Consider the following 115,343-nt stretch of genomic DNA (forward strand, 5'->3'; position numbering starts at 1 on the left):
GGTGGCACGGTGTCGCTCTGGACGGCAGGCGCAGGCATCGAGCGGGTCGGCCTGACGGTCTCGTCCTACCTCGTCGCCACCGGGAACCCGGGCCGGGTCGTCGGGCTCCTCCATCCCGACTCCGACGTGCTCGACGCCCTCGAGGAGACCGGCACGGCCGTCGTCACGCTCCTCGGTGCGCGTGACGAGCGCCTCGCCGACGTCTTCGCCGGCGTCATGCCCGCGCCCGGCGGGGCCTTCCGGCTCATCGAGTGGGAGCAGACCGAGTGGGGTCCGCGCCCTCGCCACGCCACGACCTGGATGGGCGTGCGCCTCGACCCGGGCAGCCGTCGCGACGTCGGGTGGTCGGTGCTCGTCGAGGCGACGATCGAGCACGCCGAGGTCGGGGTCGAGGACGCCCCGCTCGTGCACCGGCGCGGTCGCTACCAGCGCGCGACCGAGTGACGTACGACTGACGGTGCGGGACGGCATACGACCTCGGGCGGCAGATCGCGCGCGAGATCGCGCAGTGCGTGCGCTCGGGCGATCCGAGCCGCGCGATCTCACGCCGGATCAGGCGGTCCCTGACATCTCCGTCGTCAGCAGGCCCTCGGGGATGCCGAAGGCGTCGACGAGCGTCGTGGCGTGCGGGCGCAGCTCCGCGCAGACCTCGTTGACGAGGGCGGTGAGCGCCTTGGCGCGCGCAGGGCTCAGCCGGTCGTGCTCGAGGTACCACGCCTTGTGGCGCTCGATCGTCGACAGGGCGTAGAGGTCGCAGACCCGGGCGAGCACGGCGCGGGCCTCGTCGTCGGAGCAGGACTCGACCGAGGCGGCGAAGGTCTCGGCGACGGTGCGCTCGACGTGGGCCGTCGCGGCCTCGACGAGGTGGTCCTGCGTCGCGTTGAAGATCGCGAACGCGTCGGCGCCCGGAGCGGTGGCCCGCCGGAGCCGTCGGGCCAGGCCCTCGATGAGGTGCTCCTCGCGTTCGCGCAGCAGGCGCAGCTGGGTGCCGCGGATGCCGAAGGTGACGTCCTCGTCGCGGCCCGGCGCAGCGTCGACGAGCCGCTGGATGATGCCCCGTGCCGACGACCGCTCGATGACGGTGCCGCCGACGAGCCGCGCGCCGAAGCGCACGATGCCGGCCGTGTCGAGGTCGCCGAACGTCGCCTGGTACTCGCCGAGGAGCGACTTGGCGACGAGCTGGAGCAGGACTGTGTTGTCGCCCTCGAAGGTCGTGAAGATGTCGGTGTCGGCCTTGAGCGCGGCGAGGCGGTTGGCCCAGAGGTAGCCGGCACCGCCGCACAGCTCGCGGCACTCCTGGATGGTGTCGGTCGCGTGCCGGGTCGTCAGCACCTTGATCCCGGCGGCCCGGGTCTCGAGCCGGCGCTGGTCCTCCTCGGACGTCGCGCGCCCGGCGAGCACGTCGTCCATGGCGGAGACGAGCTCGTGCTGCGCGAGCTGGAGGGCGTATGCCGTCGCGATCCTCGGCAGCAGGCGCCGCTGGTAGGTCCGGTAGTCGAGGACGGTCGTCTCCTCCTCGGTGCCGGGGGCGGCGAACTGGCGGCGCCCGGCGGCATACGTCGTCGTGACGGCGAGGGCCGAGCGGGCGGCAGCGCCCGCTCCGCCGGCCACCGAGATGCGACCGCGGACGAGCGTGCCGAGCATCGTGAAGAAGCGGCGGCCGGGGTTGTCGATGGGGCTCGTGTAGGTGCCGTCGTCGCCGATGTCGCCGTAGCGGCCGAGCAGGTTGGTGCGCGGCACCCGGACGTGGTCGAAGAGCAGCCGTCCGTTGTCGACGCCGGCGAGTCCGAGCTTCGGACCGCAGTCCTCGATGGTGACACCCCTTGCGGGAGTGCCGGACTCGTCGCGGATCGGGACGAGGACGCAGTGCACGCCGCGGGACTCGCCGTCGACGACGAGCTGCGCGAAGACCGCCGCGAGGCGACCGTCGCGGGCCGCGTTGCCGATGTAGTCCTTGCGTGCCGCGGGCACGGGCGAGTGGACGAGGATCTCGTCGGTCGCCGGGTCGAAGGTCGCGGTCGTCAGCAGGCTCTGCACGTCGCTGCCGTGGCCGGTCTCGGTCATCGCGAAGCAGCCCTGCAGCTCGCCGGCCGTGATGCGGGGCAGGAGGTGGTCGTGGCGGCTCGTACCCAGGAGGGAGACGGCGCCGCCGAAGAGGCCCCACTGGACGCCGGCCTTGACGAAGAGCGAGAGGTCGGTGTGACCGAGCATCTCGAAGGCGGCGACGGCCTCGCCGTAGCGAGCGGTGCCGCCCTGGTGCTCGGGGAAGCCGCGAGCGGCGTACGGCTCCGCGGCCAGGGCTGCGAGCTGGGCGGTGACACGGGAGCGGTGCTCGTCCATCGGCAGCGGGGCCGACGGCGGTCCGAACGTCGCGGCGTCGAGCGCTCGGCAGTGGTCCCGCACCTCCCCGAACGGGCCGTCGAGGTGGGCTCGGAGCGCCGCGGTCAGCGCGGGGCCGGTCTGGGTCGTGGGGTGCTGGCCCGGGTCGCGGTGCTCGGGTGCCGGGGAGCGATCGGGGGCGGGCGAGCCGACGGGGGAGCCGCTGCGTGTGTCGGCAGGGAAGCTCGTGGGGGAGTCTGTGGCCGTGGACATCTCGGTGCCTTCCGGTCTGGACCTCAGGAGGTCGCGGTGGTCGGGGAGGTGGACGTGTGTGTGGAGGAGTGGGCCGTGAGGACGGGGGCGAGCCCGTGCCACGCGAGGTCGGTCAGGGAGTCGACCACGGCGGCGCGCGGGGCGCGGTCGACCTCGGGGGTGGCGAGCCAGTCGTCGGCGACCGCACGCACGGAGCCGACGAGCGCGATCGCCCACGTGCGGGCCCGCGACGGGTCGGTCGCCGGTGACTGCAGCGCCTCGAGGAGCAGGCCGGTCAGCTGGTCGGTCACCTGGTCGACCGTGCCTCCGACGGGGTCGTCGGCGAGCGGGAGGTCGACGAGCGGCCGGTTGACGACGAAGCGGTAGACCTCGGTGTCGGACTCGACGAGGGCAAGGTAGGCCTCGACCGTGGACGCGACGAGCTCGCGGGTGTCCGCCGGCGGTGTGCTCGACCGGCCGAGCGCCGCCCCGACGTTGCCGACGACGCGTCCGTCGATGCGGGCGGCCACGGCGCGGTAGAGACCGGCCTTGTCGTCGAAGTGGCGGTAGATGACGGTCTTGGACGTGCCGGCCTCGGCCGCGATGTCGTCCATCCCGACGCCGGCGCCGTGGGTGCGGATCGCGCGGATCGTCGCGTCGACGAGGGCGGCGCGGCGCTCCTCGCGGTGGCGCTCCCAACGCGAGTCCCGCCCGTCCCGAGGGGCGGCGGGAGCCTGTCCCGGACGATCCAGGTCGTTGTCCATCTCACGAAAGTAACAGGTACTGGCTGTATCGACTACTGCCGGTTTCGGTTATCTTGGTCGAGAACGACAGGTCAGACATCCGACAGCAGGAGAGACCCATGGCTTCCCAGTCCAGCCCACGCGCGCCGCGTCGAGTCGCGGTCCTCGGGGGCAACCGCATCCCCTTCGCCCGGTCCAACGGCCCCTACGCCAAGGCGTCCAACCAGGACATGCTGACCGCGACCGTCGACGGACTCGTGGCCCGCTTCGGGCTCGCGGGGGAGCGGCTCGGCGAGGTCGTGGCCGGCGCGGTCCTCAAGCACAGCCGCGACTTCAACCTCACCCGTGAGACCGTGCTCGGCACCCGCCTCGACCCCGCCACCCCGGCCTACGACGTCCAGCAGGCCTGCGGCACCGGGCTCGAGGCGGCCGTCCTCGTCGCCAACAAGATCGCGCTCGGACAGGTCGACGCCGGCGTCGCCGGTGGCGTCGACAGCGCCAGCGACGCCCCCATCGCCGTGAGCGAGGGCCTGCGGCAGACGCTCCTCGCCGTCAACCGCGCGCGGTCCGCCGGGGAGCGCGCGAAGGCGCTCACGGGCCTGCGCCCGGGTCACCTCGTGCCGGCGATCCCCGAGAACGTCGAGCCCCGCACCGGGCTCTCGATGGGTGAGCACATGGCCCTGACCGCCGCGCAGTGGGGCATCACCCGTGAGGCCCAGGACGAGCTCGCGGCCGCCAGCCACCGGCACCTCGCCGCCGCCTACGAGCGGGGCTTCTTCGACGACCTCGTCACGCCCTACCTCGGCGTCTCGCGCGACACGAACCTCCGCGCCGACTCCACGGTCGAGAAGCTGTCGACCCTCAAGCCGGTCTTCGGCAAGGGCGACGGCGCGACGATGACCGCCGGCAACTCGACCCCCCTGACCGACGGCGCCTCTGCAGTGCTCCTCGCGAGCGAGGAGTGGGCCGCCGAGCACCGGCTGACCCCACTCGCCTGGTTCGTCGACGCCGAGACGGCGGCCGTCGACTACGTCCACGGCGACGAGGGCCTGCTCATGGCCCCGGCGTACGCCGTCCCTCGCCTGCTCGCCCGCAACGGCCTGTCCCTGCAGGACTTCGACTTCTACGAGATCCACGAGGCGTTCGCCGCGACGGTGCTCACGACGCTCAAGGCCTGGGAGGACCCCGACTTCTGTCGGGAGCGCCTCGGCCTCGACGCGCCGCTCGGCTCCATCGACCGCGGCAGGCTCAACGTCAACGGGTCCTCGCTCGCCGCGGGCCACCCCTTCGCCGCGACGGGCGGTCGCATCGTGGCCTCGCTCGCGAAGCAGCTCAAGGAGGCCGGCGGAGGCCGAGGTCTCATCTCCATCTGCGCTGCCGGTGGGCAGGGCGTCGTCGCGATCCTGGAGGCATGAGCATGACCGACCTCTTCACGACCATCGTCAGCTCGCCCGTGGCCCGAAGGGTCGGCGTGCCACAGCCGACCCGGCTGCGCCGCTACGAGCCCGGTATGCCGCTCTGCGAGGGGCCGGTGCTCGTCGCGGGCGGCGGGCGCTTCGCCGACGGCATCGCCGCCTGGCTCGGGGGTGAGGGGGTGGCCGCGGTGTCCACGCTGCCCGACTCGGGCGACAAGGTCGGGGCCGTGGTGCTCGACCTCAGCGCCGCCACCGACCCGGCCGAGCTCGACCAGCTGCGCCTGCTCGGCGCCCCCGCTGTCAAGGCGCTCAGGCGCAACGGTCGCGTCGTGGTCATCGGCACGGACCCGGCGACCCTGACGGACGTCGCCGAGGTGACGACCCAACGTGCCCTCGAGGGCGCCGTGCGCTCCATCGGCAAGGAGCTGCGTTCGGGAGCGACGGCGAACCTCGTTCTCGCGCAGGGGGATGCACGCGACGGCGTGAGATCCGCCGTCGAGTTCTTCCTGTCCGGACGCTCGGCCTACGTCGACGGCCAGGTGGTCCGGGTCGACGAGTCCACGAGCGTCGACGTCGACGCGCTGCGACCGCTCGACGGCAAGGTGGCCGTCGTGACCGGCGCCGCACGAGGCATCGGTGCCGAGATCGCCCGCGTGCTGGCCCGTGACGGCGCGACGGTCGTCGCCGTCGACGTCCCGTCGGCCGGGGACGCGCTGGCCAAGGTGGCCAACGAAGTCAGGGGCACGGCGCTCCAGCTCGACGTCACGGCGGACGATGCGGGCTCCCGCATCGTCGAGCACGCCACGACGCGGCACGGCGGCCTCGACGTCGTCGTGCACAACGCCGGCATCACGCGCGACAAGCTCTTCGTCAACATGGACGACGACCGCTGGCGCAGCGTCATGGAGGTCAACCTCCGCTCGGTCCTGCGGATGAACGACGCGATCCTGGGCGAGGGCGGACTCGCCGACGGCGGCCGCATCGTCTGCGTCGCCTCGATCGCGGGCATCGCCGGCAACCGCGGCCAGACGAACTACGGCGCGAGCAAGGCCGGTGTCATCGGCCTCGTCACCGCGCTCTCGCGCCAGGTCGCGGGCCGCGGGATCACGGTCAACGCCGTCGCGCCCGGCTTCATCGAGACGGAGATGACGGCGCGGATCCCTTTCGCCACGAGGGAGATCGGGCGCCGGATGAACTCCCTCCAGCAGGGAGGGCACCCGAAGGACGTCGCCGAGACCATCGCCTGGTTCGCCCAGCCCGGGTCCGCCGCCGTCACGGGGCAGGTGGTCCGCGTCTGCGGCCAGAGCCTGCTCGGGGCGTGAGCGCCCATGACCAAGGAGATCACCCTCGACGCGGCGCCCGACCTGCGCCGCATCTACGCCACGGCCGCGCTCCGCAGGGGCAACGCGAGCGACGCGCTGCCCGACGTCCGCTGGTCACGGGCCGGCATACGCGTCGACGTCGACGACCTCGTCGCCTACGCCCACGTGTGCCGTTTCCCGGTGTCCGGCACGTTGCCGCCCACCTACCCGCACCTCGTCGCGTTCCCGCTCCAGATGGCGGTCATGAGCGGCGACCGCTTCCCCCTCCCGCTGCTCGGTGCCGTCCACGTCGAGAACCGCATCGAGGCACTGCGACCCGTCCAGCTCGACGAGCCGCTGGACGTCTCGGTCTGGGCGCAGGACCTCCGACCTCACCGCCGCGGCCGGCAGGTCGACCTCGTGTCCGAGGTCGGGGTGCGGGGCGAGGTCGTGTGGCGCGGTGTGAGCACCTACCTCTCACGCGGGGCCGAGCACCCCGACGCCGAGCCGTCCGAACCACCGTCGACCGACCCGCTCGCTGCCGTCACGACGGGGCCGCTGTGGCGCTTGGGCGAGGGCACGGGACGGGCGTATGCCGCCGTGTCGGGTGACTGGAACCCCATCCACGTGCACGCGCTGACGGCCAAGCCGCTCGGTTTCCCGAGCGCCATCGCCCACGGGATGTACTCCTACGCCAGGGTGCTCGCCGCACTCGGACCGCGACTGCCGGAGGCCGGGCTCACGAGCCGCGTGTGGTTCCGCAAGCCGGTGCGGCTGCCGTCGTCGGTGCGACTGCGCACGGCGTTCGAGGCGTCGCGCACGCTCTCGGTCCTCGAGCACGCCAAGGGCGAGATCGAGCACGCCGTCGTCGAGAACACCTGGTGACCGGCGACGGCGCTGCTCACGGCGCCGCTCACCGTGAGGCGTCGGCGGCGAGGTCCTGGACGAGCCGGTACACCCCGCTCTGCACGACGTAGCCCAGCTCGGCGTTGATCCGGCGGATCCCGGCGTTGTGCTCCTCGTTGTTCGTCCGGGCCTTCGTCGCGCCTGCCCCGGTCGCGGCCACGTGCGCCTGCTGCTTGACGAGGCGCATGAGGCCGCGGCCCCGGAACGTGGGGTCGATGCCGCTGTAGGCGATGAAGAGCTCGCCTGCGCTGACCGTCCCGTAGGAGATCCCGGCGGGGGTACCGTCGACGCGCGCGACGACGCAGATCGGGATGTCGCCGTTCGTCGTCATCGTGCGGAACTTCTCGAGCGTCATGACGAAGCCGACCGCCGCCTCGGGGTTGGTCTGGCTCGCCCGGAGCATGGCCTCGACCGCGCCCTCGTCGTCGAACTCGAGGTCAGGGACCTCCTCGAGGTCGACCCCTGCCGGCACGACGGGGGCCTCGGGCGGGTGCTCGACGAGGTCGAGGGCCGAGTCGATGGCGTGCTCCTCGACGCCGAAACCCCAGTGGCGGACGATCTCGAGCGACCTCGGCTCGTCGTCGTAGACCCCTCCGCCGAGCCGTCGGGTCGTGTCCGGGACGTGGGGGAGCAGGAACCGGCGCAGGGCGCTTCCCACACCGTGGCCCTCGTGGTCACGGGCGACGACGACCCGGAGCATCGACCGGTCCGGCGGTGCGAACGTGGGCCGCAGCGACAGGCCCACACCGAGCAGGTGCTCGTCGTCGTCCCTCGCGACGGCCACGACGAGATGGGTGAACACCTCGGGCGACTCGAACGGCCAGGCCACCTCGGCCCTCGTCAGGTGCTGCAGCCGAGCGCCGACGAGCTCGATGACGTCCTGGTGGGCAGCGGGCGACGCCAACGTCACGGTGACGGACGTGGTCATCTAGGCCCCCGGCCGCCAGACCCAGTTGCGGCGGTCGTAGACCTCGACGAAGCCAGAGCGCAGCATGTTGTGGAGCGACGGGTTGTGGGCTCCCTCGAGCTCCTGCCACGTCTCCGCGCTCATCCACGTGCAGCCGGCCGCGCGAGCCGCCTCGACCCGCAGCTGCATGAAGGCCGACTGGGCACCACGGCCGCGCGCCTCGGAAAGCGTCGCCGCCCCGCAGAAGGCAGCCGCGGGTCCCGCGACGTGCAGGTTCGCGGCGGCCACGAGCTCATCCCCGTCCCAGGCGCCGTAGGCGGTGAACCCCGGCCCGCTGCCCCCGGCGGCGGCGAACATCGAGAGCAGGTGCGGCTCGGGCGGCATCCCGAAGCCGCCGGCGAAGACGCGGGCGTACGCCTCGGCGTCCTCGGGGCCGATCGTGCCCACCCGGAGGTCGGTCGTCGACGGGGTCGTCGGCGTGGCCGCCGGCCGGAGCAGCTTGGCCCAGACGGACCCACCCACGATGCCGTGGCGCACGCAGATGTCGTCCCAGTCGGCCGGGAGAGCGGCAGGCGCGACCTGTAGGCAGAGGGCCGGGGCGCCGGCGGACGCGTAGAGGTCGACGAGGTGCGCCACGAGCGAGTCCGTGACCGGCTCGGTGACGCCGAAGCCGAGGGCCTTGTTCCAGTAGCCGCCCGTGGGGTCGTTGGCCATGACGACGGCCACGCCACCGGCGAGGCGTTCGGACCGCATGCCCAGCGCGGCCTTCGCCTCGGCGGGTGCGCCGTCGTGCAGCGCGATCATGAACTCCGCCTCGGCCGTCTCGGCGAGGGCGAGCGCCGTCGCCCGGTCGAGCCCGAGCGACTCCCACCCGGGCACCGGCGGCACCGGCACGGGTGGCTCGGCCGGCTCGGCCGCCTCGGCCGGTGGTGACGGGCTGTCGGTCGTCTGCTCCACTGGCGTCCCCTCCTGTGCCGGGGCGCGCTCCGAGACGGCCGCCGGGCTCACCAGTATCCGCTCGGGAGCCGTCCCGCGAGGCCAGTTCGGGCCAGCCGAGTGGTCCCACGACCAAACCGTGTCGCCCGGTCCCGCGACGCCTCGATACGCTTGCACGAGCCGCCTGCAGCGGCAGCCCCCACGACCCGCCGCCCGCCGGCGGGTCCCGTTCGAACGAGGAGCACCAACCGTGTCTGCACAGATCACCGTCACCGTCGCCGGAAGCGAGCGAGCGGTAGCGGAGCAGACGACGGCGGGTGAGCTCTTCGAGGGTGACCGCGCCGTCGTCGTCGCGCGCGTCAACGGTCAGCTGCGCGACCTCTTCCACGCCCTCGCCGACGGCGACGTCGTTGAGCCCGTCACGGTCGACAGCGAGGACGGCCTGGCCGTCCTGCGCCACTCGACGGCCCACGTGCTCGCCCAGGCCGTCCAGTCGCTCCACGCCGACGCCAAGCTCGGCATCGGCCCGCCCATCCGTGACGGCTTCTACTACGACTTCGACGTCGAGACCCCGTTCCACCCCGATGACCTCAAGGCCCTCGAGAAGGCCATGCAGAAGATCATCAACGAGGGGCAGACCTTCGAGCGACGCGTCGTCACCGACGCCGACGCGCTCGTGGAGCTCAAGGACGAGCCCTACAAGTGCGAGCTCGTCGGACTCAAGGGCGGCAACGCCGACGAGGCGGCCGAGGGCGCCGGGGTCGAGGTCGGAGCAGGCGAGCTGACGATCTACGACAACATCCGACGTGACGGCACCCGCGCGTGGGGTGACCTGTGCCGCGGCCCGCACATCCCGAGCACCAAGCTCATCGGCAACGCCTTCAAGCTGATGCGCTCGGCGGCTGCCTACTGGCGCGGCTCGGAGAAGAACCCGCAGCTCCAGCGTGTCTATGGCACCGCGTGGCCGACCAAGGACGAGCTCAAGGCCTACCTCGACCGCCTCGCCGAGGCCGAGCGCCGCGACCACCGTCGCATCGGCGCCGAGATGGATCTCTTCAGCTTCCCCGACGAGCTCGGCTCGGGCCTCGTGGTCTTCCACCCCAAGGGCGGCGTCATCAAGCGTGAGATGGAGGACTACGTCCGGCGCCGGCACATCGAGGAGGGCTTCTCCTACGTCGGCACGCCGCACATCAGCAAGGAGGCGCTCTTCCACACCTCCGGGCACCTGCCGTACTACGCCGACACGATGTTCCCGCCGATGGAGCTCGAGGGCGCGAAGTACCAGCTCAAGGCGATGAGCTGCCCCATGCACAACCTCATCTACCAGTCGCGGGGCCGTTCCTACCGCGAGCTGCCGCTGCGCCTCTTCGAGTTCGGCGGCGTCTACCGCTACGAGAAGTCCGGCGTCGTGCACGGCCTGACCCGGGTGCGGGGCATGACGCAGGACGACTCGCACAGCTACGTCACCGCCGAGCAGGCGCCGGCCGAGATCAAGCACCTGCTCGACTTCGTGCTCGGCCTACTGGGGGACTTCGGCCTCGACGACTTCTACCTCGAGCTGTCGACCCGCGACACCGAGGGCGAGAAGTCCTCGAAGTTCATCGGCTCCGACGAACAGTGGGAGGCGGCGACCAAGGTTCTCGAGGAGGTCGCCACCGCCTCCGGTCTCGAGCTCGTGCCCGACCCGGGCGGCGCGGCCTTCTACGGTCCGAAGATCTCGGTGCAGGCGCGCGACGCCATCGGCCGCACCTGGCAGATGTCGACGATCCAGTACGACTTCAACCAGCCCGAGCGCTTCGGCCTCGAGTACCAGGCCGCCGACGGGTCGCGCCAGCAGCCGGTCATGATCCACTCGGCGAAGTTCGGCTCGATCGAGCGCTTCCTCGGGGTCCTCGTCGAGCACTACGCCGGCGCCTTCCCGGTCTGGCTCGCACCGGTCCAGGCCCTCGGAGTGCCGGTCGCCGAGGACTACGCCGACTACCTCGGCGAGGTCCTCGACCGCCTGAAGCGCAAGGGAGTCCGCGTCGAGCTCGACGCGAGCGACGACCGCTTCCCGAAGAAGATCCGCAACGCGAGCAAGTCGAAGGTGCCCTTCACGCTCATCGCGGGCGAGGACGACCGCGCCGCCGGCGCCGTCTCGTTCCGCTACCGCGACGGCTCGCAGAAGAACGGCGTGCCGGTCGACGACGCCATCAGCGAGATCCTCGCCGCGATCGAGAGCCGCGCGCAGGTCTGAGCGCCGTCCCCGACCGGAGCCACGGACGTATGCCGTCGGGCCGGGTGCCCCTCACCGGGCCCCGGCCCGACGGCATACGTCCGCTTCTGTCCGATGTCGCACGTCCATCGGACAGGACACCGGCCACCGGTTGACCGCCGCGCCGGTCGTCACGAGTCTCGGGCAGGACATCGTCGTCGCCCGTGAAGGAACCTCCATGCGCACCGTGCTCCGCTCGCTCGGCACCGCCGTCCTCGCCGCCGCCGTCCTCGGCCCCGTCCTGCCCTCCGGGGCGCCACCCGCGGCGGCCGCTCCGGCCGAGCGGCTCGTCGACGCGGTCAACCCGTTCATCGGCACCCAGGACAACGGCAACACCTTCCCTGGGGCCAGCGCCCCGTTCGGGATGGTGCAGGTGAGTCCCGACACCGGGGGAGAGGGGGGCTACGACCACTCCCAGCGCTCGATCTACGGCTTCAGCCAGACCCACCTGTCGGGCGTCGGATGCCCGGTGGTCGGCGAGCTGCCGGTGATGCCGACGACCGGCTCCCTGACGAGCGTGGACCCGGACCGCTACCGGTCCACCTACAGCCACGCCGACGAGGAGGCCGAGCCCGGCTACTACCGCGTCGGTCTGGCGACCCACGGAGTCCAGGCCGAGCTGACCGCCACCGACCGCACCGGCTGGCAGCGCTACACGTTCCCGGCCGACAAGCAGCCGAACGTCCTGCTCAACACCGGCAAGGCCAACATGCGAGTCTTCGACTCCGAGGTGCACGTCGTCGGTGACCGGGTCGTCGAGGGCCGGATCCACGACGGCAACTTCTGCGCGGGCAAGGACGAGCACACCGTGTGGTTCCGTGCCGAGTTCGACCGCCCGTTCAGCTCGTTCGGCACGTGGAGCGGGTCGACGCTGACGTCGGGCGCCCGGGACGCCTCGACGAAGGACGGCGGCAACGGCGCCGCGGTCACCTTCCCGACCGGCACGACGTCGGTGACGATGAAGGTCGCCCTCAGCTACACCGGCCCCGAGGGCGCGCGGACCAACCTGACCAGCGAGACCGGTGACTCGTTCGACTTCGACGCCACCCGAGCCGCGCTCGGGCAGCGGTGGGAGTCCGAGCTCGACAAGGCGCGCGTGACCGGCGGCACGAGCGAGCGCCGCACCGCCTACTACACAGCGCTCTACCACTCGCTCATGCACCCGAACCTCGCGTCCGACGTCGACGGTCGCTACCACGGCTGGGACGGGAAGAACCACGTGGCGCAGGGCTACACCCCGCGTCAGAACTTCTCGCTGTGGGACACCTACCGCCCGCAGAACCAGCTGCTCGAGGTCCTGGCGCCCGACGTGGCCCGCGACTCGTACCTGTCCGTGCTCGCCATCGGTCGCGAGGGCGGGTGGCTGCCCCGTTGGGCGCTCGTCAACAGCGAGACCAACATCATGACCGGCGACCCCGTCACCCCGTTCCTCGTCGAGGGCTGGAGCAAGGGCTTCCTCGCCGGCCACGAGGCGGAGGCGTACGCGCTGCTCAAGCAGAACGCGACCGAGCGCCCGCCGGCCGACAGCCAGTACAACGGCCGCGCCGGGCAGCACTGGTACGAGAAGCTCGGCTACATCCCGTTCGGTCTGGACGTGGGCACCGACTGCGTGTCGCACGGCGGGGACAACGACTGCGCCCACCCGGCCTCGGCGACGATGGAGTACTCCGCCGCCGACGCGTCACTCGCGCTGATGGCCAAGGGACTGGGCCACACCGCCGACGCGGCGATGCTCACCGAGCGCAGCGGCTGGTACCGCAACCTCTGGGACGCGGGGACGCAGACGTTCCGCCCACGCCTGGCCGACGGGACGTGGCTCGACCCGTACGACCCCGTCGAGGCGTCCCACGCCTTCCACGAGGGCGGCTCGTACCAGTACCAGTGGCTCGTCCCGCAGGACCCGGCCGGCCTGACCCGCCTCATGGGTGGTCGGGCGGCGACCGAGAAGCGCCTCGACGACTTCTTCGCCTACCCGAAGCTGCTCACCGACCCGGCCGGCACTGCACGCACCGACTGGATCGAGGCGACCTACGCCTACTACAGCAAGCCCACCTACAACCCGAACAACGAGCCCGACCTGCTCGCGCCGTACGTCTACGCCTGGGTCCAGCAGCCCGCCAAGATCGCGACGGTGGCGCGGGCGGCCTTCACCCTCTTCACCGACGGCCCCGACGGCATGACCGGCAACGACGACCTCGGCACGATGTCGGCGTGGTACGTCTTCTCGTCCTGGGGGCTCTACCCGACGATGAGCGGGTCGAACGTCTTCGTCGTCAGCTCGCCCCAGTTCGAGCGCGTCGACGTCGCCGTCGCCTCACCGACGTCGGTGCGCACCGGACAGGGCGGTCACCTGACGATCACCGCACCCGGTGTCTCCGACGACCGGCGCTACGTCCAGAGCCTCACGGTCGGCGGGACGAAGAGCACGAAGAGCTGGGTCGGCTGGGACGCCATCCGACACGGTGGGTCCATCGCGCACACGGTGGGCACGACCCCGAGCCGGTGGGGCACGACGCCGGCCGACGTGCCGCCGTCGGCCGTGCAGGCCGGACGCGACCCGCGCCTGTCGCTCTCGATGGCCGCTCGTCCGAACCCCGTGGTCGTGCCGACCGGGGCGCGTGAGGCCCGCCTCACCGTCGACCTCGTGGGCCAGGCCCCCAAGAGCCTGCCCGTCGACGTGTCCGTGACGGCCCCCGCAGGCTGGACGGCCGACGTGGGTTCCGGCGACGAGGGCGCCGCCGTGCTGCACAGCGACGGCGTCCCCGCGAGCGCGACGGTGCCGGTGACCCTGCGCCTCCCCGCCGGCCTGGGGGTGGGGGACCACGAGGTGGTCGTCACCGCCACGGCACCCGGTGTCGATCCCGTGACGCGCACCGTGCCCGTTCAGGTCCGCGAGGCCCTCGACTGCGTCGGCGGCGCACCGAGATGCGCCGTGGACCTGGCGCCGGCCCGCAACCACGACGGCACGGCGACCGTCGCCGCACCGAGCGAGGGCAACTTCGACGGCAGCGGCTGGAGCTACGACGCCGCCCTGCTGCCAACCCCGGGCCCGTGGGTGCACGACGGGACCACGTATGCCGCTCCGGTCACCTCCGGTACGACGCCGAACTTCGTCGAGGGACGCGGTCAGACGCTGCTCGTGCAGGCCGGCAGCCGCTCCACGATCCATCTCGTCGGGTCGACGCACAACGGCGACGTGGGGACGGCCCTGCGCCTGACCTACACGGACGGCAGCGTCCAGTCCGTCCCGGTCGCGCTGACCGACTGGGCCGCGGGCAGCGGGCACAACGGCAACACGGTGGCGATCGCCATGGACCATCGGATCAAGGGCGGTGCGGGTGTCGACGGACCTCCGGTCCAGATCTTCGGCACGGCGGTCGCCGTCGACCCCGCCCGGCAGCTCCAGGCCGTCACCCTGCCCGCCGACGACCGCTTCGAGGTGTACGCCCTGACGCTCCGCTGACGGGTCTGAAGGCCCTCCCGCGGGCGAGGGGGCGGCGTGTCAGGGCGACACGCCGCCCCCTCCGGGTCGCGGTGAAGAAACTGCCGACAAGGGCTTGCGCGCCGACGTCCGCGGGGTTACAAATGAGGAACCGAACCGCTTCGGCGGATCGGTTTCCGAATCGCTTCGGCGAGGACGAACAGAAGGCCCGGGAACTCATACTTCCCGGGCCTTCACCTTCCGTCGCACCGGTCGACCGACGAGTCCGTCGAGGCCTGCGCGTCCGAGGATCCCGGCCCTGCGGCTCTCACACCCGCAGGGCTGTTCCCTGTCCGGGTCCTGTCGAGGTCCCGGGTACGACGAAGGCCCTGCGGTCTCACACACCGCAGGGCCGACTCCATTGAACCGAAGCTCGGGCCGATGGGGAAATCGACACGCGGCAGGCGGGTCGTCGCGCGTCGCGGGCGTCGTCCTAGGATCAGTCACCATGACGACGCAGGGGAGTGGCCCGACGCCCACGGGTGGGAGCCCCGCCCCCGAGCCCACTCTCGAGCCGGCGACCGCCTTCGCCCGCGTCGAGGACGGCTTCGAGCGGCTCTGGACCCCGCACCGGATGGCGTACATCCTCGGGGACCGACCCACCGCGGAGGCCGGGCACGGCTGCCCGTTCTGCGCCGCTCCGGGCAAGACGGACGCGGAGGGCCTCATCGTCCACCGCGGCGAGCACTGCTACGTGGTGATGAACCTCTTCCCCTACAACCCGGGCCACGTCCTCGTGTGCCCCTACCGTCACGTCTCCCTCTACGTCGACCTGACCGACGACGAGACGGCCGAGTTCACGGCGCTGACCAAGCAGGCCGTGCGTGCCCTGCAGGCAGCCTCCGAGCCGCACGGCTACAACCTCGGCATGAACCAGGGAGCCGTGGCCGGCGCCGGGGTCGCGGCCCACCTGCACCAGCACGTCGTGCCGCGCTGGAGCGGCGACTCGAACTTCCTGCCCATCGTCGGCCAGACCAAGGCGCTGCCCGTCCTGCTCGAGGACACCCGCGCGCGCCTCGTCGATGCCTGGCCGACCGACTGAGGACCACCGGGCGCGGGCCCGCAGGTCACGGACGCGCCACGGTGCGTGCGCCGGGCCCGAGCACGCCCGACCGGTCAGTACGCTGTCACCACCATGCTCAACAGACTCCTGCGCGCGTCGCTGACCAAGATCCTCGGTCCGATCGCCCACCTGTTCCTCCGCCTCGGGATCAGTCCCGACGTCGTGACGGTCGTCGGCACCCTCGGGGTCTGCGCCGGGGCACTGGCGTTCTTCCCCCGCGGTGAGATCTGGGTCGGCGTGCTCGTCATCACCGCGTTCGTCTTCTCCGACAACGTCGACGGCATCATGGCCCGCGAGTCCGGCCGCTCGAGCAAGTGGGGCGCCTACCTCGACTCCACGCTCGACCGCATCGGCGACGCCGCGATCTTCGGCGGCCTCGTGCTCTTCTACGCCGGCAAGGGCAACAACCAGCTCATGGCCGGCCTCGCGCTCAGCTGCCTCATCCTCGGCAGCGTCGTGTCCTACGCCAAGGCGCGGGCAGAGGGCCTCGGCTACACGGCCAACGTCGGGATCGCCGAACGCGCCGACCGGCTCGTCGCCGTTCTCGTCGCGGCCTTCTTCGCCGACCTCTTCAACTCGACGATCCTGCTCGGCGTCGTCCTGGGCCTGCTCGCCGTCGCCAGCCTCGTCACCGTCCTCCAGCGGATGCTGACGGTGCGTCGCCAGGCCCTCGCCTCCGGCGAGGTGGGCGCGTGAGCGACCTCGCACGCCGCGCCACCGACACCCTCAGCGTGCTCGGCTTCAAGCTCGGGTGGTCCGTCGTCCGCGCCCTCCCGGAGCGCGCGGCATACGCCCTCTTCGACCGGGTGGCCGCCATCTCCGTCCGGCGCGGTGGGAAGGGCATCGACCGGCTGCGGTCGAACTACCGTCGGGTGCGGCCCGAGCTGTCCGACGCCGACCTCGACTCCCTGGTGCGTCAGGGGATGCGCTCCTACATGCGCTACTACTGCGAGGCGTTCCGGCTCCCGTCCCTGACCCGGGCCCAGATCGACGGGGCGGTCGTCGTCCGTGGCGACGCCGAGATCCGCGAGCTGTGCGCGCGCGGCGACGCCGGGGTCGTCTTCGTCGGCCACCTCGGCAACTTCGACCTCGCCGCGGCCTGGTCCGCCGGCAGCCTCATGCCGGTGACGACCGTCGCCGAGCGGCTCAGGCCCGAAGAGGTCTTTCAGGAGTTCGTCGCGTTCCGGCGCAGCATCGACATGGACATCATCCCGCTCACCGGCGGGGACGACCCCTTCCACGGGCTGCTCGACGCGACACGGAGCGGCGGGAGGCTCATCGCCCTGGCCGCCGACCGCGACCTCACCAACGGCGGTGTCGAGGTCGACCTCCTCGGCCACCGCGCGCGGATGGCCAAGGGGCCGGCCGTCCTGTCGCTCATGACCGGTGCACCGCTCTTCGCGGCCCGGATCTGGTACGAACCCGCTCCCGCTGGCTCCGGCCTCGGCGGCCACCGCACGGTCATCGAGTTCAGCAACCGCCTCGTGCCCCGTGTCGAGGGCACGACGGCGGTCAAGGCGGCCGACCTCATCCAGCAGTGCGCCGACCACGTCGCCGTCGCGATCCGCGAGCACACGTCGAGCTGGCACATGCTCCAGCGGGTCTTCGTCGACGACCTCGACGCCCCTGCGGCGTCCTCGGACGCCGCCGCGCAGACCTCCGCGATGACCTCCGCGATGACCTCCGCGCAGCCGGCGCAGCCGACGACGGGACGCACGACGTGAGGATCGGGATCGTCTGCCCGTACTCGTTCGACGTCCCGGGCGGGGTGCAGTTCCACGTGCGCGACCTCGCCGAGCACCTCATCGGCCAGGGGCACGACGTGTCGGTGCTCGCGCCGGCCGACAGCGAGACCGAGCTGCCCGACTACGTCACGTCGGCCGGCCGGGCCACCGCCGTGCGCTACAACGGCTCCGTCGCCCGTCTCAACTTCGGCCCCGTCACGGCGTCCAAGGTCGGCAAGTGGCTCGACGCCGGCCAGTTCGACGTGCTCCACCTGCACGAGCCGGTCACCCCCAGTGTCAGCGTGCTCGCACTCATGGCGGCCGAGGGACCCATCGTCGCGACCTTCCACACCTCGATGCTGCGGTCGCGGACGATGCAGACGGCCTACCCGATCATCCGACCGAGCCTCGAGAAGATCGCCGGCCGCATCGCCGTGAGCGAGGACGCCCGCCGGACGGTCACGACCCACGTCGGCGGCGATGCGGTCGTGATCCCCAACGGCGTCTACGTCGACCGGTTCGCGAGCGCCCCGCGGCGCTCGGCGTGGATGGGCACGCCCGCATCGCCGACGATCGCCTTCCTCGGCCGGATGGGGGAGCCGCGCAAGGGACTCCCGGTGCTCGCGGCTGCCCTGCCCGAGATCCTCCGCTCGGTCCCGGGACTCCGCGTCCTCGTCGCCGGGCCCGGTGACCCCGAGGAGGTCACCGAGGGCTGGCCCCCCGAGGTCGTCGCCGCGTGCGAGTTCCTCGGCTCCGTCTCCGACGACGACAAGGCGTCGCTGCTCGCGTCGGTCGACGTCTACGTCGCGCCCAACACCGGGGGAGAGAGCTTCGGCATCATCCTCATCGAGGCGATGAGTGCCGGCGCCTGCGTCCTCGCCAGCGACCTCTCGGCGTTCTCCCGCGTGCTCGACGGCGGCACGGCCGGCGCGATGTTCGCCAACGAGCAGCCCGACGACCTCGCGCGCACGCTCGTCGACCTGCTGCGACGACCCGAGCGTCGTGCCGAGCTCGCCGCCGCCGGCCAGCACCGGGCCCGGCTCTTCGACTGGTCGGTCGTCGCCGACGAGATCCTCGCCGTCTACGAGACCGTCATCGAGGGCGTCGCGGCCGCGCACCTCGAGCCGCAGGGACGCTGGAACCGCTTCCTGCGCGGGGGTGCGCGGTGAGCGAGGTCCTCTCGTGGGTCTTCGCGATCCTCTTCGTCCTCGTCGTCATCGCCTGGTACCTCTCCTACACGGCGGCCCGCCTCGACCGGCTCCACGTCCGCCTCAGCGGCACCCTCGCCGCCCTCGACGCCCGGCTGGTTCGGCGGGCCGAGGCGGCCGTCGAGCTGGCCAACAGCGGGCTCCTCGACGGTGCGACCGCGCTCATCCTGGCCAACGCCGCGGCGGAGTCCCTCGAGGCACCGTCGGAGCACGGCGACGCCCGCGAGCTCGCCGAGAACGACCTCACCGAGGCCCTCGAGCTCGCCCTCACCCCGCAGGCCGTCAGCACGCTGCGCTCGACGGCCCTGGGGCAGGACGTGCTCGCCCGGCTCTCCTCCGCCTGCACGCGCGTGCAGCTGGCGCGACGCTTCCACAACGACGCCGTCACCGACGTCCGCCGGGTGCGGCGCAAGTGGACCATCCGCATGTTCCACCTCGCGGGCTACACCCCGATGCCGCACACCATCGAGTTCAACGACGACTCGCCGGAGCACCTCGCCCTCGTGTGACCGGCCCCACGCGCAGGACCGCGGACCGCGTCGTCCGCACCTCTCGCGGGGGCCTACGCTTTGAGGCACACCGAACCCAGATCACGGGAAAGCAGGACATCGTGAGCACCACCCCGACCTCGGGCAGCACGCCCGCGGCTGACCAGCAGAGCGGCACGAGCCACACCGGCACGACGCGCGTGAAGCGCGGCATGGCCGAGATGCTCAAGGGCGGCGTCATCATGGACGTCGTCACGGCCGAGCAGGCCAAGATCGCCGAGGACGCCGGCGCCGTCGCCGTCATGGCCCTCGAGCGGGTCCCCGCCGACATCCGCGCCCAGGGCGGCGTGTCGCGCATGAGTGACCCCGACATGATCGACGGCATCATCGAGGCCGTCTCGATCCCCGTCATGGCCAAGGCCCGCATCGGCCACTTCGTCGAGGCGCAGGTGCTCCAGAGCCTCGGCGTCGACTACATCGACGAGTCCGAGGTGCTGACCCCGGCCGACTACGCCAACCACATCGACAAGTGGCAGTTCACCGTGCCCTTCGTCTGTGGTGCGACCAACCTCGGCGAGGCGCTGCGCCGCATCACCGAGGGCGCGGCGATGATCCGCTCCAAGGGTGAGGCCGGCACCGGTGACGTCTCCAACGCGACGACGCACATGCGCACCCTGCGCGCCGAGCTCAACCGCCTGCACTCGATGAGCCCCGACGAGCTCTACGTCGCGGCGAAGGAGCTCCAGGCTCCCTACGAGCTCGTCAAGGAGGTCGCCGAGGCCGGCAAGCTCCCCGTCGTGCTCTTCACGGCCGGTGGCATCGCGACGCCTGCCGACGCCGCGATGATGATGCAGCTCGGCGCCGAGGGTGTCTTCGTCGGCTCGGGCATCTTCAAGTCCGGCAACCCGGCCCAGCGCGCCGAGGCCATCGTCAAGGCCACGACCTTCCACGACGACCCCGACGTCATCGCCAAGGTCTCGCGTGGCCTCGGCGAGGCCATGGTCGGCATCAACGTCGACGAGATCGCCCAGCCGCACCGTCTCTCCGAGCGCGGTTGGTGACCTCCGCACTCCCAGCTCCACGCTGATGTATGCCGCCGTGCCCGACCGGGCGCGGCGGCATACGCCGTCCTGGGCCCGGTCGGTCCGGCACCGCGGGCCACCCTGACCCGCGTCGCGCAGACCCGAACACACCGAGAAGGTCACAACCCACCGGCGTCGGATCCCGTTGGGTTGTGACCTGCACGGTGTGTTGCGGGGGCTCGGGGCTGGCACGATCGGGTGCGTGAGCGCCACCGGAGCGGAGCTGTCGCGGACCTACTTCGAGCGGGTCGTCGAGCCCCTCGTGCGTGACCACTGGCCCGGGATGCCTTGTGCCGCAGCGCGTCTCGGGAGCGGGTCCGACGTCCTCGGGCTCGACGACGCGATGTCGCGCGACCACGACTGGGGCCTGAGGCTCAACCTCCTCGTCCCGGACGACGTCGTCATGGCCGTCGACGACCACCTCGCCGAGCAGCTGCCTGCGTCGTTCGCCGGCCACCCCACCCGGTTCGCGACGACGTGGGACCCGGCTGTGCGCCATCGGGTGCAGGTCGAGACGGCCCGCGACCTCGCCGTCTCGCGCCTCGGCGTCGACCCCACCCGCGACCTGACGGTGGCCGACTGGCTCTCCCTGACGGGCCAGGCCGTCCTCGAGGTCACCGGCGGAGCGGTCTTCGTCGACGACGTGGGCGAGCTGGCCGGCATGCGCCAGCGCCTCGCGTGGTGTCCCGACGACGTCTGGCGCCACGTCGTCGCGACCGACTGGGTCCGGCTCGGGCAGGAGCTGCCCTTCGTCGGCCGGACGGGGGAGCGCGGCGACGACCTCGGCTCGCGTGTCGTCGCGGCGCGGCTGGCCGGGATCGCGATGCACCTGGGCCACCTGCTCGAGCGGCGCTGGCCGCCCTACGCCAAGTGGCTCGGCACGAGCGTCGCCCGGCTGCCCCGGTCCGCGGTCGCCCTCGAGCCGCTCGAACGGGCGGTGGCATCGCCCGACTGGCGGCAGCGGGAGGACGGTCTCGTCGAGGCGCTGCGGGTGCTGGCCGTGGTCCAGGGCGAGGTCGGGCTGCCCACCGTCGCCGACCCCGTCGAGCCGTTCTGGGACCGGCCCTACCGCGGCGTGCGTGGCGCGGTGGTCGAGGTCCTCGAGGCCAGCGTCACCGACCCGGCCGTGCGGGCACTGCCCCGAGGAGTGGGCTCCGCCGAGCAGTGGAGCGACAACGTCGACGTGCTGACGGACGCCCGTCGACGCCGGCCCACGCGATGACGGGCGCAGCACCATTGACCCGGCGGTGCGTCAGGTGACGGCGCCTCGCTCGGCGAACTCGGGACGCTCGAACTCGCGCCCGTCGAGGACCTCCTTGACGTGGACCGCGGCCTGCACCGCGTCCACGTGGGTGACGTAGAGCGGCGCGAAGCCGAGCCGGATGATGTCGGGCTCGCGGAAGTCCCCGATGACACCACGGGCGATGAGGGCCTGCACGACGGCGAACGCCTGGGGGTGGCGCAGGGACACCTGGGACCCGCGGCGCTCCGGCTCGCGCGGCGTCGCCAGCGGGAGGTCGATCCCGAGCGCGTCGAGGGCGTCGATGAAGGTGCCGGTCACGGAGAGCGACGCCGCGCGCACGTCGGCGGGGGAGAGGCCGTCGTAGGCCGTGAGCGCGGCCTCGAGGGCGAGCACCGAGAGCAGGGGCGGGGTCCCGACCCTGGCCCGGGTGATGCCGGGCGCGGGCTCGTAGTCCGGACGCATCTCGAAGGGGTGGGCGTGTCCCTGCCAGCCGGTGAGGGGCTGGTCGAAGTCGTCCTGGTGGCGGGTCGCGACGTAGAGGAAGGCGGGGGCGCCGGGGCCGCCGTTGAGGTACTTGTAGCCGCACCCGACCGCGAGGTCGGCGCCGCCCTCGTCGAGCTCGACCGCGATCACGCCCGCCGAGTGGCAGAGGTCCCAGCAGGCGAGGGCGCCGACGGCGTGGGCGGCCACGGTGATCGCGCGCAGGTCCCAGAGCTCGCCCGTGCGGTAGTCGACGCTCGAGTAGGAGGCGAGCGCGAGGGCGTCACCGATCTCGGCGATGGCGGCCACGGCGTCGCATGGGTGGACCCGGCGCACCTCGAGGCCGGCCAGCTCGGCCGCGGACTCGGTCATGTAGAGGTCGGTGGGGAAGGAGTCGGGGTCGGTGATGACGACGCGGCGGCCGGGCCGCAGCCGTCCGGCGCCGATGACCGCCTTGAAGAGGTTGACCGACGTCGAGTCGGTCACGACCACCTGCCCGGGAGCAGCACCGACGAGACGGCCGACGAGGTCGCCGACGCGGGTCTGCGCGCCCCACCAGTCGGCCTCGTTCCACGATCGGATCAAGCGCTCGCCCCACTGGCGGTGCATGACGTCGTCGACGACGGCCGGAACCGCGCTCGGCAGGGCGCCGAGCGAGTTGCCGTCGAGGTAGATGACGTCGTCGGGGAGGGTGAACAGGTCGCGGGTGCCCCGGAGCGGGGAGGCGGCATCGGCCTGCTCGGCGCGGGCGGTCAGGTCGTCGTGGGTGTGCACCGTCGTCATGGCCGCAACGTATCCGGTGGCATCGTGCCGATGTCAGGGCCGCCTCCGCGGACGTCTGGCATCCGAGACGGTTCTCGCTGCCCGACCCGTGGCGCGTCCGTCACGACGAGCGCTCTACGCTGACCCGGTGAGCACCATCAGCACCATCCCCGGCACGACCGCCGACCCCGCCGCGGACCCCGCCGTGGACCCTGGCGCCGACCGTCGCGCCGAAGGCGTCGGCGTGCCGCGCATCGGCGTCCTCGCCGTCCAGGGCGATGTCAGCGAGCACCTCGCAGCCCTCACCGCGCTCGGCGCCGAGGGCGTCACGGTCCGGCGTCCGGCCGAGGTCGAGGCCATCGACGGCCTCGTCATCCCCGGTGGCGAGTCGACGGTCATGGACAAGCTCGTCCGCGCCTTCGACCTGTGGGAGCCCCTGCTGCGGCGCATCGCCGAGGGCATGCCCGCCTACGGCTCGTGCGCCGGGATGATCATGCTCGCCGACCGCATCGCCGACGCGCGTCCCGACCAGCAGACGCTCGGGGGTCTCGACATCACGGTGCGGCGCAACGCCTTCGGCCGTCAGGTCGACTCCTTCGAGCAGGACCTCGACTACGCCTGGGGCGACCGCTCGACGACCGGCACGGTGCACGCCGTCTTCATCCGCGCCCCATGGGTCGAGCAGGCCGGTCCGGGCGTCGAGGTCCTCGCCCGCGTCAGCGAGGGCCCGGCCGCCGGTAGGATCGTCGCGGTCCGGCAGGGCAACCTCATGGCCACGTCCTTCCACCCCGAGGTGGGGGCAGACCGCCGGATCCACGCCGAGTTCGTCTCGATCGTCAGAGAGCACCGACTCCAGCAGTCGGGTGCACGCCAGTCACCGGAACGCGAGGACACTGCATGAGCGGCCACTCCAAATGGGCCACCACGAAGCACCAGAAGGCGGCCAAGGACGCCAAGCGCGGCAAGCTCTTCGCCAAGCTCATCAAGAACATCGAGGTCGCGGCCCGTCAGGGTGGCGCCGACCCCACCGGCAACCCGACGCTCTACGACGCCATCCAGAAGGCCAAGAAGACGTCGGTGCCCAACGACAACATCGACCGCGCCGTCAAGCGCGCCTCGGGGGCCGAGGCGGGCGCGGCCGACTGGCAGACGATCATGTACGAGGGCTATGCCCCCAACGGTGTCGCCGTGCTCATCGAGTGCCTCACCGACAACCGCAACCGGGCTGCCGCCGAGGTGCGCACCGCGCTGACCCGCAACGGCGGCCAGCTCGCCGACCCGGGCTCGGTGTCCTACGTCTTCAACCGCAAGGGTGTCGTGACCGTCCTCAAGGGCGCCGGCTCCGAGGACGACATCCTCGAAGTGGTGCTCGACGCGGGTGCCGAGGAGGTCAACGACAACGGTGACACGTGGGAGATCATCTCCGAGGCCACCGACTTCGTCGCGGTCCGCAAGGCGATCCAGGATGCCGGCATCGACTACGAGTCGGCCGAGGCGTCGTTCGTCCCGAACCTCCAGGTCCCGCTCGACCTCGACGGCGCCAAGAAGATGATCCGCGTCATCGAGGCCCTCGAGGACAGCGACGACGTGCAGAACGTCTTCGCCAACGGCGACATCCCCGACGACGTCCTCGCGCAGCTCGACGACGACGAGGACTGACCGCGCCGAGGGCTCGTGCGCCCGAGGTTCGACGAGGAGGCACGCCGAGACCGGCGTGCCTCCCGTCCTTTCGGGGGAGGCCCGTTAGCGTTGTCCCGAACACCTGTTCGGATCGTCCAGAGCCCCACGCCCCAGGAGGTATGCCGTGCGCGTCCTCGCGGTCGACCCCGGGCTCACCCGCTGCGGCGTCGGCGTGGTCGACGGAGTCCCGGGGCGCAAGCTGTCGCTCGTCGAGGTCGGGGTCATCCGCACCCCGTCCGGCGACCCGACCCCGAAGCGCCTCGTCGCCGTCGAGGACGAGATGCGGCAGTGGTTCGCGCGGCACCGTCCCGAGGCCGTGGCCATCGAGCGCGTCTTCGCCGACACCAACGTCTCCACCGTGATGGGCACCGCTCAGGTGACCGGGATCGTCATGATCATGGCCGAGCGGCTCGGCCTGCCCGTCACCCTCCACACACCCACCGAGGTCAAGGCCGCGGTCAGCGGCAGCGGACGCGCCGACAAGGCGCAGGTGACGACGATGGTGACCCGGCTCCTCGGGCTCGACACCCCGCCCAAGCCCGCCGACGCCGCCGACGCGCTCGCCCTCGCGATCTGCCACGTGTGGCGCGGAGGCACGCAGAGCCGGCTCGAGGAGGCGCGGCTCGAGGTGCTCGCGCGCACGGGCAACCGGGGGAGCGGCATACCCCGCCGGGTCCCACCGGGAGCCGCCCCACCGCTGCAGCGGCTGCGCGCCGCGACCACCCAGCCCACCCGCACCGGCCAGACCGCCCGACCCCACCCTGGAGCCCAGCCCCGATGATCGCCTCGCTCTCCGGCACCGTCCTGAAGGTCGGCCTCGACTCGGTCGTGGTCGGCGTCGGCGGTGTCGGCATGCTCGTCCACACCACTCCGGCCACGGCGACGTCCGTGCGCCTGGGCCAGCCGACCGAGCTCGCCACCAGTCTCGTCGTGCGCGAGGACTCGCTGACGCTCTACGGCTTCGCCACCGACGACGAGAAGCACGTCTTCGAGACCGTCCAGACCGTCTCGGGGGTCGGGCCCCGCCTCGCGCTGGCCGTGCTCGCGGTCCACTCGCCCGACGCCGTCCGGGTCGCGCTGGGCACGGGCGACCTCGTCGCGCTGACCAAGGTCCCGGGCATCGGCAAGAAGGGCGCTGAGCGGATGGTCCTCGAGCTCAAGGACAAGCTCGGCGCCCTGCCGGGCTCGGCCGGCCAGAGCGACCACGTCCACCTCGACGCCGGCGAGGCGTGGCGCGAGCAGGTCCGGGAGGCGCTCGTCGGACTCGGGTGGACCGTGCGCCAGGCCGACGACGCGCTCGACAAGATCGCTCCCCTCGCGGCCGACGGCGCCGGGGTGTCGGCACTGTTGCGGGCCGCCCTGCAGGAGCTCGGCCGATGAGCGTCGACCGCTCCTGGGAGCTCGACACCGGGGCCGAGCCGGACGTCTGGGACGACGGCTCCTTCGACGCGACGGCGCGCATCGTCGACGCGGCCGGCGACACCGACGAGCGACAGGTCGAGGCCGCGCTGCGTCCCAAGCGACTCGACGACTTCCCCGGACAGACCCGGGTCCGCGACCAGCTGGGGCTCGTCCTCAAGGCCGCCAAGCGTCGTGGCACGCCGCCCGACCACGTGCTGCTCTCCGGCCCGCCCGGCCTCGGCAAGACCACCCTGGCGATGATCGTCGCCGGCGAGCTCGAGCAGCCGATCCGCATCACGTCCGGGCCCGCGATCCAGCACGCCGGCGACCTCGCGTCGGTGCTCTCGTCGCTCGCCGAGGGGGAGGTGCTCTTCCTCGACGAGATCCACCGGATGTCGCGCTCGGCCGAGGAGATGCTCTACCTCGCGATGGAGGACTTCCGGGTCGACGTCATCATCGGCAAGGGTCCCGGCGCGACGGCCATCCCGCTCGAGCTGCCGCCCTTCACCGTCGTCGGTGCGACGACGCGTGCCGGGCTGCTGCCCGCGCCGCTGCGCGACCGCTTCGGCTTCACGGGTCACCTCGACTACTACGCCGCGGCCGACCTCGTCACGATCCTGCACCGTTCGGCACGCCTGCTCGGCCTCGACGCCGACGAGGACGGCATCCGCGAGATCGCCCTGCGGTCGCGTGGCACGCCGCGCATCGCCAACCGCCTGCTGCGCCGGGTCCGCGACTGGGCGCAGGTGCACGGCGAGGACCGCGTCACCCACTCCGCGTCGCGTCAGGCGCTCGAGCTGTTCGACGTCGACGAGCGCGGCCTGGACCGCCTCGACCGAGCCGTCCTGGAGGCGCTCTGCCGCCGCTTCAACGGCGGGCCCGTAGGCCTTTCGACCCTCGCCGTCGCCGTGGGCGAGGAGCCCGACACCGTCGAGACGGTCGCCGAGCCCTACCTCGTGCGCGAGGGCTTCATGGTCCGCACCCCCCGTGGCCGGGCCGCCTCGAGCCTCGCCTGGGAGCACCTGGGCCTGACCCCACCGCACGACTCGCAGGCCCTCTGGACCGCCACCCTGCCCATCGACGAGGCCGGCGGCGCGCGATTCGACGCCTGAGGCCGGGCCCGGCGTGGTCGCGCGTCCCGCACCGAGCGCGACCAAAACGTGACCCGCGCACGCTGCGGGACCGTTCCGTCTTGGTCTGACAAACGGCACCGGCGCACGTAGACTCCTGCGGGCACCATCGCCGCTGCCGCGGCACCATCCGGTGCTCCCGGTCGTTGACGCGACAGCCGACCCGATCAACGGGTCGTGGCGCGCCTGCGCGCTGACCGGACGAAGACACGAAGGACTGAGCTGACATGAACAACAACGGGGCCCTCTCGTTGCTGATTTTCGCCCTGCCCCTGCTGCTGCTGGGCTGGCTGTTCTTTTCCCAGAACAAGCGGATGAAGCAGATGCGCAACTTCAGCTCGTCGCTCGAGGTCGGAGACGCCGTCGTCACCTCGTCGGGCATCTACGGCACGATCAAGCACCTCGACGACAGCAGCGCGTGGCTCGAGATCGCCGAGGGCACGACCGTCCGGTTCGACCGGCGAGCCCTGGCGATGAAGCAGGCCGACGTGGCTGCCGCCGACGCGGCAGCCACTGGTTCGCCCGCCCACGACGCCCCCGTCGACGACGCGCCGGGTGCGAACCCGGGTTCCCACCAGAACGGTCAGTGAGGGTTTCGTGGCACGCAGCTCCACCAAGAAGTCGGCGAGACGGAGCCTCCTGGCGCTCGTCGTCATCATCCTCGCCCTCGGCGGTCTCGCCGCCGGCCTGACGAAGTGGGCCGACGGGTCGATGAACCCTCGCCTCGGGCTCGACCTCGAGGGCGGCACGGAGCTCGTGCTCCAGCCCCAGCTCAACGGCACCGAGACCATCAGCGAGGGCCAGGTCAACCGCGCGGTCGACATCATCCGCCAGCGCATCGACGCCAACGGCGTCTCCGAGGCCGAGATCACGACGCAGGGCGGCCGCAGCATCGTCGTGGCGATCCCCGGCCAGCCGACGGCCGAGCAGCTCGACGCGCTGAAGAAGCCCTCTCAGCTGCGCTTCCGCGCCGTCTACGTGCAGGCGCTCGACCCCAACGCCAGCCAGGCCAACCCGAGCGGCACGCCGACCGGGACGTCCACCGGCACGGCGACGCCTTCCGGCACCGCGACCGGCACGGGCACGCCGAAGGCCACGGGCACTGCGACGCCCTCGACGTCCGCGACCGCCCAGAACGGCGTCGTCCCCGACGCGCTGCGCGCCGCCACGACCCCGGTGACCCCGACGCCGTCGGCCACGCCGTCGGGCACGGCGACGACGCCGGCACCTGCCGCCACCGAGGCCCCCGCGCCGACGGCCGCGCAGACCGAGGCCGCCATCAAGACGCAGGTGAGCACCGGCCTCGTCGGGCTCGGCTGGGACAAGGCCAAGGCCGACGCAGCTGCGACGAAGGTCGCCAAGGAGTACACCGCGCTCGACTGCTCGGCTCCCGGGGCGGTCGACAAGATCCAGGACGACCCGGCCCAGCCCATCGCCACGTGCGGCGAGGACCGTGTCACCAAGTACGTCCTCGGCCCGAGCGAGATCGACGGCAGCGAGATCGCCGACGCCACGAGCGGCTACCAGCCCGGCCCGAACGGCCAGCCGACCTCCATCGTCGAGGTCGCACTGTCCTTCAAGGACGCCGGCAAGGCCAAGTTCGCGGCCGTGACCAAGCGCCTCTACGGCCTGCAGTCCCAGCCGCCGCTCGACCAGTTCGCAGTCGTGCTCGACAAGGCCGTCATCACGGCACCGCAGGCCCGCGCCGTCATCACCGACGGTCGGGCCTCGATCACCGGCTCGTTCACCATCGACTCGGCCAAGCAGCTCGCCGAGCAGCTGAAGTTCGGTGCCCTCCCGATCTCCTTCGCCCTGCAGACGCAGGACAACATCACGCCCCAGCTCGGTGAGGAGCAGCTGCGCATCGGCCTGCTGGCCGGCTTCATCGGTCTACTGCTCGTCGTCATCTACTCGCTGCTCCAGTACCGCGCGCTCGGCCTCGTCACGGTCGCCTCGCTCGTCGTGGCCTCCGTCATCACCTACCTCGCGGTGACGGTCCTCGGTACGACGCACGGCTTCCGCCTGACGATGGCCGGGGTGACGGGTCTCATCGTGGCCATCGGTGTCACGGCCGACAGCTTCATCGTCTACTTCGAGCGCATCCGCGACGAGGTGCGTGACGGTCGCCCGCTCGTGGCTGCCGTCGAGACCGGGTGGAAGCGCGCCCGCCGCACGATCATCGCGGCCGACGGCGTCAACTTCATCGCGGCCGGGGTGCTCTACTTCCTCGCCTCGAGCAACGTCCGGGGCTTCGCGTTCACGCTCGGACTGACGACGCTCATCGACCTGCTCGTCGTCATCCTCTTCACGCACCCCACGGTGCAGCTGCTGGCCCGCACGAAGTTCTTCGGCGGCGGCCACAAGTGGTCGGGTCTCGATCCGGAGCGCCTCGGCGCCAAGGAGGCGGTCCGCTACCGCGGCCGCGGCCAGTTCGGGGCACCCGGCGCTCAGCGCCCGCCCGCCACCGTGGGCTCGGCCCGCGTCGCCGATGGGAAGGCCCAGGCATGATCAACTTCGCCCAGGTCGGCAACGACCTCTACACCGGCAAGCGCTCGATCGAGTTCATCAAGCGCCAGAAGACGTGGTACGCCATCTCGGCGGTGCTCATCGTCCTCGCACTCGTCGGCATCTTCGTCAAGGGCCTGAACTTCGGCATCGAGTTCAGCGGTGGGTCGGAGTTCCGCGTCCAGGGCGTGTCCAACAGCCAGGGCTACGAGGAGAAGGCCCAGAGCGCCATCGCCAGCGCCGGCATCGAGGGCAACGTCGTCACGACGATCGTCGGCCAGGACACCGTCCGCGTGCAGTCCGAGGCTGCGGCCGACCGCACCGACGAGGCCAGCACCGCACTCGCCCAGCAGTTCGGCGTCGACAAGGGCGCGGTCAGCGCGTCGCTCATCGGTCCGAGCTGGGGGCAGTCGGTCAGCCAGCAGGCGATCCGGGGACTCATCGTCTTCCTCGTCATCGTGACGGCGGTCATGGCGCTCTACTTCCGCACGTGGAAGATGGCCGTGTCCGGTCTCGTGGCCCTGCTGCACGACCTCGTCATCACCGTCGGCATCTACGCGCTCTTCGGCTTCGAGATCACGCCCTCGTCGATGATCGGGTTCCTCACGATCCTCGGGTACTCGCTCTACGACACCGTCGTCGTCTTCGACAAGGTGCGCGAGAACACCGCGGACGCGTTCCGGACCAAGCGCATGACGTACTCCGCGGCGGCCAACCTCGCGGTCAACCAGACGCTCGTCCGCTCGATCAACACGACCGTCGTCGCGCTGCTGCCGATCGCGGCCGTGCTCTTCGTCGGCTTCACGCTGCTCGGCCCGGGCACGCTGCTCGACCTGTCGCTCGCCCTCTTCATCGGCATCGCGGTCGGCGCCTACTCGTCGATCTTCATCGCGACCCCGCTGCTCGTCGACCTGCGTCGCAACGAGCCCGCCGTCCGTGAGCTCGACAAGTACGTCGCGCGCCACGGTGCCAAGCAGGCTGCCTCCGCAGCACAGCTCGGCGGTGAGCCGGCCTACGTCGGCGCGGACGCCACTGGTGCTGCTGCCGACGACGGCGCCGACTCCGCGGTCGAGGGCGCACCGCGTCCCGTGCACAAGTACGCCCAGGCCGGACCGCGCAACCAGCCCAAGCGCGCGCCGAAGTCGCGACGCTGACGGCGGGGCCGCATCCGCGGCCCCGCCTCCGCACGCGGTTCGTGCACCGCCCGTTCGACCACCTCAGGAGACGGCGTGAGCCAGATCAGTGACCTCGTCGCGAGCAAGCTGCGTGACATCCCGGACTTCCCCAAGCCCGGGGTCCTCTTCAAGGACTTCACCCCGCTCATCGCCGACGGTGCCGCCCTCGGCGAGCTCGTCCGCGACATCGCGCAGCGGTATGCCGGTCAGGTCGACGTCGTCGTCGGCATCGAGGCCCGCGGCTTCATCCTCGGCGCGGCCGTGGCCTACGAGCTCGGCCTCGGCATGGTGCCCGTGCGCAAGGCCGGCAAGCTTCCGGGGGAGACCCTCAAGGAGTCCTACCCCCTCGAGTACGGCACGGCCGAGATCGAGGTGCACACCGACGCCTTCGAGCCCGGCCAGCGCGTGCTCGTCCTCGACGACGTGCTCGCCACGGGCGGCACCGCCGAGGCGTGCGCGCAGCTCGTCGAGCGGGCCGGCGCCACGGTCGCCGCGATCGAGGTCGTGCTCGAGCTGGCCTTCCTCGAGGGACGCAGCCGTCTCGCGGGCCGGCCGGTCAACGCCATCCTCACCGTCTGATCACAGAGGGACCGCCTAGACTCTCTGCATGAGCGAGGACGTCCGCAACGAGCTGTCCACCCCGTCGCGGGTGCGCGCCCGTTTCGCCCGCTTCGGGGCCACCCGGCCGGCGGGCAACCCCGTGCTCGAGCCGCTCATGACGGCGGTGCGCCAGAACCACCCGAAGGCCGACCTCTCGGTCATCGAGCGGGCGTATGCCGTCGCCGAAAGCGCCCACGAGGGCCAGATGCGCAAGAGCGGCGACGCCTACATCACGCACCCGCTCGCCGTCACGACGATCCTCGCCGAGCTCGGCATGACGCCGCCCACCCTCGCGGCGGCGCTGCTGCACGACACCGTCGAGGACACGGCATACGGCCTCGACGAGCTGCGCCACGACTTCGGTGACGAGATCGCCATGCTCGTCGACGGCGTCACCAAGCTCGACAAGGTCACCTACGGCGAGGCCGCGCAGGCCGAGACCGTCCGCAAGATGGTCATCGCGATGGCGCGCGACATCCGGGTCCTCGTCATCAAGCTCGCCGACCGGCTGCACAACGCCCGCACGTGGCGCTACGTCAGCCCCGAGTCGGCCAAGCGCAAGGCCAACGAGACGCTCGAGATCTACGCCCCGCTCGCGCACCGCCTCGGCATGAACACCATCAAGTGGGAGCTCGAGGACCTCTCGTTCGCGACGCTCTACCCCAAGGTCTACGACGAGATCGTGCGTCTCGTCGCCGAGCGAGCCCCGGCCCGCGAGGAGTACCTCGCCGGGGTGCGCACCCAGGTCACCGAGGACCTCACGGCCGCCAAGATCAAGGCCGTCGTCACCGGCCGGCCCAAGCACTACTACTCCGTGTACCAGAAGATGATCGTGCGGGGCCGCGACTTCGAGGAGATCTACGACCTCGTCGCCGTCCGCGTCCTCGTCGACACGGTGCGCGACTGCTACGCGGCGCTGGGCGCCCTTCACTCGCGGTGGAACCCGGTCCCGGGCCGGTTCAAGGACTACATCGCGATGCCGAAGTTCAACATGTACCAGTCGCTGCACACGACGGTCATCGGACCCCAGGGCAAGCCGGTCGAGATCCAGATCCGCACGCACACGATGCACCGCCGCGCCGAGTACGGCGTCGCCGCGCACTGGAAGTACAAGGACCAGAGCAACGGCGGCGGCCCCGCCCGTCCCGGCGAGATCACGCCGCAGAACGACATGGCCTGGCTGCGCCAGCTGCTCGACTGGCAGCGCGAGACCGAGGACCCGGGCGAGTTCCTCGACTCGCTGCGCTTCGAGATGGGCAGCAGCGAGGTCTACGTCTTCACCCCGAAGGGCTCGGTCGTCGCGCTGCCGATGGGCGGCACGCCCGTCGACTTCGCGTATGCCGTCCACACCGAGGTCGGGCACCACTGCATCGGCGCGCGCGTCAACGGGCGCCTCGTGCCCCTCGAGTCGACCCTCGAGAACGGCGACGTCGTCGAGGTGCTGACGTCCAAGGCCGACGGCGCCGGCCCGTCGCGCGACTGGCTCCAGTTCGTCAAGAGTCCCCGGGCCCGCAACAAGATCAAGCAGTGGTTCTCCAAGGAGCGCCGCGAGGAGGCCATCGAGGCCGGCAAGGACTCGATCGCCAAGGCGCTGCGCAAGCAGAACCTCCCGCTCCAGCGGCTCATGAGCCACGAGTCGATGACCGCCGTCGCGACCGACCTGCGCTACCAGGACATCGAGGCGCTGTACGCCGCGGTGGGCGAGGGGCACGTCTCCGCGCAGCACGTCGTCGGCAAGGTCGTCGCGTCGATGGGTGGCGTCGACGGCGCCACCGAGGACCTCGCCGAGGCCACGGTCCCGACGCGGGCCGCCAGCCGGCGCAAGCCGGGCGACCCCGGTGTCGTCGTCGTCGGCACGGCGGACGTGTGGGTCAAGCTCGCCAAGTGCTGCACCCCGGTGCCGGGCGACCCGATCATCGGTTTCGTGACGCGCGGCAACGGCGTCTCGGTGCACCGCGTCGACTGCACCAACGCCGACCAGCTGACGGCCAACCCGGAGCGGCTCATCGACGTCGAGTGGGCGCCGAGCTCCGCCAGCGTCTTCCTCGTGCAGCTGCAGGTCGAGGCTCTCGACCGCAACCGCCTCCTCAGCGACGTGACCCGCGTCCTGTCGGACCAGCACGTCAACATCCTGTCGGCATCGGTCCAGACGTCGCGCGACCGGGTGGCCATCTCCCGCTTCACCTTCGAGATGGGGGACCCGGCGCACCTCGACCACGTCATGCAGGCGGTCCGCAAGATCGACGGGGTCTTCGACGTCTACCGTGTCAACGGCGGCAAGTCGACGATGTAGCCGTCGGCGTCTGGACACCGCACCACGCGGCACGCAAAAGGGCCCACCCGACGAGATCGCTTGTCGGGTGGGCCCTTTCGTGGGTGGGGCTGGTCGTCAGCCGCCGAACTCGGCGACGCCGGCGCGGGCCTGGTCGAGCCAGACCTGACGCGCGTCGAGCGCCTCGCGGGCCTTCTTGATCTTGCTCGCGCTGCCGGACGCCTCGGCCTTGGCGAGGTCGTCCTGCAGGTCCGCGACGGCACGCTCGAGCTGGTCGACCATGGCCCGGGCACGGGCCGCGACCTCGGGGTTGCTCGACTTCCACTTGCGGTCCTCCGCGTCCCGCACGGTCTGCTCGACGCGGCGCATGGCCTTCTCGACGCGCTCCATGTCGGACCGCGGGACCTTGCCGGCGGCATCCCACTTGTCCTGGATGACGCGCAGCTGGCCCTTTGCCTTCTCGAGGTCGGTCACGGGCAGGATCGCCTCGGCCTCGACGAGCAGGCCCTCCTTGACGGTGAGGTTGCCGCGGTACTGCTCCTCCTCGGCGGCGACGACCTCGTCCTTCGCCGTGAAGAAGGTGTCCTGCGCCGCCTTGAAGCGCGCCCACAGCTTGTCGTCGTCGGACCTGCTGGCCCGACCGGCGCGGCGCCACTCGTCCATGAGGCGCTTGAACGCCCCTGCGGTGGCAGCCCAGTCGGTGCTCGTCGCGAGCTTCTCGGCCTCGGCGACGAGCCGCTCCTTGGCACCCTTGGCGTCGGCGTGCTGCGCGTCGAGCCCGGCGAAGTGGCTGCGTCGTGCCTTGTCGAAGCCGTTGCGGGCGCTGCTGAAACGCTGCCACAGGTTCGACTCCGTCTCGCGGTCGAGGCGGGTGGCGGAGCGCTGGTGCGCCTTCCACTCGTCGAGCAGCTCACGCATCCGGGCGCCGCTCGTCTTCCACTGGATCCGGTTCTCCGGCTGGCCGGCGATCGACTCGGCCTCGGCCACGATCTTCTCGCGCTCGGCCGTGGCGGCCACCCGCGCCTCGGCGCGGTGCTGCTGCTCGACGTTGCGCTTGGCGGCGAGGCCGGACTGGATCTCGTCGAGCTTGGTGGCGAGGGCGTCGAGGTCGCCGACGACGGTCGCGTCCTTGACCTGTGCCGCGAGGGTCTTGAGGCCCTCACCGACGTCCTTCGACGGGACCTCGGGCTGCGACAGGCGCTGCTCGAGCAGCACCGCCGATGCGAAGAGCTCGTCGTACTTGCGCGCGAAGTAGGTCAGTGCCTCCTGGTCGCTCGCGCCGGGATAGGAGCCGACCTCCTGCTCCTCGCCGTCCTTGGTGCGGACGAAGACCGTGCCGTTCTCGTCGACGCGTCCGAAGGCCGCCGAGGCCGAGTGGTCGGTCGTGATCGGCGCCGGCGCGGCGGGAGTGACCGTCGGGTGCGGGACGGCCTTGGCGAGTGCCGCCGGCGTCGGGATCGACGAGGGCTTGGGGATGCTCCCCGGGGACGGCGCAGCGGGTGCCGCGACCTCCTCGCCCTCCGTGGCCTCCGTGGCCTCCGTGGGCGCTGCGGTCTCCGTGGGCGCTGCGGTCTCCGCCGGCGCCGCGGTCTCGCCGGCGTCACCGGACTCGGTGCTGCTGACCGACGCCACGGCCTCCGCGGTCTCGACCGCGGCCGCCGCCGGCTCGTCTGCCGTCACCGCGACGGGCCCGGCCACGGCCGACTCGCTGGCCTCGGGCGTGGCGACGGGCGCCTCGGCCGCTGCCTCCGGTGCGGTGCCGGCCGGCTCGGCGCTCTCCGGCTCTGCCACGGCCACCGGCTCGGGCTCGACCACGGGCTCGACCACGGGCTCGACCACGGGCTCGACCACGGGAGCGGCCTCGGCGTCAGCCTCGGCGCTCTCGGTCGTGTCGCCGGACTCGGTGGCCTCCACCGAGGCGACGGCCTCGGCCGTCTCGGTCGTCGCCGCAGGCTCGGACGGGGTGGAAGCGTCGGCCGTGTCGGCCGGCGCGGTGTCGTCGACCGTCGCGACGGTGTCGGCCGTGTCGGCCGGGGCGGTGTCCTCGACCGTCTCGACGGTGTCGGCCGTTTCGGATGGCGCGGTGTCGTCGACCGTCTCGACGGTGTCCACGGTGTCGGCGTTCTCGGCCGCCGGTTCGACCGCGGCCTCGCTGGGCTGCTCCTCCGTCGCGGTGGCGGTGGTGTCGTCCGGCTCGGGCTGCTTGATGTCGGTCATGCCTTCTTCTCCGTCACGCTGACGCTGAGGATGCTGATCGGGGAGACGGGGGTTCCGTCCGTCGGGCTGGGGGGCAGGGCCTTGTTCGCGGCGATCTTGTCGACGATGTCGAGGCCCTTGGTCACCTTCCCGAAGATCGTGTAGCCACCGCCGTCGGTGGGCAACTGGGTTTCCTTGTAGGTGATGAAGAACTGGCCGCCGTTGCTGTTCGGGTCGGAGGTGCGCGCCATGGCGAGCACACCGGTGGGGTACTTCCCGTCCTTGGGCGCGTTCTCGATGCCGAAGGTGTAGCCCGGGCCGCCCTGACCGGTGCCCGTGGGGTCACCGCACTGGAGGACGTAGATGCCCTCGGTCGTGACGCGGTGGCACGGGCTCGGGGCCCAGAAGCCGGTCTTGGCCAGGTTGATGAACGAGGCGACGGTCTGCGGCGCCTTCGTCCCGTCGAGCTCGAAGGTGAGGTCGCCGCACGTGGTCCTGACCGTGGCGACGAAGGTCTTGCCGGCAGCCGTGGCCTTGGCCGGGACCTGCTTCTGCTGCTTCGGGGTCGTCTGGTTCGCCGGGGGAGCGGTGCAGCCGGCCGCGAGCTTCTGGCCCGCAGCGAGCCCGCCCGAGCTCGTCGGGGTGCTCGCAGGGGTCGTCGACCCGGCCGCGGGGGTGGCGGTGTCGGAGCTGCCGACGAGCTTGGGCACGACGATGGCCGCAGCGATGACGAGGATGACCGCGAGGATCACACCGAAGACCTGCTTGTCGCGCGTCGAGTCGCTCACCGGCGGCTTGGCGGTCTTCTGCTGTTCCTCGTGGCGGCGGCGCGCACGTGCGCGTTCCTGCTCTTTGGTCACGAACCTCTCCTCGTACGGGCCACATGGGCTGTCCCCGGGCGTTCGGTCATTTTATGGAACGACTGCGGCGCGCACGCAGCGGGACGGGTCACGAGTCCGTGACATCTCCCCTCCGACGCGCGGATTTGCGCCCGGAAGCCCTGCGGACGGCATACCCAGTGTGTCGGTCCCGAGTCCCGAGGGCGTATGCCGTCCGCCCCGGTGGTTGTGCGTCGCTAGGCTCCCAGCGTGCTGACCATTGCCTTCCCCGCCCAGGCGTTCGACACCAACTGCTACGTGCTCGCCGCGGGTGCCGGGGAGGAGTGCGTCATCGTCGATCCCGGGATCGGCGTGGAGGAGACGTTGCGCGAGGTGCTGACGGAGCACCGGCTGAGGCCGGCCGCGGTGCTGCTCACGCACGGGCACGTCGACCACGTCTACTCGGTGACCCCCGTCTGCGGCGCCGACACGGCTGCCTACATCCACGCGGACGACCGCTACCGCCTGCACGACCTGCTCGGACGCAGCAACCCGGGCCTCGTCGCGATGCTCGAGCAGCAGTTCGGCGCCGCGGCGACGTGGACCGAGCCGACCAACGTCGTCGAGATCACCGACGGCACCCGGCTGACGCTCGCGGGCATGGAGTTCGACGTGCTCCACGCCCCCGGCCACACCGAGGGCTCGGTCATGTTCGGCATCGACCGGGTGCCCGACGGCATCCGGGACCAGGTCGACGTCGACCGGACGATGGTGACCGGTGACGTGCTCTTCGCCGGCTCGGTGGGCCGCACCGACCTGCCGGGCGGCGACCCGGCCGCGTTGCAGCGCAGCCTGCGCGACGTCGTCCTGCCGCTGCCTGACACGACGCTCGTGCTGCCCGGCCACTACCAGGCGACGACCATGGCCCACGAACGCGCCACCAACCCCTACCTGAGAGACTTGCCCGCGTGAGCACCCCGCAGCCCAAGGCCGCCAAGGTCATGCCGATCAGCGGCTTCCCCGAGTACCTCCCGTCCGAGCGCATCGTCGAGCAGCGCTTCCTCGACGTCATCCGGGAGACCTTCGAGCTGCACGGCTTCTCCTCGGTCGAGACCCGGTCCATCGAGCCGATCGAGCGACTCAGCGCGCAGGGCGAGGACGCCGACAAGGAGATCTACGCCGTGTCGCGCGTGGCCGGCGGCAGCGACGACGACGCGCGCTGGGGCCTGCACTTCGACATGACCGTGCCGTTCGCGCGCTACGTCCTCGAGAACGCCGGCAAGCTCTCCTTCCCCTTCCGCCGCTACCAGATCCAGAAGGCGTGGCGTGGGGAGCGACCCCAGGAGGGGCGCTACCGCGAGTTCACCCAGGCGGACATCGACGTCGTCGACGTGGGGCAGCTCTCGCCGCACTTCGAGGCCGAGATGCCGCTCGTCATCGCCGACGTCTTCAGCCGGTTCCCGGTGGGCGACTTCGTCATCCAGGTCAACGACCGCAAGATCCCCGACGGCTTCTACCAGGGGATCGGCATCACCGACGTCATCGGGACGCTGCGCATCGTCGACAAGCTCGACAAGATCGGCCCGGAGAAGGTCAAGGTGCTCCTCGTGGAGTCGGGCACGACGGACGAGCAGGCCGACCAGTGCCTCGCCCTCGCCGCGATCCGCTCGGCCGACCTCGGCTTCGTCGAGCAGGTCCGGGCCCTCGGCGTCGAGCACCCGCTCCTCGACGAGGGGCTCGACTCCCTGGCCGACGTCATCCGCACCGGCATGGCCCACGCCCCCGGCAAGCTCGTCGCCGACCTGCGCATCGCACGCGGCCTCGACTACTACACCGGCACCGTCTACGAGACCCAGTTCGTCGGGCACGAGTCGTGGGGGTCGTTCTGCTCCGGCGGCCGCTACGACGCCCTCGCCAGCGACGGGAAGAACACCTATCCGGGCGTCGGCATCTCCATCGGCGTGACCCGCATCCTCGGCCTGCTCATCGGCCGCGGGCTCGTCACCGCGTCACGCTCGACGCCTGCCGCCGTGCTCGTCGCCCTGACCGACGACGAGTCGCGCGAGGGTGCGGTCGCCGTGGCCACGGCCCTGCGCCGCCGCGGGATCGCCTGCGAGGTCGCACCGTCGGCAGCCCGCTTCGGCAAGCAGATCCGCTACGCCGAGCGTCGCGGCATCCCCTACGTGTGGTTCCCCGGGGCGGGGGAGTCCGGCGACGAGGTCAAGGACATCCGCAGCGGCGAGCAGGTCCCGGCCACCGCCGACGCGTGGACCCCGCCGGCTGACGACCTCGTGCCGCAGGTCACGCGAGCCGACTGACCCGAGGTGCGCGACCGACCGCGTGCGGAGGTCAGGTGCCGGGCGGCGGGCGCAGGCCCTGGTCACGCAGCTCGAGCAGGGCGAGCTCCCGAATGACCTCACGGTCCTGGCGCCGCCACGCCCCGGCGGGGTCGTCGGAGACGCGGGCCAGTGCACGCATCGGCTGCGTCGCCATCGCACGGAGGGCGAAGAGGTCGAGGTCCTCACCGGCATCGATGAAGCGCTGCGACTGGGTCGCGTTGCGCACGAAGCGAACCCGGACGTAGAGCCAGACCGCGAGGACGAGGACGATCGGCACGAGCGCCAGGGCGATCCCGAGCCCGAGGGCGAGCGTGTCGACCGTGTCGGCCATCGACGTCCCGGCCTGCTGGAGCGTCGTGCCGGACCCGGCGGCCTGGGTCAGCCACGTCTTCAGCTGGTCACCCACGAGCGGCAGCTGCCCGGCCTGGTCGCCCGCGCCCGTGAGGGCCCCGTTGACGGACTTCCCGGCCGACGTGATCGAGTCCGCAGGGGCACGCAGCTGCTCGACCGTGTCGTGGACCTGGCGACCGGCATACACCCAGAGGCCGATCCACAGGAGCATGAGCACGTCGGACAGCAGCTGTCGGGTGCGTCGGGCGGGGGTGTCTGCGTAGAGCTTCACGGGCCCATGTTGGCGAAGACGACGACGAAGAACACGACGAGGGCGATGAAAGCGGCGAATCCTCCCACCAGGGAGGCCACGAGGAAGCCCCCCGCGAACGAGCGAAGTGCCGGGAGAGCCGTGGCCGCCGCCGCGACCGCGAGGCCGATCACGAGCAGCACGAACGCCTCGGGTGGCTCCACGCCCTGGAAGATCGGCCCCCAGACGGCTGCCACGGCGAAGAGCACGCCGGCGACGACGCCCTGGCGCCGCGTCAGCACGATGGCGCCCCCGCCCGGCCACCGCGCGGGCCTCCGCTGCCTCGGCGGCCGTGAACCGGCCGGCGCCACCGGCCAGCTGTATCCCTCGTGCGCCGGCGGATCGGTCACGGCCCCTCCTTCTCCGAGCTCGTCGGCCGCGGATGGCGGTGACCACACTGTGGCACGAGGCCGGGCCGGTCAGCGGCAGTTGCAGGAGGTCGTGACCGGGCCGTGACACCCATGGATACAGTGGGCTCGCGGCCCCTGCGGGCCTCTTCTCACCACGGCAACGGCGCCATGGTCGAGTCAGTCCGGAAGGAAGTGCAGCAGCATGAAGGTCGGCATCCCCCGCGAGGTCAAGAACCACGAGTACCGCGTGGCCATCACCCCCTCAGGCGTCCACGAGCTCACCGAGAACGGTCACGACGTCATCGTGGAGAAGGACGCCGGTGTCGGTTCGCAGATCAGCGACGACGACTACGTCGCGGCAGGCGCCCGCATCCTCGGCTCCGCCGACGACGTCTGGGGCGAGGCGGAGATGGTGCTCAAGGTCAAGGAGCCCGTGGCCGAGGAGTACCACCGGATGCGCGAGGGCCTGACCCTCTTCACGTACCTGCACCTCGCGGCCGACAAACCGCTCACCGAGGAGCTCGTCAAGCGCAAGGTCACCGGCATCGCCTACGAGACCGTGCAGCTGCCATCCGGGGCCCTGCCGCTGCTCTACCCGATGTCCGAGGTGGCCGGCTGTCTCGCCCCGCAGGTCGGTGCCCACGCGCTGATGCGCGCCCAGGGCGGCCGCGGCGTGCTCATGGGCGGCGTCGGTGGCGTGGCCAACGCCAAGGTCGTCATCCTCGGTGCCGGCGTGTCGGGCCAGAACGCCGCCAACATCGCGCTCGGCATGGGTGCCGACGTCACGCTGCTCGACACCGACCTCGACAAGCTGCGGATGTCCTTCTGGCGCTACGAGAACCAGGTCCACGGCCTCGCGTCCAACCGCCTCACGGTGCAGCAGCAGGTCCAGGAGGCCGACATGGTCATCGGGGCCGTGCTCATCCCCGGTGCGGCCGCCCCCAAGCTCGTCTCCAACGAGCTCGTCTCCCAGATGAAGCCGGGCTCCGTGCTCGTCGACATCGCCATCGACCAGGGCGGCTGCTTCGAGGACAGCCACGCCACGACGCACGCCGACCCCACCTACACGGTGCACAACTCGGTCTTCTACTGCGTCGCGAACATGCCCGGCGCCGTGCCCAACACGTCCACCTACGCGCTGACGAACTCGACGCTGCCGTATGCCGTGAAGCTCGCCAACCAGGGGTGGCGCGACGCGCTGCGCGCCGACCACGCGCTCGGACTCGGTCTCAACACGCACGACGGGCACGTCACGTACGCCGGCGTCGCGGAGGCCCACGGCATGACGTCGGTTGGTCTCGACGAGGCCCTGTCCTGACCGAGCAGGTCGTCACCGAGCCACCCGCGGCACGGCCCTCGCGCCTCGAGCGCGACGTCCGCGGGTGGCTCGACCACGTCCGCGTCGAGAAGGGCGCGTCCGACAACACCCTCAAGTCCTACGCCCGCGACCTGCGCTCCTACGCAGCGTTCCTGGCGGCCAAGGGGATCGACGACCCGAGCCGGGTCACCGAGGCCGACGTCACCGACTTCCTCGCCTCCCTGCGCGAGCGCGGGCTCGCGGCCTCGTCCGCGGCCCGCACGCTCGTCGCCGTGCGCGGCTTCCACCGGTTCCTCGCGCTCGAGGGCGAGGTCGCCGGCGACCCGGCGGCCAACGTCGCCCCGCCCAAGCCACCCGCCCGGCTGCCCAAGGCGATCCCGATCGAGGCCGTGGAACGGCTGCTCGCGGCGGCATCGGTCGGCGACACGCCCGAGTCACTGCGCGACCGTGCCCTCCTCGAGGTCCTCTACGGCGTCGGCGCCCGCATCAGCGAGGCCGTCGACCTCGACGTCGACGACATCGAGACCGCCGGACCCGCAGACGGCTCCGGGACCGCCCCGAACGGCGGGGGAGTGGCGTCCGTCCGGCTGCACGGCAAGGGTGGCAAGGAGCGCGTCGTCCCCGTCGGCCGCTACGCGGTCGAGGCCGTGACGGCATACCTCGTCCGGGGCCGTCCGGCCCTCGCCACGCACGGACAAGGGGGGCCGGCGCTCTTCCTCAACCAGCGGGGGGCGCGCCTCTCGCGGCAGTCGGCCTGGGCGATCATCCGCCGCGCCGCCGAGCGGGCCGACCTCACCGAGCACGTGTCGCCCCACACGCTGCGCCACTCCTTCGCCACCCACCTGCTCGACGGCGGGGCGGACGTCCGCGTCGTCCAGGAGCTGCTCGGGCACGCCTCCGTGACCACCACCCAGATCTACACGATGGTGTCGGTCCACCGACTCCGCGAGGTCTATGCGGGCGCCCACCCCCGTGCCCGCTGATAAGGTCACACGTGATCAGCGCGAGGCTGACCGCAGCATCCCAGGGCAAGGCCGAGCGGAGTGGAACACCCGGTGAACGAGGAGTCACACGACACCATGCAGTCCGTGCCGTCCGAGGACCTCGACCAGCCCCGACAGAGTCCGGTCGGTGCCGCCCCGCGGGTCGCCCACCTGCCCGGCACCGAGTCCGCCGGCTCCGGGGCCATGGGCCCGACCGGCCGTCCGCTGCCCGACTTCCCGACCCCCGTGCCGCTCTCGAGCCACGGGCCCGCGCGCATCATCGCCATGTGCAACCAGAAGGGCGGCGTCGGCAAGACGACGACGACGATCAACCTCGGTGCCGCGCTGGCCGAGCTCGGTCGCAAGGTCCTCGTCATCGACTTCGACCCGCAGGGTGCGCTCTCCGTCGGTCTCGGCGTCAACGCGCAGGAGCTCGACACGACGATCTACAACCTCCTCGTCGAGCGCGGCCACGAGATCCACGACGTCATCCAGCAGACGCGCACGCCCAACCTCGACCTCGTGCCGGCCAACATCGACCTGTCCGCGGCCGAGGTCCAGCTCGTCGGTGAGGTCGCCCGCGAGCAGATCCTCGCCCGCGTCCTGCGCCCCGTCGTCGACGAGTACGACCTCGTCCTCATCGACTGCCAGCCGTCGCTCGGCCTGCTCACGGTCAACGCCCTGACGGCCGCGCACGGCGTCATCATCCCGCTCGAGTGCGAGTTCTTCGCGATGCGCGGCGTCGCCCTGCTCATCGACACGATCGACAAGATCACCGACCGGCTCAACCCGCGCCTGCAGGTCGACGGCATCCTCGCCACCATGTACGACAGCCGGACCCTGCACAGCCGGGAGGTCGTGCGCTCGGTCGTCGACCACTTCGGCGAGCAGGTCTTCCACACGGTGATCAGCCGCACCGTGAAGTTCCCCGACGCGACCCTGGCCGCCGAGCCGATCACGTCCTACTCGTCCGAGCACTCCGGTGCCAACGCCTACCGCCAGCTCGCCCGTGAGCTCATCGCGCGCGGCGGCGCGGCCTGATCCGCAGTGATCTGATGACCGAGCAGGACACCGTCGACCGCCCCGCGGTCGACGCCGACGACGCTGCCGTGCCCCCGGACCCGATGGTCGAGGTAGCACCAGCCCAGGAGCTGACGCCCGGCGGTGTCATCACGCGACGCTCTGCAGCCCCCTTCGAGGTGCACCTCGACGTCTTCTCCGGGCCCTTCGACCTCCTGCTCGGCCTCATCAGCAAGCACAAGCTCGACATCACCGAGGTCGCCCTCGCCAAGGTCACCGACGAGTTCGTCGCGCACATCAAGACCGCCCAGGCAGCCAACAGCGACTGGGACCTCGGCCAGGCCTCGGAGTTCCTCCTCATCGCGGCGACCCTGCTCGACCTCAAGGCCTCGCGCCTGCTCCCGCAGTCGGGCCCCCAGGACGACGAGGACCTCGCGCTCATCGAGGCGCGTGACCTGCTCTTCGCCCGGCTCCTGCAGTACCGCGCCTACAAGGACATCGCGGCCACCTTCCGTGAGCGGATGGCCACGGCCGGCCGCATCACCCCGCGCCAGGCCGGTCTCGAGCCGGAGTTCGCGGCACTGCTGCCCGAGCTCGTCATCGCCATCACACCCGAGCAGTTCGCGATGATCGCCGCCCGGGCGATGACGCCGAAGGTGGCGCCCACCGTCGGGCTCGAGCACCTCCACGCACCGCAGGTCAGCGTCCGGGAGCAGGCGGCGATCATCGTCGAGCGCCTGCGCCACCGCGGACAGGTCTCGTTCCGCAGCCTCGTGGCCGACGCCGACAGCACCCTCGTCATCGTGGCGCGCTTCCTCGCCCTGCTCGAGCTGTTCAAGGAGGCGGCGATCGCCTTCGAGCAGGCCGAGGCGCTCGGCGAGCTCGACATCCGCTGGACGGGCACCGACGACGGCGACATCGCCATCGACGACGAGTTCGACGAGGACGACGAGGACGACGAGAACGAGGACGACGTCGAGGGCGCCGAGGGTGACGCGCCGACGCCGGACACCGAGCAGACGGGTGGCGACGCCACCTCACGAAGAGGAGCAGACGATGAGTGACCAGTCGGCGCAGGGGCCCGACGCGACCGTCGAGCCCGAGGTGCTCGGCGACCGCGAGGGTGCCGACGAGCAGATCGCCTTCGACATCAACGACTTCCCGGGCGGAGCCCGCTCGGCGCTCGAGGCCGTGCTCATGGTCGTCGACGAGCCGGTGACCGAGGTCGCCCTCGCGTCGGCACTCGAGCTGCCCGTCGACGACGTGCGGGTCCATCTGCACGCCCTCGAGGAGGAGTATGCCGCCGCGCAGCGCGGGTTCACCCTCCGCAGCGTGGCGGGCGGATGGCGCGTCTACAGCCGGTCCGACTTCGCGCCCGTGGTCGAGAAGTTCGTCCTCGACGGCCAGCAGGCCAAGCTGACCCAGGCCTCGCTCGAGACGCTCGCCGTCATCGCCTACCGCCAGCCGGTCTCCCGCGCCCGCGTCAGTGCCGTCCGCGGCGTCAACGTCGACGGCGTCGTCCGCACGCTGGCGTCGCGCGGCCTCATCGAGGAGGTCGAGGACGTGGGCGAGAGCGGTGCCATGCTCTTCCGCACGACCCCCTACTTCCTCCAGCGGATGGGACTGTCGTCGCTCGACGACCTCCCGGCGTTGGCGCCCTACCTCCCGGACGCCGACGTCATCGACGAGCTCATCGAGGAAGGACACGCATGAGCGAGTACTCCAGGTCCCCCCGCCAGCCGCGCAAGAAGGGGTCCGGGCCCACCGGAGGCCCCGGAAGCGTCGGCGGCGCCCGCCGTGGCGGCCGACCCGTGGCGGGCGGCAAGAGCGCCGGCGGCAAGACCGGCGGCAAGGGCTCCGGCCCGCGCTTCGCAGGCTCGACGAAGGCCAGCCAGCCCACCAGGCTGCCCGACCGCAAGCCCGCACCCGAGATCGACGTCCACGACCCCGACGGCGTGCGCCTGCAGAAGCTCATGGCCGCCGGCGGCGTCGGCTCGCGGCGTGTCTGCGAGAACCTCATCGAGCAGGGGCGCGTCGAGGTCGACGGCCAGATCGTCACGGAGCTCGGCGTGCGCATCAACCCGCAGACCCAGGTCGTCCACGTCGACGGCGTCCGCGTCAACCTCGACGAGGACCGCGTCTACCTCGCCTTCAACAAGCCCAAGGGCGTCGTGACGACGATGCACGACGAGCTCGGCCGCATCTCGCTCGAGGACTACGTCGGCAACCGCGAGCAGCGCCTCTTCCACGTGGGGCGTCTCGACGCCGACACCGAGGGTCTGCTCCTGCTCACCAACGACGGCGACCTCGCCCACCGGCTGCAGCACCCGGCATACGGCGTCCTCAAGACGTACGTCGCGACGATCCGCGGCCCGGTGCAGCGCGACGTCGGCAAGCGCCTGCGCGAGGGCGTCGAGCTCGAGGACGGTCCCGTCAGCGTCGACTCCTTCCGGATCGTCGACCACCAGCCGGGCAAGGCCATGGTCGAGGTGGTGCTCCACGAGGGCCGCAAGCACGTCGTGCGCCGCATGCTCGAGGCGGTCGGGCACCCGGTTCTCGAGCTCGTCCGCACCGAGGTCGGCCCGATCCGTCTCGCCGACCTCAAGTCCGGGCGCACCCGACGCCTCAACAAGGCCGAGATCGGGGCGCTCTACAAGGCCGCCGGTCTGTGATCCGGACGTCCCGGCCCCGGGACGACCGGCTCGCTACGCTGACGGGGTGAGCACGCACGTCCGCATCGTCGGCGCTGGGCTGATCGGGACCAGTCTCGGGATCGCGCTGTCCAACAACGGATTTCGGGTGTCTCTGGACGACCCATCACCGACGGCCGTCCAGCTGGCGCGCGACCTCCGGGCGGGCGAGATGGCCGAGGACGTGACGGACGCCCCGGACGTCGTCGTCGTCGCGGCGCCGCCCGACGTCGCCGCTCGCGTCGTCGTCGACGCGCTGGGCCGGTGGCCCGACGCAGTCGTCACCGACGTCGCCTCCGTCAAGGAGTCGGTGCTCCGCGTCGTCCTCGACTCGGGCGCCGACGCGAGCCGCTACGTCGGGTCGCACCCGATGGCCGGTCGCGAGCGCTCGGGCGCCGCAGCCGCCCGGGCCGACCTCTTCGACGGCCGGGCGTGGGTCGTCGTGCCGCACGAGGCCTCGACCGACGCGGCGGTGCGTCGCGTGAAGGAGCTCGCCCTCGCCGTCGGCTCCGCTGTGCGGGTCATGCCGGCCCACGAGCACGACGAGGCCGTGGCAGCCGTCTCGCACGTGCCCCAGCTCGCGGCGAGCATCGTCGCCGCGTGCCTGCGCGAGCTGCCCGAGTCCGCCGTCGGTCTCGCCGGCCAGGGACTGCGCGACGTGACCCGGATCGCGGCGAGCGACCCACGGCTGTGGACCCAGATCCTCGCCGGCAACGCACCCGCCGTGCGCGACGTCCTGCGCCACGTCCGCGACCAGGTCGACGACGTCGTCGGGGCCCTCGACACCCTCGCCGACGCCGACGGCGCCGGCTCGCTCGGCACGCTGAGCCGGGTCCTCGAGGCCGGCAACCTCGGCCACGCACGGATCCCCGGCAAGCACGGTGCGGCTCCCGCCGCGTACGAGGTCGTCTCCGTCGTCGTCCCCGACGAGCCGGGATCACTGGCCCGACTGCTCACGGACGTCGGCCACGCCGGCATCAACCTCGAGGACCTCCACCTCGAGCACGGGCTCGGGCAGGCCGTCGGCGTCGCCGAGATCTCGGTCGTGCCCGCGTCCGTCGAGCCGTTGCGAGCCGAGCTGGCCCGCCTCGGCTGGCGCGTGCACGACTGACGGCGCCGCCCCTCGGGCGGGTCCGGGGACGGCCCGGTCGAGGCACTATCCTCGTCCGCATGTCGCAGACCCCCGAGGACCCCCTGTCCGGTTTCGTCATCGCTGTCGACGGTCCCTCGGGGTCCGGCAAGTCGAGCGTCAGCAAGCAGGTGGCCCGGTCCCTCGGCTACGGCTACCTCGACACGGGCGCCATGTACCGCGCCCTCACGTGGTGGTGCCTCCACGAGGGTGTCGACCTGACCGACGCCGACGCGATCACCGCTGCGGCGCAAAGCTTTCCGCTGTCCATCGGCACGGATCCCGACGCACCGACCGTGGAGGTCGGCGGCACCGACGTCGCCGGTGCCATCCGCGAGACGGGGATCTCGACCAGCGTCTCCGCGGTCGCCACCGTCATCCCCGTGCGCGAGATCCTGCGGGTCCTCCAGCGCCGCCTCATCTCCGAGGCCGCCGCGGCCACCGGTGGCGTCGTCGCCGAGGGACGGGACATCACGACAGTCGTCGCCCCCGACGCGCCCGTGCGCATCCTGCTCACCGCGTCCGAGGAGGCCCGGCTCGCACGACGCTCGACCGAGCTGCACGGCGCCGCCGACGCCGACGCCGTCGCGGCGACCCGGTCCCAGATCGTCGACCGCGACAAGGCCGACTCCGCCGTGTCGGAGTTCACCGTGGCCGCCGACGGCGTCACGACGATCGACACGTCGCACCTCGACTTCGAGGGCTCGGTCGAGGCGGTGCTCCAGGTGGTCGAGGCGGCCCGGGCATGAGCCAGGCGGTCGCTCCCCATCCGAACCGGGCCCGGATCGGCCGCCCGATCGGCAAGGTCATCTTCAGCACCCTCTACCGGGGCGCGGCCCTGCACCCCGAGCGGGTGCCGCTCACGGGGCCGGTCATCCTCGTCGCCAACCACGCGGCGTTCCTCGACGGGCCCCTCGTCTTCGGCCTGGCGCCGCGCGCCGTGAGCTTCCTCGTCAAGCAGGAGGCCTTCTCGGGCTTCTGGGGCTGGACGATCCGCAACGTCGGCCAGATCCCCATCGACCGCTCCCTCGGGGACCGCGCGGCGTTGGCCTCGGCCAGCGCCGTCCTCGAGGGCGGGGGTGCGATCGGGATCTTTCCCGAGGGCAACCGCGGTGACGGTGAGGTCCACCAGGTCAACCACGGGGCCGCCTGGATCGCGCTGCGCACCGACGCGCAGATCGTGCCGGTCGCGGTCAGCGGGACGCGCATCCCGGGCGCGACGAAGGACGACTGGCCGGCCTTCCGGTCGCGGCTTGTCGTCGACTTCGGCGACCCGTTCCGGCTCGTCGTCGACCCCTCTGCGCCCGGTCGGGACCGTCTCCGGCTGGCCAGTGACCACCTGCGGGACGCCCTCGCGTCACATGTACGCCGCTCGCGGGTGGAGAATGGTTCCTCAACAGACGTTCACTGATTCGAGGACACCGTGACTGACGAGACCGCCCGCCCCATCGACGAGGGCGCTCCGATCTCGACCGCCGACCCCTCCGTCGACGACGCCGCCGTGGAGCGCGCCCTGCGCGCCGGGCTCGACGACTTCGAGCTCAGCCCCGAGGACCAGGCGCTGCTCGACGCCCAGGGGCCGATCTCCGACGACGGCGCGGGGCAGGGCCCGCTGCCCGTCGTGGCCGTGGTCGGCCGACCCAACGTGGGCAAGTCGAGCCTGGTCAACCGCATCCTGCGGCGCCGCGAGGCCGTCGTCGAGGACGTGCCGGGTGTGACGCGTGACCGCGTCTCCTACGAGGCCGAGTGGGGCGGGCGCCGCTTCACCATCGTCGACACCGGCGGCTGGGAGGCGGACGCCACAGGCATCCACCTGCGCGTCGCCGAGCAGGCCGAGATCGCGATCGACCTCGCCGACGTCGTCATGTTCGTCGTCGACGCCACGGTCGGCGCGACGGACGACGACGAGGCGGTCGTCAAGCTGCTGCGCCGCTCCGGCAAGCCGGTGGTGCTCGTGGCCAACAAGGTCGACGACCAGCGCGGCGAAGCCGACGCGGCGATGCTGTGGAGCCTCGGCCTCGGCCAGCCGTTCCCGGTGTCCGCCGTGCACGGCCGCGGGAGCGGCGACGCCCTCGACGCCGTGCTCGAGGTGCTGCCCGACGTGTCCGCGCACGGCGCGTACGCCCAGGGTGGTCCGCGGCGGGTGGCGCTCGTCGGGCGCCCCAACGTCGGCAAGTCGAGCCTGCTCAACCGTCTCGCGGGGTCCGAGCGCGTCGTCGTCGACAACGTGGCCGGCACCACGCGTGACCCGGTCGACGAGCTCATCGAGCTCGGCGGCAAGACCTGGCGCTTCGTCGACACCGCCGGCATCCGGCGCCGCGTCCACCAGAGCCGGGGCGCGGACTTCTACGCGTCGCTGCGCACCCAGACGGCTTTGGAGAAGGCCGAGGTGGCCGTCGTGCTCATCGACGCCGAGGAGCCCATCGCCGAGCAGGACGTCCGTGTCGTGCAGCAGGTCATCGACTCGGGCCGAGCCCTCGTCATCGCGTACAACAAGTGGGACACCCTCGACGAGGAGCGCCGCTACTACCTCGAGCGCGAGATCGAGAAGGAGCTCGTCCAGGTGCCGTGGGCTCCCCGGGCCAACGTCTCCGCGCGCACGGGCCGTCACATGGACCGCCTCGTGCCCGCCATCGAGACCGCCCTCGAGTCGTGGGACACCCGTGTCCCCACCGGCCGGCTCAACGCCTTCCTCGGCGAGATCGTGGCCGCCCACCCGCACCCGCTGCGTGGTGGCAAGCAGCCCCGCATCCTCTTCGCGACCCAGGCCTCGACGCGTCCGCCGCGCTTCGTCATCTTCGCGTCGGGCTTCATCGAGGCCGGCTACCGCCGCTTCATCGAGCGTCGCCTGCGCGAGCAGTTCGGCTTCGAGGGCACGCCGATCGAGGTCTCGGTCCGCGTCCGCGAGAAGCGCCGGCGCTGACCTGCCGCTGTCCCGACGGGGCACACGGCCGCTCCCGGGGGCCGATTGGGACCAGCGGCATCCGGTGCGCTAATGTTCCTTTCGCCCCGAGGGGCATTCGGGCTGTGGCGCAGCTTGGTAGCGCACTTGACTGGGGGTCAAGGGGTCGCAGGTTCAAATCCTGTCAGCCCGACCGAAAAACCGCCTCTGACCTGCGGAAACGCAGGTCAGAGGCGGTTTCGGTTTTGACGTGGATCTCCAGAATGGTTGTTTACTAGACGTAAACGATTTCGAGGCCTACGGATCCGAGCGCGCGTCGTCGCTCTCAGCGAGCCGCTCGAGGAGCTCGGAGAGGTCGGCTGAAACCGGAGGCTTTGCGATGTAGTGGTCCCGGGTCACCTGGCTTGAGGAGTGTCCGAGCTGGCGCGAGGCGAGCTCGGACGTAGTCGCCTCGGAGATCAGCGTCGCGACCGTCTTGCGGAAGGTGTGGGGCGTCACCCACTCATAGCCTGTGTCCTGCCGGATCTGCCGCCACCGACGTTCGATGTTGACGACCTGGTGCCAGGTGCCGTTGCGGGTTGCGAAGACGGCGTCGTTCTCGTTGGGTGTCGCGAACTCCCGGCGCACGCGCAGCAGCTCGGTGGCGAACCGGGGCAGGACTACGGTTCGCCGGCTGGCGTCCGACTTCGGCGTGGGCTTCCGATAGGTGCCCTTCCCTGTTTCGGTCTTGATCGTGCCCGACACCGTGAGCACCGGCAGGTCACCATCGAGGTCCAGGTCGCTCCAGCGCAAGGCGAGCACCTCGCCGATGCGGCAGCCGGTGGCGAGCATCAGGTCGATTATGTCGGCCATGTCGCGGGTGGCCTTCGGTCCGGGGCGGTCCGAGTTGACCCACCGGCGTACAGCGGCGCGGATCTCGACCAGGTCCTCTACCCGAAGCGCCTTGGTCTCCTGCTTCGGTCGGTGAACTCGGCTCGTCCCGCGGGCCGGGTTGGTCGGGATCGCATCGTGTCGGACCGCGAGGTCGAGCATGGCCCCAAGGACGACCTTGGCCTTGCGTTGCCGGTTCACGCTCTGATCGCGCAACCTCAGCAGGAGCCGATCGAGCCGCCCCGTGGTGGCCTCGCGGAGCTTCAGTCCACCGACACTGGGTAGGACCAGGTTGTCCAGCACCCGGCGGTACTCGTTGATAGTGGTCTGCTCGATCCGTCCTTCGGCCTCGAGACCGCTGATCCATTCGGTGGCGAGGTCGATCAGCCGGGTCTCTGCGGTGAGGAGCTCACCTGCTGGCGCGGTGCGCGTGCCCAGGACGTCTCGAAGCGCTCGCTCCGCAGCGGCCTTGCTCGGACCAGTCGCGGTGACGCGGCGCGTGTTGCCGTCGGTGTCACGGAACCGAGTCAGGGCTCGATAGTTGCCGTCGCGGATCTTCTCGGTGGTGATGGTCCCCCAGGTACCGAGGGGGAGTGGTGGCCTGGCCATGGGCTACTCGCCCTCTGCGGGCTCGAGGTGCTCGACGATCCAGGCGTCGAGGTCCGCGCGGCGGTAGCGCAGGCAACCGCCCATCTTCACGGCGCGTGGTCCGAACCCGACCCGGCGTGTCCGCCAGGTGTAGATCGTCGCCTTCGGGATGGCGAGGTAGGCCGCAGCCTCGTCGATGGTCAGGATCATGCTCACTTGGTTGGTGTCGACGGTGGTACTCATCGTGTGCTCCTTCGTGGTCACGAGGACAGGTTTGCCCTCGTAACAGAAGGTGTGCAGCCCTCACCGCGCGGCCTGTGGAGAATCGACCCCTAATCGAGCTTCTGGAGCGATCGCCGATGCATCGCCGGGCGAACGGTCTCCTTGACCCCGACCGGCGAGACCTCGCGTGGAGCATCTGCCGCTCCGTTACGTCGGTTGTCGGGTTGCGATCGCGCTTGCTGTGTTTTGCGCTCTTAGCCAGAGGTCGCAGGTTCAAATCCTGCCCCCGCTACGAATTTCAGGCTCGGTTCCCTCTGGGGAACCGAGCCTGAAAGTTTTCTAACTTGACTCGGTCATCACAAAGTCAGGCTTATGTGACCAACGCGCTCGCGATGCGGGTCACCTCGGCCCAGCCTCGTCCCGGGTGGCGTCGCCGCTACGACAGGGCGATGAACACGCTCATGCTCGCCGCGCTGCCGGCCACCGCCCGCCCCGCCATCCCGCCCACACCCACCGACGACCCCGACCTGACACGCGCGGGGCTCACACCCGTCGATGCCGCCCGCATCGGCAAAGCCCTCGCCGCCGCCCGCACCGCCGGCACCCGGCGGCTCTACGACGTCGTCTGGGGCCAATGGCAACGCTGGTGCGCCGAACGGGGCGTCGCCGCCGTTCCCGCCGACCCACTCGCCGTGTGCGCCTACCTGACCGAACGCGCCGAAGCCGGACGCGCCACCGGCACCCTGGACATGGCCTGCACCGTCATCCGGCACGTCCACCGCACCACCGGCGCCGTCGACCCGATCGCGTCCGAAGCCGTCCGCCAAGTCCGCCGTGGACTGCGTCGTACGTACGGCGGCGCAGCCCGACGCCTCGCCAGGCCGCTGTCGGTCGAGGAGATCCGCCAGATCGTCGGCAGCATCGACCGCACCACCCCGCACGGGATCCGCGACGCCGCGATCATCCTGCTCGGCTACGCCTCCGCCCTGCGGCGAGCCGAGCTCGTCGCGCTCGACCTCGCCGACATCGAGCACAAGCCCGCCGGACTCGTGCTGCACATCCGGCAATCCAAGACAGACCAAGAGGGCCACGGCGAGCAGGTTGCCGTCGCCCACGGCCAGCACGCGCTCACCGACCCGGTCGCCGCGCTCAACGCCTGGCGGGATCTGCGCGGCGAGACCCCCGGCGCCCTGTTCACCCGGATCTGGGGAAGCGCCATCAGCTCCGAACGACTCTCGGGCCACGTCCCCGCCCGGATGCTCCGCTCCCGCGCCATCGCGGCCGGGCTCGACGGCACCCGCATCACCGCCCACTCCCTGCGCGCCGGACACGCCACCACCGCCGCGCTCGCCGGCGTACCGCTGAACCGGATCGCAGCGCAGACCCGGCACAAAGATCTCGGCGTGCTGGTCAACCGCTACATCCGGCCACTCGAAGCTCTCGAGAACACCTCCAGCAAGGACCTCGGCCTGTGAACCTGGCGCACCGCCCCGATCGTCCGGACTCGACCTCGGCGACTTCGTAGCGCGACTCGCCGAACGATGGGGCGACCGGTCGCTCATCCACCCCTTCCGCGACGGCAACACCCGCACTCAGAGCGCCTGGGTCACCGCCATCGCCCACCGCGACGGCTACCACCTCGACTGGCCGAGCATCGACGTAGACCTGCTCAGTCGGGTACGTATCCACGCGGTCGCAGGGGCTACGTCGCCTCTTACGGACTTCCTAACGGCGCACCTGTCCTCAGATTGATTCCGGGACCACCGTGGTCGGGGCTTCACAGGATTATTGTCGGACCCAACGGCTAGCGTTCCTCGAGTGACCTCCGGTGCACTCGATCCTCGCGAGCGTCAAACGCTCGGTGCGCTGCGCTATGCCGTCAACGAAGAGGCAGCGAGCTACCTCGCCATCATGCGGCTCTTCACCTCAGGCATGAGCGGCTTCCTCTCGGATCAATCGGCTGCCGACATCGCAGAGCGCCTCGCCGCAGACGGCATCGAACTCGACCAGGACACCGTCGAGCAGCGCCTCTCGTACCTCGTCGAGCACGGCAACCTGGCGCGCAGCCCACGAGAGACCGAAGCCCGGAGCATTCGGGAATACCTCACCAACCGAGCGCGCTATCAACTCACACAGCGAGGCGAACTCGTCCACCGCCAGGTCGAGGAGCTTCTGCAGCACTCGGAGTCAGCGCGCGAGGTGTCCAGCGAAGTCCTCCCCGTCATCCTCACCGGCATCGAAGACTTCGTGAACAACGCGCGACGCGGATTCGACGACACCGACCCGCGTGAGCTCGCCGGACGGATCACCACGCTGTTTGCCCAGTTCGAGGTACTGGTCAACTCCACGCGGCAGTTCTACTCCTATCTCACCCAAGTGCTCACCCGATTCGACCTCGGTCGGGACGAGTTCGAACTGTTCAAAACCGCGCTCCTGGACTACCTCTCTCGGTTCATCGACGAGATCTCCCGGCACATGCCCCAAGTGGGCGACCGGCTCCAAGAACTCCGTCCGAACCTCGCGGAACTCTGCGAGCGTGCCAACACGGGAGAGCGGCTCGTCGGCATCGACGGCACCGCAGCACGTCGGGCTACCGGCCTCGAACCGGGCGACTGGGAAAGCCTCCACGCGTGGTTCGTTGGTTCGCCCGGCCGACGTTCCGATGCCGACAACGTCCGGGCACTTGCCACCGACGCAATGCGATCCCTCCTCGTGAACCTCAGGCGGATCGCCGCCGGAGCAGACCGTCAGCAGAGCCGATACGGCGATCTCACCCGACTAGCCGCATGGTTCGACACCAGCTCGGACGAGGACGCCCATGCACTGTGGGCAGCAGTCTTCGGTCTCTATCCCACGCGCCACCTTGCCTTCAAGGCCGAGTCGGACGACGAACCAATTCCAGCCACCCAGAGCTGGTGGACCGCTCCGGCCGCCGAAGTGCCCGTCGGACTTCGGATCCACGGCGACCGCACCGCGCGCGGACGGGCAGGAGCACGCGTCGACTTCACCGCGGCCAAGAACGCCCGGCTCGCGGAGCGCGCCAGGCAACAGCGGCGCCGCGAGGCAGCCTTGCGCGAACTCGCCACCCATGCAGGCACCCTGCGAGAAGCCCGCGTCAGCGATGACGCACGCGAGGTCTTCCTCGACCTCTACTCCACGGCACTCACGGGCTACGGGCGCCCCCTCGCGGCAGGTGCGACTGCCGAAACGACAACGCCCATCGGCCCACATCGGCTGACACTCGCCGTCGAGCGTGCCCCGGGGTCGACTGTCGCCATCGCCAGCCCCGCGGGGAAACTCGTTCTCCGCGACATCGAAATCAGGGTCAGTATCGCCGCCGAGTCCGATGGTCAAAGGCAGATGGGATCCGGCGCATGAGTGTCGTTCCCGAGCGCCCTGCGCCCGCGCCCGACTTGTACGCCGAAGCCGACGTACGACGAGCTGCCCGCGCGCTCCTGCAGACACCACTCCTGCACAGCGAGCAGCACCACGACGATCTTGCTCTCGTTCGCCGTCACCGAGACGAGCTGACCAAACTGTTCGCCGACGGTCTCGGCTACCGACTCGTCGTCGAACCGGCGCTCGCCCGTCTCTATAAGACCGGCATCGGCCGGGACGGACGCCGAGGCCTTCGCCGACGCAACGGAAACCACTTCACACCCCGCGCCTACGCCATGGTGGCGCTCGTCCTGGCAGCACTCACCCGGTCACGACAGCAAATCATGATCGACGAACTTGTCGCGGGCGTCCGGTCCGCGGCAGTCGACGCCGGAGTAGATGTTGACCTCGACGCACTGTCGGAGCGACGCGTACTTCACGCCGCGCTGATCGCGCTGATCCATATCGGCGTGGTGAGCGAGCGCGACGGCGACCTGGAGCACTGGGCCGAGCGACGCACCGACTCATTGCTCGACGTTCACCGCGACCGACTGGCCGTCCTCGTCGCAGCGCCCCTAAGCCGATGCGCGACACCCGAAGAAGTCTTCGAGGACGCGTCGCTCCCGTCCTCGGCCGGGGGCTCCCGCGTCCCGATCCGCCGACGCCTCGTCGAGCACCCCATCCTGTCCGTCGACGGCCTCACCGACGAACAACGTGGCTGGTGGCGCCGGAACAGGCACCGCGAGGTCGAGTGGTTCAGCAGTACTCTAGGTCTCGACCTGGAGCTGCGCGCAGAAGGTGCAATCGCCATCGACCCGAGCGGAGAGCTGACCGACCGCGCATTTCCTGGCACTGGATCCGCAGCCCACTTCGCACTCCTGCTCCTCGCCGAGTTGGTCGAAGAGGTGCGCTCCGACAACCAGACTGACCCAACTTCAGGCCCGTGGGCACGCCTGGCAACCTCAACCGCGCGAACGGCCGGCGACAAAGTGTTCCAGGCATGGAAACGCGGACTCCGCAAGGAACATCGCGAGAACCCAGACGCCGTCTTCGACGAAGCGATCGAGATCCTTGCCGACGTAGGACTCGTCCAACGAGACGCAGACGGGCTTCGCGTCCACGCCGCCGCAGCCCGCTACGCACCCAAAGCGCAGCTCATCGAGGCACAGCAGGCTGCCCCGACCCTTTTCGACGAGGACCACTCATGACCACAACCTTCGTCCGTTCCGCGGTACGGGAGACAGCCGACACCGACAGGCGGTTTCGGCTCAGCCGCGCCGGCATCCTCAACGTCTGGCAGTACGACGACCAGGTCTTCGACTTCGCCGACGGCCGCTTGCTGCTCAGAGGAGCCAACGGCGCCGGAAAGTCCAAGACACTCGAGATGCTGCTTCCGTTCGCCCTCGACGGCGACAAGGCCAGAATCACAGCCTCCGCCAAGCACCACACCAGCCTCCTCTGGCTCATGACGGACGGCTTCGAGGGCAACGCACGGGTCGGCTACATCTGGGTGGAGTTCCTCCGCACCGACGACGCCGGACAGCCGGAGGCATTCACCTGCGGCATCGGAATCCGAGCATCGGAATCCCAACGGACCGCCACTGCCTGGCACTTCGCCACCCACCGCCGCGTCGGACACGACCTTGCCCTCGAAGACGCGGGCGGACCGCTTTCGCGAGGTCGTCTGGAGGACGCAATCGGAGCTGACGGCCAAGTCTTCGAGAAGGCCGCCGCGTTTAAGGAACACGTCGGTCGCACGCTCTTCGGGCTCGACCCGAGCCAGTACGACGAGGTGCTCCGGCTTCTCTACTGGCTCCGACAGCCTCAGGTCGGGGAAGACATCGACCCCGGCAAGCTGGCCCAGTACCTCTCCCAGGCCCTCCCACAGATCGACGAACTGGCCATCCGCAAGGCAGGGGACACCTTCGACGAACTGGTTGCCTTCGGCGAGCAGATCGAACGTCGCGCCTCGGCAGCGGAAGCTCTCTCCGTCCTCGCTGACGCATACGCCGACTACGCCCGAGCAGCCGTTGCGCAACGCGCCGCCAAGCTCGCAGAGATCCTCACGACCGAGCGGAACCTGCGGCGGCAACTGAGCAAGGCAGAAGCGACGCTCCAACGCGTCACAACCGAACGCAAGGAAGCCGAGGACTCGCTCAAGCAATCAACCGCCGATGCTGAGGCTGCCGGAACGCGGCTGCGTGCTCTGCAGGAGAGTCCAGAAGCACGGGATCAGCGCAGATTGAGCGACTTGGCCGAACGCGCCGAACGGGAGGCTGCCGAGTCGAAGCGAGCAGGCGAACGGGTCCAACGACGCCGCGAGGAGCACGGGCGCAAGGCCGAGGCACTTGCCATTGCCGCCCAACAGTTGCGCGAGATGACCCGGGCCTTTACCGACGAACTGGCCGACACAGTTCGCCGACATCAGGAGTCTGTGCCCGATTCAGTCATGGTCTCGCCCGTGTCGTTGGTGGCCATCGACCTCACCAACCATGCCGACGTCGCAGCCCTCGGTTCCGGGTTAGACGATGCACGCTTGACGATCACGAAGGCCGACGGTTCGGTCGGAGTTCGGGCCGCGGCAGTCACAGCGGTAGTTGAGGCAACGGCACGATACAAGGACGCCCGGCGCATTGAGGAAGAGGCGCAGCGGCGGGCCGACGAGGCCGAGTCCCGCTGGGAGGACGCCCGACAGCGACGCTCGGCTTCGGAGGGTGCGGCGATCCAAAGCGAGATCGACTTTCGCGCATCACTGACCAACTGGGCGGGACTTCCCGAAGCAGTGCACGTGGACCTGCCGACGGAGTTCGACGCAGAGACGCTCGACGCCTTCCCCGAACTCGTTCGAACCGCCGTGTCCGGCCCGCTGGCCACTCTTCGCGCTGAGCTTCAGAGCGAGTCCACGAAGCGCGACAACGCGGACGTGCAGGTCCGAGCCTTGGAGCAGAAGCGAAGCGAAGTCGAGGCCGAACGCGATCCTGCGCCGCCGCAACCATCGCTCCGTCGAACTCCGCGGCCAGACGGCCACTCCTTGTGGCAGGTCATCGACTTCACGACCGGACTCGACGAGCCCGTTCGCGCCGCCATTGAAGCGGCACTCCAGTCCGCGGGCCTCCTCGACGCCTGGCTCCGACCTGGCGGCCGACTTCTCGACCCCGGACTGCACGACACATTGCTCGTAGGTCACACGCCGGCAAGCGGACCGACGTTGTCCGATGTGCTCCACGTAGACCTGCCGGCCGGCTCCGATGTCTCGGTCGAGGATGTGCGTGCTGTGCTCGACGCAGTCCACCTCGGTGACGACCCTGACGCAGAGGCTGCCATCGGCGCCGACGGTACGTGGCGCCTCGGGCCGGCACACGGACGAGCCGCAAAGGAGGCGCCGCAGTACATCGGAGCAACGGCTCGGGCACACGAGCGAGCACGCCGCCTCGCCGAGATCGACCAAGAACTCCAACGCCAACGAGACACCCGAGACATCGCGAAGGAGTCTGCCGAACGGGCGGGAGGCACGATCGCGGCGCTCGACTCCTGGGTGCTCGGCCGCCCCACCGACAGCGGGCTGCGCGAAGCATGGACTCGCCTAACGGAACAGATCGAAGCGGAGCTGCGCGAGGAGTTGGCCAATCGCGACGCTCAGCGCGAGGCCCACGGGCGGCGTGACGAGACAGCCCAAGCACACTCCTCACTCACTCGACTTGCCCAAGAGCACGACCTTCCCGTGGACAGTTCCTCACTGGCAGCTCTCAAAGAACGGCTGGATCACCTCCGCGCCGATCTGGACGCTCTGGGGAAGCTAATACCGCACCTGCGCCGCAACCTCGACCGATGGTCATCAGATGCGGTGTCCGTCGATGAGGCGCTCCGCGAGTTGGAATCCGAGAAGGAAGAGCACGCCGCGGCCGTCGATCGCGCTGGCCAAACCCAGGCCGAGCTCGACGCCCTCCGTGAGGCGGTTGGTGCCTCGGTGCAGGAGTTGGAGCGCAAGATCGCTCTCGCAAGGGAGTCGAAGGCATCTCACGAGGCAGCCAAGAAGACGGCCGACACGCGAGTACGCGAGCTAGCGGAAGCGTTGGGCGAAGCACGTAGCGGTTTGACGACCGCACAGGAGCGCCTCGCATCCCACGCCCCGGCAAGAGCCGAAGCACTCGCATGGTTTGCGCAACTTGCCCAAGCACCAGGACTCCTTGCCGCCGCCGAGGTGGCTTCGGCTGAACCATTCCTCCAGGCAGAGAACATCGTTGGCGACGCACCCATCCCAGACTCCATCACGCAAATAGTTCGCGAACTCGCCGACCCATCGACTGGGGACATCACACGGGCTACCGACCGTGTGTGGGCCGCTCACCGCGACGCTGAGAGCGGCCCTGCGGCCGACCACCAGCTCGCGATGGCACGATACGGCGACCTCCTTGCCGTCACGGGACGAGACGACGCGGGTGAGGCCCCCGTGGTGGTAATCGCAGCCAGAGTTACCGCCGCGGTCGAGCACGACCGGACACTCTTGACCGAACGCGAGAAGAAGCAGTTCGAGCAACACATCCTCGGCGAACTCGGAGACGCTCTGCGAGCCTGCAGGCGCGACGCAGACGAACTGGTCACCGCCATGAACGACCTCCTCGGTGAGGTGCGCACCTCTCAAGGCATCCGACTCCGTCTGAAGTGGGACCTCCGCGACGACATACCCGCTGAAGCGCGCGCGGCCGTCGATCTGCTTGCGCAGCCAGTCGGCGCCCTCGTTCCGGAAGAGCGAGCTTCGCTGCGCGATGCCCTGCACGGACTGATCGAGACTTCGCGAACGTTGAATCCCGAACTCTCCTACAGCGAGCATCTCGGGTCGGCGCTGGACTATCGGACCTGGTCGGAGTTCTCGATCCGGTACACGAGGCCGGAGAAGTCGGGCACTTGGGAACGCCTCCACCGGCGTTCAGCCCTCTCCCAGGGCGAGCAGAAGGTGCTCTGCTACCTGCCGCTATTTGCCGCCGCTGCAGCCCACTTCACGTCCCTTGCCGGTGCAGCTCCACACGCTCCTCGCCTTGTACTTCTCGACGATGCGTTCCCGAAGATTGACGTCAGGACCCACCCACTCCTCTTCGGCTTGCTCGTCCAGCTCGACCTCGACTTCGTCATCACCAGCGAACGGCTATGGGGATGCCACGACACTGTTCCGTCTCTCGCCATCTATGAAGCGTTGCGTAACCCCACTCAGCGCGGCATTGCGCAGTACGAATCCCGTTGGGACGGCCGAACCCTCCATTCGATCGGATGACCGGCGTTCCGACGTGGATCACCGACCCAGCTCTCGCCGACGCTTGGTCGAAGATCCGAGAACGATTTGAGAAGGCAGGACTCGTAGCAGTCGGGCGCGTCGAGATTGAGACCGCCACCCGAGACAAGCGTCATGCGCTCGGTGCACTCCTGGGACGTTCAGTCACGCGAAGCGCCATGCGAGTGGATCTCGCCGACCTGGATCAGCGGCTGCGCGACCGCTCTGGAATGGGCGGGTTGCTGGAGGTCCTGACCGCCATCCACGGCGAAGCTCCCAAGGATCGACCTGCCGCCAGGGCGACAAGGAATGCTGCACGTCAGAGGCCCTTGGACAGAGCGGCCGAGTTGGTCGACGCTCCCTGGGCCGATACCTGGATCGAAGGTCTGCGGCGCACCGGCCTTCTGACGGCCAGAGAGGACGCGCTCCGCATCGTCGAGGATGCGGCCAAAGTCCTCAACGAGCTCGTCGCTCCTTCGGTTCGCCCGCAGTCCCGCGTCGAGCTCGCTGCCCGGTTGTTGGGCAACGCCCACGCATTGGATGCCGATCGCGTGCTGCACCGCGTTGTCATTCGCGGATTGGCCGCCGCTGCCGGCGTGGGTGTGCCTGAAGCAACCCCGGGTGTCGTCGGCCTGTGGTCGAGGTTCGGGATCGAGCCAGATCTTCTCTCGCGCACATGCCTGGTCCTTGGGCTTGGCGCGCCGGGCGTAGCCGGGGAAAGACTGGGGCTCGCGGCTGAGTCGGGGGACCCGGTCCACATCACCGAGTGGGACCTGCGTCGATTGGGCGCCTTCGATGTCGGGGACCGCTACGTGCTGGTCTGCGAGAACCCGCGGGTTCTAGAAGCGATCGCCGAGACCGGCGACTTGGGTCACGTTGTTGTCTGTACGTCCGGTGAGCCCAATCTGGTCGTTACGGAGATCCTGGGACGCCTCCACGAGGGAGGCGAGCACCTGCGCTACCACGGCGACTTCGACTGGCCCGGAATCGGGATCGCCAATCGCGTCAGAGAGAACTTCGGCGCGGAACCATGGCTCATGGCGGCTGACGACTATGTTGCTGCCGTGCGCCGGGAGAACCTTCCGCTCGGACCGCACGTCATCGAGCCGACGTGGGACGCCGAACTCGGAGCGGCGATGCGTCTCCACGGTCGGGCAGTCCACGAGGAGTCGATGCTCGCTCAGATACTTGGGCACCTCGCCACGTCGACCTGATCGGTCATCGAAACGTCACCGAAGTGATCGAACGCCATCACCCGCACCCGTGTTCGGAGAACTGAGACTTGAGTAGAGCAGGGCAAGCCGACGCCGTAGGAGGTGTCTTCCGTGTGGTTGCGGCGGCCTATCTCGCCGTACATGCCCTCCGTGAACAGCCAGTCGCGGGACTCGACCTTCCGAGCGACGTGCACGCCGCTCGTCTGGACTTCGAGACCGATGACCCGACCGACGACCTCGTAGCCACGATGTCCGACGGCAGTCGTTGCTTCATTTCGGCGAAACGCGCCGTCGGAAACGACCGACACCTCAAGTCGACCGTTGAGGGCTGGGTCGCTCAGATGAGCACGGTTCGCGGTGGGGATGTTCTGGTGATCGCTGCCGAGGAGCTGAAAGGTCCTGTCAAGGACCTTCCAGAAGCACTGCGTCGACGCCGGGACGGTCGAGAGCTGGCAGTCCGGCACCAGAAGGCGATCACGGCCGTCACCAAGAGCGTGCCCGTCGGCCTCCGCGACGACATGCTCAATCGAACCCGAGTGCTGCACATCCCCATGGCTACCGGGACGAGCCAAACCCGCGCGCTCATGGAGTCGTTGGCGAGCTACCTGGTCGAGGACGGGAAGGGCACCGCCGTCGTCAGCCTGCTCGCCGACGCCTTCCATCGTCAGTCGGGCGAAGCATCGGGCAGCACCGTCGAGGACTGGGTCCAGACGGTCCAAGGCTCGCGACCACTCATCGCTGACGGTTCAGGCCCGACCGGGATGCGCATAGCCGCGAGTCTTGCGGCGCTCGACGAGTACAAGCGAGTCCTCATCAGTCGTCGCGGCAGGATCGACTTGACGCTGCTTGCCGAGGATCTACCTCCGGTGACCGTTGACGACCTCATCGACGGCCTCCGGGTCGAGACCGCCGAGAACCAGCGCGGAGATGGCGACAGCTTCCTCCGCGTCATCCGTCGATGGCGACGCATGCTGCTGGTTGGCCAACCCGGCACCGGCAAATCGGTCGCCCTGCGCGAGCTGGCTGCACAATGCGCCAGCGACCCGCACGCGCCGCTTCCCATCGTCGTGCACCTTCCTAGCCTGCTACAGCCGAGCCCTAGCGACCTGTCCGCTGATCTCCTGATCAGCTCGGCCGCTGAGCGGGTCGCGAACCCGGAATTACGGTCTCCACTGATGCGGGCGATGCGCCAAGAGCTGGACTCAGGCACTGCCATTCTGCTGTGCGACGGTCTTGACGAGTGTGGCCCCAAGGCGGCCTGGATAGCCCAACAAATCAAGGATGTTCTCGACGGCTTCGCCCCACGAGTCGGGATTGTCGTCGCCACCAGGGCCAATGCTGTTGCCGCGGCCACGCGAATAGGGCTGCCTCGCGTCCACTTGAATCCGCCCCAGGATCTGAGCACCACAGTGCAGAGCGTCCTGAGGACGTGCTCCGAGACCCGGATCCAAGCTGGCGGACGTGAGAGCTGGCTCGCCATTCGGCGCAAGTGGATCGAGGACGCACGCAACCAGCACCCCGAGCTGTTTCGAGTGCCACTTCTCGCCGTGTTGCTGGCACTGATCTGCGCCGACACCGCCGAGGCAGAACTCCCCAAGGGTCGCGCGGTGTTGTTGCACAATGCCGTGGAGCAATCGGTGACGCGCTGGGAGGCCCAACGAGCCGTCGCGGGGGCGAGGCCCTGGGCGACGGACCTTACCGGCGGCATGCTCCTTGACGGGTACGTAGTCCTTGGACGCTTGCTGGACTCAGGTGCCGAGCCATCCAGAAACGAGGCGGTCGAGGCCCTGACGACCCTGCTGCAGGACCGGGATAGCTGGAACCTTGCGCCACGGCGAGCACGTGAGGTCGCCACAGATGTCCTTCGCTTCTGGGACGAGCACGTCGCCGTGTTCGTCGTGAACGCGTCGGATCGCATGAGCGCCCGCAGCAAGGTCTTCACCGAGATCGCAACCGCCATGTGGACCCTCACCGCAATCGATGATGAGATCGCCTCCTGGCTCGCGGATGTTCTGCCCTACACGGATTCCGACGGTGCGATCGGGTTGGCGGCCGGTCTCAACCAACGGGTCGTTGAGTGCATGCTCAGCGCTTCAGAGATGGGCGGGGCGGCCAGCATGCTGCTCGGTGAGTTGGTGGTCCGGGAGGTAATTGAGCTCGACGAGGACCAGACCACTCGACTTCTCGAGAAGCTTCGACTGGCCGTGGAGCGGGCAGTGGCAGGGGACCCCGAGCCCGACCGGACGCCGCGTGAGCCCAGCCGCCTGTGGTCGATGCTTCGAGGACGTCGCTATCAGACACAGCCCGTCTGGAACTACGTCGAGCTCGCATGCAGCCTGAAACTGTTGTCAGCAGCCGACCGAGCGACACGAGGGGAGATCCTCGCAACGGCGGAACTCGCTGCAGCGGACGCCGCGATCGCGAACGCACTCTGCGCACTGACCGACGCAAAGACAGATCGCGAGCCGCTGAATGATCGAGCCATCGAACTGGTCAAGGGTGTGATGCAACAGCCGCTCCCCCCTGACGGCGAGCTGATCCGGCAGTCCCGGCGGCGATCGGCAATAGTTGGCGGTGCACCGCTTGCGCCCGGAGTCGCTCAGGTGGCGCTCGAGGGAGTCCCGCATCTCTCCGCACTCCCGGAGGGGTTCGGACGATGGGTCTTCGACGTCAGCATGAAAGCAAACCACGGCTACGGGGACAAGATCCGCGCCGCACTACAAGCCAAGGGCGTCAGTACCAACGAATGGTGGTCCGAGCGAAGCACCTTCAGAAAACTTGGAGCGTGGCGAGATGACCATGACCGCTACGAACGGATGCTCCTGGAAGACATCGCATCGTTGGCGCCAAGCGACGAAACCGGGGCCAGCCCACTCGCAAGGGACCGGTATTGGTCGCTGACCTCCGTCGGAGATCTGCTGGCGGCGACCAACTACGCCAGTGTGAGTGTGCAGGACTTCTCCCGCGCCTTCGTCCACGACGACATGGCATCACGCAGAGGCTGGCTCGGCGCGATAGCCGACGCGTATCGCATCGATAAGGCAGAGGCAGCCCGGGAGGCCGCGTGGATGCTTGACCAGTTGAGTCAGAGCATCGGCGGCGAGCACGGGCTGAACGATCACTGGTTCGTCGCGAGCATGTCTCCTCAACGAGGCCCGGCGCTGGACGATGATGCCGTCGCACGGCTCGCCCGTGAGCAACACGATGCGCTGCTCGGAAGCCTCCGAGCCGACTCAGACTGGATCGCATGGTCCGCAGCAGAGGTGCTCATCAACGTTCCGGTCCCGACCTGGGACGCCGCCCAGCTGTTCGCGACGGACATGACGGGATGGCCTCTCGATAGAGCAGCCCTTCTGTACATGGTCGCCATCCTCTCCGCGGGCGATGGAAGCGTCGACCGGTTCGCCGCAGCCGCGACTTCCGAGGCCCCTGAGTACCGCACGGCCGCCCAATACTGCCTGTCCGTCATGGGAGAACTCGACGCAGACGGCTCTGTCGACACTCAACTGCGGCAAGACCCGGATCTGACCGTGCGTCCCAAGGGCAGCCGCGCCGATGAACCGCACGCCTCGTACTGGACCTGCAACGACTGCCGTACTCGGAACGACCCCGAGACCGAAGACTGCCCGGGCTGTGAGCACGGTACGAGGCCCGACTGAAATCGATCGGTCATCGAAAGGTCATCGGAAACGAACGGCAACTGTTCCGAGCGCTTCCGATACAATTGATGTCGTCCAATGGGGAACCTCCTCTATAACCCGAGGTTTCCCAGAGGGACCCGAAGTCTCAGGTAGTCCGGGACCGGCCTCCGATCTTGTCCAGAGGATTAGGGTTCAAATCCCTGCTTCTGGTCGACTCGGACGGTGTCGATGGCGTCCATGACTTGGCTGTCCCTCGCCGCGAACCGAACCGCGGGGAGTAGGAACTGAAACCGGATCTTGATGTCCGGCACCGGGAACTGCCCGGGGCGGTGCGACCTCGGAGATGTAGAGAGCGCCACGAACGAGCGGTCTCCTGACCAACCCTGCCATCACCGGGGCGGCGGTCGTCCACCGACCGGGGCAATCCCGCCGCTCCCGTCCCGCGTTACCGATCGTCGTCGTGCTGACCGATGTTTAGCTTTCCCTTGATCCGCTCGACTCCTTCAGAGGCGACCGCTTTGGCCGAATCGCGGACGACGTCCACCTCGTCGGGGTCTCCGTGTAGCAGCGCCTTGGCGGTGTTCTTGGCGAATTCCATGGTGATCTTCGGGGGCAACGGCGGCACGTTCTTGCTGGTGTATGCGTCGATCAGGGTCACTCCTTGATGCGCGAACGCCGCATCCCACGCCGCTGCGACATCGTCGTCGCTCGTGACGCGGATCCCTTTGAACCCAAGCAGTTCCGCCCAACCGGCGTAGTCCACCGACTCCACATCCTGGGAGACAGGCCACACAGGGTTGGCGTCTTCAGTGCGCATCTCCCACGACACCTGGGTGAGGTCGTTGTTGTGCAGCACCATGACGATGAACTGCGGGTTGTCCCACTTGCTCAGGTACTTCTTGACCGTGATGAGCTCGTTCATGCCGAGCATCTGGAAGGCGCCGTCGCCGATGGTGCAGACAACGCAGCGGTCAGAGTGGGCGAACTTCGCCGCCGTCGCATAGGGCATCGCGGCCGCCATGCTCGCCAACCGGCCCGAGAGGTCACCCATCATGCCGTCGCGCAGGCGGATGTGGTGCCCGTACCAGTCCGCGGTGGACCCGGCGTCGCAGGTGACGATCGCCTTGGCCGGCAGCCGCTGGTTCAGCTCGTGGTAGACGCGCCGTGGGTTGACGCCGTCGGAGTAGTTGAGCATCGCCTGGGCCTGCATCTCGTTCTCCCACTCGACCATGCCCTTGGCGACCCCTTCCTGCCACGACAGGTCGGTCTTCTGGTACAGGTGAGGGATCAGCGCGAGCAACGTCTGCTTGACGTCACCCCAGATGTTCAGTTCGGTCGGGTAGCGCAGGCCCATCTGCTCCGGTTTGAGATCGACCTGGATCGCGCGCGCCTGGCCGGTCTTGGGCAAGAACTGCGAGTACGGATAGTTGGTGCCGAGCAGTACCAGGGTGTCGCAGTCGTCCATCTGGTGCTGGCTGGGGCGGGTGCCGAGCAACCCGAGTTGCTGGGTGTGGAACGCCACATCTGAGGGAACGACCTGCTTGGCCCGCAACGCGGTGATGATGCCGGCGCCGCACAGTTTCGCCGCCGCCAGCACCTCGTCGGTGGCGCCGTTCGAGCCGTGTCCGACCAAGAAGGTGACCTTGTTCCCCGCGTTGATGATCTCGGCTGCCTTCTCGATCTCAGCTTGTGGTGGAACGATTGAGATCGACGGTGCCGCCGAACTGGACCGCGATACCCCGTTAGCCGGTTTCAGTTTCGGCATGTCCATTCCCTGTACGTCGTGCGGTAGCACGATGACGGCAGGGCCCAGACGTACCAACGCCGTTCGGAATGCCGTGTCGACGACGGCCTGAGCCTGCTGCGGGGTCACGATCGTCTGTACGTAGACCGCGACGTCTTCCATCGTGCGCTCGAGGTTGTCTTCCTGCTGCTCGAACGTGCCCAGCGAACTGATGGCCTGTTGGCCCACGATCGCGACGACGGGCTGGTTGTCGCTCTTCGCGTCGTACAACCCGTTGAGCATGTGGAAGGCGCCGGGCGAGGAGGTGGCGATGCAGACACCGACCTCGCCGGTGAACTTGGCGTGTGCCGTGGCCATCAGCGAGCAGATCTCTTCGTGCGTGGGGCGGATGTAGTCCAGGCCGTCGCCTTCGCGTTGAGCTGCGCCGAGGGCGCCGTCGAACTCTCCGATGCCATCACCGGGGAATGCGAAGACCCGAGTCACACCCCACTCACGGATCCGTTGAATGATGAAATCGCTGACATTGGCCATGACGCTTCTCCTGTTGTCGGTGTGCCGTTCTATCTGAGAGTTCCTTTGACGCAGATGATTGAGTCGCTGCCTTCGTGGGTTTCAGACCGTCGGCCCCTGGCCACTGTTAGGCGACGCGGTAGCGCTCGGCGTCCGCGACTCGGAGGGTCAGGCCGTTGCCGGGCGCTTCGTCATTGGGGGTGATGGTCCCCCCCGTCGGGTCGAGGGTGCCGTCGAAGAACATCGACTCGATGCGGACGTGGTCGTGGAACCACTCGAGGTGACGCAGGTTGGGGATAGCGGCGGCGACGTGGGCATGCAGGTGCGGTCCGCAGTGGCCCGATATTTGCAGGCCGAAGGATGCCGCTACAGCCGCGACCCGGATGAATTCGGTGATGCCGCCGCAGCGCGAGACGTCGGCCTGGAGGCAGTCGACAGCGCCGGCTGCGCACATCCGGCGGAAGTAGAAGAGGTCGTAGCCGTACTCCCCGGCGGTGACGTCGGCGGCGACGGCGTCGCGTACCTCGCGCAGGCCCTCGAGGTGATCAGAGGAGACCGGCTCCTCGAACCAGCGCACGTCCAGGTCGGCCGCGGCTGCCATCACCCGGATCGCCTGTTTGCGGGTGTAGCCACCGTTGGCGTCGACGAACAGTTCGGTGTCGTCTCCGATCACGGCGCGAGCCTGTGCCATGCGATCGAGGTCGCGTTCGGTCTCGGTGCCCCAGGACTGCCCGATCTTGATCTTGACCCGGGGGATCCGCTCCTCGATCGCCCATTTGGCCAGTTGCTCGCGCAACTGACGGGCGTCGTACGTCGTGAAGCCGCCGCTGCCGTAGACCGGCACCTTGGTGGTGACGGCGCCCAGGAGGTGGTGCAGGGGGAGGTCGAGCAGCCGGGCCTTGAGGTCCCACAAGGCCACGTCGACTGCGGCGATGGCATAACCGGCGATGCCGGGGCGGCCAGCGTTGCGCACCGCTTTGATCATGGCCTTCGAGGATCCGGGGACGTCCATCGCGCTGCGTCCTTGCACCAGGCCGGCAATCTGGTCGCTGATCAGGGTCGCGCAGGCGGTGGGGCCGTAGGTCCACCCGATGCCCTCGACGTCGCCGGAGCGGGCTCGGACCACCACCATGGTGGTGGAGTCCCAGCTGATCGTGCCGTCGGCCTCGGGCGCATCAGTGGGCACGGTGTAGGCACTGACCTCGACGCTGTCGATCGTGGCGCCGGTCACGGCGTTGATGGTGGTGTCGCTCATGCGGACTCCTTGGGGGGTGTGCTCTTCGCTGGTAGACCCACTCATGCCAGCTCCTTGTGAAATCAGTTGCCTCGACGCGAGGTCGAGATGAGACGCTCGGCTGCTCTGGCGGCGACGGCCATGATGGTCAGGGCCGGGTTGGCGCTGCCCTGGGTGGGCAGCACGCTGCCGTCGGTGATGTAGAGATTGGGGACCGCGAAGGTGCGGCACTCGGCGTCGACGACGCCCTCTTCCTGGTCGGTCGCCATCCGCGCTCCACCGACCAAGTGGGCGAAGCGGTCGATGGTGATCACTTCGTCCGCGCCTGCGGCGTGCAGGATGTCCTCCATCACGCTTTGGGCGGCCCGCATCAGGGCGGCGTCGTTGTCGCACTGGGAGTAGGAGAAGTGGGCGACGGGCAGGCCGTGACGGTCCTTCTGCTCCGAGAGGGTGACCCGGTTGTCCGGCTGGGCCAGGAACTCGCACAGGGCCCCGAGACAGGACCAGTGCACGTAGTCGCTCATGTATTCGCGCAGGTCGGCGCCCCAGTGCCCTTGTGCCGCAACGTGTTCTGCCCACGTGATCGGCAGGGGTGAGACGGTCTGGATGGAGAACCCACGCTTGTAGGGCTTGGCGGGGTCGGTCTCGTAGAACGCCTCTGTACTGACCTCGGGCGGCGGGGCCTTGTACATACGCACCTCGGCGTCGAATCGGCCTGCAGTCTGCGGGGCCCCCTGCACCATGAGGTAGCGACCGACCTGGTCGAAGTCGTTGCACAACCCGTCAGGAAAGCGGGCGCAGGCAGAGTTCAGGAGCAGTCGTGGGGTCTCGATGGAGTAGCCGGCGATCACCACGACCGCGGCGCGCTGGAAGTGGGGGACACCATCACGCACGTAGTGCACCCCGGTGGCTCGGCCGCTGCGCTCATCGATCTCGATCTTGGTGACCATGGCGTTGGCGCGGACCTCCGCCCCGTGGGCCAAGGCGTCCGGGATGTGGGTGATCAGCGGTGAGGCCTTGGCGTTGACCTTGCAGCCCTGCAGGCAGAAGCCGCGATAGATGCAGTGGGCCCGGTTGCCGAACCGCCCATTGACGATCGCCACCGGACCGACCTTGGCCGTGAGCCCCAGGTGGTCGGCGCCGCGCAGGAAGATCTCACCGTTGCCGCCCACCGGGTGCGGTCGGTAGGGGTAGGAGTGCGGATCCCCCCAGGGCCACTTCTCACCGGCAACGGGGAGTTCCTCCTCCATCGCCTCGTAGTAAGGCTTGAGTTCGGGGTAGTCGATCGGCCAGTCCGCTCCGACACCGTCGCGGGTGTAAGTCTCGAAGTCGCTGGGGTGGAAACGCGGGGTGTAGCCGGCGTAGTGCACCATCGACCCGCCAACACCGCGGCCCGAGTTGTTCGACCCCAAAGGCACCGGATCCGACCCGGAGATGACCCGGGGCTCGGTCCAGTAGAGGTGGTGCGAACCGGCCTCGTCACTGACCCAGTCGGCTGCGGGGTCCCAGAAGGGGCCCGCGTCGAGGGCAACGACCTTCCAGCCGGCTCGAGCCAGTCGCTGGAGCATGGTGGACCCGCCGGCACCACACCCGACGACCAGCAGGTCGACCTCGTCGATGTCATCGAAACGACGCATGTCCTGACGTAGTTGGTGGTTGACGCGTTTACCGTCGGCGGGAAGCAGCCACGCCGACTCGTTGCGATCGCGCACGTTGCTCATCTTTGGACTCCGCGCCGGCCTCGCAGGGGGTCCTCGGACGGTCTGGCGTCGTGCACCTCGAAGGGCTCGAGTTTGTCCACGCCAGCGTTCTTGTAGCCGCGGGGGTAGGCCGGGCCGGAGAAGCCGATCTCGCTCCACGCCGAGGGATGGGAGTAGAAGGCGGTGCATGCGTAACGCGTCCACAGGCTCCACACCCGCTTGGCACGCAACCCGTGCCAGTCGTCAGTTCCACGGTCCTGAACGGCTTGGATCAGGCTCGCCTGCTGTTGGCTGGAGCACGCCGCGAAGCCCGAGTCGAACTGCTGCCTCGCATCGGCATCGAGGGCGCTCAAAGTGTCGCGCCAGGCTTGACCGTCAGCGGGCATGTCGTCGTAGTGCCAGCCGTCAGTCTGCTGCTCGGCGAGCCGAGAGTCGATGAGGTTGACGAGGGGGACCTTGGGCACAGGCGTGGGTTCGTCGTGCTGCCCAAGCAGTTGGTCGCACAGCGCGGTGGCGATGCCCTGCTCGTGGGGGGTGAAGAATCGGATGTCGGGTGCCATCCCGGTCCGCGCGAGTACGACGCCGGTGGTCACCGGGTCCCAGTGGCTGCTCTGGTCGAGCACGTCGAAGCCGGGGAAGCGACCGGACCAGGGACGGGCGGGAGGCGGAGTCGCAGAACTCACCTCGGGCTCACTTCTCACGCCGCAGGATGGCGGCCAGCAGGCCCATCCCACCCACCATCGTGACAAGCAGCGGCGCCAGCAGAGGCGGCCCCATCTCCATGTTGTATCTCGCGTTGTGCCATCCGCCCGGCTTCTGGGAGATCCCGCGCGCGTGCAGATAGGTCCCCTGCAGGCCGTTGGCGATGATCGTCAGGGAGGCGATGGGCAGAAACGTCTTGGCCATCCGATGGTTGAGCGCCCCGGCGATGCCGGCTGCGGCCCCGACGGGTCCCAGCGCGACCGGAATCCACATCAGCTTGTTACCAAAGCTTGCCGAGTCGTGCTCGAAGAAGATCTCAGTCGCCGTGACCACCGCCCCGACGGCGGTCACGGCGGACAGGCTGCGTTCGAAACGGCCGGTCTCGATATTGCGAACCATCCGATCGATCCCGTGGAGGACCGGTTCGGTGACCGTGGCGCTACTTGATGCTGCTGCCATGTTTCTGATCCTCTCGATGCCTCGCTGCAGGGCGTGCTCGTCGGGGGACTTCAGGCACTGACCACCTCAGCGAGCAATGATTGCGTAACAGCAACAGTATCCTAATGCTTGCGGAGTCGCAACAATCCGGCATACTGGCGTCATGAAAAGTGCGACAGGCGAGACGGCGGGTTCACCCGTCACCACTGCTCAGGTCCATGCCGTCATGGTCGCTGCTCAGGCTCTGGTCGGGGTGGCCGCCCAAGGAGTCTCCGAGGTTGAAGACCGGGTGACGCTGCCGCAGTTGCGGGTGCTTATGCTGGTTGCCACCCGCGGCGGGCTGAACTTGGGGGCCCTGGCTCAAGCAATGGGGGTGCACCCCTCCAATGCCAGCCGGGCTTGCGACCGCCTCGTCGATTCCGGCCTTCTGGCTCGATCGGAATCCTCCCTGGATCGCCGCAACCTGATGCTCAAGCTGACCCCCGATGGACAGGCGCTCATCGATGAGCTCATCGAGCATCGCGCGGGCACCATCGCCACCATCCTCGAGCGCCTCCCAGAGACCCGGCGACGTACTCTGGCCAACGCCATGCTCTCCTTTGCAGAGGCCGCCGGTGAGATCCCGGGCAACTCGGCGTGGAAGCTCGGCTGGGCCAGAGCCAGCTCCCAGGGATCCACGGGTCAGGGCTGAATCAGATCCCCGCGGCGTTTGCGTAGAACTGCTGGTCTTCTCGCCAACCTCCCATGCCTTGGCCGATGTCGGTGACGTCGGTGACGAACTCGATGCCGACCACCCACTTCACCATCTTGAACCCGAGTTGGGTCTCAAGCCTGAGGCGTACCGGCGCTCCGTGCTCCACGGGCAGGGGAGCCCCGTTCATCTCGAGGGCGAGGATGGTCTGGGGGTTGTTCGCGAGGTGGATCGGGATGGTGCCGTAGAAGAACCCGTAACGACCTTCTCCTTCGGTCAGGCCCTTGTCATCCATCGCGTAGAACACGACGTGGCGGGCTACGGGGGAGGGGCGCACCTCTTCCATCAGGCGAGCGAGCGGCACCCCCGCCCATTCGGCGACTGCAGTCCAGCCTTGGATGCAGTTGTGTTTGGTGATCTGGATCTGGTCGCCCAAGGCCCGCAACTGTTCCAGGGAGAGGTTCATCGGGTGCTCAACGAGGCCGCCGACGCTCAAGCGGTAGTCGCGGAAGTCGTTCGCGGCCAGATCCTGGTAGTCGTCTCCTGGCGGTGGGTAGCCGTTGACGCGGAAGTACGGGGAGATGTCGCTGCGGTCGAACTGTTGTCTGGAGGTGAACGTGCGCGAGATGGCGCGTTCGAACGGATCCACGATGAAGCCCAGGAGGCGTTGCGTACGCCGGCGATAGCGAAGTGAGAACCAGGTGATGATCACGTGCAGGATGAGGATGACGAACAACCCGGCCAGTCCGATGCCGAGAGCCAGCCTGCGGTTGCCACCGGGATCACCGAGCACGATGGCCGCGAACTCCTTCGGCACCCCGTGAACGATGACCATGGCCGTGTGCACGACGATGAAGGCAGCGAATGCGCACATGAGCAGGAAGTGCACGCTGCGGGCCCCTTGTTTGCCGCCGAACAGCTTTCCGTACCAGGGGAAGCGGGCCAGGACCGATGGTGACATGGCCGCGCCGGAGGCGATCTGGAGCGGCGCCATCATGAAGATGACGATGAAGTAGGCGAGTTTCTGGGCGGGTTCGAACGGCTGCCCGGGGATCTTTGCTGGGAGTTCGAACTGCAGATAGACCCCGATCGACTTGATCGAGTCCGGAATCAGGGACCAGTGTTCCGGGACGAGATAGTGCCAGTACCCGGTGACGAAGACCATCACCAGATAGACGACGCCGGTGAGGATCCAGAACTGGATGCTCATGAAGTGCCAGTGCCGGCCCAGGCCCAGGTTCTTCTTACCGGGCAGTGCGACCAGCGGTGACCATGATTCCTCCTCGTCCAACGAGGACCACGGCTTACGCGAGTCGGCCCCATAGGCGGTCTTGGACAGCCGGAGCCACTCCCGGCCCGGGGGACTGTCGTCATGCCAGTACAGCTTCGGGAAGGCCGAGAGCACCTCGAAGCCGGAACGGAACAGCAAGAGCATGAAGAAGAGGTTGAGGAAGTGGGTGATGACCACCCACATCGGGAAGAAACCAGGCACGAGATCTGCTCCTTTGCTCTCCACAAACAGCACTCCACTGACGCGGGGCCGGAAGGCCGCCCGTCCGGACGGCTACGTGCGTGACCGTCAGAGCATAAGCGCAACAGTTGCGCTAGGGCAATCAACTGTGTCAGAGTGACCGTTGTGAACACGACCACGGATGCGGGCACCGAGGTCCGCACCCGCGCGCTTGATGACTCACATGAGGGCTCGCCCGTGACGCGGCTGGTCGAGTTGCGGGCCACCGTGCTCGGTGGCCGCGGCCCAGGTGCCTCGACCGAGGAGGTCACCGAGCACACCCGCGATCGGTCGTGGCTCGGCGCCGTACCTGCGCCCGTCGAACGCGCCCTGGTCCACAGGCAGACCGAACAGGTACGCGCCGGTGAGCCGATCGTGAATCACCGCGTGCTCGCAGAGGAGCGCTCCCGCACGGTTCGAGCCGCTGCTCTGGGCGCCGTGGCTGCCCTGGCCATCCGGGCGGTCGTGGTGCGAGGTGTTCGACCGCGGCGTCATCGCCGCGCCTAGCAGCCCGTCCGCACCCATCGACACGCAGGGAGAGGCAGACCATGGATCAATGGCCGTCCGGCACGCAGTTCGAGATCGTCCACGGTGAACAGCACGCGGTCATCGTCGCGGTCGGCGGCGGCATCAGGGCCTATGACGTGGGCGGTGTCGACGTGCTGCAGCCCTACGTCGTCGATCAAATGTGCGACGGAGCGCACGGGGCGCCCCTGATCCCCTGGCCGAACCGGCTCGGCGATGGCCGCTACAGCTTCGACGGTAACGACTACCAAGTGGCCCTGACCGAGCCGGAGAAGCAGAACGCGATCCACGGCTTCCTGCGTTGGCGCTCCTGGAGTTGCCGAGAGAAGCATGAAGACCGCGTGGTCATGACCACGACGCTCTTTCCCCTGGAGGGCTACCCCTTCACCTTGGACGTCCAGGTCAGTTACCACCTCGACGAGTCCGGCCTCAGCGTCACCACCACCGCCACCAACCTCGGCGATCAGCCAGCGCCGTACGCCTGCGGGCAACACCCCTACCTCTCTGCGGGGGTGGGCAGAGTCGACGAAGCCACCCTGCAGCTTCAAGCCGCCACCCGCATCCTGACCGACCCACAACGCCAGCTGCCCACCGGCCGCGAAGCCTCCGCCGGAACGACCTACGACTTCCGAGACGGGAAGAAGATCGGCCCCCTCGCCATCGATGACGCCTTCACCGACCTGCGCCGCGACGACCGGGGCCGGGCCTGGGTGTGCCTCACGCGCGTCGATGGCCGGGTGGTCCGGTTGTGGGTCGACCAGGCCTACCCGGTGATCGAGATCTACACCGGCGACACCCTCACGCCCGAGCGGCGACGGCGAGGGCTGGGCACCGAGGCCATGACCAGCCCACCCAACGCGTTCCAGAGCGGCGACGGGCTGATCCGGCTCGAATCGGGTGAGACCTTCAGCGCGAGCTGGGGCGTGGCCATGACCGACCAGGACTGAATCACAGAGAAGGAGTACAGATGTCTCGCGTAGTCGTAGTGACCGGAGCCAGCGGGGGGATCGGGCGGGCCACCGTCGCCGAGTTCGCGCGCCGCGGTGATCGGATAGCCCTGATCGCACGGGGACAGACGGGGCTGGAGGGGGCCGCCGCTGAATGCCAGGAACTCGGAGCGACCACCTTGACGGTGCCGCTCGACGTCTCCGACGCCTCCGCTGTCGCGGCTGCCGTCGAGCGCATCGAGACTGAGCTAGGCCCCATCGACGTGTGGGTCAACGTGGCGTTCACCTCGGTGTTCTCCCGCTTCGATGACATCACGCCGGAGGAGTACCGCAGGGCTACCGAGGTGAGCTACCTCGGTTACGTCTACGCCACCATGGCGGTGCTGCCGCGGATGAAGGCGCGCAACCGGGGCACGATCGTGCACGTCGGGTCCGCGCTGGCCTATCGCGGCATTCCCCTGCAGACTGCCTACTGCGGTGCCAAGCACGCCATCCAGGGATTCCACGAGGCGCTGCGCTGCGAGTTGCTGCACGAGCACAGCGCCGTGCACGTGACGATGGTGCAGATGCCGGCCGTGAACACCCCGCAGTTCTCGTGGGTGCTCTCCCGCTTGCCAAAACACCCCCAGCCTGTGCCGCCGATCTACCAGCCAGAGGTCGCCGCCCGCGCCGTCCTGTTTGCCGCTGACCACCCGAAGCGGCGCGAGTACTGGGTGGGGGCGAGCACCGTGGGCACCCTGCTGGCCAACGCCGTCGTGCCGGGTCTGCTGGACCGCTACCTCGGACGGACCGGCTTCGCCTCGCAGCAGACTGCGAATCTGCGCACCGACGGTGACCCGGTCAATCTCTGGGATCCTGCTGACGGCGAGGATGGGCGTGACTTCGGCGCCCGCGGGGTGTTCGACAACCAGGCCAAGGCGAACAGCCCCCAACAGTGGCTTGCCCACCGCTACCCTCAGCTCGGCGCCGCTGCCGGTGTGCTCGGGGCCGCTGCCGGTGTCGCTGTCGCGATGGGGCGACGTAGATGAGCGCCGCGCGCAACAAAGGCGACGACCCCCTCATGCGGGCTCTGGGAGTGGCCGGCATCGCCTGGGGGAGCGCGATCCTCACGGCGGGGTCGTCGATCTGGCGCCGTCTCGATGGTCAGGCACCGACACAGGGTGACCAGATCGCCCTTCGGTTCCTGGGGGCCCGTCACGTCGCGACGGGCACGATCCAGGTGCTCTTTCCCGGTCGGCTCCAACGCCTGGAGATCGGCATCGACGTGATCCACGCCGCGACAATGGTGGGCGTGGGCGCCCTCGACCCGCCTCGTCGCCGTCCGGCCCTGGTGACCGCTGCAGTGGCGTTGGCCAGCGCAGCCGCAGGGATGGCGATCCGTGAACGCTCCTCACGTGATTCGCCCTCCAGTTCATGAGCACCTCCAACCGAGCGAAGGGCAGGGGCGGCCACGACCGTCACCACGCGCTCCTGGTCTTGCCACAGGCTCTGCGGGGCACACCCCCCAGTCGGGCCAACTATCCGCCAGGTGGCCGGCTGTCTTCTGATCCGACACCACTCCGCAGTCGAGCTCATCGATCGCTGCGAGCCTGCCGGGCTCGTCTGGCGTGAGCGAGACTCCGACGATCGCCGCGTCGTGGGCTTGCGGCTTTCGCCTGACGGCCACATGATCCTCGCCGATCTCAGTGGAGCGCATCTGGAGGAATTCGTCCGGTTCACGCCGCTCTTCGAGGCCATGCTCGACGCCCTCGGCACACCAACGGACCGGGAGGCCGGTGTACCTGGCAACGATCGCTCCGTGGCCCGGCTGCCAGCGGGGGATCGGACGCCGCGGCGCGACCGGGCCGGTGACCGAGAGGGTTGAGGCCGCCCAAGAGGGACGGAGGCGTCGGCGCTCCCTAAATGCGGGCGTCGGTGGGCTCCAGTCGTGTCCGCGAGTTTCATGGCGGCTCGGTTCAGTTCATCATGTCGCCGGGTCCGATGCCCTCGTGGACGTCGCCGTCGCGAAGCTGTCGCATCTCCTCTCCGACGGCGAGGTGGGGGCGAGCGTCGTACATGACTCCTCCACCGACGCTGGCGGCTCCGCCGACCACCAGCATCACGGTGCCGGCGATGGACCCGGTCCAGGACAGAACGGCGATGCCCCACCCGAGTAGGCAGGCACCGAGCAGGGCCAGGATGAGGCCGCCCCAGACCCACCGGGGTCGCACCAGGTGGCTTCGGTGTCGGCGCGCCAGGTAGGGCACGTTCTCAGTCACGGTCTTCTCCTCAGGTCGACTGCTTGCGGTTTGTCGCGCCGCCCATCACAGCTAGGTCGTGCGGCGCTGAGGGGGGCTCCCAGGCGTGGATGTCGGGGACGTTGGACGTCGAGGCGGCACCTGTCGTGCTGCTCATGGGTGCTGCTTCCCTTCGATGAGATGAGCGGAGCTCAGGCCTTGGTGGTGTGGCGGGCGGTGGCTTCCGGATCCGGGCCCGAGCGTGAGATGGACGGTGGCACGCGGGATCGGCGACGGCGAACAGGAATGGTGCGGCAGCGCCGGTGGTCGCCAGGCGCCTGTGGGCCGGGCTAAAGTGGGTGGGGGTGACCATGGAGGCGGCGTGGACCAGATTGACGGTCGCGTCGGCGGCAGGCATCCAGCGCCGCCGTACGATGGCGCCGGCAAGACCTTGCAGGACGTACCTTGCGCCGAGGGCTTGAATGAGCCGCGCATTCGGGAGTCGGCGATCGATCCGAGCCGATGTTCCCGTGCGCGCGTAGAGACGGTCTTCTGGGATAGGTCGGGTCGGACCACCAGGGGCGGCTGCCTCTAGCCCGGTGCTGCCGCGGGCCAGTAGGGCGACCTGGTCCCCCTGCTGGGCGAACAGGCGGGCGCTGGCCCTTCCGATGCCACCGGGTGCTCCGGTGATGACGACGACGCGGGGACTCTTCTTGACTGCCATCAGATGATCTCCTAGTAGGGGTGCGGGGGCGCGGGCTGCGTGGTCACCGGGTGCGGGTCTGAAATCCTGGTGAGTTGACCCCGGCCTCCCCGAGACGGTGGGCGCTCTCCAGCAGCAGGGCGTGGACGAATGCCTGGGGGAGGTTGCCGCGTAGCTGGCGTTGCACGACGTCGTACTCCTCGGCGAACAGCCCGGGCGGTCCGAGGGCGGCGCGGTTACGTTCGAACCAGCGCAGGGCGTCCTCGCGTCGGCCCAGTTTCAACTGGGCCAGAGACATGAGGAACCCGCACAGGACGAAGGCGCCCTCGGCTTCGTGCAGGGGCCGGTCGGGTTGCTGGCGGAACCGGTACACGTATCCGTCGTCGGTCAGGTCCTCGAGGACCGCCGTGACGGTGGAGAGGTTGTGAGGGTCGTCGGGAGCGACCGCTCCGCGGATCGCGGGCAGCAGGAGGGCGGCGTCGACGGCGGCGTCGCCGGGGGAGCGTTGCCACCGGCCGGTGGGGTGGCCACAGTCCCGGTTCACCGAGGCGACCAGCTCGTCGGCCTGTCTGCGCCAGGACTCGGTGTCTCCCGTGTTCGCGGCGCTGGAGGGTGCCGCGGCGCGGAGCCCGGCGGCGCACATGAGTCGTGAGTGGGCCCAGCGGCGGTCGTCGATCTCCCAGATGCCGGCGTCGGGTTCGTCCTTCCGTTTCCCGATCGCCGTAACCAGGGTCGTGATCGCCTTGCGGCCGTCGTCGGTGAGTCGGTTGCGCCGATCGGCGGCCGCGAGGAGCAGCAGCGCTTCACCGAGTGCGTCGAGCTGGAACTGGTTGTTGACCCAGTTGCCGGTCCTCACGGGTGCGCCGGGGTATCCGGGCAGTGCGACCTCTCGCTGGTCAGGGACCGGTCCGCCGGCAGCGGTGTAGGCCGGGCGCAGGTCTGGTCCATCTTCCAAAACCCGTTCGGACACGAACCGGACCGCGCCATCGAGGAGGGTGTGATCCCCGATGGCGGCGGCTGCCTGGCCGGCGTAGCACTGGTCGCGGATCCATGCGTAGCGGTAGTCGTAGTTGCGTCCTTGGTCGGCGCGTTCGGGTAGCGAGGTGGTGGCGGCGGCGACCATGGCGCCGGTACTGCCGGTCAAGCCACGGAGCACGGCGTAGGAATGCCGGGACTCGCCGGTGGCCACCGAGATGCTCATGTCTGGGACATGGCCTCCCCAGGCCCGCTCGGTGCGGTCCCAAAGCTGGTCGGGGTCCGGCAGCTGGCGGGGTAGGGCGGTCTGGGAGAGCTCGAGGACCAGGTCGCGTGACTCGCCGGCCGGCACGACAAGATCGAGCACCAGGCGTCCGTCCTGGAGCTGCGCGTGCTCGGTAGCCCCGGTCCACCGGTAGTTCAGGTCGCCCGAGTGGCCGTGCCAGTGCCCGTCCTGGCTGCGGGCGACGGTCATCGCGCGGACGCCGAACTCGGCGCGCACCTCGAGGACGACCTGCACGTGCGCCACGTTGAGGGTGGCCTCGATCCGACGGAGCAGCACGACCCGTTCTGGCTCGCCGGGGAACGCGAGGGCCTCGCGGCACTCGGTCACGGCGTTGGTCGACACCCAGCGGCTGCGCCAGATCAGGCTGTCAGGTTCGTAGTAACCGCCCCACACGAACCGGTCGTCGGCAGGGCTGACGCCGTAGCCGCCGTGCCCGCCGATCAGGCTGGAGAACACTGCGTCGTCGTGCCAGGCCGGCGCGCACAGGAACACTATGTCGCCACGGGGTCCTACCAGGGCGCCGCGTTCGCCGTCGGCGATCAGCGCGTACTGGCGCAGAACGTGGGGGGTGGGTCGGACGAGGTCGCTGGGCAAGCGTCGGGTCATGGCGCGACGATCAGGGCTTGAGGTGCGGCCTGCTTGATCCGTGTGGTCAGCCAGGTGAGCTGCCGGGTGGTCTCGGCGGTGCTGGAGGTGGCGATCTCGAGCAGTTGGCGGTCACGTAGTCCTTGGGCGCCCTGGGCGATCACGGTCCAGGTGCTGTGCACCAGGGTGGCGAGCAGGTGCAGGTCCTGGAGATCGCGCAGGAGCCCGATCTCGCCCTCGCGGGTGCTGGTCAGGGCGTCGGCACGTAGTCGCTCGGGTTCGTCGACGTCGTCCTGCTCGCCGTAGCGCTCGACCACCGGAGCGAGGTCCTCGCGGTGTCGCTCGCTCCAGCCGGCCAGGGTGTGGCAGGTGTGGAAGACGTCGGCCTGCCGGGCGTGACCGTCGGCGACGGCTCGCAGGGACTCCGCCAGGGTCCTCTCGCTGTGGTCGACGAGAGCAACGTAGGTCGCGAGGTGCGGCATCAGATCTCCTGGGAAGGGTCGAGGGCGTAGTGCGGGGTCTCGTCGAGCACATGGCTCGACGTCGCAGCACCGCCGCCGGTGGCGGGCGCGCGGGTGGGCGTGCCGGGAGCAGGAGCAGAGGCCGTGTTGGTGGGAGCCGGCGCGGGGCCCTCGCCTGCTCGCAGCCGGGTCACCCGGCAGGCGGCGGTCTTGAAGGTGGGTTGTTTGGAGACCGGGTCCCACACGGTCATCGTGAGCTCGTTGGCTGAGCGGTGTTCGGCGTCGGTGAGGTCGTCGGGGTCCCAGTGTCCGTAGTGGAACGGCGCGAACACCGCGCCCGGCGTCACCCGCCCGATCCGAGCGCGCACCTCGATCGCGCCCCGGGGCGACTCGACTCTGACCCAGTCGCCTTCGTTGATGCCGAGCTCGGCGGCGTCGGTGGGGGAGAGCTCGACCCAGGCATCGGGCGCGGCCTGGTTCAGCGATCGCGCACGGCCGGTCTTGGTGCGGGTGTGGAACTGGTAGACGGTGCGTCCGGTGGTGAACAGCAACGGGTAGTCGTCGCCGGGTGTCTCGTGCGCCGGTGTGTAGGGGGCGCCTTTGAGGAAGGCGCGGCCGCCCGGTGCCATCGCCCGGTGCTCCTGCTCGCTGACCGCCCCGCCGGTAATCAGGTCGTGGCCGTAGGTCTCGCAGTAGTCGGTGTCGGTGGGGAAGACGCCGTCGGTGTAGAGACGGTCGGTGCCGTCCGGGTGCTCGGCGTTGGCCGGCCATGGAATGCCTGAGGGGCCGCGCAGCTTCTCGTAGGACAAGCCGGTGTAGTCGACCGGGCGTCCGGCAGTGACAATAGCCCAGGCGTCGAACGCCTCCTCGGCGGTGCGCCACTTGACCACGGGCGCGCCGTCGCGGTCGGTGAAGCCCATCGAGTCGGCGTACATGAGAAAAATGTCGAGGTCGCTGCGCGCCTCACCCGGTGGCTGGACGGCCTGCTCAGAGAGATGGACGACTCGATTGACGTTGGTGAAGCATCCCGTCTTCTCACCCCACCCCGCTGCCGGCAGTACGACGTCGGCGAGCTGGGCGGTCTCGGTGAGGAAGAGGTCCTGGACGACGGTGAAGCACTGGTCGCCGGCCAGGATTCTGCGGATTCTGGCGGACTCGGGCATCGAGACGGCAGGGTTGGTGGCCGAGATCCACAAGAACCCGATCGACCCGGTTTCCGCGTAGGACATGATCTGCATCGCGTGGGTGGGCGGGGCCCAGTGCGGCACCGTCATCGCGTCGACGTTCCACGCATCAGCCAGCTGCTGGACATGTTCCGGGTTGTCCCAGTTGCGGAAACCCGGCAAGTCACCGTCCGCGCCGCACTCGCGGTTGTTCTGAGCGGTCGGCTGCCCGTTCATCTGCAGCACTCCGGCGCCGGGACGGCCGATCATGCCACGCAACAGATGCAGATTGTGCACCGCCACAGAGGCGGCTGTCGCCTGGTGCGACTGATAGAACCCTTGCAGCACCGTGGACAGCACACCGCTGCTCTCGCCGAAGACCTGCGCTGCTGCGCGCAGGTCGTCGGCTGCAACGCCGCAGATGTCGGCGACGTGCTCGGGTGTGTACGGGTCGACTGTTTCGCGGAGCTCGTCGACGCCGATGGTGTGCTCGCTTACCCACGCGTGGTTCACCCAGTCATGGACGAACAGCTCGCGCACGAGCCCGTTCATCAGGGCCAGGTTGGTGCCCACGCGCGGAGCCAGATGGACACCGCCAGTACGTATCGCCTCCTCAGCGACCGCGGTTCGCCGGGGATCGACACAGGCGATGCGGGGCGGGTTCTCGCCACGTGTGCGGTCGAGGATCCGGGTCCAGAGCACGGTCTGGGTCTCAGGCATGTTGTGGCCGTAGAGGAAGATCGCGTCGCAGTGCTCGATGTCGGTGTAGGAGCCAGGCTGCCCGTCGGCGCCGAACGATTCCTTGAAGGCAGCCGCGCTGGTCGCGGTGCACAGGCGTGTGTTGCCGTCCATGTGGGGGGTCCCGAGCCCGGCCTTCCCGATCACCGCGAGGGTGTAGTACTCCTCGAGGAACAGCTGGCCCGAGGTGTAGAAGCCGTGACTCAGCGGACCCTTCTCGTCCAGGAGTCGCTTCGACACCTCGACGATGCGGCCCATCGCGGTGTCCCAGTCGGTCTCGACCAGTTCGCCGTCCTTCCGGATGAGGGGCCGGGTGAGACGGTCGGGAGAGGAGGCCCACGGGGTGCTGCCGTACAAGCCCTTCGGCCCAAGGCGCCCGTGACTGACGGTGTCACCTGCTCGTCCACGAACCCCGACCATCCGGCCGTCCTTAACCGCGATGTCGGCGCCGCAGCCGTTGCTGCACAGCAGACACGCGGACTGCACCCAACGCTCCACGTCGCCCTCGGCGACGCCCTCCTCCAGATGAAGGTCCACGCGGGCCGGCCATACGGTTCCGCGTGGATGCGGGGTGCGTTCGCCCCAGATATCAGTGATCCGATCAACCATGGGGTCGTGACCTTTCCTTGTGACTCTTCAGCGGGAATGCCGACCGAGCTCACCTATATGCTTACCCGCATGTATGCTCTTAAGCAAGTAGCCGCAGAGTGAAGGAGCCAACTATGGGCAAGGCAGCCCCAGCCCCGGATCGGGCCACCGCGCAAGCGGCCGAGGCCTTCATCACTGCCAGTCGCGCTCTGGTCGGCATCGCCATCCGTTCGATCAACGCCGGATCCGCCGAAATCACGCTTCCCCAGCACCGCGTGATGGTGGTGTTGGCGGCAGACGGGCCACAGGGGATCAGCCAGTTGGCCGACCAGTTGGGCATCGACCAGTCGAATGCGAGTCGGCTCAGTGACCGGCTCCAGCGACTCGGGCTGATCGCCCGCCAACGGTCGAGCACGGACGGTCGAGCCGTCCACGTCCACCTCACGTCTTCCGGAGCGAAGCTCCTGAGAGAGGTGAATGCCTACCGACAGCGTGAGGTCGGGCGCGTCTTGTCCACCATGCCCCGGCGAACCGTCGAGGCAGCGGTGCAGGCACTGACCGACTTCAGTCAGGCGGCACGGGAGACCACAGAGCAGGAGTGGTCCGTGCATGAGGTTTGAGGGCTGCCGGGCTAAGGACTGATTCCTGCTCACCCCGTATGAGACTTTGAGGAGATGTCAACGATGGATTCGTTGCCGATGTGGCTCTTGTTCACGATCTTCGTGGCGTCAGCCGGCGTCATCTGGGGCGCCGGCATTCTCCTTTCGGAGACCACCGACACCCTCGATACACGACTGCATCTCGGCAGTGCGTTCGGAGGGCTCATCGTGCTCGCAGTGGCCACGAACCTGCCCGAAGTCGCGATCACGGTCAGCGCGGCGTTGGCGGGGAACGTGGACATCGCCGTCGGCAACATCTTGGGTGGGATCGCCATCCAGACGGTGGTGATTGCGGTGTTGGACATGTTCGGGAAGCACGCGCCGGACGCGAAACCGCTCACCTACCGGGCGGCCTCGCTCACGCTCGTGCTCGAGGCCCTCGTCGTCGTGGCCGTGCTCACGGTCGTCGTCGCGGGCAGCCAGCTGCCATCCAACCTCGTGGTCGCCCGGTTGACGCCGGACGTGATCCTGATCGCCATCTTGTGGGTGATCGGGCTGTTCCTTGTCCAGCGCGCCGGCCGTGGCCTGCCTTGGCACCAGGGGGGAGAAGCGCCTGATGCGACCCCGCACCCGCGAGGGCATCGCACACGTCACCGAAACCACTCACAGGCGGCGGAAGCCTCAGGATCGGAGAAGGGACCAGATCCCCATCACCCGTCCACCCGCCGTACCGTTGCCCTGTTCGCAGCAGCAGCCGTGGCCACGTTGGTCGCCGGCGTGACACTCGAGAAGTCGGGCGAGGCGGCGTCCTCACAGATCGGGCTCACCGGCGTCCTTTTCGGAGCCACTGTGCTGGCCCTGGCGACCTCACTGCCCGAGATCTCCACCGGCCTTCAGGCGGTCCGTCAGGGCGACGACAACCTCGCGATCAGTGACATCTTCGGCGGCAACGCCTTCCTGCCCGTGCTCTTCCTCGTCGCAACCGTCATCTCCGGCGCCGCGATCCTGCCGCGCGCACACGCCAGCGACATCTACCTCACCTCACTCGCCGCCTTGCTCACCCTCGTCTACGCGGTAGGACTCATCTTCCGGCCGCAACGGCGCGTCCTTGGCATGGGCGTCGATTCGCTGAGCGTGTGCGTGCTGTACCTCGTTGGACTTGGCGGACTCATCGCCATCGCACGATGACCTCCAACACAGGCGCAACGATCGATCAGATGCATCTGACCGGAGGCACGCCACCATCGCATCGCCGACTTCGAGCTTCACAACCCCGTGCGGGGATCACGTGACAAGCGAGCATCTCCGGATTCCCGACGAGTTGGCGAATCTGTGCGTCGTCGACGTGGTGGTGCGACTGCCCAAGCTGATGCCCATCGACACGCGTGTGCGGGACGCGCGAGCCGCGTTGCGCGACGACCACGTCCACATGCTCCTGCTGACTGACCACGGGCGGCTGCGCGGCACTCTGACCAGTGGTGACATGCCAGATCATGCGGATGACATGGCCTTGTCACTGACGTATGCCGTGATCGAGGGCCGCACCGTGAGCAGCGACCTGTCCGCGGAACAGGCACGACTACTCATGATCAGTCGGGACCTACGGCGGATGGCGGTTGTCGACGCCGATGGCAGTCTTCTAGGTCTGCTGTGTCTGAACCGCAGGCATTCTGGCTTCTGCAGTGACGAGGACGTCCACGCGCGGGCGACCGCGCCATAGTGAAGACGAACGGTCGCCTCCCTCAACGCGCCTACGAGGAGAACCCCATGCAGAAGGAGTCACTGACGGCACTTGTCCGGCATCACCTGGAGACGGCATCGAGCCAATCCAGCGGCCGCAGCGCTCACACGATCTACGGCGGACACGAGCATGTCATGCGCCAGACCTTGATCGCCCTCCGTGCCGGCTCGAGATTGGACGAACACGAGAATCCGGGCGAGGCGACGGTCCAGGTCTTGCACGGCCGCGTCACCCTCATCGCGGGCGACGACAGCTGGAATGGATCACCCGGGGATCTGATGATCGTTCCCGACTCCCGGCACGCCCTTGAAGCGGTCGAGGACTCGGCTGTGCTGCTGACCGTCGCCCTGCGAAGCTGAGGAAGGACGGTCATCCCAAACGACCGGCGCACGTTGAGAAAGCGACGGGCGGCGACCGCGGGTCCTGTCCGATCGGAGGTGGACGCTTACTAGTCGGAAACCCCGTCAGAACGGCGCAGATCCGAGCCCCGGCGAGCAAAGCCGCGCGAGCCGGCCAGGAAGCGTCTTCGCAGGTCAGCACCATTTTCCGCGAAGAGCAGCAAGACAGGACCGCCTGCCTGCTCAACGTCAAGGGGTCGCAGGTTCAAATCCTGTCAGCCCGACCGATTGGGGCCTGACCTGTTCACGCAGGTCAGGCCCCGCTTTCGTCTTGGCGTCCACCCTCGGCCACGCCAGGCGGAACCTGCTCTGTGGGCCCAGTTTGGGCCCACCACGTCGAGAACGCCGTCCCCGCCTGGATCAGCGCCTCTGAGTCGGGGTGCAGGTATCGGCCGGTCACCGCGGGGTCCTGATGCCCCGCGACGCGCTGCAAGACGTAGAGCGGGACGCCGCTGTCAGCCATCCAGGTCAGGGCCGTGTGACGGAGTCCGTGGCGCACGAGCCCGTCGAGTCCCAGCTGGGTCACCACCTGGTCCCAGTTGGTTGCATCGCGAAGCGTGGCTGTCGTGATGACGCCACCGCGCGGGCCGGTGACCAATCGGGCCAGGGGCTCACGGCCCACCGTGAGTCGCTCCAACGTGGGTCTCACCGGCGCGATGATCGGGACCCGGCGACGGCGACGGCCCTTGGTCGCCTTCGTCACGAGGCCGCCGCGACCGGGATAGGTCTGACGCCTGACCTGGATCAAGCCAGTTGTCAGGTCGATGTCGCGCACCTGGAGCCCGGATACCTCGCTGAACCGCATGCCGGTGGTCGCGAGCAACGTGACCATGTCGCCCCAACATCGGTGGCCCCCCTCGTGAACCACGGCTGCAACCAGCTGGTTGAGAGTCGCCACGTCCGGAAGGGCGAGCTCGCGAGGGTTGACGTCGCTCTCGTGGCCGTGCGCTCGACCTGCCCGGGCCCGCCGGGCCCGGTCCTTGGCAGGGTTTCGCACGAGGAGGCCATCTCTCACGGCTTCGTCCAGGACCAAGACAAGCGCGGCCACGGTGTTCTTCACCGTGGACGCGCCGTACTCCGTCTCCCACTGGTCGATGGCGCGGTCGATCAACCCAGCCGTCAGCATGCCCACCGGTAGGTGGCCCAGAGTCGGTCTGACCCGTCGGCTCAGCCCCGCGGCGTAGGGGTCATAGGTAGAGGTCCGGTCGATGGTGCGCGCCCAGCGGTCCCCTAGGGAATCCACGTACGTGCTGAGCGTCTGCCCAGCGTCGACGCCGGTCTTTGCCGCTCGCTCGAGGTCTGCGATCCACCCCGCTCGCGCCTCAGGCGCGCTGAACGAGGCCTTCACCTGCTCCCGGTGGTGCGAGGTGGGGTGGGTCCACCGCACACGCGCCCCGTAGGAGGACTTGCGGACGCCGACCCGGGTCCAGGTCTCGATTCCCAATTGGGCGCCGATAGGCGGCCGTTTAGGCGCCTTCACGTGACCACCCGGTCGCCACAACGGATGGAGATCCACTCGTGGAGTGAGCCACGGGGGTAGCGGTAGACGTGGCCGATCTTGACGAAGCGTGGCCCAACCCCGTCGAGACGCCACCGTCGGACGGTCGACGGGTCCACCCGGAAGTGGCGAGCCACTTCCTCGGTCGTCATGAGCTCGTGCTGCTCCACGATCGACTCCTCTCAGGATCGATTGTGCGACCTACTGGCTCTGCGGGTCATTATCCGCCGGGTGCCACCCCGAGTCGGCCGCGCAGGTGCTCATGCCTCGCCTTGCCGGGGCGGGCCCACGCTGCCTCCCAACTAGGTCTACGCGGCGGAGTGACTCGCCTGGGCGCGCGTGCGCCTGAGGCAGGCACGCGCGTCTGAGTCCGGCTTGCGACAGGATGAAGGGTGACTAATGACGCGGTTATTGCCGCAGCGCTTGGATCGTTGGCCGGGGCACGACACGGCTACAACGTCGCCGTTGGGGTCGTGCCGGATGAGGCCGGTCTATACGCGTTCTACGGCGACGGACTAGCTTGGTCGTCGCTCGACCTCGCTCCTGCGTTCGACGGTCAGCCGCTCTATGTCGGCAAGGCGGAGAGAAGCCTCAATGGGCGCGATATCCGCACCCACTTCGCCGCGGGGAAGACCGGTTCGTCTACCGTTCGGCGCAGCCTCGCCGCCTTGCTGGCCGGAGAGCTCGCGCTGGTTCCCATACCGCGCAACGTCGCCAAGCCGGATCGCAGCGCCAACTTCGCCCTCGAGCCGCCCGGTGAGGCGCGGTTGAGCGACTGGATGCAACAACAACTCTCGCTGGCTACGTGGGTCAAGCTCGAGGGAGAGAGTCTCGACGTCATCGAGACGGAAGTGGTGCGCCAGCTGCGGCCTCCGCTGAATTTGGACAAGGTCGGCGAGCCGAGAGGGCGACTCCGAGCGGCCAGGAAGCGTTTGGCGGACGTCGCTCGTGCCTGGCAGCCCAGTGCCACGAATCCTGATGTGGACAGGTCAACGTCGACCTGGCCGTCTTAGCGAATTCGCGGCGATGTGACGCAGGTTGTCAACGCGCTCATCGAGGCATGATCGGACGGACTCCGATCCGTCGGCGACTGCTGTCAGCGGCGGTCGCGCTTCCTTCGCCGCTTCGGTTTGGCCTTCGGTGGAATGGCTGTGGGGGCACGATCGGGAGGGATGAGGCGCATCGCACGCGCGAGAGCGTCCACTTCCGGGTCGGCTTCAGGCGGGTGCGCTAGCCATAGGGTTCGTACCGGGAATCCGTTCTCGCTGAGGTGAACGCCAAGTGCTCGGTCGGCATGGTCTTGGTGCTTCTTGGCCCTGAGGTACTGATCCAGGTGCTCTCGGTTGTCCGACGTGTCTGGTCCGGTCGCGAAGATGTAAATCCAACGTCCGGTGTCATCCGTGCCGCCAGTCGTGAATGTGTGAAAGCCACCGTCGGCTCTGCTACTGGCCAGCGTGGCTTCGATGTTGGCGGCCATCTGGTCCTGGGATGCGGTCGAGTGCCCGTCCAGGTCTGACCCGACGCGCCACCACCCGGGCGCTCCGACGTTAGCCATGGCTTCGGTGACTTTCCGCAGGCATTCCGGCGGCGCGGCCCGTCTTGGGCAATCGGCGGGTTCACTGGATGACCCGTCCAAGTAGTAGTAATGCGCATCTAGGGGGTCGGTCATCGTTCCCACGATGGTGCGGCCTTGGTTGCGGTACTCCTTGCGCATGCGGGCTGTCGGAGGTCGGGAGCCGGGATGTTGGGCGTGGATTCGGTCCGGGTCGGGCACGAAGTAGAAACCTCCGCAGACGAACCACATGAGGATGTCGAGCTCATCGGAACCGGTGATCCACAGGGCCGCATCGCGGTTAGTACGGCGTCGCAGATAGGTCAGGAAGTGCTCAGGCCGGTCCAGCACGTGTTGGGTCACCAGCAGGTCGTGGACACTGACAACCCAGGGAAGATGGGCTTGGGGCAGAACACCGGCTCTGACCAGTTCCGATGTTGAGAGAGCGAGGGGTCCGAGGTCGTCGAGGCAGACGACGACTGAGTGGATTTCTTGGACGTCGTCCAAGTCCAACCACTGGCCGGTGTCGCGCCACAACCCGTGATGGGCCGTGAGCAGGGAACGGAGTCGGTCTGCTTGGGCTGCGGCGTCCTTGATGGTCTTGTCGAGGTCCCCACCGAGTTGGGAAACGCCGCCCTGGCGCGTCCGCGGACGCAAATCACCAGCCTTCACCTCAACGCACAGGGCGACGCCGTCCATGACCAACAGGCAGTCCGCCTCGGTCAGCGGGGCATCCCGATGGTTTGTCGACGCGGGAGATAGATCTTGCGGACCGCTGTTGTCTCGGTAGCGCAGATTGCGATGGATAACGGCCCTCTTGGCTAGAAGCATCTCCAGCGTATCTGCGACCAGGTTCTCGACGGCCTTGTCGCGAGCGCGACCGTACCGAGTCCAAGATGAGGTCTGCTTGATCGGAGCCTCGCAGACCCGCCGGATTTCATCGACAGCCAGCGCCCCCGGAAGTGGGAGGTATCCCCGGCTGGGGTCGTTGAGCACTGCGATCCCCGCCATGGGATTGCGACCGTCCACGAAGGCGCGCACAAGGTCGATCGCTGTTCGCCCGTCCGAGCCGATGCTGAAACGGTCAAGCACCTTCTTCACGACCACCGGCTCCCGGCCCGACCGGTCGCTGACCTCCTGAACCGATACTTGCTGCAGCTCCGACGGCGCCTGAAAAAGCGCTCGAACTGCCGCGGCTGCGACCGCATCCGGGGGACCGCCGGCTTGGGCTGCCCGAGCGACTGTGGCGTACGCCTGCTCCGTGCGGTGGGCGATGGTGTCGATCAGGGCGTCCCGCGTAGCCAAAACGTCCTCGTAGGTGAAGCCCAGCTCGTCTGAGAAAGTGCTTGCCGTTTGGGGAGTCCGCAGGACCACTTCATTGAGAGCCGTCGCGACTGACTGGTGTTGTCGTCCCCGAACCGACGTCTCGTGGCTGGCCAAGCGGAAGGCCATCGCGGTCATAGCCTCCGCGGCGACCCCGCTTGCGCCGAGTTGGCTGTAGCGGACGACACCGCTGATCGTTGCCAGCTGGACGACAACGGCTGCACTGCTCAACAGGTCAGGGATGATCTGTGCGGTTGGTACGCCTAGAGCTGGGTCCCGCGTCGGCAAACCCATGCCGAGCAGGCACAGAGCCACGACCTCCGCCGCGGCCCAAGAGTCAAGAAGGCTCGAGCCGCTCTCAGACCATAGGGCGAAATCGGCGGGCACCATATATCGGTGCAGCATGCTCATCACGTCGAACGCGTCATGGCCGCGCAGCGCGTTCTCAATTTCTTCTACGGCATGATCGACCACGGCTGGCGTGATGTCAGGAACCGGCTCTTCCCCCGGCGAGACCGGGCGCAATTGGCCCGCAAGGGCATCCATCTGGGCGGCCGTGGCAATGATCGCTTCCCGGCTCGCGGCAACCAGTGTCACTCGTCGGCCGTTGGGCATCTCAAGGACCGCTTCATGGACTTCTTGGAGGGCCGTGCTGGTCTCGGGACGGTCCATCCAGCGCGGCAGTCGTTGCGATGTTGTCACTACACCAAGGTCTCACCCACGGCTGACACCGGCGTGATCCCCGCGTGCGCAGGCAAGGACGACGATCGGCAGGTCCGCGCGGATCATCAGGATGAGCAGACGGATCACCCCCATAACCAGGATGACCGGGATCGACAAACGGCAAGAGCAAGGGCGGGCTCGCTCATCACAGGTGGTGCGTCATAGTGGGCGGAAGGGGCGCCCTCAGTGGGCGGAAGGTGGCGCACACTGTGGGCGGGATGGGCGCCCTTCGCGAGAGTGATGGTCGCTGGGGCTTCCGTACGACAAATGCGGTGTGATGTCGGGCAGCTCAGTTCACGGGTCTGCAATGCAGACCACGTCTGCCGTCAGCGGTTCCTGCCGAACGGTGGGTGGGAGTGCTCGCGCGACCTGAGTGGCGGCTGCTTGGGCTTCCCAGAGGGCGCTTGGAAGGTCCGGAACGTCGCAGATCCCGGCGGTGACCATGCGTCCTGCGAGGGCGGCAGTCAGGCGTCGGGCGTCCGCGTTCGCGTGTCGCGCGTGGACGAAGAGAGCTTTGGAGTCGAGTAAACGGCTTGCCCACGGCGTGGCGGTGGGTGTCACACTCGCCAGGACGCTCGCGCCGCGCAGCAGAGCTTGGTAGGTGGCTTCGGCATCCGGAGACGTTTGATGAGCCGGTCCGGTGATAGACGCCAGACTCGAGTAGAGGCGGCGTGACGCGTCGACGTAGTCATGCGAGGGCGGTGCGCCTGTGGTGGTCTGGGACCATGCCTTGGCCGCACCCTGGAGGGCCAGCGCCGATCGCCGGAGGCGTTCACGAACGTCTGATGTGGCACACGCCGGCGTCGTGGCCTTCAGGACGGCGTCCAGCGCGGCGTAGAGATGCACGCCCTGCCTGTTGACGTCTCTGAGTACTTCGACGCTCGGGACGCGAGCACGGAGCTCCGCGCGGACGGCCCGCGCCCACTGGTGGATCGCGAGATCGAGCACCTCCGCCTCGGTGAGAAGCTGGCGGGCGGGGGAGGGGGCGGCGACGTTCTGTAGCCCACTCAAGGGTGCGCCGTTCGGGAGCCGCTGGACCAAGGGCGACGCGTACCGCGCGATGGCCAGGGGCCGGTCGGCGATGGCAGGGTCGCACATGCTCAGGACTTGGGTTGCAGCAGCGGTGGCAACATCGAGGCACTCCTTCGCGATCGTCGCCGCCGACGCCGCCTGCAGCTCAGGAACGGCGGGGTCCATCCTGTTGAGGATGAGGAGGTCGGTGAGGGCGCCGACTGTGCACGCGAGTCGCGCGAGTGGGTGGTCGTCGTCGCTCGGTGAGGGGTGGATGGGCCCGTTGAGCGTGAGCTCGCTTCTAGGGACGCGGTAGCCGGTGTCCGTGGGGGCTGCCAGCAGTGCGCCGGCCCGGATGCTCTTCCTCGCTGCGGCTTCGCTGATCCCGAGGAACCGGGCCGCCTCGCGTGGCGTGTAGTCGGGTTGGTCGCCGACGGGTTGGAGCGGCTGGGGATAGTCGCGGAACGTCCGGTGCAGCGCGACGGTGTGGGCGTCGGCGGGTGACCATCCGACGCGTGCGCTCACGAGCTCGTGCAGCAGCCTGTAGATGCTCTGGTCGAACGATTCCCACTGCTGCCTGGACACTGGCTGACGGGATCGTTCGAGGTCGGCGAGTGTCAGACGGGCTCTCTCGAGCAGGTCGGTGGCGGTTGTCGTCATCGGTGACGCGCCTTGACGGTGCTGTGCGGGCGCCCATCAAGGTCTCGCGCGTTCTCCGCGAGGTCGAGGACGTGGGCTCGCCAGAACGCCAGGTCGCTGGGCGACTCTTCGGCAGTCAGCTGGTCAAGCGCCTCGCATGCTGACGTCAGGTGGGCGTGCAGGTCCCGCAGGGGAACGTTCGCAGTCGGTGGCATGGGGTCGAGGCCCGAGGCGATGAGCCGGATCGTCCCGGCCATGGCTGACCACGGGTCGAGCGGGTTCCCCTGAGCGCGGTCCGCGGCGAGGTCGGAGGCCGCTTGCAGCTCGGCGGCGGCGGTCTCGAGGAGTGTCATGGATGGCATGCGGTTCGACGCTCCCGGTTCAGATCAGGGATGGGGTGGCGGGGATAAGTGGGGTAGCGCGGGTAGTTGTTGGCGGCCGGCGCATCGCGTCCTCGAGGGCTTTGGCGTAGGCGTCGCGCGGGTTCCAGCCGTGGCGGGTCATCTCTGACGTCGAGTCGCGCAGGAGCTGGGCGCGCTCGGTCGGTGGCAGTTGGGCAGCGAGCGCAGCGATCGTGTCCACGGCATCCCGGATGGGGTCGTCGACGCGATCGAGCAGCAGCTGGACCAGCTGTCGCCCAGGGACGACCGTGCTGGGGACCTCCCGATCGTGGGCGTTGCTGGGGCGAGCGAAGAGGTCGCCCAGTCCGTTCGGGCCTCGGGCGGCCAGCCAGTCGGCAGGATCGGACCCGGACGGGAGTCGGCAGACCAGCACGGGGGCGCGCCGTTCGATGCAGGCGGCGTCGAGCCAACGAGTCGTGCCTTGCTGCCCGGCCGGGTCGCCGTCGAAGGCGATCCTCGGCGGCCTGCGGGTCATCGCCAGGACCTGCTCCACGTGGGTGGGCGACACCGCCACTCCGTTGGTGGAGCAGACTGCGACGCGCGATGACGCCTCGACGGCGGCGGCAGCGGTCGCCACGGCGAGGGCGTCGAGCGCTCCTTCGACGACGAGCACCTGGCCGTCGGGGGAGAGTGGGTGGTGGGTCGGTCGGTAGAGGACCTGGGACTTGTCGAACACGGGCGTGTGCGTCGGGTTGCGGTACTTGGGGGCGGCGGGGTGGCTACTGATGTCCCGGCCGATGAAGCCGCGGATCTGGTTGCCGTCGTTCGTGACCGGGATGATGAGTCGGTTGCGGTAGGTGTCGATGAGGCGTCCGCCGCGGGTGCGCATGGCGAGGTCCATGCCGAGGAGCTCGTCGTCGTCGACGCCCTGTGAACGGAGGTGGTCGGTCAGTGATGACCAGCCGTGCGTGGCGTGGCCGACGAAGTTCTGTCCCCCGAACGTGCGGGTGAGCGGTTCGAGGTCGATGCCGCGGCGGTGATGCAGGTAGTGCGTGGCGAAGCCGGCGCCGACGGGGGTGGCGAAGTGTTCCCAGGCCAGCTGGTTGATCTCGAAGGCGCGGCTAGTGGGGATGTCGGCCGTGGCCGGCTGGGGGACGGCTCGGAGGTGGGGTCGAGGTCGGACTACGGACAGCGACCGCTCACGGGACTGGTCGCCGTCGAGCTCGGCCACGGCTTCGAGGAAGCCCAGGCTGCGGGTGCGGCGGACGAAGTCGATGACGTCGCCGCTGGCGCCGCATCCGAAGCAGTGGAACCGGTCTGGGATGCCGTCGACCGAGAACGATGGCGTCGTGTCGTCGTGGAAGGGGCAGCAGCCGACGTAGCCGTGCCCGCGTTGGTGCAGCTCGATCCCGGCTGCCGCGACCACATCAGGGAGTGGGTGGCGGGCGCGGATCTCCTCGACGTCGACGGGGCGTCGTTGGACGTTCACAGCTGCGCCTCGACGACGTGGCGGGCGTCCTGGTCGGCGGAGTCCAGGGCGGCGCCGTAGCTGGCGACGAGCTGGGCGAAGGACTCGATGGACATGTGGATGTCGGTGTCCGTGGCGTGCGCGAAGGCGCGGTCGACGGCGGCGCGGGACGCGGTGGGGGAGAGGACGGCATACTCCTGCCACGTCGGGTCGTAGGCGTAGAGCAGGCCGTGGGTGGCCGTGTCGCCGTCGAGCCGCAAGGAGATCCGCTGGTTGCTGCGCGGCCCCCAGCGCATGCCGTAGTCGCGGTCGATGCCGCGGATGTTGCGGTGCTGGGAGTCGAACGCCTTCGGCCCGACCCACTGGATGGCCGGCTTCGGGGGTGGCGCCGCAACCCCGTGGGCGTATGCCGCCGCCCGAAGGTCCGTGATCTCGCTGGTGCCGGCGTCGAGTGCGGTCGTGATGCGTTCGGCGATGGCGAACGGGTCGTGCCCGGCGACCGGGGCGAGTAGCTGCCCGATGGTGTGGGCGTAGGCGTTGCGCTGGCCGAGGCGGTACCAGTAGTCGATCGGGTCGTGCTCCTCGACGTTGCGGCTCGCGTTGCGGGCCAGGGCCAGGAGCTGGTCGACGGTGGCGTCCGACGTGGGCTCGATCCTTGGCGTGGGGTGCGCGTTGGCTGACATGGCGGCCCTCCAGTGCGCGGGGCCTTCCCGCGCGTCTGGAAGGAGGACAGTCCGCGGGGGACACCATGTGTCCGCTCAATCGGACTGTGGCGCAGAGACTTTCGTGCTGGGCCATGGTGCGATGCGATCGTCGCGGTGACCGGCGACCGAGCACTGGGTCTTGGCTACGTGCTCGGAGAGGAAGACCTGCGCGTCGTGGAGGGCGCGGACGAAGTCCATGGCGGCGGTAGGGGAGGCGGTGTCGGCGTAGTCGGCGCGCTCGTGGTCGCGGAGCGCGGAGAGGATCTCCACGAGCGCGCCGTGTTGCGCCCAGCACGGAGGGATGATGCGTGGCTCGACAGCGAAGCGGCGCACCAGGTGACGCACCCACTCGTCGAGCTCCTGCATCCGGTCACGGGTTTCGTGCTCGGTGAGGGAGGGCCAGTGCACGGGTCCGCGGAGCTGGCCGAAGGTCCGCTCGAACGGATCCTCACCGAAGTCCAGCGCTTCGTCGGTCGTCACGGAGCAGGACTGTGCGGGCGGGTGGGTTGTCGTCGGCGCGAGCGTCAGGGGCTTGCCGCAGGGAGGCGATGATCGCAGCCGTTGCCGTCCTGCGGTCTGAGCGCCTCCACGTCGGGTGCGCGTCGATGAGGGCATGCAGCCTCTGGTGGTCCCGACGGCACAGGGGCACCAGGTCCTCGACCGGCTCGATGCCCAGACGCGCGTAGGTGACGTGGTGCAGGTGCCCGGCCTTCAGGGTCCAGCGTCGGCCGCACACCAGGCACGCAGGCTCCACGCCGGCGGCGGTCAGCCAGGCGGCATACCACTGCTTGCGCTTGTCGCTCCACGCGCGCGAGTTGAGGTACGCGTCGTAGGCAGCCCGGCGCGCCCGCCGGGTCCGTCGGGTCCGTCGGGCGGTGGGGTCAGGGACTGACGAGGCTCGCACCGCGAATCCTCTGCTCGAGATCCTGGCGCGCGGCAGTGAGGCTCTTGGCATCCTTGCGCTTGGTCCAGGGGCTCATGGTGAGCGCGATCGGTGGCGCCGAGCGCATGAGGAGCACAGCCGACCCGAAAGGCAGGGTCCGCAGCTCGGCCGGCGTCAGAATCGGCACCTCGCTCGTGGACGTCGAGGTCGAGTGTCGCCCGTCATGGCCGGTGCTGCGGCTGGTGACGTCTTTGGGTCGGGTGCCGATGAGCTTGGACAGGTCGTCTAGGTCGCGGGCGTTGGACCCGCCGCCGAGGATGAGCTTGACGATGGCGGCGTCCCAGATGGCCGACGCCGCGTGCTCGCCCCACACGGCTCTGGCTTGCGCCAGGGACTGGAGCACGACGGTCGTGGCGATGCCGGAGCCGCCGCCGTCGGACATGAGCGAGGCAAGCGAGGGGAGTGGGTAGTTCGCGGCCTCGTCGAGGATCATCGACAGGGGAGGGTCGAGGCGTGAGCCGGGGGAGCCGGCGGCCTTGCGCCGGGCGACCTCGAGGACGTCCTCGAGGAACGCCCCGACCAGACCCGCTGTCGCGGCGGCGCCGGTCGAGGTGCCGAGCAGGTAGACGGTGCCGTTGTTGGCCAGGACGTGCGCTGGGTCGAGCTGCTCGCCCTCGGCGGGGGAGACGGCATCGAGGACGCGAGGGTCGGCGAGGGCGGCGAAGGCGATCGAGACCATGGCCCAGACGGAGTCGCGCTGCCTGGGGTCGGCGCTGATGATGGAGTCGAGCCCTTGGTGCCACGCCTGCGCCGCGTGTGGGCTCGTGCTGAGGATCATGACCGCTTCGCGGGCATGGACCGCGGACAGCGACCACCGGTAGAGATCCCCCGCGTCGCAATGGCCAAGGGCAGCGGCGTGAAGAAGTGCGCGCACAGCCTGCTCGGCGGAGGACTGCCAGAAGTTCGCGTCTGTGGTGCCGGAAGCCGCGCCTTTGGTGAGCGCCTTGGCGCGGATCATCGCGACGTGCGGGTCCTCACAGCCGCGGATCGGTGACCATCGAGCTGTCGAAGGCACCCCGGGTGCGAGGCCTTGCGGATCGAAAACGGCCACTGGGCCAGCAGATTGCCGGGCGCGCAGTGTCGCTGTGATGTTGTCGGGACGGGTGCTCGTCGTTACCACTGCCCCGGGTGCGTCGAGGATGGCTGGGATGACGAGATGCAGGCCCTTGCCGGAGCGCGGCGGCCCCAAGACGACGGTGGAGTCCTCGACCGTGATGAAGCACTTGATGCCAGTGCTGAGCCCGACCGCGTGCGCGACGTCATGGACTGATGCCGCGGTGGTCGACGGCCGGAGCGTCTGGATGCGACCTTTGAGCCGACCTGCTCCCGCGGCACGAGCGATGTCCGAGCGGGTGGCCATGCCGGCGCGGTGGTGCCACGCCACCCGCTGAGTTCGTGCCCGGCAGCCGCGATGGATGGCGTAGGCCACGCCTCCAGCAGACAAACCGAGCGCGAACGCCAGGCACCAGAACTCTGGCGTGGAACCACCGCTATGGCCCCACGCGGCGGCTGGTTGATCAGGGTGCAGCAGAACAGATAGGACTCGACCGCCGGAGAACTTCGGAGCCGGGCTGCTGTGGAACCACGCTTGGAAGGTGGCGGCCAGCCACAGCAGCCCGCTCACACCAAGAGCCGTCGCCAGGGCGCCGAGCGCAGCGGAGTCGCTCGCGGGCAAGGGCCGTGATGCGTCGGTCATGAATCGCATAGGTGCCGCCGGGGGCACGATCGAAGGTGCGCCCTCGGCTGACGTAATCGGCGAGCCGAAAGGCGCAGTTCCACGCCGGTGTCAGCCCAGGCGACTGACACCATCGCTGTCACGGATGGACTTGGAAGGGCGGCCTGTTGGCGTCACACGAATTGCGGCCGGGCGCCGGGCGGCATGGGGCAGGCTGGATGACATGCCTGTCGTGTCGCTGCGTGCACCGGTCGCGTTGGCCCGCCCCGTTGATGACCTCACACCGCAGGGGGCTCAGAATCTGGTGTGGGAGCCGAAGTGGGACGGCTATCGCGCTCTGGTTGGGGGAGGTCGCATCTATAGCCGCAACGGCACCAACCTCACGCCCCTGTTCCCGGACCTCGCGCCTGTCCTGGCTGCGCGACTGCCCGAGGACCTGGTCCTGGACGGAGAGGTGATCGCGTGGGACCCGGTTGCCGGTCGTCTCGACTTCGAGGGGCTCCAGACTCGGATGACAGCCGGTCGGCGGATCCGCGCCGTCGCTGCGCGGCGGCCGGCGCAGCTGGTTGTCTTCGACGTCCTCGCTGCCGGGGGAGAGGATCTGCGGGGCCGTCCGTTGCGGGAGCGGCGTGCTGTGCTCGAGCATGCGTTGGGCGGCATTGCCTCGCCCATCGTGGTGTGCCAGCAGACGGACGACCTGCTCCTGGCGCGTGAGTGGTTCGGCACACTGACGGCTGGTGGCATTGAAGGTCTCGTCATCAAGGATGCTGTCAGCACCTATCCGAGGACGCCGGGTCAACGAGTCTGGTGGAAGGTCAAGGCCAGGCGGACGCTTGACATGCTCGCGATCGGGTTCACTGGCGACGGGGCGTCACCGACGGGATTGGTACTGGCCTTCCCTGGTGTCGTGGACGATGAGGGCCAGCCGGCCACGGCCGGGTCGACGACCTCGCTGTCCAGGACCGTCGGCAGATCCCTGGCCCCCTTGTTGCACCCCACTGGGGAGACGTTCCAGCGCACCTTCGCTTGGGGCTCAGCCGAACCCACGAGGGTGACGGTCGTCGAGCCGTTCGTCGTCGAGGTAGAGGCAGACGCGTCCGCCGCCGCGGGCGTGCTCCGGCACGCCGTGCGACTCCACCGAGCTAGACCAGACGTTGATCCCGCAGAAGCGCTGTGACCGGGCAAGCAAGGCAAACTTCATGAGCCCGCTCCCTGGGGCGGCAAGGTGTTGGCCGTAAACGCGCCATGAAGGGGGCGAGCGTAGGCGCCTTCAAGGCGGCATGACCGGACGTCTCGCAGAGACACCCCGAGGACCTGCGGCGAGGTACGTTCGTCGGGTGCCGACCGATGACAAGTTGCCATACGAGGTCGCGGGGAAGACCGTCTTCGTGACGCCGGGAATGCTTGAACGGCTGTCGTCGCCAGATGGCTGGGCCAGCCTCACCGTCGAAGAACTCGCCGAGGTGGGGATCCTCCCCGGCATGTCGCCGGTCGAAGAGGAGCCGCCGCGCGGGGAGTTCAGGCCCGCGAAGTAGCCCATGCACGGACGCGCGGCTGGCCCATCGATCTACCGGTCTGCGGCAATAGAGGATGTTCTCGTGACCAACTTCTGATGTGGTGGGTCGGCTTTGCCGCGTCGATGGTCCTGTGGTTGCCCGCCCTACGGACAAATCCGGTACCTGCGTTTCCCACCCGAGTGCGGTGGGGAGCTCGTCGACAATCAGCTGCTCGGCGAGATCGAACTGTTTTCGGACGTAATCGCCGACGTCGTCGGATTCCCCCTTCGACTCTCCCCGCGGCAGCTCGACCCCCTCCTCGGCGTTTCCTTAGACGCACGGCGCCAGCTCAGCAAGAGCGAAGAAAACCCGACCCCCACACCTGGGCCCCAGGCACGCACTGACTCGGCAGAGGCATGACCGCCTGGGGCGTCTGATCACCGCTGCACTACTGGGACAAACCGACGTTGGCTTTGTTGAGTGCGGCGATCATCTCGGTGCGCCAGTCGCGGGCGGAAGGCATCACCTTTGTGAGCGCGGACGAGACGTGGATGTGCCCTTCCTGCAGCGAGTACGTCGCGTTGACCCCGGCCGCGTTGAGGCGGTCGGCGTACCGCTGGCCGTCATCGCAGAGCGGGTCGTACTCGGCGGACATGATGTACGCCGGCGGCAGACCGGATAGGTCGCTGGCCAGAAGCGGCGAGGCGTAGGGTTGGGTGGCGTCCTCGGGGGCTGGCAGGTAGTACGGCAGCAGTTGTTCGATGGTGGTCAGGTCGAGGCCGTATCCGGTGGCGTTCCTGTGCATCGATGGGCTGGCGAGGGTGAGGTCGAGGGCAGGGACCTCGAGCAGTTGTAGGGCCAGCTTGGGTCCGTTTTCGTCTCGCAGTTTGAGGCACAGGGCGGCCGCGAGGTTGGCGCCAGCGGATCCGCCACCGACGCTGACCCGATCGACCTGGATCCCGAGCTCGTCGGCGTGATCGAACATCCACATGAGCGCCGCGTGGCAGTCGTTGAGCCCGGTGGGGAACTGGTGTTCCGGGGCTTTGCGGTACTCGACGGTCACCACGACGCAGTCCGCGCCGGCGCAGCGTTCCTGGCAGGTGATGTCGATGTACGGGGTGTGGATGGTGCCCGCGATCCAGCCTCCGCCGTGGATGTAGAGGTGAGCCGGGTGCGGCCCGTCGCCTTCGGGGTAAAAGATCTTGAGGTCGATGTTCCCGCCGTTGACGGGGATGGTCACGGTGCGACGGGACCGCACTGGCGGACCGGGCTCGGTGAACTGCTCGACCATCACAGCGGCGCCTGCGGCGTCCTGGGCGCGGAAGGCGGGGAAGTCATCGATCTGCTCGGGGACGGGCGGCAGGTTGGCGACGAGCGGCTCGAGGAACGGGTCGAGAGGCATGGCGGTGTGTCCTTTAGTTTGGGCTGGCAGCACGCGAACTGTCGCACGCTGCGCTACGGAGTTGAACGTTGGTTACAGGCAGGCGCGGAGGGCCCGGCAGAGCGCTTCGGCGCGGTCGTCAGGTACACCGCCGGGGCGGAGGGTTTGGTACCCGAAGGAGAGCTGCTGCTCGAGGTTGGCGAACCCCAGCTGACCACCGGCGCCGTCGTGGCCGAAACTTCCGGCGCCCGTCATGCGCCGGCGGAGGGAGTCGGTCATGAAGCCAGTTCCCCACCGGTTGCCCTCGTCGACGCCGACGTACGGTGCGCCGACCGAGAGTGGGAGCCGGGCGTCACGGACGGTGCCAGGCTGCAGCAGCCGCACCCCGTCCACGTCGCTGACGGTTGCGGCGTAGAGCTTGGCGAGGTCGTGGGCGGTGGTGACGAGGTTCCCGGCGGGGATCTCAGGCTCCAGCCAGTCAGCCCGGTTCACGGCGCTGAACAGATCCAGCCCGTCGAAGGCGCCCAGACCCATCACCCGGTCGAGCATTGCTGCGTCGACGGTGTCGATGGCGGGCGTCGCGTCGGGCGCGGCGGGTAGGGGCTCTCCGATCAGGGCCAGGTCGGGGTCGTCCAGGTGCGCTCCGAAGGTCATGTGCAGGCCGAGTGGCTCGGTGATCTTCTCGCGTAGCCACTGGCTCGGTCGCGATCCAGTGGCCCGGCGCAGCACCTCCCCGGCGAGCCATCCCACCGTCATGGCGTGGTAGGCGTATGCGGTGCCCGGGGCCCACAGCGGCGCCTGCTTCTCGAGCGCCTGGGTGACGGGCGTCCAGTCTTGGACCTGTTGCGCGGTGAGCGGCTCGGTAGGCGCGATCAACCCGGCCTGGTGGGCGAGGACCTGCCGGACGGTGATGGCGTCCTTGCCGTTTGCGGCGAACTCCGGCCAGTAGTGCGCGACCGGGTAGTCGAGCTCGAGCTGGCCTGCTTCGGCCGCCATGAGTAGGCAGACGGTGGTGACTCCCTTGCTGACGGAGAACAGCACGCTACGAGTGTCGTGGGTGAACGGGGCACCGTCAGAGCCGTCGGGGTGCTCGGTGCCTCCCGTGCGGTTGGTGGTACCGGCCCAGAGGTCAACGAGTAGCTTCCCGCCGACGTAGACCGCGCAGGCAGCGCCGGTGTCGCCGCGCTCATCGAAGTTGGCGACGAACGCGTCGGCGACGCGCCCGAAACCTTCGGCGACGTCTCCCTCGTACTTGGTGACGGTCATGACGACTCCTGCATGGATCGGTATTGAGGCGCTCGGCTCGGCGCAAACTGGTCTTGGACGGACGACACGGCGCCGCGGTCGGCGCGCAGACCATCGCCGTCAGCGTGAGGCTCCCCCGCGGGATCGGGAGGTGCCACCTCTGGGATGCTGCGTCCCCCAGTGGCGGAAGGGGCCGGGAGGGTCGTGTCGGGCACCTCGCTTCGCCATTCGGGGTAGCGGTGGCACGCCACTGACCGCCCGTCCGGCAGCAGCCGCAGCGGGGGCCGTTGTCGGCTGCAGATGTCGCGGGCGACGGGACAGCGCGACACGAAGGCACAGCTGCCGGCTCCGCCCGAAACGTCTGCGGGCAGGGCGGGCTGGGGCAGCTTGGCCTCGTGGACGAGCTGGCGCTGCTGTTGCCGTGCGCGTTGGATCGTGGGGTCGGCCACGGGCGCGGAGAGCAGCAGCTCGTGCGTGTAAGGGTGGGCTGGCTGCGCGGTGACGAGGCGGGTGGGCCCGACCTCCATGACCTGGCCCCGGTAGAGGACGGTGACGTCGTGGCAGACGTGCCGCACGACGGACATGTCGTGGGAGATGAACAGGTAGCTCACTCCGTGCTCCTCCTGCAGGTCGCTGAGCAGGTTGAGGATCTGTGCCTGCACGGACAGGTCCAGGGCGCTGACGGACTCGTCGCAGATGACGAGCCGGGGTGAGGTCATCAGGGCCCGCGCGATCGAGATGCGTTGGCGCTGTCCTCCGGAGAACTGGCCCGGCAGCCGGTCGGCCGCATCGGGGCTCAGGCCGACATCCTCGAGCATCTGGGCGGTGCGTGTCCGGATCTCGCTCTTGGACGGCACGCCTTGGGCGCGCATGGGTTCGGCCAGGCTGCGCCCGATGGTCCAGGACGGGTTCAGAGAGCTGTTCGGGTCTTGGAACACTGCCTGCAGGGTCCGGCCGAGGGACCGGCGTGGTGCTCCGGACAGGGTGGTGATGTCCTTGCCGTCGAGCTGGACGGTGCCGGACTGGACCGGCACCAGCCCGAGGACGGCGTTGGCGAGGGTCGACTTGCCGGAGCCGGACTCGCCGATGAGGCCCATGGTGCGGCCTTGGGGCACGGTGAGGCTGACATCGTCCAAGGCCCAGAACGTGTTCTCGGCGCGGCGGCGGCGGAACCCGACCCGAAGGTTGGCCACCTGTAGGACGGGCATGGTCGTGTCGTCGACGGCGGTGACGTCGGTGGAGTCCATGGTGCTCATCGCGGCATCGCTCCTTCGCTGACAAGCTCTTCGATGCGGATGCAGCGGGTGTCCGACTGGCCCGATACGGCCAGGAGGGGGATGGGGGCCCGCGTGCACTGGTCACGTGCGAAGGTGCACCGGCTCGCGAACCGGCATCCGGTTGGCCAGGATCCGGGTGGCGGGACCCTGCCCGGCAGGGTCGGCAGGCGCGAGCTTTCGGCAGCCAGGCTCGGCTCGGCGGCGAGCAGCGCCGCCGTATAAGGGAACCGGGGGTGGGTGAAGAGGGTCTGCACGTCGGCGCGTTCGACGACCTCACCGGCGTACATGACAACCGCCCGGTCGGCGATCCCGGCGATCACGCCCCAGTCGTGGGTGATCAGCAGAACGGCCATCTGTGTGCTCTGCTGCAGCTCGCGCAGCAACCGCAGGATCTCGCCCTGCACGGTCACGTCCAGTGCGGTGGTCGGTTCGTCGGCGACCAGCAGCTGCGGCCGGCCGGCCAGGGCGATGGCGATGTTTACGCGTTGAGCCATGCCGCCGGAGATCTCGTGCGGGTAGGTGCGCAGCACTCGCTCCGGATCCGGGATCTTCACCTGCTCGAGCAGCTCGATCGCTCGAGTCCGCCGCTGGGTGTGCGACGTGTCATCGTGGACGGCGATGACCTCCATCAGCTGACTGCCGATGGTGTGGGTCGGGTCGAGGCTTCCCAGCGCGTCTTGAGCGACGTACCCGATGCCCGAGCCGCGAATGGCACGGTAGGCGGCCGGGCCGCCGGCTACCAGGTCAGTGCCTTGGAAGATCACCTCCCCCGCGGACGCGGTGAGGCCCTCCGGCAGCAGACCCAGCACGGCCAGTGCGGTGACGCTCTTGCCGCAGCCGGACTCTCCGACGACGCCGACGACCTCCCCGAGGTGGATGACGAAGGTCGCGTCGTCGACCAGCGTGGTCGGCTGCGGCCCAGCAGTGGTGACGGCGAGGTGCCGCACTTCGAGCAACGCCGAGCTCCGCGCCTCGAGGGTTACCTCTCCGGGACGAAGTGTGGGCGTCCTCTCGTGCGCCGTGGCTTCTTTGGACGCAGGCTGTGCGTCGCGCCGGGCGGCGGCTGCTCTGCGGGATCGGCGGCTGGGCCGCGCGGAGTTGGTGGCCTCCCCGGAGGTGAGGTCCCGGATGGTGTCTCCGAGCAGCCCGAGGGCCAGGACGGTCACGGCAAGGATCACGCCCGGAGGAATCAACAGCCACGATGTCTCGGTGATGACGGTCGAGGCCTCGCCGATCATCCCACCCCACGTGGGACTGTCGGAGCTGAGCAGACCCAGGAACGCGAGGGCGGCCTGCACGCCCAGGGTGACCCCGGCGAAGACCGTCGCCTGCGCGAGGATGGGGCCCAGGACGCGGCGCAGGATGTGGGTCGCCATGATGCGGGCGTTGCGGACTCCGGCCACCTTGGCGGCGGTCACGAACAGCTCCTCCCGGACCACGAGCGTCGCCCCTCGGACGACCCGCACCAGACCAGGCGCGGCCAGGACCGCGAGGGTGACCATCGCCGCCGACGGGCTCGAGGAGAACACGCCGAGCACGACCAGCACGAGGATGATCGGGGGAACCGCCAACATCAGCTCGGTCACACGCCCCACGATGGCGTCGAACCTACCGCCTCTGTACCCGGCGATGATCCCGACCGGGATGCCGAGGACGAGGAACACGACAAGCGCGATGAGGGAGTTCTGCAGCGACGGGATGATGCCGTACAGCAACCGGCTCAGCACGTCCCGCCCAAGGGTGTCGGTGCCGAGCAGGTGGGTGGTTGATGGTCCTTGAAGGACCTCTGACAGGCTCTGCTGGTCCGGTGGGAACGGTGCGATGCTCGAGGCGAGCAGCCCCGCGAGGACCAACAGGGCCAGGTATGTCACTGCGGTGAACCCGCGCGGCTGGCGAAGCAGTGAACGCGCCCAGCGGGCTCGCGCCGTGGTCGCGCCCGGCATCTCGGCCGTCCCCGATGGTCCGAGGGCTGCGATTGGCTCGCTGAGGACTGAGTTCTCGGTCATGTCAGACGCACCCTGGGGTTGAAGTAGCCGTACGCCAGGTCCACGGCGAGGTTCACCACGATGACGATGAGGGTGAAGTACACGACGACTCCTTGGATGAGGGGGAAGTCATGGGCAGCGGTGGCCTGCACGGCGGTGCTGCCCAGACCTGGGATGGCGAAGATGAACTCCACTGCGACCGTGCCGCTCAGGGCACCGACGAACACCAGCCCGACGACGGTGAGGATCGGGATCGCGGCGTTGCGCAGTGCGTGACGGAAGAGGATCGAACGGTCGGAGATGCCGGCCGCTCGCAGGGTCCGCACGAAGGGGCGATCCAGCGCCGTGGCGACGGCGTCGCGGGTCTGTTTGGCGATGATCGCGACGGCCGGAACCGCAAGGGTGATAACGGGCAGGACGAGGGAGCTGGCCCACCCGATCGGGTCTTCGAGCGGATCCACGTAGCCGTTCGGGGGGAACAGCTGCAGCTCGACGGCGAACACCACGACGAGGATGAGCCCGAGCCAGAAGTCCGGCACGGCCAACCCGATCACCGACACGGTGTCGACCAGTCGGCCGATGCGCCCACGGCGGGCGCCGCGCACACCGAGGGCGATCCCGACCACAGCGGCCAAGAGCGTGGCACCGATGATCAGCGAGAGGGAGGCACCGATCCTGGAGTTCAGCTCGTCGACCACCGGGGTGCGGCTGATCAGTGAAGTGCCGAGGTCGCCGTGCAGGGCGTTGGTCAGCCAGTGCCAGTACTGCTCCCACAGTGGAAGGTCCAGGCCGAGCTGGTGACGGGCCTCCTGCAGCTGTTCCTCTGTGGCGTTCTGCCCCAGCAACGAGCGGGCAGCATCACCGGGGAGGAGACCGACAGCGATGAAGGATACGGCGGCAGCGGCCAGGACGAGTGGCACGGACCACAGGAGCCGCCGTGCGACGAGTCTGAGCATCAGGTGATCTCCGTCCGGTCCGCGCTCAGCCGGCCGGCCTGATCTCGGTCAGCCATGGCACGCCCGAGTTCCCAGAGGTGGCGTCGAGGCCGGTGATGCCCTTGGTCGTGTAGTAGCTCAGCGGTGCCCCGACCACAGGGACCGACCAGGCCTGCTCGACCAGGCGGGCGTTGATCTGCTTCTGCAGCGCCGCGCCCTGCTCCTCGTCGGCTGCGTAGTACTGGGCGTACAGCTTGTCGAGCTCGGCGTCCTTGTAGTGGAAGGGGTTGAAGGGTCCGGCGGGGTTGATGAACCCGGCGTACAGGCTTGCCATGTTGGCCAGGCCATAACCCATGACCGCGGTGGGGTACTTGGTCGACAGCATCCCGATGACGTAGTCATTGACGCCCGGCTTCGTCGTGATCTTCAGCGTCACCCCGGCAGCGGACAGCTGTCCGGAGATCGCCTGCATCAGCTTGTTCAGACCGGCCACCGTCGTGTCGATCGACTCGAGTGTGATCCCGTTCGGGTACCCGGCCTCGGCGAGAAGCTGCTTTGCCTTGGCAACGTCGTAGGGGTAGCGCTCGTTCAGCGCCGTGTCGTACGCGGCTTGCCCGGTGAGCGAGTACTGGCTCAACGCGAGGGCCTCGTCGCCGTAGAGCGCCTTCGCGATGGCCTTGCGGTCGACGGCGTAGTTCAGCGCCTGCCGGACCCGCACATCGCCAACTGGCTTGCTGATGGTGCCACTGCGATCGAGCAGGTTGAGCCCGGACATGGCCTGCGGCGGGGCGATGACGTTGAGCCCGGCGCTCTTGGCGGCTGAGAGCGTGGTCGGGTCACCGAGCGCGGCCTGGACCTGACCCGAGCGCATCGACTGGATCATCGAGGACGGGTTGGCGATGACCCGCAGCGTCACCTTCTTCCAGTGCTGCCGGTCCTTGTTCCAGTAGTTCGGGTTGGGCACGAACGTGTAGTGGTCGCCGCTGACGGTCTGGGCGGCGTCGAGCATGTACGGGCCGGCCCCGGCCGTGCTCTTGTCCAGAGTGCTGGGGTTGGCCACCGCTTTGGGGCTGGCGATGTTGCCGAGCCCGAAGGCCTGGGCGAAGTTGAACGTCAGGCTGGGGTCGCTGCTCTTGAGCGTGATCCGGACGGTCATCGGACCGGTGGCGTCGATGGTGGTGACGTTGGCGAGCAGTGGGGCCAGCGAGCCGGTCTTCTGTGCCCGCAGGTAGTCGAGGTAGGTCTTGACGGCCTTGGCGTCCAGGGTTTCCCCGTCGCTGAACTTCACCCCGTTTCGCAGCGTCATCTCGTAGACCTTGTTGCTGCTGCCTGCGACGTAGCCGAACTTGACGGCGAGCCCCGGCGCGAAGGTGCCGTCCGGCTGCATGACGACCAGCGGGTCGTAGGCCCACTGGTAGGTCGCGCCGTAGGCCGGGTCGCCCACGGCGGGGTTCAGCGAGGGCGGGCCGGCCTGGGTGCCGAACGTCAGCTCGCTGGGGGCAGCGGAGGCACTTGCGGTGTTCGTCCCGGCGCGGGAGCACGCCGAGAGCGCCACTACCGGCAGGACGGCAGCGACGACAGCGGCTCGGGTCAGGGCGCGGCGGCTGGGTCGGAAAGCAGGGTTCGAGGACATCTAAGACTCCGTTGGCTCAGTGCTAACTGCGTTTAGCGACTTTCCGGAGGTTAGACGCGTCAGTTGGGAACTGTCAAGGGCTAACCCGATATAGCAGTCGGGCTAACGCGGTCTAGCCCAGGCGCCACGCCTCCACTAGGGTGGGAGGGCAGCCACACCGGAGCGAAAGGACGAGCCACGTGACCGCGCAGAGCCACTCAGCCGACTCCTCTCCTGATGACCCCGACCACTCGCAGCGTGACCGCATAGGGAATGCCCTTCCCGAAGCAGCGCCTGGTCCCGAGAAGAGGCCGGCCATGTCCGCGAAGTCGAAGCGGAAGTCCACCAGACCAAGCCGCGGCCAGGCCGGCGCCGGGTCCCGTCGGGTCACCCTGGCGCAGGTCGCCGAGGCCGCTGGCGTGTCGCGTTCTGCGGCGTCCTTCGTCATGACCGGGCGCACCGATCAGCGCATCTCCGAGGAGACACAGGCACGGGTGCGCTCGGCCGCCGCAACCCTGGGCTACCGCCCGGACGTGACCTCCCAGATCCTGCGCACCGGGCAGTCCGGCACCATCGCGCTCGTGTCCGAGTTCGTGGCCAGCACCCCCTACGCCAACCGCATCATCGGCGCGGCCCTCGACCAGGCCCGCAAGCACGACACGGTGATGTTCATCGCCGAGACGCTCGGCGAGAAGGACACCGAGGAGCGCCTGCTGCACAACCTCCTCGACCGCCGGGTTGACGGGTTTGTCTACGCGTCCATGTTCACTCAGAACGTGACCATCCCCGACGTACTCCGGGGAGTCCCGCTTGTGCTGCTGAACTGCTGCGCATCTGACGATCGCGTCCCCATGGTCATCCCGGACGAGGTGGGGGCCGGGCGGACAGCGGCCCAGGCGCTGTTGCGCCATGGCCACCGCGACCGCATTCACTACATCGGCGGACCAACATCGGACTTCCGGGGAGGCCCCGAATGGGGTGGACGCGTGGGCACCGCCGTTCTCGACCGACTCGCCGGGGTGAAAGAAGAACTGGCCCACGCCAACCTGCGGCTTGCCGGCATCAGCGAGACCGACAACTGGGAACCGCGTAACGGGCGCGAGGCGGTAGCCAACCTGCTCGCCCACGGTACGAGGCCCACAGCGCTCATCTGTGCCAACGACCGCCTCGCCTTCGGCGCTTACCAGGCCCTCGCCGCTGCAGGACTGCGCATCCCAGAAGACGTGTCTATCGTGTCGTTCGACCACTCAGACCTTGCCGGCTGGCTCCAGCCATCACTCAACTCCATCGCCCTACCCCACGAGGAAATGGGCGCTCTAGCCGTCGACCTGCTGATGTCCGAGAAGCCGCGCACCGGCAAACACGCCATCCGCATGACCCTTCACCAGGGCAACTCCATCAGCACGCCTCACCCATCCTGAGGCACTGACCGCGCAAGGGACGTCCCGATACGACTTCCTCGGCAGGACCCCGCTCAACGCGGCTACTAAGAGACTTCACGCATGATCGATGTCGGGCCAGACTCGATCTAGGTGCTCGGCGGGACGCTCTCAATCGCGGCTGCCCACCCGGCTCGCTCGGGTGTGGCTCTCAACTGGACTGCGCCTCGTCGGGCACCGTGACGAGGCGTGGCTCAAGAGGGGACTGCCCAGCTCGTAGTAGCACTGCCCACCTCGCCGTTCTCCCTATCGGTTCGAGGAGTGCAGGAGGCGCCATGACGGGCGTGATCATCGGGGTCGATCCCCACAAGCTGTCGGCCACCATCGAGGTCGTCGACCAACACGGCCATTTGCTGGGGTCGGGCCGGTTCACGACCGACAAGGCCGGCTACGCCGCGATGCGCAGCTACGTGAAGTCGTGGCGGCAAAGAGCGTGGGCCGTCGAGGGAGCCAACGGGGCTGGAAGGCCACTGGCCCAGCGACTCCTCGCCGACGGGGAGCGGGTCGTGGACGTCCCGGCGAAGCTTGCCGCCAGGGTTCGGCTGTTCGACACCGGCCACAACCGCAAGACCGACGTGCTCGATGCGCACTCCATCGCGATGGTCGCGGTGCGCACCGCGGGGCTGCGTGAGTTGGCTCCTGACGGTGAGCTCGAGGCCCTACGGATGTTGGCCGACCGTCGCGACGAACTGGCCCAGCGTCGGGTGCAAACGGTGAACCGGCTTCAGCGGCTGCTGTCGGAACTCGTTCCAGGACAACGGAAGCGAGACCTGTCCGCCCTGCAGGCCAAGGCGATCCTGGCCTCGGTGCGGCCACGGGACGTTGCCGGGAAGATCCGGCGCCGGATGGCCGCGGAGGAGCTGGCCGACCTGGTCGCGGTCGATGCGAAGCTGAAGACGATCAAGGCCGAGCTACGCGCGGCGGTCCTGGGGCGCGGGTCGAGCCTGATGGAGATCACCGGTGTCGGGCCGGCAGGGGCCGCACGCATCTTGGCCGACGTCGGGGACATCGCCCGGTTCGCCGACCGGAACCGGTTCGCCTCCTGGACCGGCACGGCCCCGCTAGACGCGTCTTCCGGGGAGCATGTCCGGCATCGTCTGTCCCGGGCCGGGAACCGGCGGATGAACCACGTGCTGCACATCGCGGCCATCGTCCAGCTGCGTCACGACACCCCAGGCCGGGCGTACTTCCTGCGGAAGGTCGCCGCCGGGAAGACTCGGATGGAAGCACTGCGCTGCCTCAAACGGCGTCTGTCCGATGTCGTGTACCGACGCCTCGTCGCCGACGCGCGAGCAGCCGACACGGGCCCGGGAGGGCACTGCGGGGCGACTCTTCAATCCAGCGCGGTCGACCTGCACCCGCACATCGACACTTCGGACCAGCCACTTCCCGGACCCGCAACACCGACGCTACGCCCGACCCCGCCACCCCGAAAGGCCACACCACCAAAGGCGCACGCATCGGCCTCTTGACACAGAGGGGAGCCAGATGAGTGCGTTCTAGCGACCCAGTTCCCGGCGCAAGGCCGACGGCCACAGATCGAGGAGGGCGTCGGACTCAAGGGGAAGCGCACCGAAGTGCTCGACGAAAGAGACCGCCACCGCGTTGTTGACGTCTGCATCACCATCCCGGAATGACTGGTCAACGAAGTCAAGCAGGCGTCGAGTGAGTTCCAGGTCGCCGTCGTCGAAGGCGCTGACCGCCATTCGCTGAAGGTCGCCCATGAGGAGATGGAGCAGCAACTCCTCATCATTGTCAGCCAAGTGCTCCGCAACGACAGGCTTGGCCTCCGGAACGGCAGCCCGGAGTTGGTCGGCGAATGAGTCCCGTGTGATCACAGCGCCAGCATTACCGATGCGTCGCCCCACTTGCGGCAGATTCGGACGTCGTCCTCGGCGCGGGATCACCGGGCGAGCGGAGCTTCCGGGCTTACAGGTTCGGCCTTCAACGTAGAGTTTCGCCCCCAAGCGAGGAAGTGGTTACAAACTTTGTGAGCTTGTTCCAAGCAACAATGCGATGAAGCACCCACTGCTTCCTGTCCCGCCATCAGTTCTCCAAGAGTAGGTCATCATCGTGAAGTCTCCCTCGGCCTCCATCTTGGCTGCACGTTGCCTCGAGCAAGAGAGTGCCCAGTTGGGCACAGCCCTCCGCCGGGCCCATGACGCGCTGGACGCTCCTCGGCCGGGCTCGCCTTTGGCTGCCGACATCTTGACCATTGAATCGAGACCGAGACGGCAACGAGGTCACCTTCACTCCGTCCTGGCCTGGGGAAGGTACTCAGCAGCCGTTATAGCAGTTTCAACCGCACAGATGCTCGCCGGCGTAGGTCGAATGCTGACGGAACAGGCCATGTTGCCGCTTCCCGCCTTCGCGCTCGGACGATCAGTCCACGAGGCCGCTCTTCAGCTCTGTTCCCTTACAGACCCTAAGATTTCGACCCACGAGCGACTTGCACGCTGCGCAGCTCAACTAATCCGCGACACACACAGCGCCCGTTCGGTCCTTCAGTTGTTCCCCTCATCTACCGTCAATGGGGATCTCTCACGCGTCGACGCTGCGCGACGCGAGGCCCAGCGACTACTCCGTGACGGTGGGTTCGTTCTCAACTTTGGGAAGGCATCGCCGTCTGGCGACCCGAAGTCAGTGAGCCTGGAAGATGGTCCGATTGCCAACGTGTCACTGAAGATGACCGAGTTGGCCCAGCGATATACGCCGGGGGAAGAGCGCATGTATGCCGTGAACTCTGGCGCCTCACACCTGCACCCGTGGTTCTTGCAGGGCGTGGAGGGCGACCCCGCCACACTGGTTACGAGTGCTCTCTTTCCTCTTCTGGACTGCGCAGACGCCGTGGCAGCCAACGTGATGACCTACATCGGTGAAGATCCCTCTGCAATGCACAATAAGACGCACCTTCGCCGCATGGCTCTCTTGCGCCAGTCCCGAGGCGAGGGCAGCGGCCACGTTGCTGACTGGGCTGAGTACGCGGCAAAGCGGATGCGCGAGGGGCGATAGGCTCCGAGCCTGTTCCGCTTCGAGTGCGGTTCTCCCCGCACCGGAGCCACTCTTCCGTAGCCCCAACGGCGCGCCGGGGGAGGCGCCGTCGGCGCGCATGACGGGACGTTGGTGGTGGCCCATCGAAGCCTGTAGGCATCGGAACACCAATCTATCGCCGTGCTAGTTCGTCCAGCCAGGCCAAGAGTGCCCGCCGAACGATGCCGGCGAAGGTGTGGAAGTGCATCGGAAGATCCTTCGCCATCCAGAGGGTGTGGTCCCCGTACTGGGTCCAGTGACCAGACGGGACTTCTGCTGGTACCTCCAAGTCCCATACAGAAGGAGGTTCGAGCAAAGGCCCGGGAAACGGCGCTCCCGCGTGAAGCACCTGAGATCGGTATGAGTAGATGAGATTGATTGCCTTCTGGAGTTTCGAGAAGTCGAGTTGTGCCCATTCAGGAGGTCGCTCAGTGGGTGGCGTAGCTCCGAACTTCAGAAGGAACTGCTGAGTTGCGGCCGTGGGCCTGTTCAGCTTCATGAGCTCAGCCGCACGAGCCACCAGGCCCTCACCTCCCGCGTCCCGGAGCAGATCCGCCAGTTCTGGGTTCGTTTGAAGCAAGAGGTCGAGTTGCGAGGTGTCCCGCGTATGCCAGAGGGTCGCTGCCGTCTCGACGGCGCTAACGAGAAGGAGCCATGCGAGCTCCCCATCATCGTCAGCAACCCAAAGCGCCTGTCGGTACAGCCTGGCTGCCCGGACAACGGCGGTCGCATGCTTAGGATCCAGTGAGAAGAAGCTTTCGAGGCCGGACTTAGCGGTACTGAGATCAACCTGCCGCCCTGCAATGCCCGGTAGAAGCGTCCCTCGCTGAGGTGACGCGAGTGCAGGCTGCCGATGCATGAAAAAGCTCGGCCGGCCCGCAGGGTCGGCCTCGGGATCGGCCGAGAAGTCGCGGACTTCACCTCCACTTCTGAATCGCGCGCCCAGTATGAGGCTCAGCAGGCATGCCATCTGATCAGCGAGCGGAACGGCGACGTAATGATCAGTGACGGACTTCCGAGGGGCCTGCGGTCCGTTGGGATCGACTGGTGCGCGAACCTGCAGGTACCACCCAACTCGAACCACCGCACCGGCCGAAGCGCTGACACTGCCCCCAGCAGGCGGGATGCCGAGTGCGTTGAAGATTTTGTAAGGCTCAAGGCCATCCGCGATCTCACCAACGACATGAGCATCGGAGTACAAAATGGCCTCGTACCCGCCTTGGAATCCCTGACCGGCCGTGTACGCCTGCCAGTTACGCCATAGGTCTGGACCGGTCCATGTAGATTCCGCGGACTCGAGTCTTGCCCGGGCTTGCTTCCTCGGCATGAGTGCTCCCACTCGGGCACCGACATCTAGGAGCCACTGAAGCCGCCGGGGCCTGGCCTCAGGTCCACTCAAAGTGGCCCCCCATCGTTCCGGTAGACGGACGTCCTCGAAACCGCCTCATCACCCAACTCGAAGTGGACTCCGTGGTTCGAAGCAAGCTCAACTAGGTCTTGTTGGTTGAGCTGGGACTTGGCGCTCAATGCTCCCGCAACGGTAAGGACTAGGTCCCAATGGGTGAGCATCAAGCCCTCGGCGCGCTGTTCGGTGTCCTCGACTGAGATTGCTTCTACCTGCGCCGCAAGGGCCTCGAGCTTACCTCGGTCGTCGTGGTGACCACCGTTCAACCAGACGTTGTAGATCTCCTCCTCGTCCAATCCGATGAGCCGTAACCATCGTTCCTCTGCGGCCCAGCCGGCGGCGAAAGCAACAGCTTCATCGTTCAGGTTCACGTGCAATCCACGAACCGGTTGGACCTCGTGTTCGTCTGTCTTGGCGATTGCTCGCACGATTGGACGACCGATAACCAAATAGGCAACCGCATGCCCGGCCTCATGGACCGTCACTCGCTCCTGGTGACACCTGCGCACGGCTCTTGCTTACCACGCGACAGAGGTGGCCGTCCCCATGAGCCTCGAGCGCTCCGGCATAGGTTGATCCGGAGTCTTGCAGACGCTCGCTCATCGGCATTATGTGGGTGATCGGTGTCAAGAGGCTTCGGTGGTGTCGAGGCCGGTGATGAGGTTGTCGTAGATCTCGGCGCGTCGGGTTTGGCCTTTGGCGCAGGCGTCGGCGCGTTGGGCCAGCAGGGTGGGTCGGAACTCGATGGTGGTCTGAAAGAACGTGCAGGACTCGCAGATGTTCTCGTACTGGCAGTCCATGGTCTTGGGGCGGACGCAGTAGCCATTGCCGAGCATGCGGTGGTGTTCGCGGTTGAGCCGGGCCATGTTCGGGCCGAGGTCCTCGGCGGGCAGCTGGGCTGGTTGGGCGTAGAGGGCTTCGACTTTCTCGGCGACGGTGAAGTACTCCTCGGCGACGGTGCGGTTGGCGATCTTGGCGTACACGAGGGTCATGTCCAGGGACTTGTGGCCGAGCATCGCGGCGATGGCTTCGATGGACATGCCGCGGTTGATGGCCTGGGTGGCCAGGGTGTGCCGAAGCTGGTGGGGGTGGATGTGGCCGAGCCCTGCCGTGGAGCCGGCTCGGTTGATGAACCGGGTGACGGTGTGCCGGTCGAGCGCTTTGCCGTTCTCCCTGGGCAGCAGCAGCGGGTGGCCGGTGGGGACGTGCGCGGTGCGGTAGGCGTTCACGAGCTCGACGATGCGCGGGTGCAGTGGCAGGTAGCGGTCTTCGTGGAGCTTGCCGACGGGGACGTGGAGCCAGTGGGTGTCACCGATCAGGACGACGGCGTCGGCTGCGAGGGCGGTGTACTCCCCGACGCGTAGGCCGGTGCGTAGGAGGAACTCGACGGTGACCCCGACGAGCATCCGCCGGTCGGCTTGCGCGGCGCGGAGCAGCTTGGCCGCGGTCGGGTCGTCGAGGGCTTTGGGTAGGGCGTGGTGTTGGCGGGGGACGTCGCCGAGGAACATCGGCACCCGGGGCGGGGCGTCGTCCCAGCCCCATTCGTCGATCCGGGTGAAGAACACCCGCAGCGTGCCGAGTCGGTGGGCGATGGTGGCCGGGGTGACGCGGGCCTTGTTCTGTCCTGGTCGGGCCGCGAGCCAGGGTTTGAAGCCCTCGATGTGCGGCCGGTCGATGTCCCGAACTCGTTGTAGGGCTGGGTGTTCCGCGGCGAGGTAGGTGGTGAAGGAACGCAGCGCGAGGTCCGCGCCGGTGACGCTGCCCGGGCGTAGGACGCAGGCGACCTGGGCCAGGTAGGCGCGCATCGTGGCCACCACGTGCGGGTGGGTCGCCTCGAGCTGCTCCCAGGTCGGCAGCAGCAGCGGGCCGCTCACCGCAGCCTCCTGAAGCCCGGGACCGGGGCCTGGTCCGGACGATCTTGCCGGTCACGAAGATGCGGTGGCACGGGCGGGACGGTCGGCGCACCTGGTGTAGGGGACGTGCCGGCGAAGACCTGGGCGTCGATGACCTCCGCGGCGCGGCGGTACTGGGAGGCGAGCCAGTCATCCGCCAGGTGCAGATAGATCCTCGTCGACTCGATCGAGGCGTGCCCGGCCTGGGCCTGGACGGCCTCCAACGGCATCCCGGCCTCCCGCAACCGGGTCAGGCAGGTGTGCCGCAGCTCATGACACGACGCATGCGCCAACCCCGCCCTCGCGCGGGCGCCGTCGAGGACCTCGTCCAGGCCGTACGCGCTCAACGGCCGGCCCCGCCGGGGACGCTTCAACACCAGGAACACCGCGTCGGTGTCGGCGTCCGCGGGGCGCTCCTGTTCCA

97 protein-coding genes and 1 tRNA gene (2 of these 98 only partly in view) are annotated in these 115,343 nt (G+C 69.0%); 56 read left to right on the forward strand and 42 right to left on the reverse strand.

Features of this window, described 5'->3' with window-relative positions:
- Positions 1-444: the 3' portion of a flavin reductase family protein gene (locus ASE25_RS11145; RefSeq protein WP_056825341.1), read on the forward strand. 78 nt of this gene lie to the left of the window's left edge; only the last 444 of its 522 coding nucleotides appear in the window; the start codon falls outside the window, past its left edge; the stop codon is at positions 442-444.
- Between the two features lie 108 nt (positions 445-552).
- On the opposite strand, the gene ASE25_RS11150 is transcribed toward ASE25_RS11145, so the two are convergent.
- A complete protein-coding gene (locus ASE25_RS11150) occupies positions 553-2,592 on the reverse strand; it encodes an acyl-CoA dehydrogenase (RefSeq protein ID WP_200959061.1) in 2,040 nt (679 codons plus the stop codon).
- Between the two features lie 23 nt (positions 2,593-2,615).
- Positions 2,616-3,335, reverse strand: coding sequence for a TetR/AcrR family transcriptional regulator (locus tag ASE25_RS11155; RefSeq protein ID WP_056825343.1), 720 nt, complete (start codon positions 3,333-3,335; stop codon positions 2,616-2,618).
- 98 nt (positions 3,336-3,433) lie between these two features.
- On the opposite strand from ASE25_RS11155, the gene ASE25_RS11160 reads away from it, so the two are divergent.
- Genes ASE25_RS11160 through ASE25_RS11170 form a run of 3 tightly spaced genes read left to right on the forward strand, consistent with a single transcriptional unit; the run spans position 3,434 to position 6,915 of the window.
- On the forward strand, positions 3,434-4,729 hold the full coding sequence (locus ASE25_RS11160; protein WP_056825344.1) for an acetyl-CoA C-acetyltransferase: 1,296 nt from the start codon (positions 3,434-3,436) through the stop codon (positions 4,727-4,729).
- 2 nt (positions 4,730-4,731) lie between these two features.
- The gene (locus ASE25_RS11165) at positions 4,732-6,051 is read left to right on the forward strand and encodes a 3-oxoacyl-ACP reductase (RefSeq protein ID WP_056825347.1); all 1,320 of its coding nucleotides are present in this window, start codon (positions 4,732-4,734) and stop codon (positions 6,049-6,051) included.
- Between the two features lie 6 nt (positions 6,052-6,057).
- Positions 6,058-6,915 carry a MaoC/PaaZ C-terminal domain-containing protein gene (locus ASE25_RS11170; protein ID WP_056825349.1) on the forward strand — a complete coding sequence of 286 codons (858 nt, stop codon included), beginning with the start codon at positions 6,058-6,060 and terminating at the stop codon, positions 6,913-6,915.
- A gap of 28 nt (positions 6,916-6,943) precedes the next feature.
- On the opposite strand, the gene ASE25_RS11175 is transcribed toward ASE25_RS11170, so the two are convergent.
- Entirely contained in the window at positions 6,944-7,864 is a 921-nt protein-coding gene (locus ASE25_RS11175; protein WP_056825350.1) for a hypothetical protein, read from the reverse strand.
- Entirely contained in the window at positions 7,865-8,800 is a 936-nt protein-coding gene (locus ASE25_RS11180) for a GCN5 family acetyltransferase (protein WP_056825352.1), read from the reverse strand. It abuts the gene before it with no gap.
- A 229-nt stretch (positions 8,801-9,029) separates the two neighbouring features.
- Between ASE25_RS11180 and thrS the strand changes: the two genes are divergently transcribed.
- The 9 genes from thrS to ASE25_RS11225 all read left to right on the forward strand — a co-directional run bounded on the left by thrS (position 9,030) and on the right by ASE25_RS11225 (position 21,301).
- Entirely contained in the window at positions 9,030-11,015 is a 1,986-nt protein-coding gene (gene thrS / locus ASE25_RS11185; RefSeq protein ID WP_056825354.1) for a threonine--tRNA ligase, read from the forward strand.
- Between the two features lie 196 nt (positions 11,016-11,211).
- Positions 11,212-14,496, forward strand: a complete 3,285-nt coding sequence (locus ASE25_RS11190) for a GH92 family glycosyl hydrolase (RefSeq protein ID WP_056825762.1) — start codon at positions 11,212-11,214, stop codon at positions 14,494-14,496.
- 466 nt (positions 14,497-14,962) lie between these two features.
- Positions 14,963-15,556, forward strand: a complete 594-nt coding sequence (locus tag ASE25_RS11195) for an HIT domain-containing protein (RefSeq protein WP_056825356.1) — start codon at positions 14,963-14,965, stop codon at positions 15,554-15,556.
- 93 nt (positions 15,557-15,649) lie between these two features.
- Complete coding sequence (pgsA, locus tag ASE25_RS11200; protein WP_020144318.1) at positions 15,650-16,273, forward strand: phosphatidylinositol phosphate synthase; 624 nt, start codon at positions 15,650-15,652, stop codon at positions 16,271-16,273.
- Positions 16,270-17,301, forward strand: coding sequence for a phosphatidylinositol mannoside acyltransferase (locus ASE25_RS11205; protein WP_056825359.1), 1,032 nt, complete (start codon positions 16,270-16,272; stop codon positions 17,299-17,301). The genes pgsA and ASE25_RS11205 overlap by 4 nt, the downstream gene beginning before the upstream one ends.
- Positions 17,298-18,470 carry a glycosyltransferase family 4 protein gene (locus ASE25_RS11210; protein ID WP_056777233.1) on the forward strand — a complete coding sequence of 391 codons (1,173 nt, stop codon included), beginning with the start codon at positions 17,298-17,300 and terminating at the stop codon, positions 18,468-18,470. The genes ASE25_RS11205 and ASE25_RS11210 overlap by 4 nt, the downstream gene beginning before the upstream one ends.
- Entirely contained in the window at positions 18,467-19,018 is a 552-nt protein-coding gene (locus ASE25_RS11215; RefSeq protein ID WP_056777231.1) for a hypothetical protein, read from the forward strand. The genes ASE25_RS11210 and ASE25_RS11215 overlap by 4 nt, the downstream gene beginning before the upstream one ends.
- Positions 19,019-19,119: 101 nt before the next feature.
- Positions 19,120-20,058: a pyridoxal 5'-phosphate synthase lyase subunit PdxS gene (pdxS, locus tag ASE25_RS11220; protein WP_056825361.1), complete on the forward strand. Its 939-nt coding sequence runs from the start codon at positions 19,120-19,122 to the stop codon at positions 20,056-20,058.
- Positions 20,059-20,281: 223 nt separating this feature from the next.
- The gene (locus ASE25_RS11225; protein ID WP_056825363.1) at positions 20,282-21,301 is read left to right on the forward strand and encodes a DUF4037 domain-containing protein; all 1,020 of its coding nucleotides are present in this window, start codon (positions 20,282-20,284) and stop codon (positions 21,299-21,301) included.
- A 30-nt stretch (positions 21,302-21,331) separates the two neighbouring features.
- Here the strand turns inward: ASE25_RS11225 and kynU are convergent, their stop codons facing one another.
- Positions 21,332-22,585: a kynureninase gene (gene kynU / locus ASE25_RS11230; protein ID WP_056825364.1), complete on the reverse strand. Its 1,254-nt coding sequence runs from the start codon at positions 22,583-22,585 to the stop codon at positions 21,332-21,334.
- A gap of 184 nt (positions 22,586-22,769) precedes the next feature.
- On the opposite strand from kynU, the gene pdxT reads away from it, so the two are divergent.
- From pdxT to ASE25_RS11280, 10 genes are all read left to right on the forward strand, one after another.
- A complete protein-coding gene (gene pdxT / locus ASE25_RS11235; protein WP_157623412.1) occupies positions 22,770-23,465 on the forward strand; it encodes a pyridoxal 5'-phosphate synthase glutaminase subunit PdxT in 696 nt (231 codons plus the stop codon).
- Complete coding sequence (locus ASE25_RS11240; RefSeq protein ID WP_056825366.1) at positions 23,462-24,223, forward strand: YebC/PmpR family DNA-binding transcriptional regulator; 762 nt, start codon at positions 23,462-23,464, stop codon at positions 24,221-24,223. Before pdxT ends, ASE25_RS11240 begins: the two co-directional genes overlap by 4 nt.
- Before the next feature lie 145 nt (positions 24,224-24,368).
- Entirely contained in the window at positions 24,369-25,025 is a 657-nt protein-coding gene (gene ruvC, locus ASE25_RS11245; RefSeq protein ID WP_056777220.1) for a crossover junction endodeoxyribonuclease RuvC, read from the forward strand.
- Positions 25,022-25,624, forward strand: coding sequence for a Holliday junction branch migration protein RuvA (ruvA, locus tag ASE25_RS11250; RefSeq protein WP_056777218.1), 603 nt, complete (start codon positions 25,022-25,024; stop codon positions 25,622-25,624). The genes ruvC and ruvA overlap by 4 nt, the downstream gene beginning before the upstream one ends.
- Positions 25,621-26,757: a Holliday junction branch migration DNA helicase RuvB gene (ruvB, locus tag ASE25_RS11255; protein ID WP_056825368.1), complete on the forward strand. Its 1,137-nt coding sequence runs from the start codon at positions 25,621-25,623 to the stop codon at positions 26,755-26,757. Before ruvA ends, ruvB begins: the two co-directional genes overlap by 4 nt.
- Before the next feature lie 245 nt (positions 26,758-27,002).
- Positions 27,003-27,365, forward strand: a complete 363-nt coding sequence (gene yajC / locus ASE25_RS11260) for a preprotein translocase subunit YajC (RefSeq protein ID WP_056825370.1) — start codon at positions 27,003-27,005, stop codon at positions 27,363-27,365.
- A gap of 7 nt (positions 27,366-27,372) precedes the next feature.
- Positions 27,373-29,283, forward strand: coding sequence for a protein translocase subunit SecD (gene secD / locus ASE25_RS11265; protein WP_056777210.1), 1,911 nt, complete (start codon positions 27,373-27,375; stop codon positions 29,281-29,283).
- A complete protein-coding gene (secF, locus tag ASE25_RS11270) occupies positions 29,280-30,434 on the forward strand; it encodes a protein translocase subunit SecF (protein WP_056777207.1) in 1,155 nt (384 codons plus the stop codon). The genes secD and secF overlap by 4 nt, the downstream gene beginning before the upstream one ends.
- 75 nt (positions 30,435-30,509) lie before the next feature.
- A complete protein-coding gene (locus tag ASE25_RS11275; RefSeq protein WP_082622819.1) occupies positions 30,510-31,034 on the forward strand; it encodes an adenine phosphoribosyltransferase in 525 nt (174 codons plus the stop codon).
- A gap of 28 nt (positions 31,035-31,062) precedes the next feature.
- Complete coding sequence (locus ASE25_RS11280; RefSeq protein WP_020144302.1) at positions 31,063-33,348, forward strand: bifunctional (p)ppGpp synthetase/guanosine-3',5'-bis(diphosphate) 3'-pyrophosphohydrolase; 2,286 nt, start codon at positions 31,063-31,065, stop codon at positions 33,346-33,348.
- A gap of 96 nt (positions 33,349-33,444) precedes the next feature.
- Here ASE25_RS11280 and ASE25_RS22365 read toward each other — a convergent pair whose 3' ends face one another.
- On the reverse strand, positions 33,445-35,544 hold the full coding sequence (locus ASE25_RS22365) for a DUF349 domain-containing protein (RefSeq protein WP_082622820.1): 2,100 nt from the start codon (positions 35,542-35,544) through the stop codon (positions 33,445-33,447).
- Complete coding sequence (locus ASE25_RS11290; protein WP_056777202.1) at positions 35,541-36,383, reverse strand: peptidylprolyl isomerase; 843 nt, start codon at positions 36,381-36,383, stop codon at positions 35,541-35,543. Before ASE25_RS11290 ends, ASE25_RS22365 begins: the two co-directional genes overlap by 4 nt.
- A 228-nt stretch (positions 36,384-36,611) precedes the next feature.
- Here ASE25_RS11290 and ASE25_RS11295 point away from each other — a divergent pair, with 228 nt between their 5' ends.
- Both ASE25_RS11295 and hisS read left to right on the forward strand, forming a co-directional pair.
- Complete coding sequence (locus tag ASE25_RS11295) at positions 36,612-37,313, forward strand: MBL fold metallo-hydrolase (protein WP_056825373.1); 702 nt, start codon at positions 36,612-36,614, stop codon at positions 37,311-37,313.
- A complete protein-coding gene (hisS, locus tag ASE25_RS11300) occupies positions 37,310-38,659 on the forward strand; it encodes a histidine--tRNA ligase (RefSeq protein ID WP_082622821.1) in 1,350 nt (449 codons plus the stop codon). The genes ASE25_RS11295 and hisS overlap by 4 nt, the downstream gene beginning before the upstream one ends.
- Before the next feature lie 31 nt (positions 38,660-38,690).
- On the opposite strand, the gene ASE25_RS11305 is transcribed toward hisS, so the two are convergent.
- Both ASE25_RS11305 and ASE25_RS11310 read right to left on the reverse strand, forming a co-directional pair.
- The gene (locus ASE25_RS11305; protein WP_056777197.1) at positions 38,691-39,302 is read right to left on the reverse strand and encodes a hypothetical protein; all 612 of its coding nucleotides are present in this window, start codon (positions 39,300-39,302) and stop codon (positions 38,691-38,693) included.
- Positions 39,299-39,670: a hypothetical protein gene (locus tag ASE25_RS11310; protein WP_156415580.1), complete on the reverse strand. Its 372-nt coding sequence runs from the start codon at positions 39,668-39,670 to the stop codon at positions 39,299-39,301. Before ASE25_RS11310 ends, ASE25_RS11305 begins: the two co-directional genes overlap by 4 nt.
- Positions 39,671-39,872: 202 nt before the next feature.
- Between ASE25_RS11310 and ald the strand changes: the two genes are divergently transcribed.
- The 11 genes from ald to ASE25_RS11365 all read left to right on the forward strand — a co-directional run bounded on the left by ald (position 39,873) and on the right by ASE25_RS11365 (position 49,905).
- Positions 39,873-40,988 (forward strand): alanine dehydrogenase, encoded by a 1,116-nt coding sequence (gene ald / locus ASE25_RS11315; protein ID WP_056777190.1) that lies wholly within the window; start codon positions 39,873-39,875, stop codon positions 40,986-40,988.
- Positions 40,985-41,971 (forward strand): site-specific tyrosine recombinase XerD, encoded by a 987-nt coding sequence (xerD, locus tag ASE25_RS11320; RefSeq protein ID WP_056777801.1) that lies wholly within the window; start codon positions 40,985-40,987, stop codon positions 41,969-41,971. Before ald ends, xerD begins: the two co-directional genes overlap by 4 nt.
- 204 nt (positions 41,972-42,175) lie before the next feature.
- Positions 42,176-43,012: a ParA family protein gene (locus ASE25_RS11325; protein WP_200959089.1), complete on the forward strand. Its 837-nt coding sequence runs from the start codon at positions 42,176-42,178 to the stop codon at positions 43,010-43,012.
- A 14-nt stretch (positions 43,013-43,026) separates the two neighbouring features.
- The gene (locus tag ASE25_RS11330) at positions 43,027-44,055 is read left to right on the forward strand and encodes a ScpA family protein (RefSeq protein WP_082619855.1); all 1,029 of its coding nucleotides are present in this window, start codon (positions 43,027-43,029) and stop codon (positions 44,053-44,055) included.
- Positions 44,048-44,704, forward strand: coding sequence for an SMC-Scp complex subunit ScpB (scpB, locus tag ASE25_RS11335; protein ID WP_056777184.1), 657 nt, complete (start codon positions 44,048-44,050; stop codon positions 44,702-44,704). Before ASE25_RS11330 ends, scpB begins: the two co-directional genes overlap by 8 nt.
- Positions 44,701-45,663, forward strand: coding sequence for a pseudouridine synthase (locus ASE25_RS11340; protein ID WP_056777181.1), 963 nt, complete (start codon positions 44,701-44,703; stop codon positions 45,661-45,663). The genes scpB and ASE25_RS11340 overlap by 4 nt, the downstream gene beginning before the upstream one ends.
- 46 nt (positions 45,664-45,709) lie before the next feature.
- Positions 45,710-46,792 (forward strand): prephenate dehydrogenase, encoded by a 1,083-nt coding sequence (locus ASE25_RS11345; protein WP_056825375.1) that lies wholly within the window; start codon positions 45,710-45,712, stop codon positions 46,790-46,792.
- Between the two features lie 59 nt (positions 46,793-46,851).
- Positions 46,852-47,559 carry a (d)CMP kinase gene (gene cmk, locus ASE25_RS11350; RefSeq protein ID WP_056825376.1) on the forward strand — a complete coding sequence of 236 codons (708 nt, stop codon included), beginning with the start codon at positions 46,852-46,854 and terminating at the stop codon, positions 47,557-47,559.
- Positions 47,556-48,221 carry a 1-acyl-sn-glycerol-3-phosphate acyltransferase gene (locus tag ASE25_RS11355; protein ID WP_056825378.1) on the forward strand — a complete coding sequence of 222 codons (666 nt, stop codon included), beginning with the start codon at positions 47,556-47,558 and terminating at the stop codon, positions 48,219-48,221. Before cmk ends, ASE25_RS11355 begins: the two co-directional genes overlap by 4 nt.
- Before the next feature lie 12 nt (positions 48,222-48,233).
- Positions 48,234-49,733 carry a ribosome biogenesis GTPase Der gene (gene der, locus ASE25_RS11360; protein WP_056825380.1) on the forward strand — a complete coding sequence of 500 codons (1,500 nt, stop codon included), beginning with the start codon at positions 48,234-48,236 and terminating at the stop codon, positions 49,731-49,733.
- Between the two features lie 98 nt (positions 49,734-49,831).
- Positions 49,832-49,905: transfer RNA gene (locus ASE25_RS11365), tRNA-Pro, on the forward strand.
- 104 nt (positions 49,906-50,009) lie between these two features.
- On the opposite strand, the gene ASE25_RS11370 is transcribed toward ASE25_RS11365, so the two are convergent.
- Entirely contained in the window at positions 50,010-51,191 is a 1,182-nt protein-coding gene (locus tag ASE25_RS11370) for a site-specific integrase (protein WP_056825381.1), read from the reverse strand.
- A gap of 3 nt (positions 51,192-51,194) precedes the next feature.
- Positions 51,195-51,413 (reverse strand): AlpA family transcriptional regulator, encoded by a 219-nt coding sequence (locus ASE25_RS11375; protein WP_200959063.1) that lies wholly within the window; start codon positions 51,411-51,413, stop codon positions 51,195-51,197.
- A 353-nt stretch (positions 51,414-51,766) separates the two neighbouring features.
- On the opposite strand from ASE25_RS11375, the gene ASE25_RS11380 reads away from it, so the two are divergent.
- The 6 genes from ASE25_RS11380 to ASE25_RS11410 all read left to right on the forward strand — a co-directional run bounded on the left by ASE25_RS11380 (position 51,767) and on the right by ASE25_RS11410 (position 64,909).
- Entirely contained in the window at positions 51,767-52,867 is a 1,101-nt protein-coding gene (locus tag ASE25_RS11380; protein ID WP_304437915.1) for a site-specific integrase, read from the forward strand.
- Between the two features lie 343 nt (positions 52,868-53,210).
- On the forward strand, positions 53,211-54,770 hold the full coding sequence (locus ASE25_RS11385; protein ID WP_056825385.1) for a TIGR02677 family protein: 1,560 nt from the start codon (positions 53,211-53,213) through the stop codon (positions 54,768-54,770).
- Entirely contained in the window at positions 54,767-55,978 is a 1,212-nt protein-coding gene (locus tag ASE25_RS11395) for a TIGR02678 family protein (protein WP_082622822.1), read from the forward strand. The genes ASE25_RS11385 and ASE25_RS11395 overlap by 4 nt, the downstream gene beginning before the upstream one ends.
- Entirely contained in the window at positions 55,975-60,039 is a 4,065-nt protein-coding gene (locus ASE25_RS11400; RefSeq protein ID WP_056825391.1) for a TIGR02680 family protein, read from the forward strand. The genes ASE25_RS11395 and ASE25_RS11400 overlap by 4 nt, the downstream gene beginning before the upstream one ends.
- Positions 60,036-61,250, forward strand: a complete 1,215-nt coding sequence (locus ASE25_RS11405) for a TIGR02679 family protein (protein WP_082622823.1) — start codon at positions 60,036-60,038, stop codon at positions 61,248-61,250. The genes ASE25_RS11400 and ASE25_RS11405 overlap by 4 nt, the downstream gene beginning before the upstream one ends.
- Before the next feature lie 113 nt (positions 61,251-61,363).
- Positions 61,364-64,909 carry an NACHT domain-containing protein gene (locus ASE25_RS11410; protein WP_056825394.1) on the forward strand — a complete coding sequence of 1,182 codons (3,546 nt, stop codon included), beginning with the start codon at positions 61,364-61,366 and terminating at the stop codon, positions 64,907-64,909.
- Positions 64,910-65,336: 427 nt separating this feature from the next.
- On the opposite strand, the gene ASE25_RS11415 is transcribed toward ASE25_RS11410, so the two are convergent.
- The 5 genes from ASE25_RS11415 to ASE25_RS11435 all read right to left on the reverse strand — a co-directional run bounded on the left by ASE25_RS11415 (position 65,337) and on the right by ASE25_RS11435 (position 71,240).
- A complete protein-coding gene (locus ASE25_RS11415) occupies positions 65,337-67,166 on the reverse strand; it encodes a thiamine pyrophosphate-requiring protein (protein ID WP_056825396.1) in 1,830 nt (609 codons plus the stop codon).
- A gap of 106 nt (positions 67,167-67,272) precedes the next feature.
- Positions 67,273-68,400: an enolase C-terminal domain-like protein gene (locus tag ASE25_RS11420; RefSeq protein WP_056825398.1), complete on the reverse strand. Its 1,128-nt coding sequence runs from the start codon at positions 68,398-68,400 to the stop codon at positions 67,273-67,275.
- Positions 68,401-68,462: 62 nt separating this feature from the next.
- Entirely contained in the window at positions 68,463-70,100 is a 1,638-nt protein-coding gene (locus tag ASE25_RS11425) for a GMC family oxidoreductase (RefSeq protein ID WP_056825401.1), read from the reverse strand.
- Positions 70,097-70,702: a gluconate 2-dehydrogenase subunit 3 family protein gene (locus ASE25_RS11430; protein WP_235508641.1), complete on the reverse strand. Its 606-nt coding sequence runs from the start codon at positions 70,700-70,702 to the stop codon at positions 70,097-70,099. Before ASE25_RS11430 ends, ASE25_RS11425 begins: the two co-directional genes overlap by 4 nt.
- A gap of 67 nt (positions 70,703-70,769) precedes the next feature.
- Positions 70,770-71,240 carry a hypothetical protein gene (locus tag ASE25_RS11435; protein WP_056825404.1) on the reverse strand — a complete coding sequence of 157 codons (471 nt, stop codon included), beginning with the start codon at positions 71,238-71,240 and terminating at the stop codon, positions 70,770-70,772.
- 142 nt (positions 71,241-71,382) lie between these two features.
- On the opposite strand from ASE25_RS11435, the gene ASE25_RS11440 reads away from it, so the two are divergent.
- The gene (locus ASE25_RS11440; RefSeq protein WP_056825406.1) at positions 71,383-71,910 is read left to right on the forward strand and encodes a MarR family winged helix-turn-helix transcriptional regulator; all 528 of its coding nucleotides are present in this window, start codon (positions 71,383-71,385) and stop codon (positions 71,908-71,910) included.
- Position 71,911: 1 nt separating this feature from the next.
- Here the strand turns inward: ASE25_RS11440 and ASE25_RS11445 are convergent, their stop codons facing one another.
- Complete coding sequence (locus ASE25_RS11445) at positions 71,912-73,402, reverse strand: molybdopterin-dependent oxidoreductase (protein WP_157623390.1); 1,491 nt, start codon at positions 73,400-73,402, stop codon at positions 71,912-71,914.
- A 144-nt stretch (positions 73,403-73,546) separates the two neighbouring features.
- Between ASE25_RS11445 and ASE25_RS22760 the strand changes: the two genes are divergently transcribed.
- Genes ASE25_RS22760 through ASE25_RS11465 form a run of 4 tightly spaced genes read left to right on the forward strand, consistent with a single transcriptional unit; the run spans position 73,547 to position 76,309 of the window.
- Positions 73,547-73,927 (forward strand): hypothetical protein, encoded by a 381-nt coding sequence (locus tag ASE25_RS22760; RefSeq protein WP_157623391.1) that lies wholly within the window; start codon positions 73,547-73,549, stop codon positions 73,925-73,927.
- Between the two features lie 41 nt (positions 73,928-73,968).
- A complete protein-coding gene (locus tag ASE25_RS11455) occupies positions 73,969-74,892 on the forward strand; it encodes an aldose 1-epimerase family protein (RefSeq protein ID WP_056825410.1) in 924 nt (307 codons plus the stop codon).
- Positions 74,893-74,912: 20 nt separating this feature from the next.
- Positions 74,913-75,920, forward strand: coding sequence for an SDR family oxidoreductase (locus tag ASE25_RS11460; RefSeq protein ID WP_056825411.1), 1,008 nt, complete (start codon positions 74,913-74,915; stop codon positions 75,918-75,920).
- Positions 75,917-76,309: a hypothetical protein gene (locus ASE25_RS11465; RefSeq protein ID WP_157623392.1), complete on the forward strand. Its 393-nt coding sequence runs from the start codon at positions 75,917-75,919 to the stop codon at positions 76,307-76,309. Before ASE25_RS11460 ends, ASE25_RS11465 begins: the two co-directional genes overlap by 4 nt.
- A 538-nt stretch (positions 76,310-76,847) precedes the next feature.
- On the opposite strand, the gene ASE25_RS11475 is transcribed toward ASE25_RS11465, so the two are convergent.
- From ASE25_RS11475 to ASE25_RS11490, 5 genes are all read right to left on the reverse strand, one after another.
- Complete coding sequence (locus tag ASE25_RS11475) at positions 76,848-77,150, reverse strand: hypothetical protein (RefSeq protein ID WP_056825418.1); 303 nt, start codon at positions 77,148-77,150, stop codon at positions 76,848-76,850.
- Between the two features lie 10 nt (positions 77,151-77,160).
- Positions 77,161-77,286, reverse strand: a complete 126-nt coding sequence (locus ASE25_RS23655) for a hypothetical protein (protein ID WP_255358400.1) — start codon at positions 77,284-77,286, stop codon at positions 77,161-77,163.
- Between the two features lie 589 nt (positions 77,287-77,875).
- Positions 77,876-79,678, reverse strand: coding sequence for a glycoside hydrolase family 15 protein (locus tag ASE25_RS11480; protein ID WP_056825420.1), 1,803 nt, complete (start codon positions 79,676-79,678; stop codon positions 77,876-77,878).
- A complete protein-coding gene (locus ASE25_RS11485; RefSeq protein ID WP_056825422.1) occupies positions 79,675-80,139 on the reverse strand; it encodes a hypothetical protein in 465 nt (154 codons plus the stop codon). The genes ASE25_RS11480 and ASE25_RS11485 overlap by 4 nt, the downstream gene beginning before the upstream one ends.
- On the reverse strand, positions 80,139-82,628 hold the full coding sequence (locus ASE25_RS11490; protein ID WP_056825424.1) for a molybdopterin oxidoreductase family protein: 2,490 nt from the start codon (positions 82,626-82,628) through the stop codon (positions 80,139-80,141). Before ASE25_RS11490 ends, ASE25_RS11485 begins: the two co-directional genes overlap by 1 nt.
- A 113-nt stretch (positions 82,629-82,741) precedes the next feature.
- Here ASE25_RS11490 and ASE25_RS11495 point away from each other — a divergent pair, with 113 nt between their 5' ends.
- The 4 genes from ASE25_RS11495 (at position 82,742) to ASE25_RS11510 (ending at position 85,306) form a co-directional block, all read left to right on the forward strand.
- Complete coding sequence (locus ASE25_RS11495; RefSeq protein WP_056825425.1) at positions 82,742-83,227, forward strand: MarR family winged helix-turn-helix transcriptional regulator; 486 nt, start codon at positions 82,742-82,744, stop codon at positions 83,225-83,227.
- 63 nt (positions 83,228-83,290) lie between these two features.
- Positions 83,291-84,394, forward strand: coding sequence for a sodium:calcium antiporter (locus tag ASE25_RS11500; RefSeq protein WP_056825770.1), 1,104 nt, complete (start codon positions 83,291-83,293; stop codon positions 84,392-84,394).
- Positions 84,395-84,494: 100 nt separating this feature from the next.
- Entirely contained in the window at positions 84,495-84,926 is a 432-nt protein-coding gene (locus ASE25_RS11505; RefSeq protein WP_056825427.1) for a CBS domain-containing protein, read from the forward strand.
- A 47-nt stretch (positions 84,927-84,973) separates the two neighbouring features.
- Positions 84,974-85,306, forward strand: coding sequence for a cupin domain-containing protein (locus ASE25_RS11510; RefSeq protein WP_056825772.1), 333 nt, complete (start codon positions 84,974-84,976; stop codon positions 85,304-85,306).
- Positions 85,307-85,598: 292 nt separating this feature from the next.
- Here the strand turns inward: ASE25_RS11510 and xerC are convergent, their stop codons facing one another.
- Together xerC and ASE25_RS11520 are read right to left on the reverse strand one after the other, a co-directional pair.
- Complete coding sequence (gene xerC, locus ASE25_RS11515; RefSeq protein ID WP_056825429.1) at positions 85,599-86,789, reverse strand: tyrosine recombinase XerC; 1,191 nt, start codon at positions 86,787-86,789, stop codon at positions 85,599-85,601.
- 32 nt (positions 86,790-86,821) lie between these two features.
- Positions 86,822-87,013, reverse strand: coding sequence for a helix-turn-helix domain-containing protein (locus tag ASE25_RS11520; protein WP_056825431.1), 192 nt, complete (start codon positions 87,011-87,013; stop codon positions 86,822-86,824).
- A gap of 222 nt (positions 87,014-87,235) precedes the next feature.
- On the opposite strand from ASE25_RS11520, the gene ASE25_RS11525 reads away from it, so the two are divergent.
- Positions 87,236-87,856: a GIY-YIG nuclease family protein gene (locus ASE25_RS11525; RefSeq protein ID WP_157623393.1), complete on the forward strand. Its 621-nt coding sequence runs from the start codon at positions 87,236-87,238 to the stop codon at positions 87,854-87,856.
- An 83-nt stretch (positions 87,857-87,939) separates the two neighbouring features.
- On the opposite strand, the gene ASE25_RS11530 is transcribed toward ASE25_RS11525, so the two are convergent.
- The 7 genes from ASE25_RS11530 to ASE25_RS11565 form a co-directional block, all read right to left on the reverse strand.
- Positions 87,940-90,390, reverse strand: coding sequence for an NERD domain-containing protein (locus tag ASE25_RS11530; protein WP_056825435.1), 2,451 nt, complete (start codon positions 90,388-90,390; stop codon positions 87,940-87,942).
- 345 nt (positions 90,391-90,735) lie between these two features.
- Positions 90,736-92,112 carry a helix-turn-helix domain-containing protein gene (locus ASE25_RS11535; protein ID WP_056825436.1) on the reverse strand — a complete coding sequence of 459 codons (1,377 nt, stop codon included), beginning with the start codon at positions 92,110-92,112 and terminating at the stop codon, positions 90,736-90,738.
- On the reverse strand, positions 92,109-92,453 hold the full coding sequence (locus tag ASE25_RS11540) for a hypothetical protein (RefSeq protein ID WP_157623394.1): 345 nt from the start codon (positions 92,451-92,453) through the stop codon (positions 92,109-92,111). The genes ASE25_RS11535 and ASE25_RS11540 overlap by 4 nt, the downstream gene beginning before the upstream one ends.
- 19 nt (positions 92,454-92,472) lie before the next feature.
- On the reverse strand, positions 92,473-93,921 hold the full coding sequence (locus ASE25_RS22765) for a CHC2 zinc finger domain-containing protein (protein ID WP_056825440.1): 1,449 nt from the start codon (positions 93,919-93,921) through the stop codon (positions 92,473-92,475).
- The gene (locus tag ASE25_RS22770) at positions 93,918-94,583 is read right to left on the reverse strand and encodes a hypothetical protein (RefSeq protein WP_056825442.1); all 666 of its coding nucleotides are present in this window, start codon (positions 94,581-94,583) and stop codon (positions 93,918-93,920) included. Before ASE25_RS22770 ends, ASE25_RS22765 begins: the two co-directional genes overlap by 4 nt.
- Before the next feature lie 75 nt (positions 94,584-94,658).
- Positions 94,659-95,084, reverse strand: a complete 426-nt coding sequence (locus ASE25_RS11555) for a hypothetical protein (RefSeq protein ID WP_056825444.1) — start codon at positions 95,082-95,084, stop codon at positions 94,659-94,661.
- Between the two features lie 401 nt (positions 95,085-95,485).
- A complete protein-coding gene (locus tag ASE25_RS11565; RefSeq protein ID WP_056825774.1) occupies positions 95,486-97,243 on the reverse strand; it encodes a TraM recognition domain-containing protein in 1,758 nt (585 codons plus the stop codon).
- A gap of 202 nt (positions 97,244-97,445) precedes the next feature.
- On the opposite strand from ASE25_RS11565, the gene ASE25_RS11570 reads away from it, so the two are divergent.
- Entirely contained in the window at positions 97,446-98,399 is a 954-nt protein-coding gene (locus ASE25_RS11570) for a hypothetical protein (RefSeq protein ID WP_056825447.1), read from the forward strand.
- A 160-nt stretch (positions 98,400-98,559) separates the two neighbouring features.
- Positions 98,560-98,757: a hypothetical protein gene (locus tag ASE25_RS11575; RefSeq protein WP_056825450.1), complete on the forward strand. Its 198-nt coding sequence runs from the start codon at positions 98,560-98,562 to the stop codon at positions 98,755-98,757.
- A gap of 409 nt (positions 98,758-99,166) precedes the next feature.
- Here ASE25_RS11575 and ASE25_RS11580 read toward each other — a convergent pair whose 3' ends face one another.
- The 6 genes from ASE25_RS11580 to ASE25_RS11605 form a co-directional block, all read right to left on the reverse strand.
- Positions 99,167-100,120 (reverse strand): alpha/beta hydrolase, encoded by a 954-nt coding sequence (locus ASE25_RS11580; protein ID WP_056825452.1) that lies wholly within the window; start codon positions 100,118-100,120, stop codon positions 99,167-99,169.
- 72 nt (positions 100,121-100,192) lie between these two features.
- Positions 100,193-101,365 carry a serine hydrolase gene (locus tag ASE25_RS11585; protein ID WP_056825454.1) on the reverse strand — a complete coding sequence of 391 codons (1,173 nt, stop codon included), beginning with the start codon at positions 101,363-101,365 and terminating at the stop codon, positions 100,193-100,195.
- Entirely contained in the window at positions 101,362-102,600 is a 1,239-nt protein-coding gene (locus ASE25_RS11590; RefSeq protein WP_082622827.1) for an ABC transporter ATP-binding protein, read from the reverse strand. Before ASE25_RS11590 ends, ASE25_RS11585 begins: the two co-directional genes overlap by 4 nt.
- Entirely contained in the window at positions 102,597-104,627 is a 2,031-nt protein-coding gene (locus ASE25_RS11595) for a dipeptide/oligopeptide/nickel ABC transporter permease/ATP-binding protein (protein ID WP_157623396.1), read from the reverse strand. The genes ASE25_RS11590 and ASE25_RS11595 overlap by 4 nt, the downstream gene beginning before the upstream one ends.
- A complete protein-coding gene (locus tag ASE25_RS11600; RefSeq protein ID WP_056825458.1) occupies positions 104,624-105,562 on the reverse strand; it encodes an ABC transporter permease in 939 nt (312 codons plus the stop codon). Before ASE25_RS11600 ends, ASE25_RS11595 begins: the two co-directional genes overlap by 4 nt.
- Before the next feature lie 25 nt (positions 105,563-105,587).
- Positions 105,588-107,174 (reverse strand): ABC transporter substrate-binding protein, encoded by a 1,587-nt coding sequence (locus ASE25_RS11605; protein ID WP_082622828.1) that lies wholly within the window; start codon positions 107,172-107,174, stop codon positions 105,588-105,590.
- A 296-nt stretch (positions 107,175-107,470) separates the two neighbouring features.
- Here ASE25_RS11605 and ASE25_RS11610 point away from each other — a divergent pair, with 296 nt between their 5' ends.
- Both ASE25_RS11610 and ASE25_RS11615 read left to right on the forward strand, forming a co-directional pair.
- On the forward strand, positions 107,471-108,574 hold the full coding sequence (locus tag ASE25_RS11610; protein ID WP_056825462.1) for a LacI family DNA-binding transcriptional regulator: 1,104 nt from the start codon (positions 107,471-107,473) through the stop codon (positions 108,572-108,574).
- 293 nt (positions 108,575-108,867) lie between these two features.
- Positions 108,868-110,064, forward strand: a complete 1,197-nt coding sequence (locus tag ASE25_RS11615) for an IS110 family transposase (RefSeq protein ID WP_056825463.1) — start codon at positions 108,868-108,870, stop codon at positions 110,062-110,064.
- A gap of 27 nt (positions 110,065-110,091) precedes the next feature.
- On the opposite strand, the gene ASE25_RS11620 is transcribed toward ASE25_RS11615, so the two are convergent.
- From ASE25_RS11620 to ASE25_RS11640, 5 genes are all read right to left on the reverse strand, one after another.
- Positions 110,092-110,430 carry a hypothetical protein gene (locus ASE25_RS11620; RefSeq protein ID WP_056825465.1) on the reverse strand — a complete coding sequence of 113 codons (339 nt, stop codon included), beginning with the start codon at positions 110,428-110,430 and terminating at the stop codon, positions 110,092-110,094.
- A gap of 1,325 nt (positions 110,431-111,755) precedes the next feature.
- Complete coding sequence (locus ASE25_RS22775) at positions 111,756-112,592, reverse strand: hypothetical protein (RefSeq protein WP_157623397.1); 837 nt, start codon at positions 112,590-112,592, stop codon at positions 111,756-111,758.
- 425 nt (positions 112,593-113,017) lie between these two features.
- Complete coding sequence (locus ASE25_RS11630) at positions 113,018-113,398, reverse strand: hypothetical protein (protein WP_056825470.1); 381 nt, start codon at positions 113,396-113,398, stop codon at positions 113,018-113,020.
- 255 nt (positions 113,399-113,653) lie between these two features.
- Complete coding sequence (locus ASE25_RS11635) at positions 113,654-114,901, reverse strand: tyrosine-type recombinase/integrase (protein WP_056825472.1); 1,248 nt, start codon at positions 114,899-114,901, stop codon at positions 113,654-113,656.
- A protein-coding gene (locus ASE25_RS11640) for a tyrosine-type recombinase/integrase (RefSeq protein WP_082622829.1) crosses the window boundary here: on the reverse strand, positions 114,898-115,343 show its final stretch. It continues 694 nt past the right edge of the window; only the last 446 of its 1,140 coding nucleotides appear in the window; the start codon falls outside the window, past its right edge; the stop codon is at positions 114,898-114,900. The genes ASE25_RS11635 and ASE25_RS11640 overlap by 4 nt, the downstream gene beginning before the upstream one ends.

Origin of the sequence: Terrabacter sp. Root85 (assembly GCF_001429185.1) — a bacterium.
GTDB lineage: Bacteria > Actinomycetota > Actinomycetes > Actinomycetales > Dermatophilaceae > Terrabacter.

What these genes read in the sequence shown, in the direction of transcription:
- ASE25_RS11150 (WP_200959061.1), bottom strand. Translation starts at nt 2,592, where the DNA reads ATGTCCACGGCCACAGACTCCCCCACGAGCTTCCCTGCCGACACACGC.
- ASE25_RS11155 (WP_056825343.1), bottom strand. Translation starts at nt 3,335, where the DNA reads ATGGACAACGACCTGGATCGTCCGGGACAGGCTCCCGCCGCCCCTCGG.
- ASE25_RS11160 (WP_056825344.1), top strand. Translation starts at nt 3,434, where the DNA reads ATGGCTTCCCAGTCCAGCCCACGCGCGCCGCGTCGAGTCGCGGTCCTC.
- ASE25_RS11165 (WP_056825347.1), top strand. Translation starts at nt 4,732, where the DNA reads ATGACCGACCTCTTCACGACCATCGTCAGCTCGCCCGTGGCCCGAAGG.
- ASE25_RS11170 (WP_056825349.1), top strand. Translation starts at nt 6,058, where the DNA reads ATGACCAAGGAGATCACCCTCGACGCGGCGCCCGACCTGCGCCGCATC.
- ASE25_RS11175 (WP_056825350.1), bottom strand. Translation starts at nt 7,864, where the DNA reads ATGACCACGTCCGTCACCGTGACGTTGGCGTCGCCCGCTGCCCACCAG.
- ASE25_RS11190 (WP_056825762.1), top strand. Translation starts at nt 11,212, where the DNA reads ATGCGCACCGTGCTCCGCTCGCTCGGCACCGCCGTCCTCGCCGCCGCC.
- ASE25_RS11195 (WP_056825356.1), top strand. Translation starts at nt 14,963, where the DNA reads ATGACGACGCAGGGGAGTGGCCCGACGCCCACGGGTGGGAGCCCCGCC.
- pgsA (WP_020144318.1), top strand. Translation starts at nt 15,650, where the DNA reads ATGCTCAACAGACTCCTGCGCGCGTCGCTGACCAAGATCCTCGGTCCG.
- kynU (WP_056825364.1), bottom strand. Translation starts at nt 22,585, where the DNA reads ATGACGACGGTGCACACCCACGACGACCTGACCGCCCGCGCCGAGCAG.
- ASE25_RS11240 (WP_056825366.1), top strand. Translation starts at nt 23,462, where the DNA reads ATGAGCGGCCACTCCAAATGGGCCACCACGAAGCACCAGAAGGCGGCC.
- ruvA (WP_056777218.1), top strand. Translation starts at nt 25,022, where the DNA reads ATGATCGCCTCGCTCTCCGGCACCGTCCTGAAGGTCGGCCTCGACTCG.
- ruvB (WP_056825368.1), top strand. Translation starts at nt 25,621, where the DNA reads ATGAGCGTCGACCGCTCCTGGGAGCTCGACACCGGGGCCGAGCCGGAC.
- yajC (WP_056825370.1), top strand. Translation starts at nt 27,003, where the DNA reads ATGAACAACAACGGGGCCCTCTCGTTGCTGATTTTCGCCCTGCCCCTG.
- secF (WP_056777207.1), top strand. Translation starts at nt 29,280, where the DNA reads ATGATCAACTTCGCCCAGGTCGGCAACGACCTCTACACCGGCAAGCGC.
- ASE25_RS11280 (WP_020144302.1), top strand. Translation starts at nt 31,063, where the DNA reads ATGAGCGAGGACGTCCGCAACGAGCTGTCCACCCCGTCGCGGGTGCGC.
- ASE25_RS22365 (WP_082622820.1), bottom strand. Translation starts at nt 35,544, where the DNA reads ATGACCGACATCAAGCAGCCCGAGCCGGACGACACCACCGCCACCGCG.
- ald (WP_056777190.1), top strand. Translation starts at nt 39,873, where the DNA reads ATGAAGGTCGGCATCCCCCGCGAGGTCAAGAACCACGAGTACCGCGTG.
- ASE25_RS11325 (WP_200959089.1), top strand. Translation starts at nt 42,176, where the DNA reads ATGGGCCCGACCGGCCGTCCGCTGCCCGACTTCCCGACCCCCGTGCCG.
- ASE25_RS11330 (WP_082619855.1), top strand. Translation starts at nt 43,027, where the DNA reads ATGACCGAGCAGGACACCGTCGACCGCCCCGCGGTCGACGCCGACGAC.
- scpB (WP_056777184.1), top strand. Translation starts at nt 44,048, where the DNA reads ATGAGTGACCAGTCGGCGCAGGGGCCCGACGCGACCGTCGAGCCCGAG.
- ASE25_RS11340 (WP_056777181.1), top strand. Translation starts at nt 44,701, where the DNA reads ATGAGCGAGTACTCCAGGTCCCCCCGCCAGCCGCGCAAGAAGGGGTCC.
- cmk (WP_056825376.1), top strand. Translation starts at nt 46,852, where the DNA reads ATGTCGCAGACCCCCGAGGACCCCCTGTCCGGTTTCGTCATCGCTGTC.
- ASE25_RS11355 (WP_056825378.1), top strand. Translation starts at nt 47,556, where the DNA reads ATGAGCCAGGCGGTCGCTCCCCATCCGAACCGGGCCCGGATCGGCCGC.
- ASE25_RS11370 (WP_056825381.1), bottom strand. Translation starts at nt 51,191, where the DNA reads ATGGCCAGGCCACCACTCCCCCTCGGTACCTGGGGGACCATCACCACC.
- ASE25_RS11375 (WP_200959063.1), bottom strand. Translation starts at nt 51,413, where the DNA reads ATGAGTACCACCGTCGACACCAACCAAGTGAGCATGATCCTGACCATC.
- ASE25_RS11395 (WP_082622822.1), top strand. Translation starts at nt 54,767, where the DNA reads ATGAGTGTCGTTCCCGAGCGCCCTGCGCCCGCGCCCGACTTGTACGCC.
- ASE25_RS11400 (WP_056825391.1), top strand. Translation starts at nt 55,975, where the DNA reads ATGACCACAACCTTCGTCCGTTCCGCGGTACGGGAGACAGCCGACACC.
- ASE25_RS11405 (WP_082622823.1), top strand. Translation starts at nt 60,036, where the DNA reads ATGACCGGCGTTCCGACGTGGATCACCGACCCAGCTCTCGCCGACGCT.
- ASE25_RS11415 (WP_056825396.1), bottom strand. Translation starts at nt 67,166, where the DNA reads ATGGCCAATGTCAGCGATTTCATCATTCAACGGATCCGTGAGTGGGGT.
- ASE25_RS11420 (WP_056825398.1), bottom strand. Translation starts at nt 68,400, where the DNA reads ATGAGCGACACCACCATCAACGCCGTGACCGGCGCCACGATCGACAGC.
- ASE25_RS11425 (WP_056825401.1), bottom strand. Translation starts at nt 70,100, where the DNA reads ATGAGCAACGTGCGCGATCGCAACGAGTCGGCGTGGCTGCTTCCCGCC.
- ASE25_RS11435 (WP_056825404.1), bottom strand. Translation starts at nt 71,240, where the DNA reads ATGGCAGCAGCATCAAGTAGCGCCACGGTCACCGAACCGGTCCTCCAC.
- ASE25_RS11440 (WP_056825406.1), top strand. Translation starts at nt 71,383, where the DNA reads ATGAAAAGTGCGACAGGCGAGACGGCGGGTTCACCCGTCACCACTGCT.
- ASE25_RS11455 (WP_056825410.1), top strand. Translation starts at nt 73,969, where the DNA reads ATGGATCAATGGCCGTCCGGCACGCAGTTCGAGATCGTCCACGGTGAA.
- ASE25_RS11460 (WP_056825411.1), top strand. Translation starts at nt 74,913, where the DNA reads ATGTCTCGCGTAGTCGTAGTGACCGGAGCCAGCGGGGGGATCGGGCGG.
- ASE25_RS11465 (WP_157623392.1), top strand. Translation starts at nt 75,917, where the DNA reads ATGAGCGCCGCGCGCAACAAAGGCGACGACCCCCTCATGCGGGCTCTG.
- ASE25_RS23655 (WP_255358400.1), bottom strand. Translation starts at nt 77,286, where the DNA reads ATGAGCAGCACGACAGGTGCCGCCTCGACGTCCAACGTCCCCGACATC.
- ASE25_RS11480 (WP_056825420.1), bottom strand. Translation starts at nt 79,678, where the DNA reads ATGACCCGACGCTTGCCCAGCGACCTCGTCCGACCCACCCCCCACGTT.
- ASE25_RS11485 (WP_056825422.1), bottom strand. Translation starts at nt 80,139, where the DNA reads ATGCCGCACCTCGCGACCTACGTTGCTCTCGTCGACCACAGCGAGAGG.
- ASE25_RS11490 (WP_056825424.1), bottom strand. Translation starts at nt 82,628, where the DNA reads ATGGTTGATCGGATCACTGATATCTGGGGCGAACGCACCCCGCATCCA.
- ASE25_RS11495 (WP_056825425.1), top strand. Translation starts at nt 82,742, where the DNA reads ATGGGCAAGGCAGCCCCAGCCCCGGATCGGGCCACCGCGCAAGCGGCC.
- ASE25_RS11500 (WP_056825770.1), top strand. Translation starts at nt 83,291, where the DNA reads ATGGATTCGTTGCCGATGTGGCTCTTGTTCACGATCTTCGTGGCGTCA.
- ASE25_RS11510 (WP_056825772.1), top strand. Translation starts at nt 84,974, where the DNA reads ATGCAGAAGGAGTCACTGACGGCACTTGTCCGGCATCACCTGGAGACG.
- ASE25_RS11530 (WP_056825435.1), bottom strand. Translation starts at nt 90,390, where the DNA reads ATGGACCGTCCCGAGACCAGCACGGCCCTCCAAGAAGTCCATGAAGCG.
- ASE25_RS11535 (WP_056825436.1), bottom strand. Translation starts at nt 92,112, where the DNA reads ATGACGACAACCGCCACCGACCTGCTCGAGAGAGCCCGTCTGACACTC.
- ASE25_RS11540 (WP_157623394.1), bottom strand. Translation starts at nt 92,453, where the DNA reads ATGCCATCCATGACACTCCTCGAGACCGCCGCCGCCGAGCTGCAAGCG.
- ASE25_RS22770 (WP_056825442.1), bottom strand. Translation starts at nt 94,583, where the DNA reads ATGTCAGCCAACGCGCACCCCACGCCAAGGATCGAGCCCACGTCGGAC.
- ASE25_RS11565 (WP_056825774.1), bottom strand. Translation starts at nt 97,243, where the DNA reads ATGACCGACGCATCACGGCCCTTGCCCGCGAGCGACTCCGCTGCGCTC.
- ASE25_RS11570 (WP_056825447.1), top strand. Translation starts at nt 97,446, where the DNA reads ATGCCTGTCGTGTCGCTGCGTGCACCGGTCGCGTTGGCCCGCCCCGTT.
- ASE25_RS11580 (WP_056825452.1), bottom strand. Translation starts at nt 100,120, where the DNA reads ATGCCTCTCGACCCGTTCCTCGAGCCGCTCGTCGCCAACCTGCCGCCC.
- ASE25_RS11585 (WP_056825454.1), bottom strand. Translation starts at nt 101,365, where the DNA reads ATGACCGTCACCAAGTACGAGGGAGACGTCGCCGAAGGTTTCGGGCGC.
- ASE25_RS11590 (WP_082622827.1), bottom strand. Translation starts at nt 102,600, where the DNA reads ATGAGCACCATGGACTCCACCGACGTCACCGCCGTCGACGACACGACC.
- ASE25_RS11595 (WP_157623396.1), bottom strand. Translation starts at nt 104,627, where the DNA reads ATGACCGAGAACTCAGTCCTCAGCGAGCCAATCGCAGCCCTCGGACCA.
- ASE25_RS11600 (WP_056825458.1), bottom strand. Translation starts at nt 105,562, where the DNA reads ATGCTCAGACTCGTCGCACGGCGGCTCCTGTGGTCCGTGCCACTCGTC.
- ASE25_RS11605 (WP_082622828.1), bottom strand. Translation starts at nt 107,174, where the DNA reads ATGTCCTCGAACCCTGCTTTCCGACCCAGCCGCCGCGCCCTGACCCGA.
- ASE25_RS11610 (WP_056825462.1), top strand. Translation starts at nt 107,471, where the DNA reads ATGTCCGCGAAGTCGAAGCGGAAGTCCACCAGACCAAGCCGCGGCCAG.
- ASE25_RS11615 (WP_056825463.1), top strand. Translation starts at nt 108,868, where the DNA reads ATGACGGGCGTGATCATCGGGGTCGATCCCCACAAGCTGTCGGCCACC.
- ASE25_RS22775 (WP_157623397.1), bottom strand. Translation starts at nt 112,592, where the DNA reads ATGGCATGCCTGCTGAGCCTCATACTGGGCGCGCGATTCAGAAGTGGA.